Here is a 110,648-nt window from a genome sequence, read left to right on the forward strand (position 1 = left end):
GTGCAAGACAGGATGTTCAGTGGTAAGCGCGCAGGATATCGAGCGGATGGCGGCACAGGCCGAGCAGGAAAACTCGCTTTTTGCCGCCAAGGGCGCCCTTGACACCTTCAGCTCCAGTTCAAAAACACAGGCTATAGGGCGCGAGGCAGAGGCCGGCCAGCTAGTAAAGGCGCTTGCAGGAGGGCAAAAGCAAGGGTACGTGTCACCCTTTGTCTTTGTGTACGGGAGGAGCGGCTCGGGCAAGTCCACAGTCGTTCAGTTTGTGTGCGAGCACCTGCCGCGGCTCCTTGCATTCCGGCTTGTCAACCTTCGCAGGGTAAGGACCGTCTACGGCTGCGCGTGCCTCATCCTTGAGGAGCTTGGAGGCGACCCAAAGGGCGGCCAGACCATAGACTCTATCATAGAAAGGATTGCAGGAGGCATCGAAGCATTGGCAGCAGCAAAGTTCTTTGTCCTTGTGCTGGACGAGTTTGACGTTTTGCTGCATGACAAACGCGGCAGGGCGTCTGACTTTGTCTACAAGCTTTTGGCGGTGCAGCAAAAGCTCCGGGAGGAAAAAGGGTGCATGGTGTGCGTTATTGCCATTTCAAACAACGTGATGGCGGCAGAAGAGATGGACGACAGGGTGAGGTCGAGGATAGGGTCGTGCCCGGAGGTGTTTTTTGACGCGTACCAGAAGGAGGAGGTTGTTGCGATATTGAAGGACAGGGCGGCAAGGGCCTTTGTACAGCCTGTTGGTGATGAAGTGATAGAGTACTGCGCCGAGAAGAGCTCGCAGGAGCATGGCGACGCAAGGAGGGCCATTGACCTGTTGAGGATGGCGGCCGAGATTGCCGGGGCGGAAGGCGGCAAGAATGTTTCAAAATTACATATAGACATGGCCGAGGAGCGGCTGCAGAAGGACAGGGTTGAAAGGGCGCTTTCTCAGGCGTCCTACCACCAGAAGGTTGCGGCCGGCGCGCTTGTGAGGATAACGTACCTGACGCAGGACGCCGGCGAAAGCTGGTATTCTACGTCGACGCTCTACAGGCAGTACTGCATGTCGATCAGGAAAACTGTCAGGCCGCTTTCGTACAGGCGGGTTGCAGAGCTGTTCTCGGAGCTGGAAAGCGCGGGGCTTGCGGTTTCAAGGACAGGCTCGAAAGGAAGGCACGGGTACGGGCGGGAGTACAAGCTAACCCTGCCGCCGGAGGTCGTCGGCAGCAAGTGCCTGCCGGACTGGTGGAAGATACTGGTGGAGCAGAAGAAAAAGCACGAGGAGAGGATGGAGAAGTACAAGGAAGAGGCAAACAAGTCGGATATGCCGGAGCCGATGAGGCGGTGTATGCGCGACGCGGAGAAGCTGGACAAGGAGAGCTGGGCTGCCTTTGTAGGACTCTAAACTTCTTTAAATCGCTTGCCGACAATTCAGATAACAAGAGCGAATCACATATCCCGGACCATCCTTATAGCCTACCTCTCTAATTGACTTGTTCGTGTTAGATGCATTCGAATTCAAAGGTGCGTGGTGGCTGCCAGACCATCCTGATAAGAAAATTCCAGGCGTTTTGAAATTTCATCAGAGTGAAGGTGCTATACTCGATCTGATCGGCTCCTTCAGGACTGTCAATGATAACAAGACATCCTTTGAAACAGTTTATGGTGTAAATACAGACGGTAAATCAATAACGCTCTTCAAGGTTCTTGAAAGTAACTTAAAATTCAATGGTGCTTATTTCTCAAAATATATCTCGACCTTTATTTTTGAGGGAGGTCACTTTCCGAAGTATGATGACATCATGCTAAAGAGCATGTCGGTCAGTTATTCTTACTTGGATGAATGGATTGAAATTAGTAGATTACATTTGGACGACATTAATGCTAAATCATACACGTTTACTTATACGTCCCCTCCGCCCGTTCAATTGGGTAGTTACAATGGATTCGACGTTGAAGTAGTTTCGAGTGCCAGATCCGATTTTACTCTCTTGGGACAGAGGGATTTTTCCCTCAAACAATCGTTATTTATTAAAATCAATTCCACGAAAGAATGACCCTTCCACGACTTCTTTTCCTTCAAGAATGAAATACAAAATTTCTTAAGCCTTGGGGTTCGCGAATCTTCGCGCACATTATCTATTGTTTGTTACCCAAATATTGGTGCGCAGGAAGCATCTGAAGGACGGGCCCCTATCGATAAGGAAGTTAAGATATTCTATAGGGTGGCACATGGAACGGTGGGTAAGCAATTTCATCCATCCCACATGTTATTCAGCTATAGAGATATTGGAGAGCAATCAAGGACATATCTGGAGAATTGGTTCAAGAAGAAGGAAACTCTGAAGCCACTATTTGATTTGTATTTTGGTGTGCTTCACAATAAACAAACATATCTTGACCATAAACTTCTGAGTTTGGTGCAGGCACTTGAGTCCTATCATAGAAGAGTATTCAAGACAACAGAAACATCCAAGGAAGAGCATGAGGCCCGTCTGCAAGAGATTTTTGACGCCACTCCAGAGAAGCATAGATCATGGTTGCAAAGAAAACTGAAACACAGCAACGAACTATCTTTGCAGAATAGATTGATTGAATTGGTGGATGTATATAAAGAACTTCTCTGTAACTTCATTCAGAAGCCGGGTGAGTTTACTCAGCAAATTGCAGATAATAGAAATTACCTCACCCACTATGACCCAAGACTGACATCAAGAGCTATACGCGACAGCGAGCTTTACGCGGTAACAGAGAAGTTGAAAGTATTGGTTGAACTTTTCTTATTAAGAGAATTAGGTGTTGATGATGCAAGCATAAAAAAGATCATAGAGAAGAGAATTCGGAACATCTTGGAATTGCTGAATGGGCCAGATAGCTTCTAGTACAGAATTCTGATGTTACATGTATGAACATGTTATAACATACCCCCTCTCCCCAGGGTGCTAGCTGAGTTATAGGCAAAGCATCAGGTTCAGCTCTATGCTCAACCGCAACCAAACCCTGCAATATTTCTGCTCCAAATGCAATTCGTTGCTAAGATGTACAACGGCAAATGTCGATCCTAGTAAAATTATCGAACCTTGTCCCAATTGTGGAAACTCGCTGGCCGAGAGCTTGGAGATCCGCCGACCCAAGCAAAAAGATGATGAAGTATTGTTGCCAGAATTCCAGATTGCGCAAGCAGTTCCAGCCCTCACTTTTGACCTAAAACAGATAGATGCTTTTTTTCTAGGGTCAAGGATAGGCGATATCCTCTGCATCGTGGGTTCAAGAGAAACCTTGCTTGCCAGCAGGCTGTCTGTACGAGCCCTGCTTCCAAAGAGACTGGGCGGCCTAGAGTCGCACGTTTTGTTCATCGACGGCGGAAACAATTCTGACATCTACCAGTGCGTGAATTTTGCTAGGCAGTACGGCCTAGACATCAAAAAAGTCCTTGAAGGAATAGTAGTCAGCAGGACTTTTACCATCCACCAGCTAGCATGGCTTGTCATTCACGAGCTACCAAAAGCCATAGAGCGGTTTGGTTCCAAGCTTGTCATCATTTCTGGCATCCTGACCCTGTTTACTCAAGATCCACAGGTGGATCAAAAGGAGGCAAGGCGGTTGCTGCGGGAAATGATGATTGCGATAAAGAGGATTTCAGGCAAGGCGCTCGTAGTCATCACGGCTGACAGCATACATGGGTACGAAGACATATTCGCCAAGCTCAAAAACAGGATTAAAATTCAGAATGCAGAAAGCGGCATCATCAAACTTTTTGCGTCAACCCCGTACAGGTCCAAAGAAATCGTTCTGCCAGAAAAGTCCCTAAAGCTGGTCAAGGTGGAATAAAAAGTGGGGCGTACAATACCTGCATTCCGGCTTGCACAGATGTACGAAGAAGCCGAATGGAAGCCTTTCAGAAACACCCTTTCCAAATCAGAAAGGAAAGAGTTTGACAGAATGTTTGCCACTTCCCGGCTTTACATCTCTGCCTGCTCCTATGCTGCCAAGCCAATAAGGATACAGCCAATATTCATGGCAATCATCTTCCATCATTACAGGCAGCTCGTAGAGATTAGCGAAAAATTGGAAATAAAGGAGGTCCCAGTCAGTGAGCCTATTTCCAGATAAAGACATATTGGCTCGAGAAATCGAGTCTTGGAAGGGCTTTGCAGACAGCCTCCGGGCAGAGGACAGAAAGCTGTTCACAACAATGCTGGATAACTGCCACATTTACGCCGCTGCAATCAACGCCAAGGGAGAGCCATTCCCAACAGAGGCCCTGCTAATGGCTCTGATATTCCAGCAGCAGCGGATGATAAACTGGTTCATAGAGCAAGTAAAGGCAAGGAAGAAGAAGAGCACATGACGGTCAAGGGGTGGCTGCTCGATGCTTACCCATCGGAAGACAAGATGGTATTTTGGGTCAAGCAGGAAAACGGCAAAACAATCAGGCTTGAAAGCAGCTGGACGCCTTCGATCTATGTCGCTACTGATAACAAATCCGACTTTTCGGCAATCCTGCACGACCCTGAATTGCCATCTATGGTACGCGCACATGAAGTAGTCTCTAGGTACGAGCGCGTCATAGATAGAGAAGAGTCCAAGGTCCTGCGGCTGGAGCTGAGCAAATCCAGCGTGGCGACGCGGCTTGCAGAAAGGATAGAGCTTCTTGGCCCGTTTGGCAAGTTCAGGCTGTACAACGTCGACCTTTTGCCCGCGCAGTCGTATTTGTATGAGCATGAACTCTTTCCGCTGGCGTATTGCGAGGTTAACCCCTCCAGTCCCGTGCTCAAGTGGGATGTCTTGGACGATGTCTGGTCCACCGACTACACAGTGCCTGATCTCAAAATCCTGAATCTTGACGTCAGCCTCAGAAAAGAAGCAAAGCTTCCAAGGTTCAGCGACAAGGTAGCGTCGATTACTCTTGCCGGAAAGGACGGCAAAAAAATAATGGTTGAAGCCAAATCCGAAATAGAGATCTTTCAAGCGCTTGAGAGAGAAATCGCAAGGATTGACCCCGACTTTATACTCGTACAAGACGGGGACTCTTTTGTCTTTCCGTACCTCATCCACAGGGCGGCAGAAAACGGCGTCTCCCTTTCATTGAGCAGAGAGTCTACGCGGCTGAGAAAGCCAAAGAAGGAAGGAACGTCGTACTTTTCGTACGGCAGGATACAGTTCAAGCCCACAGCCGTCAAGCTGCGAGGCAGGATCCATATCGACACCCGCAATTCGTTCACGCTGGACGAAACGGGGCTGCACGGCCTGTACGAGATAGCAAGGATATGCCGGATGCCCCTTCACACTGCCTCAAGGGCCTCGATAGGCAAGTGCCTGAGCAGCCTGCAGTTCTACCATGCCCACAAGAAGGGGCTGCTTGTACCGTGGAAACCGGTGCTGGTAGAACATTTCAAGACCTACGGAGAATTGCTGGTTGCAGACAGGGGCGGCTTTCTCTTTGAGCCAAGAACAGGAGTCTATGAACAGGCGGCAGAGTTTGACTTTGCTTCCCTCTATCCATCCATAATGTTCCAGAAAAACGTCTCTGCCGAGACGGTCAGATGCCCTTGCTGCCCCGACTCTAAGGAAAGGGTCCCAGAGCTGGGCTACAACATCTGCGAGAAAAGAAGAGGGATTGTCCCGCAGGCGCTTAAAATAGTCATCAAGAAACGAGCCATGTACAAAGAACTGAAAAAGAACGCAACAGACGACATACAAAAAGCAATTTACGATGAAAGGCAGTCCGTACTAAAATGGATTAATGTCACATCCTTTGGCTACCTTGGGTTCAACAATGCGAAATTTGGCAGGATAGACGCCCATATCGCGGTCTGCGCTTTTGACAGACAGCTTTTCCTTCAGGCCACCAGAATAGCTGAAAGGATGGGCTTTAGGGTCCTGCACGGGATTGTTGATTCGCTATGGCTGCAGAAGCAAAACGCGACTATGGACGACTACGCCGCATTGAAAGAAGCGATAGAGTGTGAGACGGGCTTTTCCATTTCTTTTGAAGGTGTCTACAAGTGGATAGTATTTTTCCAGTCCAAGGAAAGCGACGAGCTTCCAGCGGCCAACCGGTATTTCGGAGCTTTTCAGGACGGAAGCCTGAAGATAAGGGGAATAGAGGCCCGGCGACACGATACTCCTCCTCTTTTCGTAAAGTTCCAGCACCACATCTTGAAGATAATGGCAAGAGGCGACAGTATAGCCGATGTCAGATTGCTAATGACAGAGGTCCGACAGGTCTTTGATGACTATGCTGCCGCCATTAGAGATGGCAGGGTCTCTGCAGATGACCTGGTGTTTACCAAGCAATTATCAAAAGATGCCGGCCAATATCAAGAGCGAAATACAATTGAAAATAATTCAATGTCCCAGCTTGCCAGAGAAGGCAAGAGCCTGAAGGCGGGGCAGATATTGAGATACGTAATTACCGACTACTACCGCGATAGGCACACTACGCCAGAGGAGTTCCTAGATGAAAAAACGCAAATTGATTCAAAGAAATATGTCGAAATTCTTGCAGAAATGTGCAATTCTGTAACCGAACCGTTTGGCCTGCGAATAAAACCCGATGATGACAAAGGAGGCCACCATCAGTTGCAGCTATAGCGGCGGACACCGAGGCGTCAGAGACCACCTAGCGCAGCTTTATCGTGATCTCCTCGCCCATCCCTATCGGCACGGTTACCGACTGAACCTGCGGATGGCTCTGCGCGTGGCGTGCATATTTTCTCATCGTCGGGCGGTAAGGTGGAGGAAAGAGCATGTTGTCTGCAGCGATTATGCCCCCGACCCTTACCAGCTGCAGGACGAGATCGAAATACTTGATGATGTTCTCCTTGTCAGCGTCAAGGAGCACGAAATCAAACCTTTTCCCCTTCAGTTTATGAAGGACATCAAGGGCAGACCCCTGCCGCACCTTGATTATTTTGTCGACGCCGGCATCTCGGAAGTTCTTTTTTGCCCTTGCTATCTTTAGCGGATCGTTTTCTATGGTAACGACCTTGCCACTTTTGCCGACGGCATCTGCGAGCCAGAGCGTGGAAAACCCGGTCGACGTGCCGACTTCAAGCACGCGCCTTGCCTTGATCGCCTTGAGGAGGATATGGAAGAACATGCCGGTGTCGGCGGTGATGGCAAGCATTTCCTCGCCGGACTTGACCCGCGCCCTGCCGCTTTTTTCATTCCCAGACTGCCTGTCGAGCTTGGATATGACGCGCCAGAGTTTTTCGTTCCTGCTAGTTTTTACCACTGCTTCTTCTTTGCTCTGAGAATGCCAAAAGGTTTACTCGCTCGGCATAGTTGTTCAGCTGCCGACGGCAGGCTATGCAGCTGCTCCTCTGTGAGAAAGAGCTTCCAGTTGCAACACTACTATAGCGGAGGGCTCTCGTTTAGCATCAGCGCCAAAAGCGCCGCTCGCAACTCTTTTCCGTTTGCCGCCTGCCTGAAATAGACCGCGTTCTTTGTGTGGTCAATCGAGTGGGATATCTCGTCAAGTCTCGGCAGCGGGTGCATCACCGCCACATCCTGCTTTGCCTTTTCAAGTGTAGCGCTGTCAACGGTGTACGAGCCCTTGACCTTCTCGTACTCTTGCACGTCCGGAAAGCGCTCGCGCTGGATCCTTGTCACGTACAGCACGTCAGCGTGCGCAAGCACATCATCAAGCTCGTGGTGTTCCTTTATCTTTAGCTTGCCCTGCACGTCGTATATCGACTCTTTTCTCACAGCAAGAGACGGAGGCGACACGAGGTGTACGTCGACGCGATAGTTGGCAAGGCCGTACAGGAGAGAATACACGGTCCTGCCGTATTTCAGGTCGCCAACGATTGCTATTGAAAGCCCGTCGATTCTGCCCTTTTCCTTCATGATCGTGTAGAGGTCAAGCAGTGCCTGGGTCGGGTGCTCCTCGCTCCCGCTCCCCGCGTTTATTATCGGATTCTGAGAAAGCTCTGCGGCAAACCTGCTAGAGCCGTCCATGGGATGCCTCAATACAATGACGTCAGAGTAAAGGTCGATAACCCTGATGGTGTCTGCAAGGCTCTCGCCTTTTTCCACCGATGACGATTTCAACTCTGAAATGCCGATGAAACTTCCGCCAAGCGACGCCATCGCAGCCTCAAAGCTCATCCTGGTCCTCGTGCTTGGCTCGTAAAATATGTAGCCAAGCGTCCTGCCCCTTCCAAGCTCTCCGCGCTCGCCCGGCTTCATCGTCCTTATCTTGTCGGTTGCCGAAAAGACGTACTCTAGGTCGGCTTTTGAAAAATCCTTTATCGAGACGATGTCGCGGTCGTAAAAGTGGTTGTTGGGCATTTCTCATCCTTTTGAGAAATAAGGGCTTGTAATAAACCCTTTAGTCAAAGGCCCTTCATGACGGTCGCGTCAATCAGGAACCTGCTCAGAACGCTTTCCGAGACGTCCTTTACATGCGCAAACTCTAGGTAGCGTCCCTGCCGCATCTTGGGCCCTCCAAGCAAGAGCCTGTCCGGGTCAGGAAGGGATGGCCGTATTCAAAGTACAGTTTTACCCTGTCTTTTGCTGGAAAGATGCCGCAGAAATAGCCGACGGCAGGATGCCTGTAGCCTATTGCGTGCCAGCCGGGATAACCTGCCTCCGAGGCACCCTCGACAGTCTTGCTGATTATCGCACGCAGCCGGTTTGTAATTGTCCTTACCTCCGGCGCATGTCCCTCAAGTATCTCTTCAGGCGAAACGGTACGCTTTGGCATTGACGGTCTTTTAGTATATCGAGGCAGAGAATAAGCTTACTTGTCAAACGCGCCAGCGATGCGCTGGAACTCCGAGAGGAACTTTTTGGCCTCCATGTCGTCCTTGAAGTACAGGGAAAAGCTTGAAACGTACTTGCCTATTACAAGGCAGTACTCGCCGTTCTCGTTGTCCTTCTCAAATTCCAGGTAGTCAAGGTCTTTGGGCCCGCCCTTGTACCCGTCGTCGTAGAGCACCGCCTGCATGAGGTTTACGATGTCGTAAAACTCGCCGTACTTCATGGCAAAGTCGATAGAGAGGCCAAAATCTGACGACTCGACGTGGAGCGAGAACTCGCGGTTGTTCTTCATGAGGGAGAACGAAAAGTAGTTCAGCTCTAAAAGCTCTGGCAGGCTTTCGTCCGCTTGCTCCATGTCTTATGCGCTCCCTTGGTAAGTGAACAGTTTATTTTAACTGTTGTTCATAACGAATCTCAACATACAACATATGCCCGCGTCCTTTGTGTACGGCCAGGTTGCGCTCGAGTTCCAGGTTGAGAGCAACAGAAAAGCAAAAGCCATTGTGAGGTACCGCTACTACGCGCAGGAAAACAGGGTCGAGTATGTCTCAATCGACTATACGGACCCGAAGCTGAAGGAGAAAGTCGAGGGCGACCCGGCCATGAGGGAAAAAATAAACGAGTACGTGAGAAGGATGCTCTCAAAGAGAAACGAGGGCCTCTCCTAGCCGTTTAAATGCGCATTTTGGCTATGAAAGACTCATGAAGGTCGGAATCATCGGCTCAGGCGAGGTGGGGCAGAGGCTCGGCGACGGCTTTATCGAACTTGGGCATGAGGTAAAGATAGGCACGCGCGACCCGCAAAAGCTGGAGGCGTGGGTTGAAAAGCACAGTAACAACAGAAAAGCGTCCTCTGGAAGCTTTGCCGAGGCTGCCGAGTTTGGCGAAGACATTATTGCAATAGCGACACTGTGGACCGGCACGCAGAGCGCAATTGAGATGGCCGGCGGCCCTGCTAGTTTTGCAGGCAAGGTGGTGATAGACGTGACAAACCCGCTTGACTATTCCTCGACGCCTCCCAGGCTTGCGGTGGGGCACACCGACTCGGCCGGCGAAACCGTCCAGCGGCTGCTTCCGGACGCCAAAGTGGTAAAAGCGTTCAACACAGTCGGAAACCCGCTCATGCTGCATCCTGATTTTCCCGGCGGCAGGCCGACCATGTTTGTGTGCGGAAACGACGACGGCGCAAAAAAGACAGTGTGCGACATTGCGTTTTCGCTTGGATGGGAGACGGTTGACGTTGGAGGCATCGAAGGGGCGCGCCTGCTGGAGCCACTGGCGATGCTGTGGATAGTCCACTATTTCCGCACAAACAACGGCAACCACGCGTTCAAGCTGTTAAGGAAATGAGAAGGCATAACCTGCGCTAGAGACGGGCTTGTACAAGCGTATCCTTTTGGTCAGTGCAGCATTTCCTTGTCAGGCCGCTCCCTTTGTGTTCGAGCCTCTGACTCGGCCCTGTGCCACTCGGCAATGTGCCAGTCCTGCTCCTTCTTTCTCTTGTAGCTGGCGTGCGCCACGAGCGCTATCAGCGCAAGGAATATGGCCGAGCCGGCGGCTATGGAGGCCACTGCCGCCGGCGACATGGCGTTAGACGGCAGCGTACCTGACGCTGCCCCTGCCACTATCATTGCAACTAGGTCCAGCAATTTTTTGCTCCAATGACATTATCCACTATGCGATAGAAAAGACTTTAGCTGCAGAGACGCAATAGGTTCATATCCCTTGCGCACATCGCAAGCATGTTAAATTACATTTGGCGATCTACCGCTATACCGTCTACAAGAGCCCCAACATAGGGATATTCATAAGGGCAAACGACAAGGTGATGCTCATTCCCCACGGCTTTGCCGAGACCAAGACGGAGAAACTCTCCGAATACCTGCAGGTAGAGGAGGTCCACGCGTCGGTCGCAGGCACGCGCCTGCTGGGCCCCATGACGGTCATGAACAACAACGGCATACTGCTCCCGCCCATCGCCGAAGAAGAGGAGGTGCAGTTTTTGCGCGAGCGCACGCGCCTGAGAGTCGAGCGGGTAAAGAGCAAGTTCACCGCGGTCGGAAACCTGATCGCGGCAAACGACAACGGCGCCATTGTTTCGCCGCTTCTTGAAAGCGAGGTGGACGAGCAGGTGCGAGACGTGCTTGGCGTGCCGGCGCACCGCATGGAGGTAGGAGGCTTTGTGCAGGCAGGCTCCATGATAGTTGCCACAAACGCCGGCGCAGGCGTGCACCCAAAGGCGACAGAGGAAGAGGTAAAGGCGGTTTCGGAGGCGCTGCAGGTGCCGGCCGAGCCGTTGACGATTAACGGCGGAGTCCCGTTCCTGTCTTCCGGGATTGTCGCAAACACGAAAGCAGTCGTGGTAGGAAGCCTGACCAGCGGACCGGAGCTTATCATGCTGAGCAGGATATTCCAGGCATGATGATCATTGAAATCCTGTGCGTCGGAAACGAGCTTTTGTCAGGCATCACGCTCAACACGAACGCGCACTGGATAGCCGCGCAGGTGGCCAAAGCCGGCGGCACGGTGAGCAGGGTGACGGTCGTCAGGGACGAGCTGAGTGCAATTTCATCGGCGGTGAATGAGTCGCTTGGGCGCAAGCCGGACATACTGGTGACTACGGGCGGCCTTGGCGCGACGTACGACGACATGACGCTTGAAGGAGTGGCGCAGGCGCTTGGAAGAAAGGCCGTCCTTGACAAGACCGCGGTAGAGATGCTGAAAACCAGTTACAAAAGGCGCCACCTGCGCTACAGGATAAACAAGGTCAGGCTAAAGATGGCCACGATACCGGAAGGGTCGGTGCCGATTGAAAACCCGGTGGGAAGCGCGCCCTCTGTCATGCTAGACATCGGTACGAGGGTGTTTTGCGTGCCGGGCGTTCCCACAGAAATGAAGGCCGTGTTCAAAAAGCACATCCTGCCCCTTGTGCAAAAGGGCGTCGGCAGCTTTGTCTCAAGGGAGGCGAACTATTTTGTCATGGGCGTCTCGGAGGGCATGATAGCGCCGGCGCTCGTAAAGATCGTGGACGCAAACTCTCGCGACGCGGTTTACCTAAAGACGCACCCACGGGGCTACTACAAAAAGACGACCCCAAGGATAAGGGTGCACCTCGTATGCAAGGGCGCAGACAAAGAGCATGTGGCCAGGATGCTTGCACGCATTTCAGGGCAGCTACTGAAGGACATCGCAAGACTGGGCGGCAGAATAGAAGAATGATGACGATGATGATAAAATACGTGCTTGCAGGGGTTGCAGCGGGGGCGGCAAGCGCGACGTACCTTGCGTTTTACTACCAGCCGATACTTCTCAACGGCGCCATACACGCGGCGATTTTCGCGTCAGGGCTTGTCGCCATGTATCTTGCAAAGTCGCTGACTGCAAAAAAGGCCGGCGCCTATGTCGCCGGCGCGCTCCCGGTGCACCTTGCAATACACTTTGTCGTGATAAGGGACCTTCCTCAGCTTATTGGCGCAAGCCACTTGCTGCTGAACTTACCGTCCTTGCCGTGAACCACGGCTTCAAACAGCGTTTTCAACTGCTTTGTCACTTTGCCGGGCCTGCCGCCGTCCCTGCCTATTGTGCGGTTGTCTATCTCGCCCACCGGCTTTATCTCTGCGGCGGTTCCCGTCAGGAACACCTCGTCAGCGACGTACAGCTCGTCGCGAGAGATGTTGCGCTCTTCGCACGGGATGCCGTTTTCCTTTGCGATTGCGATCACGCTTTCTCGAGTGATGCCGGCAAGCGCGCCTGATGATGTCGGGGGCGTCGCAAGCGACCCGTCTTTGTTGACGATAAAGATGTTCTCGGCGCTTGCCTCCACCACCATCCCGGAGGAGTTGAGCATTATCGCCTCGTCAAAGCCTGCCTTGATTGCCTCGACGCGGGCAAGGGCAGAGTTGGCATAGTTTGCGGTTGCCTTGGCGTGCATCGGCATCGTCTTTGGGTCAAGGCGCGCCCACGAAGACACCATGAGCCTTGCGCCCTTTTCCTCGCCGGAGCCCTTGATGTATTCGTCCCACTTCCAGACCGCGATTGCCACTGACACCTTGTTTGGCATCGGGTTTACGCCCATCTTGCCATAGCCGTAGAACGCAATAGGCCGGATGTAGCACTCCTCCATGTTGTTTGCCTTTACTGTGTCGATGGCCGCCTGCTCCAGCTGCTTGCGGGTAAAGCCAAGGTCCATGAAATAGATCCTGCCGCTGTCAATCAGGCGCTGCATGTGGTCCTGCAGGCGGAATATCGCGCTTTGGCCATCTACCGTCTTGTAGCAGCGTATGCCCTCAAAGACGCCGGTGCCATAGTGAAGGCCGTGCGTCAGCACGTGTATCTTGGCGTCACCGTGGTCGACCAGCGCGCCGTCGAGCCAGATCTTGCCCTTTTCATCCGCCGTCATGCGCCACTGCTACCTCCTCCCCCTCTTCTGCCATGCATCTTGACCCGGGTGTGGTGTATCGCCTTTACCGCGTCAGCCACGCTGTTTGCCTTGTCCTCTACCACTATCAGTATCCTTGACGTCTCTTCCTGCGCGTCAAGGTTGAGTATGTTGATGTCGTGCTCGCTGACATTGCTTGAAGCCGTTGACGCGATTTTCGGAACGCGCCACATCTCGTCGCCTATCAGCGTGACGACTGCCCTTCCGTACACGATCTCGGCCTTTTGGTAGTACGCCCTGAAATGCCGCTCGTGCCTGCGCACATAGTCGGCGTCAAGGAACAACAGCCTTGTCATTTCAACATCATCCTTGACGTACGGCGACAGCTTGACAAACTCGTGGTACTGCCTGTCGCTTTCCAGTGAAGCAATAAGGTGCGACGCTGCAATGGTTTCCATCCTTACAATCGCGCAGTTTTTCTTGCCGGTCACTATCTTTATCGGGTTTGACTGGTCATCGGACGGCGGCGTGCGCTTTATGACAGTCACGCTGTCCGGCCTAGTCATGTTCGTCACCACAAGCGGTATGTCGAGGCCGTTGTCGTCTATCTCTTTTATCGCAATCGGGTCGAGGATCTTCATGCCAAACATGCCGGCTATCCTTGCCTCGTTGTACGACAAATATGGCACAAAGTCAAGGCCGTCCTTTACTATCTTGGGGTCGGCGCTGAGCACTGCGCTGTCCTTTTCAAACGATATCTTTGTTTCATACTTGTCGCCACTCAGGATAATCGCAATGTCTGCCGCCGTCCTGTCAGAGCCTCCGCGCTCGTACGTCGTCTCCAGCCCGTCGGCAGTCTTGCCGATAAACCCGCCCATCGACACGACGTCGTTGCTTTCAACAAGCTCTATCAGGTGGCCGGCGTTCTGCCTCGATTCGCTTGCCATAAAGTTTGCCGCTTCAAAGTTGTCGTCGGTGATGATAGGCCAGTGCTCTATTGGCACGTGCGCCGCCTTGATTCCGTGCGCCTGCATCACGTAGCCCATCAAATACGACATCGTCACCTCGCCGCTGTACGCAAGCGTGCGGGAGCGTATGACGTCCACAAAGCGCCTGTTTTCCGCCGCGACTTTTAGTGAAATGATGACCTGCCGGTAGAACTTGTCCAGCTGGTCCAAAAACGCCTTTTTGCGCTCCTCGTCAAGGTAGCGCGTCGCAATGCGCTCGTACACCTCCCTTAGCACTTCTATCTCCACGGGATTTGAGGAAGCATAGTTCCTGCCTACCTTTATGGCGACGTCGGTCATCGAGCTTACCTTGCCGTCATACTCTATCATCGGCGCCGAGAACACCGCTACGACTTTGGACTCGCTCATTATCTGCTTTAGCCGGTCCATTATCTTGGGGATGAGCACCCCGTCGGCCCCGAGCGCGCTACCGCCAAACTTGGCAACAGTTACCGCGGTGGTCAATTGCAGAGGCTAAAGTGCCAGCTTCCCTATATTAAAGATGATGAGAGCATTGGTAGCTAGTGGAGAAAAGAGCGCATCCTGCTAATCACGAGATCCGAGGCAGGACCTGCTATGTCAAACAGGGCGGCTTCAATCTCTTCCACCGACGAGCAGGGCGGCTCAAAACGGATACGGTATTTTTCCGCAAGATGGTAAAACAATACGCGGACGGCCGATTCATCAAAAGTATTCAGAGCCTTTTTTAGCGCCTCTTCTATCTTTTTGCAGTCGCCTGCATCAGATATAGACACTGGCCGGGAAAATGGCACCTTAGTATAAATAGATTTTAAAAAGGAAACTCAAATCACCGATAAATACGGGTGGCGCCAATGCCGAGTGTGCGAGAAGAGAAGAGAGAAGAAGATCTTTGCATAAGGTGTGGAGGCGAGATGGTCCACATCGGGTTCAAGATTTACCGCTGCCAGGTGTGCGGCCACGAGGAAAAGCCTGAAGATGTCATGTAGCAGTTATTGTTGAAAATCAGAACCACAATAGCGGATTCTTTAAAAACTGCAAGTGTCACAGTAAAAGCCAGCTATACGTTGGTAGCGCCCGGTGGAGAGGAAAAATTGGCAGCACAAGACGTTTCAGAGCTCCTGTTCAGCCTTGCAAGCGCCGACAGGCTGACCTTGCTTTCCGAGGTCAATACCCGGAAGCAAAGGCTGACAACTCTTGCAAAAACCATCAACGCCTCGACACAGGAATGCTCTCGCCACCTTGCCCGGCTCAGCGATGCAGGCTTCATCAAAAAGGACCCGGACGGCCTTTACGAAACCACAGCGCTTGGGAAAACAATCCTTACCCTCTTTCCCACAATAGAGTTTCTTTTAAAACATAAAGACAACTACTTTCTTTCGCACGATCTCTCCTTTCTTCCCAGGAGCTTTATCGAAAGGATCGGCGAATTGTCAGAAGGAGAGTACGTCAACCACGTCAGCCAGGTGTTAAAGCACATCAAGACCGTAATCTCTGAAGCAAGGGAATACGTCTGGCTGATTTCAGACCAGCCCATCGTGACAGGAATGTCTGTCGGGAAGAGCTTTCAGTCCCGGACTTTGACCGTCAGGCTGATAGCCGAACAGATAACCGACCGCAAGGAATTCGTCGACGCAAAATCGATACTGCCAGAGAAATTCGAGGTTGCGATGCTGCAAGATGTACAAATCGCATTAGCGATAAACGAGACAACTGCAGGGGTGTGTTTCCCGGGACTGGATGGCGAGATCGATTTTGGCAAGGGCTTTTCTGGCAAAGATCCTCAATTCCGGGCCTGGTGCTGCGACCTGTTTGAGCATTATTGGGCAGGGTCTAGGAAAATAGCATTCTTTTAGCCTATCAGGTTTTCAACGAAACTGTTGTCTTGATCGTATTCTTGTTGCAGAGAATTAAAGAGGTTCGTTGCCCCAACCTTTTGCGAGCCCATATAATGATGGAATCTAACAAGAGTAGTAGCAATAATAATAACGCACAGCAAGTCGTGATATCGTATCTAAAGGCGCTTGAAAATCGCGACTTTAAAGCCGCTAGAAGCTACATGCACGACAACATGTCGTTTTCAGGACCCATGGCATCGCACCACAGGCCAGACGCGCTCCTCAAGGATTTAGAGCCGCTATGTCCGTTAAAATACGAGATCAAGAAGGCCTTTGCAGTGGAAGGCAACGAGAACGATGTTTGCCTTCTCTATGACCTGACCATCGGCACGCCGGCTGTAACTTTGTTTACATGCGGGTGGTATCGCGTTCAGGACGGGAAAATAAGCTCAATCAGGACAGTTTTTGACCCGCGACCATTTGCTGCAGCAGCATCTGGCAGCAAGAAAAAGCTCGTCGAGCGGCACTATGCCAACGTGTCAGAGGGCCGCATCGAGCGTGACCGCGAGGTCATGTCGGACGATATTGTCCACGTCAGCGCGGCAGCCGGGACGGTGAGCGGCATCAAAGACTTCCTCGCATTTGTGTCCGGTTTCAAGCGAGCTTTTCCCGACCTGCGCTTTGACATACGCGCGTCTATCGAGGGCGCAGACACGGTGATTACGGAAGGGGTGTTTATCGGCACCAACACCGGGCCGATGGCCGGGCCCAATGGGTCCATGATGCCGGCCACCGGCAGAAAAGTAGAGCTTCCCTTCTGTGACGTGTGGAAGGTGCGCAACGAGCGCATCGTCGAAAACCACATCTACTACGACCAGCTGGCGTTTCTGGGCCAGCTTGGGCTGATCCCGCAACAAGCCAAGCTCTGAGGCTGAAAGCAGCAGTCAAGCTTTTTTTTCAATCGATCTTTTAGCTTACTGCCGCAAGTGGTACGTGTGTGTATGTACTATCGTGGAAAAAGAAGACATCATGTGACAGAAGAAAATATCTCGTTTGCACCGCTGACGGTGAGGCCCGGCTGTGGACCGCCCCCTATCACATAGATCTTGTTTCCAAGAGCGACTGCCGCAAGGCCATGGCGGGCCGTTGGCATTTCCGGCGCGCGTGTCCAGCTGCTGGTTTCTGTGTCATATTTCTCGTTGTTTCTAAAGGTGCCTTCTGGCGACTCGCCTCCAAAAACGTAAATTGCATTGCCAACCGCGGCAGCCGCAATCCCGCCCCTCTTTGTTGGCATCGGTTCCAGTCTGGTCCACGCGTCGCTTTTTGGGTCGTACGCTTCATTGGAGGCAAGGTTTGAGGCAAGGCTGTCTATCCTGCCTCCTATGGCGTACAGCTTGCTATCAAGAACTGCAGCTGCAAGGTGCTGCCGGGGAGTGGGCATGGGCGCTTTTTGCGACCAGCTGTTCGTCTTTGGGTCGTACGCCTCGTTTGTTGCAAGCGGGCCGGCGGCAGGAGAGCCAAAGCTGGCGTTGACGCCGCCTACCGCATAAAGGGTGCCGTTTACAAAGCTGGCGGCCAGCGCACCCCTTGCAGTCAGCATCGGGGCAAGATCGTCTTGCCGCCATTCATCTGTTTTTGGATCGTAGGCTAGCAGTTTGTCTGAAGGCGTATTGTCTTCAAGGTAGCCGCCCACCACGTACAGCGTGCCGTTGTACGATGCTGCGGCCGCGTGGTGAAGTGGATGCGGCAGCGGCGCGGCGGTATTCCATTTGTCAGTGCCAGGGTCATAGACCTCGACTGTCGGGACCACCTTGCCGGTCCTGTCAAATCCCCCGATTATGTAGATCTTGCCGTCAACTGCGGCGCCGGCAACTTCTGTCCGGGAAGTAGGCAGGAGCCTGCCTTCGGTCCAGGCCAAAGAAGATGATTTTGTATCAGATTCTGACAGGCGGGTAGCAACAACGCCAGAGCTAGAGATACCAGAATTTGCCGTGATTGATAACACTACTATTATTGCAATAACAACTGCCGCTGCCATGCTTGATCCCACAATAACATAGGTCTGGCGCGCAGGCATATGTGCAAAAAGAATGTACCACTTGCTACGCTAAATTGGTATTCGTCCTGATCGCGCAATCATCATTACAATAAAGAAACCTCAGAAATCACGAACATGAAAAACAATATTTGTTTTGATTTCATGCACAACAAGCACCAAGGCTAGAGATGATAATTACTTTAACAAACACCGCTGCAGTTCAATTTCTGTGGAACCCATGCTATTATGGGGGTATAGATAACGTCTCCAAATTTCTGATTTTACGTTGATTGACGAGGCAAGAAACGGCCTCATTGGTAGAGAGACTTTTGGCAAGCACAAGGTAGCACATACGAAAAACCTGCTTGCGGAACTTGCTCGCTATCACAAAGAGGTTGCAGTGTATGGTCCAAGCTTTACAAGCATTCTACCAAGACTTTCTCCTTTAAACAAGCTAACGAAGGCTTTTGGCGCATTCTCTAGGCCTTCAAAAATGCTTTCTTTCCACTTTATCCTGCCTTCATTTATCCATTTGGACATGGAAGCATTGAACTCGTTTAAAATATCATTATGATCACTCCAGATGAATCCTTGAAGTCTAAGTCTGTGTGAAACAGCTAAAGAAAGGTTCGATGGTCCTGATGACAAAGTAGGAGTTGAAGGGTCGTTGACATTACCAGATGTTGTAGAAGTATTATTATTATCATTGTATTGCGATGTTGTTCCACATAGTACTATTCTTCCAAAAATGTTCATGTTGTCAATTGCTGCTTCAAGATGTTTGCCACCGACATTATCAAAATAAAGGTCGATTCCATCTGGGCACGCCCTCTTTAACTCGGAGGAGATATTACTTTCCCCTAGTTTTCTGTAATTAAATGCATAGTCTACTTTAAGTTCATCAAGTAGCCATCTTACCTTCTCATCGCTGCCACAACTGCCAACTACATGACATCCTTTTATCTTTGCTATCTGACACGCAACAGAGCCTACCCCACCAGCGGCTGATGAAACAAATACAGTATCTTGACCTTCCCTAAGTTCACCTATTTTAAAAAGACCAACATAAGCAGTGATGCCAGTAATGCCGAGTAATCCTAAAAAATATTCTAATGGAGCAATCTTGGGATCTACTTTTGTAATGTTTTTAGCACTGCTGTCTGCATCATGCGCAGCCCAATACTCTCTCCAACCAAAGTTTGCTTTGACACATTCTCCAACTTTAAAATTATCACTTTTAGATTCTATAACCTGTCCTATACATCCGCCACTGAGTGCCTTATTCAGTTCAACTGGAGGCATTATTCTACTTCCCTTGACCATATATATCCTCATCCAAGGATCCACTGACATCCAGATATTGCGAACCGAAAACTCGCCTTCTCTTTTTGGTTCAGGAATCTCTACCTCTACAAGCTCAAAGTCATCTTCAGTAACAAATCCTGCCGGTCGTTTCTTTAGATGAATTTCCTTGCTAACTATCTTACTTTTCAATCAATATGATCTCCTTGTTTTGTATCTATTCTGTATGTCCAGAATCTTTCGTTCCCAAATAATTTGTTCTCCTTCTAGGCAACTTGGGGTCATCCGGAGATATACATTCACAGCGATTATTTTAGAGAGTTTTGATGATGGCAAGGGTGACAAATCTGGACCCTCGTACTTGCCCCATAACGCAAGCGGGGAGAGGTATAGATAACGTTCCCGCTACCGCTGATTTTTTTACGTTGATTGACAAAAGAGAATTTTTACTGCAAAATATTCAATTAAGTGATACACTATAGAAAACTGCAGAGTATTGACAGAGGCATCTAGCAATGACGACGATGGTAGCTCTTCGTCGTCTATGGCAATTCCGGTGATAGTTGGACTCGTTGTTGGCGCTGCTTTCATAATGGTATTTGCATCATCTATCTTCAATAGTTTTGAGCAGAAAGTTACAGCAAAGCAAAATGGCGTGACTATATCCGTAGTTGGATTAAAGACTAGGTATTCAGCTGGCGAAGCGCTCAACTTTGCTGTCACGGCAAAGGGATATGGAAAGGTTTGCAGCCCAGTGATAGCAAGGATTGTGAACGTAAATTCTGGTGACGAGGTGGAGCATTTCAGCAAGAACTTTCCAAACTGTAATTTAACAGAGCGCAAAATTGACGAAAAATGGACGCTACATGATATTGAAGGAGATAGTTATTTTCCGCTCCTAGTTCAGCAGCTTCATGGTAGCGGGCATTACCGACTGATAGTTGGATATAGAGGAGCCACGCTTGAGGAAGACTTTATTCAGGATTAAGAAATTATCTTGCATTTGGAGCAGTCAGAGTCATAAAAGCAGGTCAAAATTGGGAGAAAGAGGGAATAACAATATTGTCGGCAGCAGCATCAAGCGGCGATAAATCTTCCTCGCCATCATTGACAATTCCGGTGGTAGCAGGCTTGGCTGTTGGAATTGTATTGATATTTCTGCTATCTGTCGCAGTTGAGCAAGCACCACAAGTGAGTGCAGAGATGACTGCGGCAGGCAAGGTCGTATGCTTGCCTCACAAGAAATCCCTGCTTGGAGAAGGAGTGCCAGAAACTGACGAATGCAGGGGAGGCTTTCTTAGAATCGACAATGGCAAGTATTACGCCCTTCATGTTGAAGATGATGATCAAAAATACTACTGGATCTTTTCTACCAATCAGTCAAACGAACTAATCAATGTGACAGGAACAATAAGACCGGCGCTCGGCACAGACCATTACGAAAGATACGATATTGCAGGTGTGATAGACAACATCAGCTCTGTTGGCGCAGCCGACGGCCACATTTCCATCTACGAAGTGGCGTACGCTTATGACAAGCAACTTTCTTCCATCCTTGACAAAATTCATGCTAAAACTGGAGGAGGTTATAGTATGGGAGTCGACAAAGAATGCAGCGGCAGCAGCAACAATGGTAGCGGCAGTAGCAATCCATGCATAAGGATAACACTGGAAAAAGATGATCCTGAGTTGAGAAAACAAATTCCAAACCAACTAGAGGGTTTCATGGTGGACGTGCAAATTCTGAATCGTTAGCATCCAATATCGTTAGAGCGCTTACCCAATCGATAAGTTACGTTGATTGACGAAACAAAAGAAAATTGTCCGGCATACAAACTTTGCCGGATTATCTTTTTGTCTCTATAGGGTGCAACCTGAAATGCATTTATCGATGAAAGCGTGTGTAACCTCTCAAGGAAACATGGCAGTGTTTCTGCTCGTTGTCCTGCTTGTGGCAAGCTTATTTGCTTGCATGACGCCACTTGTGATCGCGTGGGCCGCCGACAGCGGCTACCCCTACATGATGGAAGGAAGAGGCAAGATAACAACCGAGTTCGAGGGGCACAAAGAAAGCAGCATAGTCAATGCTACCGACTATTATTACATCTACACAGAATTCAGCAATCCTGCAGAGCAACCCAAGGATCTCGTGCGTGTCTTTTACGTCGTCAATGTCATTGATTCTTACGGATACCCGCAATATGTCGATGCAAACAATTACGGAAACCGTACGGTGGCAGGCCACGCCTCTTCAGGGTATGCATTGCTCTGGAATCCCCTCGTACCCGGCAATTACACGATCAAGACTTTTCTGGTGTCAAGCTACGACGCGCCACAAGCCCTCTCCAGCGTGGCGACTTTTCACGTAAACGTTGACGAAAAGGTAGATACGCTCGGGGAAGGGGAAAGCAACAACCGGCTGCGGGTTGAAAGCATCAACAAAGCCGACAACTCTGTCACGATCGCTTATGACTATTGCGACGAGATAATTCCCTATATGCATAGCACCAAGGCCGCGCTGCATTCGGGAGAGCACGTCTCCATCAACAGCGTAGACGCGTATCTTGCGGACATAAGGGGAGGCAACGCGACTTTCAGGTTTGTGTCAAACGGGGGAAGCGACTTTTGCCTTCTATAGAGTGTGTTGGAATATAGAGAAGATAGTGTTTAAGTTCTGTGTGAGCCCTATTTCAATAGGCGGGTGAAGATGCTTCCAATCCTACCCGGACAGAGTGGAAATGATTTTTGCAGCCTTTTCTGCGCCACCTGTATTTACGGTATTGTTCCTTCTGCTACCAATCTTTTCCTCAATCAGCGACTCTAACCGGAAAACGTCTTCGTGCTTGTATCCGAGGCGGGCGGCGCCCTGCTCCTGCTCAAAATGTCCCTTTATCGGGATGAATATCCCCGGCGTGCCGTACGCTATTGACTCGTCCATCGTTGACCGGCCTGCCAGCGAAACCACAAGGTCGGCCGCGTATATCAGCTCGTGCAGGTTGTCGATAAAGCCAAGGTTGCGATAGTCCGGCGACTCGGGCAACTGCAATGATGGCCCGGGAACGACAACCAAGTCGGCGTCCAGCTTGTCGCGCAATTTCCTGTACGCGTCAAGCGACCTTTCAATGAGGTAGCGGCCCGCGTCTGTGCCGCCGATGCTCACCACTATGGTTTTCCTTGAAAAACCAAGGCGCTTGCGCAACGTTTCGCGGTCGGCAGTTGCCTTGCGCACTATGGGCCCGACGTACGATATGTTGTCATAGTCGTCGCCGTCGTCGGGGATTATCACACAGTCGCACTTTTTCATCATGTCCTTCATGGCGCCGTTCATCTTTTTTTCGATGAGCGACGCGGCGCCCTTTGTGAAATGCGTCTCGGCGATGTCAGTTATCAGGACCCGCTTCCTCCTTGCCTCCTCCGCGACTGCTATCGACGCAAAATCCTCGTCACTTACAATGGGGTTATCATCGTGCTCTGCAAGCACGCCTTTTGCAACCTCTTTGCATTTCTTGTAGTACGAGTAGTAGCTCATGAGCCATCGAAAAGACTGCTGGAGCTGGCCGTCCTGCACGATGAATTTTTCCGGCCTGTAGGCGTCAACTACTGTATAGCCCTTTTTCTCGATGAGCCGGGAGGCGCCCTCGCCTGATACGAAGAAAATGTCGTAGCCTTGCAGTTTTTCAGCTATTGCAATGTCGCGCGTGGCATGCCCAAGGCCAATTGGGCTTGCAAAAAACAGCAGCATCTATGTCTCACATTGAGATGAGTTTCACGTGGTCCATCTTTTTGTTGGACTGGAACTCCTTGGTCATGCGCTTTACCCCCTCTGCCTCGCCCTTTAGCAAAAACACTTCCAGGCACCTGTCGCCGTGGATCTTGCTGTGCAGGTGCGTCTGTATCAGGTCGTCATAGTCGTGCTTCATGTCCGTCACCTGCTTTTCCGACTCTTCGTTGTGCACCACCATGAGCAGCGCATGGATAAAGCCCACCAGGTCCTGCCTGTCCTTTTCCTCCGCCGCAAGCTGGCGGATGCCGGCCCTTACTATCTCGGACCTGCCTGTAAAGCCGAGGGCCTTTTGCAGTACGTCCATCTCGGCCAGTATGTCGTCGTTGAGCGATACGCTTACTATGGGCACAGCTACATTTGTTATTAACAACTTTATAAATACTTCCATAGGAGTTATTAACAAAAGTATATATTGTTAATAACCATAGAGGAACCAAAGAATAATAATGAAGCAGGGCAGGATCGCGCTTGCGGCAATTGCGGTCGTAATACCGCTTGCAATGGTTGCCACGCTGTACACAGGCGTGCAGCAGCAAGCATCGCCATCATCAAGTGCCACTACTGCCGCCAAGGAAGAATCATCAAGACTGAAGATAGTGACCTCTTTTTATCCGCTGTACGACTTTGCCTCCCACGTTGCCGGGGACCGGGCAGAGGTGTCAAGCCTGATCCCTCCGGGCATCGAGCCTCACGACTGGGAGCCAACCCCCGGCGACGTGACGAGGGCAAGGAATGCCGATTTGCTGATAATAAACGGCGCCGGCTTTGAGAACTGGGCTTCCGGCATTGGCGCAAAGGCCCTTGTCAACACGACGGAGGGCCTTGACCTTGGGCCGGCGCAAAAAGATGAGGAGGGCCACGTTGGCGTAAACCCCCACGTCTGGCTGGACCCCGTGCTTGCTAAGCATCAGGTTGACGTCATACGGGCCGCCCTTGCAAGAGCAGACCCCGCAAACGCAGCCTATTATGACGAAAACGCCAAAAAGTTCTCATCCGAGCTTGACGCGCTTGACTCTGCAATAAGGCAGGAGCTTGCGTCCTGCACAAAGTCGGACTTTATCTCGTTCCACGATGCGTTCAAGTGGTTTTCAGAGAGGTACGGCCTTGTACAGCACAACATACAGGGAGTGTCGCCAGAGGGCGAGGTGCTGCCGCAAAAGATACAGGAAACAATCCAGACTGCAAGGTCGCTTGGCATCAAGGTGATTTATTCCGAGGATCTCGTGGACAGCAGGCTGTCCAACGTCATTGCAAGCGAGATACCAGGCGGAAAGGTCCTGGTGTTGAGCCCCATAGAAGGCGTCAGCAGCGCCGAGCGCGCAGCAGGCATTGGCTACATGGAAAAGATGAATGAAAACTTGGCAAACCTGAAGGAGGGGCTGGAATGCACGACGCAGTAGTGGAGCTTGAGGGCGTCTCGTTCTCGTACGGAGGCACCCTGGTGCTGGACAACATCACGTTTGCGGTGGAAAAGGGCGACCTGCTTGGCATGATAGGCCCAAACGGCGCCGGCAAGACGACGCTTTTTTCCTGCATGCTGGGCCTGCTTGGAGGCTATAGGGGAACCATCAGGATATTTGGCGAGGACATCAAGGGCAACAGCAGGGTGTTTCAGAGGATAGGCTACATACCGCAGAGAAAGAACATCGACTCTAACTTTCCAGCCACGCTGGAAGAGATAGTGTCGCTTGGCATCGGCAAGTCGAAAAAGGGCAAAAGCGACGAGGAGCGCATCGCGTCGGCGCTTGGCACGGTAGGGTTGCTTGCCCTCAAGGACAGGCGCATTGGCGAGCTTTCCGGCGGCCAGCAGCAGCGCGTGCTCATTGCAAAGGCAATCGTTAACGAGCCAGAGCTTTTGATACTGGACGAGCCGGCGACAGGCATCGACCTTGAAACGCAGAACCGCTTTTACGCGCTGCTGAAAAAGCTGAACCAGGAGCAAAAGATAACGATAATCTGGTCGTCGCACGACCTTGACGCCGTGAACAAGCTTGCGTCGCGCGTCGCGTGCGTCAACAGGAGCATGTTCTTCCACGGCGAGACGCACGAGTTCTTTGAAAACCCTGACCTGCTCAAGGCGTATTCCGAGTCAAGCATGCAGGCGCACATGCACATGCACGACCAACTCCACCAGCATGATCACTAGAGAGGAAGATATGACATGGCGCTAGAAATCCTCGAATTTGGCTTTATGCAACGCGCCCTCATTGCCGGCGTTGCAGTCGCGATAACAACTTCTGTAATCGGGCTTTTTTTGGTGCTCAGGCGCAACTCGCTCTTTGGCGACGCGCTGTCGCACGTCGCGTTTGGCGGGATAGCGGTGGGGCTTGTGGCCGGGATATACCCGCTGTGGACAGGCCTTGCGCTTTCCATTGCTGGCGCGCTTGGCATCACGAAACTGAGGCAGTCGGCCAAGATACCGGCCGACGCGACGGTGGCAATACTGTTGTCGTCCGGCCTTGCGCTTGGCATCCTGCTTGTCAGCGCGTCGGGGGGCTTTACGCTTGACCTGTTCAGCTTTTTGTTTGGGAGCATACTGCTTGTCAGCGTCAACGACACGCTTGCCATCCTAGCCCTTGCCGGCGTCATCCTTGCAATAATCGTCACGCTGCACAAGAAATTCATGTACATCACGTTTGACGAGGAGCAGGCAAGGGTCAGCGGCCTGCCAATTTCAAAATTGAACTACCTGTTTGTAGTACTTGCAAGCGTCGCGGCGGTGGTCTCGATGCGACTTGTGGGAATCCTGCTCGTGTCGGCGCTGATAGTGATACCAAACGTCACGGCGCTCTTGTTCGGCAGGGGGTTCAAGAAGACCGCGCTGATTTCAGTGGCAGTTTCGGTGTTTTCGGTACTGACCGGCATTGCGGTTTCCTATGCGTTCAACCTTGCGCCGGCAGGAACTATAGTGCTGGTGTCAGCCGCTGTGTTTGTTGCAGCACTTGCCGGCAGGCAGACAATGGCAGTAAAAAGGAGGCAGGCTGCTGCTTCTGCAGAGGCAGCAACGGCACCTGCAGAAGAGATCAGCAGAGACTAGTTCGCACATTCTCAGAAAGGCATGTGCCGGTAATGATAGCGGCGCTACTACAGGCTTGTACAGAAAAAAAGACTCTATTGCGGCTAGAAGCTAAAGTCCCCACCGCCAAAGTCGCCACCGCCGAAATCTCCTCCACCGCCGCTGTCCATGCCGCCACCGCCACCATCAGCGCCGGCTCCTCCGCCGTCAGTTCCGGCGTCGGCACCACCTGCGCCAGTGTCAACGCCCTGGTCGCCGGCAAGCGCCGTCTCGGTAGGGGTCAGCGCGGCTCCCATGAACGACATCATGGACATGAAGAACATGGCGTTCATTATGCCGGAGAACAGCATGAAGGGAAGCCACATCCTGTCGTTCTGCATAGAGTTCTGCAGCTGCTGCGTCTGGCCGTTGGAATACCATTGCTGAAACTCTTGGAACTTGCGCTCAAGCTCTTGCTTTTTGGCTGCAAGCACGCGCATACCGGTCTCTGTTACCGTCAGCTCCTCCTTCTTGCCTCCAAAAAATCCCTTTTTCTCGCTCTTTATTATGAGGCGCTGGGCCGCAAGGTCGTTAACTATCATCTCTACGAGGGCCTTGTCGAGCTTCGTGACCTTGGCTATCTTGCCTACTGATTTCACTCCCCTAGAGATCGCATCAAGGACCATGAAGTGGTTAGGGCTTTCGTTTACCGATGATGATGACATATATTTTCTCCTCTTCCCGGTATTATCTCCGTTGAATGATGATTTAAATTATTTCCCCGGATCCTGCTTCGTTATAATGGATGGCGCGGTACAGCGCCACTATGGACGCCGCGTTCAGTATCCTGCCCTCAAGGAGCATCTTTTTCACTCTTTGCACTGGCACAAAGCTCACTTGAGATATCTTTTCCATGCTGCCAAGCCTTTTTGTGCCGGTGTCCTCAAGGCCGTATGCGGCAAACACGTTGCCTGTCTGCTCAAACATGGAATAGTCAAGCGTGTACGAGCCCACCAGTACCATCTTTTTTGCGACATAGCCTGTCTCTTCTTCCAGCTCGCGCCTTGCCGCCTGCAGAGGCGACTCGCCCTTTTCGATGTAGCCGGAGGGCACCTCAACCTGGTACGAGTCTACAAGGTGCCGGTAGCTCTTGATTGTAAGGATGCTCTTTGCGTCGTCTGAAAAGGGCACGATGGTAGAATAGTCAAGGCGCCGGCCGCGTATGTAGGTCTTTTTCCTCTTGCCGGCAAGGTCCATCTCGTCCTCGTACACGGACAGGTAGCGGTGGCCGTACACTTTTTTCGATGACAGAATCTTCCAGCCTTCCGGGGCGTTTTTCACGCACCCTGTGCTGCGTTATTGGGATTAAAAGATCTCGCCCATGTCCTTTCTTATCCCGCCAAGGCCCGTCTTTGCCTTCTGGGCACATTCAAGGCAGACTCCGGGGGAGAAGGGAAAGTCCCGGGTACAGTTCTTGCACACCGGCCTCTTGCAGTCGGCACAGTCAAGCGTGGCTGTCCTTGCGTTGCAGATATAGCACAGGGTCGTCATGCCATTGTTTCGCAACAGTTGCGTAAAAGGTTGTTGCTGCTATCGACGACACAGCTTTGCTAAAAAGTGTAAGTACCTAGACTTGCAGAGAGTTTATAGACTTCAATTGCCATTTGAGCGCAATGGCAACAAAAATTTTTGTGAATTTACCAGTCAAAGATCTCAACAAGACGGTGGAATTCTTTACCAAGCTTGGTTTTACGTTCAACCCTCAATTTACCGACGAGAACGCAACGTGCATGATGGTAGGCGAAGACATATTCGTGATGCTCTTGGTTGAAAGATTTTTCAAGACTTTTACCAAAAAGGAAATTTCCGATACTACGAAAAACACAGAGGTGATAGTGGCGCTATCGGCCGAAAGCAGAGAAAAAGTGGACCAGCTGATGAAGAAGGTCATCGAAGCTGGAGGCAAAGAACCCAGAGCGCCGCAAGATTATGGATGGATGTACGGGCGTGCCTTTGAAGACATTAATGGACATCTTTGGGAGATATTCTACATGGACGAAAGCGCGGTCAAAAAAGAGTAGAAAAAAATACTATCCATAAAAAATGTGGAAACGGCGCCTTTTCTCGGAGAGATCTCGCAGGGTTTTTGATGAACCGCTGGCTTGTTAGCAAGAAGAGGTATTTTTTAAACAACAACAGCAAAAGCCGGCGATACCGTTAAATCCTATAGCAGGCGCCAGATTTTCCGATGGTGTCTTCTGCCGCTGTTGCTGCTGCAGGAAGGCAGGGTCGCATTTTCGCCTGCACCAGCAAGACGGAAAAAGAATGCCTTGACAGGATGCTGTTTGCCACTGGCAGGCTGTACGGCGAAGGCGTGCTTGCCATAAAAAAGGGCGACCCGCTGTTTTTGCTGAACCTTGACACCGACGTGCTGTACGGGACTTTTGCGGCAGACTCGGACGGCAAGAAAGACATCGAGCCGGAGGCATGGGCAGGAAGATACCCGTACCAGGTAAGGGTATCGCAGCAAAATGGCAAAGCGGCGCATTCGATAAAGGGCGCCAAGAAAATCCTTTCGCAGATGGGCCTTGGCTGGCGCGACGCGCTCTCGCCCGCTGCGGCAGAGGCGCTTTCCAACTACCTTGAAAACCCAAACGGCAAGATTGCATCGTTTGAGAAGGATGAAGAGGACGAAAAGCCCCGGCTAGAGTCAACCACGCTGTGGGACTATCCCCGGCAGAGCTACGGCAAGACGCCCAAGGGAAGCAACAAGTATGCAGGAGTCACGCCGGCGTTTGCGATATACAACATGGTAAAGCGCTACACCGAGCCGGGCGACCTTGTGCTCGACCCGATGGCAGGAAGCGGCACCACGCTTGACGTCTGCAGAGAAGAAGGCAGAAGGTGCAGGGCGTTTGACATTTCGCCCGTCAGGCCCGACATCGTGCAGAACGACGCGCGCAAGATCCCGCTTGCAGACGAAAGCGTCGACATGGTTTTCATCGACTCGCCGTACGGCGACAACATCGACTACAACGACCAACCCGGCAACATCGGCAAGATCTCTGCCGAAACCGATGAGTTTTACGACGAGCTTGAAAAAGTGATGGCAGAGTGCCGCCGCGTGATGAAGCCCGGCAAGGCAATAGGATGGGTAATCGGCGACCAGTGGGTGCACAAGAAATTCACGCCCGTCGGATTCAAGGTGTACGAGCGGCTGTGCAAGCATTTTGAAACAGTCGACATCATATGCCTTGCAAGGCGCGGCCAGACGTCAAACACAGGCGTGTGGCACAACCGTGCGCTGAGATTCAACTTTTACCTGCGGGGCTTCAAGTACCTTTTCATAATGAGAAAGCCAGACGGCAATAGCGCATCGCCTGCAGGCAAGAAAGAGAAGAAGAAAAAGGTAAGCTGGACCCAATATACCAGAAAAAAATAGTCATAATGCAAATAATCTCCATCCAAGCAAAATGAAAGGTTGTACAAAATAGCGGCAACATCGCTGTCGCTTGCCGCGCTCGCTGCTGCCTTTTTCTCCATATCAATGTCAGGCGCAGCAACAACAACAAACTTGGCGTTTGCACAAGAAGAAGAAAAAGAAAAGCCTGAAAGCCGCACGGTGGGCGTGTACCTTGTCAATGTTGGCAAGGTCGACCTGCAGGCAGGCTCGTACGACATTGACTTTTACATCTGGTTTTCATCAGACGATCCAAACGCCAACTTTACCAAAAGCGCGCCGCGCTTTGACTTTATGAACGCGTTCAACGCCACCATCACGCCTTCGCAAGTAGAGCCTGGCTATTACGAAGCGCGCGTCGAAGGCACGTTTGTCAAGAACATGGATTTCCGCCAGTACCCCTTTGACACGCAGCGGCTGACGGTCGAAGTCGAGGGCTTTGAGCCCGTGGAAAAGCTGGTGTTCAAGCCGGATACCGCGTCAAGCGGCTTTGACGACCTGATAAACGTGCCGGGCTGGACGCTTGACGGAAGCAGTTCTGAAGTCATCAACCACCACTACCGCGAAGGGACTTTCTCGCGCTATATCTTTGCGTTTGCAATAGAGCGCGCCCCGCTGTCGGCGTTTCTAAAGACGATCTTTCCCGTCCTGATAATAACCGCAATAGCGATGCTTGCCTTCTGGATGAGCCCGGCCCACTTTGCGGCAAGGGTAAGCCTTGCAGCTTCAACGCTGCTTGCGGCAGTCGCCGCGCACCTGAGCGCGGCAAATCAGCTTCCACCGATAGGCTACCTGACTTTCATGGACAAGATAATGATAATCGTCTACGCGCTGTTTCTGAACAACCTGCTGTCTCTGGTTCTCCAGATGAGGCTAGTCGACCGCGGCAAGGAGCAGGAGGCGCTCAGGGTAAACGCAAGGATGCGCAGGCTGATGCCGGTGATAATAGTCGTGATACTTGCTATCCTCGTCCCGTTTGTCTGACTGACTGACTGTATATGTTGCTGGATCACTTGTGTTGGATATTGCTGCGCTCTATTACCTCTTCAATAGTCTCGTTGAGCGCGGCTTCTGCAATGTCGCTTGCGTATTCGGCGGTGCGCCTGATGTCCTCAAGCACCAGTTTCAGGCTCGCCGGGTCGCGTGATTTTTCCACGAACCCAAGCGCCTCCTGCTCAAGCGCGTGGATGCCTTCCACCTGGTCGACCGTCTTGTCGGCAAGCTGGTAGTCCCGGCGCAGGAGCGCCTCGACAGAATCGCCAAGCACGGTAAGCGCAAGGTAGCTCATCTTTTCTATCTTTTGCAGCGTCTCCCTTGGTATCTTGTCCTTTAGTTTTGCGGCCATCTCGGCAATGCCGCACGCGTGGTCGGCCACGCGCTCGATGCTCTTTACGGCCACGCGGTAGCTCAGGCAGTCTGACGGGCTCTTCAGTCCCATCTCTCGGAGGACGCGGCCGTTCTGGGTCGCCATCACCAGGTTCCTCAATACGTAGAGGCTGAACCGGTCGACCTCGTCGTCGGATTTTATCACCTCCCTTGCAAGCTCCAGGTTGAGTTCTGAAAGGGCGGTCATGGCGTCCCTGTGCATCGACGACGCGATGAGGTACATGCGCCTGATGGCAGTGTTGACCGAAAGCTCGGGCAATGACAACAATACCTGTAGTGTGATAATGTCTGATGCGTCGGCTATCATCTCGGTGCCGACAAGGTTGCGCCTCACCACGTCGCGGACGGCATCGCGAAGTGCAGGGTTTATCCTCCCTGCCTTTAATTTCAAATGGATGATGTTATAGCCGGCAAGGTACATCGACACCACCTTGCGCCGGAGGGAGCTTTCGCCCTCGCTTGAAGAAGAAGTGATTATCGCGGTCGCCTCGGCAAGCGACTCTGCCGGGCCGGTGTTCGTAGGGACTATGGAGAGCGAGTTGTCAGTCTCGCGTACAAGCGTCACTTGGTCGCCGGCGTGAAGGTGCATCTCCTCTATCCACCTTTTCGGCAGCGAAAGCACGTAGGTCGACCTGCCGGTGAACTGCACCTTGCGGACTTCCTTCTGGTCTGTTGCTGCCGCGCTGCCGGCAGCAGTAGTAGTAGTTGCTGTCGTCCTCAATATGCCAAGAATTGAGAAGCTATGAATAAACGGTTTGCGAGAATAGACTATGGCGCACTATGCGCGGCCACGTGTTCTATAGACACTATATAGTCTTCTTCCATCACCGGCGCGGGCTTGACGTCCCGGTCACGATGTAATACACGGAATCGCCGATGTAGCACGCATGGTCTGCTATCCTCTCAAGGTAGCGCAATATGAGCAGGCTGGATACATAGCAGCGCGGGTCTTTGACAAGGTCGTTGGAGCCTTTCTTCGTGCTCGGCGTTATCGCCTCGCGCACGTATTTCCTGTACAGGGCGTCGACCGTGTCGTCCATCTGGTACAGTTTTTGCGCGGCCTCCTTGTCCCTTGACTTTAACGCCTGCACGCTTGCGTGGATCATCTTGCGGGCAGTGTCGGCCATCTCCATCACGGCGCCCTTGTCGCAGTGCGACACGGAGCCCATCATGCCCATCACGTCGACGATGTCGTAGGCGTAGCGCCCAAAGCGTGAAAAGCCGTACGAGATCTCGATGCATGAGCGGATGAAGCGCAGGTCTGTGGCCACCGGCTGGTACCTGGCGATAAGCTCGACTGCAAGCTCGGTCACCTCGTCCTGCAGCACGCGCAGCTGCTCGGACCACTCGAATATCTTTTGCGACCTGTCGCTGCTGCCGTCGCCCTTTTCGTACAGCTCGATTGCAGTGTCGACGGAGCGCACGGAAAGCTCGGCCATGTCCATTATCAGGTTGCTCATGCTGCGCAGCCCATAGTCGAGGAGGCGGGTCATTTTATATGAAAAACACTCGCGTGTATTTTGTGCTTCTTCTTTTTCTCACTATATTATATACTATATAATAACTAGCCAAACTTGCCCGAGATGTAGCGCTCGGTCAGCTCTTTTTCCGGGTTTTCAAACATCTGCTTTGTAGGGCCGTATTCGACAAGCTCTCCCAGGTACATGAACGCGGTGTAGTCAGAGACGCGGGCTGCCTGCTGCATGTTGTGCGTGACTATGATCACGGTCAGGTCCTTTTTCAGCTCGTGTATCAGCTCCTCTATTTTTGAGGATGCTATCGGGTCAAGGGCCGATGTCGGCTCATCCATCAAGAGCACTTCGGGCTGCATTGCAAGGGCGCGGGCGATGCACAGGCGCTGCTGCTGGCCGCCGGAAAGGCTGATTCCGGGCTTGGAAAGCTCGTTTTTCACCTCTTCCCACAGCGCTGCTCCTTTCAGGCTCTCCTCGACTATCTCGCCTAGCATCTTTTTGTCCCTGATGCCGTTCAGCTTTAGCCCTGCTGCAACGTTGTCAAAGATGCTCATGGTAGGAAACGGGTTTGGCTTTTGGAACACCATGCCAATCCTGCGCTTTATGAGGACAGGGTCTGTTTCCCTGCCGTAAATGTCAGTGTCATCGAGAAAGACGCTTCCCTGCACCCTGGCGCCGAGGGTCATCTCGTTCATTCGGTTGAGCGAGCGGATGAGCGTGGTCTTGCCGCAGCCAGACGGGCCGATGAGGGCAGTTGCCGTGTTTTCCTTGACGTCGAGGTTGATGCCCTTTAGCGCCTGCTTGTCAAAGAACCAGGAGTTGAGGCGCTGGACCGAAACCTTGTAGCCGGGCTTGGCTGATGTCGCTTGAGCCTCATAACTAGGGCTACCACTACTACTGAGGTATTCTTCGCTCGTCGTCATTCACGACGGTGTTTTTGGCTTTTGACTAATTATCAATTGCCTAAATAGATCACGTAGCACACTATAGAGCCCTTAGAGCTTTACAACATTGACTCTGCCACGCTTGCGCCTCAGCACTACAAACCGGAGCACGATTGAAAGCGACAGCACTATCAGTATCAGTACGAGCGCGGCGCCCCATCCAAACGAGTGCGCGTGTTCGTACGGAAGCGAAGCAAGGCGCCATATCCTGAGCGGGAGCGCGTCGACAGGCCCGGAAAAGCCCTGAAAGAACAGGCTCGTGCCAAGGATGGTCATGATGAGGGGCGCAGTCTCGCCGGCTATCCTCGCAATTGCAAGTACGATGCCGGTCAGGACGCCGCTCTTTGCGGCCATCAGCGTTATAAAGATGGTCACCTTCCACTTTGGTATGCCAAGCGAGTGGCCTGCCTCGCGGACGGAGTTTGGCACGAGCTTGAGCGTCTCCTCCGTCACGCCGACTATGATGGGTATCATGATGATGGACAATGCAACAGCGCCTGCAGTGATGTTGAACGACCCGATGGTGAGCACGAGCACAACGTATCCCACTATGCCGATGACGATGGACGGCAGGCCCGTCATGACGTTGTTAAGGAACCGCACTGCGCGGGCAAACCTGCTGTCCCGGGCGTACTCGGAAAGGTAGATGCCTGCAAGCACGCCCACCGGGATGCCGATGAGCGACGCCAGCGCGACTACAAGCAGCGTGCCCTGTATGGCCGGCCCTATCCCGCCGTCGCCTGCTATTATGGAGCCCTGCGGCTGCGTCAGAAATTCTGCGGTTATGGCGCCTGCGCCGTTTTTCACCACTTCAACAAGGATGCTTCCAAGCGGGATCATTGCTGCCGCGATGCAGGCGACCGTGACTGCGGTGAACAGCTTGTCTGCGAGCCGGCGCCGGGCGTTTGTCCTGACCATCGCATCCTGGATCATTTTTTTGCGCTCCTGCCTTGGCTGCATGTGTTATTCTTTGGCCCCCGGTGCTACCTTGACCATCCTTGACACGAGCAGCTGCGCGCCGATGTTGATGGCCATCGTGAGGATGAACAGCGTCGCGCCAAGCCCGATGAGCGCTGAGGCGTGTAGTGGCGACGCGGCCTCGTTGAACTCGTTGGCTATGAGGCTTGAAAGCGTCTGGCCCGGGCTGAACAGGCCGTCGGGTATCGCAGCCAGCCCCACGGTGTTTCCAATCACCATGGTGACAAGCATTGTCTCGCCCACGGCCCTGCCGAGGCCGAGGATGGCCGCGCCAAGGATTCCGGCCTTGGCGTACGGAAAGATAAAGTGCCAGACAGCCTCCCAGCGTGTCGCGCCGAGGCTGTACGCAGCTTCACGCTGCGAGTTTGGCACCGCCCTTAGGACCTCTCTCGAGATTGCAGAAACAATAGGTATTATCATTATGGCAAGGACGATGCCGGCGGTAAAGATGTCAAGGCCAAACGGGCCGGGGCCAAAGAACGGTATCGACTGGCCAAGCGTGTCGTACAGCGGAGCCTCGATGTAGTCAAGTATCCAGAACCGAAAGACAAAGAGCGCCCACAGGCCGTAGACGATGCTTGGGATTGCCGCCAGGATCTCTATCACAAAGCCTACCGGCGTCCCCACCTTTGCAGGCGCGATTTCGGTGATAAACACTGCGATGCCCAGGCTTATTGGCACTCCTATCGCCATTGCAATGCCCGAGCTTGCAAGCGTGCCAATGACGTAGGGAAGCGCGCCGTACGACTCCCTTCCTTCCACGGGGTTCCAGCCGGTGCCGGTAAAGAACCCAGGGCCCTGGTAAAACAGGATGGGCAGCGAGCCGTCAACCACCGAGAAAACTACCAGAAGGAGCATGCAAAGCGTGTACGCGGCGCCCCCAATCACGACCCACTTGAACAGGCCGTCGCCCCGGCGCTTTGCACTCAGAAAGAACGACGAGAGGAATTCCTTGCGCTCCTTCCGTGATTCTGAAAAAGAAGGAGGAGAAGTCATGCGATTATACGGGATGATGTGAGGCCGGAGCGTATTTGACGGTTGCCAACGGAAAAACTGTAGCTGAAGGTGATCTATATAGAGAGAGAAAGAGAGAGAGAAAAAGAAAAAAGAGGCAGGATAATGAGCTAGAGCCTACCTAGCCCAAAAAAAGAAGCCTGTCCCTTAAAGCGCGCGATGCCTATCACTGCCACAAGCGACACTGCAAGGACGAGCGCTGATACCACGCCAAACTCGGGAACGACCGACGCGCCCTTGATGCTGACCGGCCCGGCGCTGCCGTCAGGCACCGTGAATTTTATCGTGGTTTCCGTGGCTGTCGAGCCTACCTGCTGGAAGCTCACCTCCTTGCCTCCCGCCGAGACGACCTGTATGCCGTCTATCATGGCCTTTGGCAGGGTAAGCTCCACGTCGCCGGGCTTGTCAAACCCGACGTCGATTGACTGGCCCGCCGCGTTTACTGCGACGCTCGTGACCTTGGCGCTTGACGAGCTGCTGACCTTGACGGGGTAGCTCTTGCCTTCAAACGTGGCAGACACTGTAGTGTCAGAGGCTTGCTGCTGTTGCTGTTGCAGTACAGGCTGGCTCTTGTACGTCAGCGAGCCGAGGGTCTGCATGTTCAGCTTGACGACGTTGTCAGGCAGGGGCACGTACGACAGCTGCTCGGCGTGCTTTTGCCCTTCCGGCCCTATCGCCCACGCGATGAAATCAACAATCGCCTTGGCTTTTTGCGCACTGTCCACCTTGGGAGACGTGCTCATCTCCTTGTACAGAAGCAGGTAAGAAAAGCTTGCAATCGGGTACGAGTTGTCGCCTGATGCGTCAAGGAGCGAAACGTTGGCCCACGAGGCGTCACCAGCGGGGAGCGACGTAGCGCCCGCTTCTACGGCTGCCTTTGTCGAATCAAGGGTCGGTTCTACAAAATTGCCTGCCTTGTTCTTTATGCTGGCATAGTCCATCCCTGTAGTGAGCGCGTACGAGAGCTCCACGTACCCAAGCGAGTAGGGCGTCTGCCCTATCGTGTTTGAAACGCCCTCGTTTCCGGGAGCGCCAACGCCCACAGGCCACTCGACGGACTTGCCTGCGCCCACCTTGTCCTTCCATTCCTGGCTCACAGTTGCAAGGTAGCTGGTCCATACAAACGTCGTTCCAGAGCCGTCTGCCCTGCGCACGACTACAATGTCGCGGTTTGGAAGGTTGACACCAGAATTTTCAGAGGCGATCTGCGGGTCGTTCCACTTCTTTATCTTGCCAAGGTAAATGTCGGCAAGGACGGGGCCGGTGAGCTTTAGGCCCTTCTCAACCCCTGGCACGTTGTACGCTGCTACCACGGAACCAATGGTTTCAGGGATGTGGACTGCCGGCCCGGGCAGCGCGCCTCTCTCGCTTTCAGTGAGAGGTGCGTCTGACGCTCCAAAGTCGACCGTCTTTTCGGTGAACTGCTTTACCCCTCCGCCGCTTCCTATTGACTGGTAGTTCAGGCTGACATCAGAGTTTACCTTCTGGTACTGCACCCGCCACGTGTCTATCAGCGGGAAGGGAAACGTTGCGCCGGCACCGTCTATCACTATCTTGCCCTGCGCATAAGCGGACAGCATGGGCATCATAGCCAAGACAGCGGCGAAAAACCCGGCAATAACAATCATCGTCGTTCTTTTTCCAACGCCGTGCATGTCGGAAATAGCATAGACGCCCTTCTAATGGATGCCCGACGTAATTCGCATAATTCACGTAATTCATGTAGCAGTGTAAAATGGTCCGATTGTTCTTCCGTGCAGATACATGCACATGCGGTATATGCAGGATTTTTTTGCAGAAACGATAAAGCCGAGGTTGATGGCATTACCCGCGGGCCACTTTTTTGTTGGGAGGGGGATGAGGGGAAAGGGCCGGCGGGTCGGGGTTGCTGCCATTCAACCTCAACGCCCCTGTTATACCGCTGCAGACAACAAAAAGCTACCCAATATAGAATACAGGCAAGCTATAGGCGCGCGTTGAACTATGTGTTGACTGTCGGCAAGGGATATGAGCACACTGCGCGAAATAACCGGCGTGTGTATCTATGCAGGTAGTAACAGCAACAACAACAGCAGCAATAACAGGTTCTGAAAGGCATTTTGCGCTATGCGAATCGTGCTTTTGGAGCGCGACCGTTTTTGGCAAGAACAATAACAATAATCTGTTGCCTGCGTGCCCATCGTGCATGGGAGAAAATGTTTCGTTAATACCGCTGTCAAAGGACGAGGAATATCAGGTCAGGGTATCGCCTTCCGCAGGCGTCGAGATGTCCTTTTCAAGGGCCAAAAAAGCCTAGGCAGAAGAAAAAGCACCATTTTCTTTTTTACTTTATACTGACAATATATAGACAAGTTTGATATACGCGCCGGCTCTATCGGCTCCCGTGGAGCTTTACATCCTGCGTCACGGCGAGGCGGGCAAGAGGCTTGCCGCCGGAAGCAAGGATTCCGAGCGCCCGCTTACCGTTGCAGGCGAGCAAGAAGTAAAGGAGATAGCGGGCGCCCTTGTCGATCTCGGGATAAAGCTTGACTTTGTGGCCGCAAGCCCGCTTGCAAGGGCTCGCCAGACCGCCGAGATCGTCGTCAAAAAACTAAAGGTCAAGAAAGGAAAATTCGAGCTGTGGAACGAACTAAAGCCGGAGGGAAGCAGGCTTGCGCTCTATTCCAAGCTTGCGCAGTTCAAGCCCGGCGATTCTGTAATGGTGGTAGGTCACGAGCCGTACCTCAGCAGCCTGGTTGGCGACCTGATGTTTGACAGCCAAGGGAGCAGTAGCGGTGGCGGCAGTAATGGGCGCATTGTGCTGAAAAAGGCCGGCCTTGCAAGGGTCAGCGTGACGTCGCTCCGGCCAAGGGCAAGGGGGGAGCTGCGGTGGCTTCTTACGCCGCGCCACATGAGGAGGATGATGACAACATAACATGAAAGTCTCTGTCGTCGACCTTGGCTTTAACTCTGTCAAGATGGTCAACTATGACATCAAGCGCGACGGCACTTTCAAGGCATACCGGCAGGAAGGAGTCAAGGTCAAGCTTGGAGAGGGGCTTGGCAGGGGAGGCTACCTTTCCGGCGAGCCCGTGCAGCGCACCATTGAAGCATTGAAGCTGTTCCGCGACATCATTAATTTTGATTCCATACGGCACGTGCTGCCGGTTGCGACAAGCGCCGTGAGGGACGCTGCAAACCGCGACTCTTTTCTCAAGCAGATCCGTGAGGAGACGGGCTTTCAGTTCAAGGTACTTTCCGGTCAGGAGGAAGGATTCTACTCGTACGTTGGCGCGCTTGCGTCAACCTGTGTACCCACGTCGCTCTTTTTCGACCTTGGAGGCGGAAGCCTGGAGCTTGTCTACACCGAAAATTACAACGTAAAAAAGGTCGAGTCGTACCCCCTTGGCGCGCTGCGCCTGTCAAAGACGTACAGCGACAATGACTCTTCGTTTTCAAAAAAAGCGTACGGCAAGATGGAGGAGCGCATACTGGACACGCTGCCTGACAGAAAGGAGCTTGGTACAAGCGTTGACACCACGCTTGTAGGCGTCGGTGGCACGCTGCGGGCCATTGCGCGCTATGAGCAAGAGCTTGCCGGCTATGAGCTTGACAAGATCCACAACTATCGCATGAGCTATTCTTCCGTCTCTGCAATAGCAAGCGAGCTGTCCAAGACGGACAGGGGCGATCTAGACAAGATAAAGGCTATTGGGAGCAACAGGGTAGACACCATCGTCGCCGGCTCGGCGGTGATCTCGCTTCTCATGCAAAAGCTGGACTTTGACAAGGTAATAGTCAGCGCCAGGGGCCTGCGCGAGGGGATACTGTCGGTGTTTTTGCGCGACCCAAAGGCATTTTATAACAACAACAATAACAGCATGACTGCCGAGCGGGCCAAGGTGTACGTCACGTTTGCGTGCCAGCAGCAGGGGCTGCTCCCGCAGTACGCGTTTTCGCTGGTAAAGCCGCTGGTGTCTGCGGGCCTCCTGCGCGAAAAAGAGCGGGCGATACTGGGCCATGCGCTTAAACAGATAGTCGTCCTTCCCACCGTCACAAACCTGAGCAACCTCTTTCACCTGATAATGGACGAGGACAACGCGTTTCTCACGCACCGCGAGCAGCTGATCCTTGCGCTTGCCATCGTCCACACCAAGAAGGAAAAGACGGTGGACTGGCTGTTTTCAAGGTACGGCTCGATACTGGAGCCGCAGAACAAAAAGTCGATTGAAAAAATCTCGGCGTGCATAGCGCTCTCGGAGATCCTTGAAAGGACAAAGGCGATGGCGCGCCTGTCGATAAGCGGCAACAACAACAAAAAAGTCGCAATCAAGATCCTGCAGGGCAAGCAGCAGGCCGCTGTCCCGGCGACGCTCCTTGCAAGCGCGCTGCGCAACTTTGAGCGGGCGTTTGACGTCACTGCAAGCTGCCAGATTGTTGTTGCCAGTACAAACGGATCTGCTGCGACAAAAAGGCAGGAGGTCGTCAGGGTGATCGTATGAGATATGACAATGATGATGATGTCGTCTGTTAACAACAAAAATCGCGAAATAATACCGGGCAGGCTGATAATAGTGGAGGGCGTGGACGGGTCCGGCAAGTCCACGCAGATACGCCTGCTTGAAAAGTGGTTCAGGTACATGGGGCTGCAGGTGTTCTTTACCGAGTGGAACTCGTCAGAGACGGTAAAGGAGATAACGTCCAAGGGCAAGAAAAAGGCTCTGCTGACGCCAATAACGTTCAGCCTGCTGCACGCCACCGACTTTGCCGACAGGTACGAGCGCCACATCCTGCCGCTTTTGCGCGCAGGGTACATCGTGCTTGCAGACCGCTATATCTACACGGCGTTTGCCCGCGACGTCGTGCGGGGCTGCCACCCGCGCTGGGTGCGCCACATGTACGACTTTGCAGTCAAGCCGGACATCTCGTTTTACTTTCGAGTTCCGGTGGACATTGCGTTTGACAGGATAGTGAAGAACAGGCCGAAGCTGAAATACTACGAGGCGGGCATGGACCTGAACCTGAGCAACGACCCCTATGAAAGCTACCGCATATTCCAGGGAAGGATAGTGGAGCAGTACGACTCGATGGTCGGGCCGGAGAACTTTGTAGTGATCGACGGCACGGCAGACATCGAGGAGCAGCAGAAGGTCATGCGCCAGAAGGTGATGGAGCTTTTGCCAAGGCAGTTTTTCCGGGGCAAGCAACAACAACAGGAAGAAAAGGAGGTGCCCGCAGAGTGAGGCGCGGCAGAGCAGTAGCAGCGGCAGCAGAAAGGACGCTCCAGTTCTACGGCCACGGCATACCCTACATTGAGGACACAGGGATCAAGGGCAGGCTCATAGTGATAGAAGGTCCCGACGCGTCTGGCAGGAGCACCCAGATAGGGCTGATAACGGCCAAGCTTGAAGCAGCAGGCCACGCCGTTTTAAACACGGGCTTGAAGCGGTCGGAGCTGATAAGCGAGGGAATACTGGAGGCAAAGAGGAATTTCGCCGGCAGAAAGACGCTCTCGCTCTTTTACGCAGCCGACTTTGCAGACCAGCTTGAAAACAAGATAATCCCCGCGCTGCGCGCAGGTTACGTCGTGCTTGCAGACCGATACATCTACACGCTGCTTGCAAGGGAGGCGGTAAGGGGCATCAGCAGGCGCTGGTCGCACAACCTGTTCTCGTTCGCAATAGTGCCGGACCTGGTGTTCTACCTCGATGTCGAGCCGGAGGAGCTTGTGCACCGCGTCTTTCAGAAAAACGCGTACCTCGACTACTATGAATCAGGCGCAGACATGGGGCTTGCCAACGACATGTTCGAGTCCTTCATGAAATACCAGGCCATGATCGCCAAAGAGTTCCGCAGGATGCAAAAGCGATACAACCTTGTGATAATAGACGGCAACAGGTCCATACCGGAGATAAACGCCGACCTGCAAAAGCGCATCGACGCCTTTTTGGAATCGGCGCATGCGGCGAGCAGCAAGGCGACGCTCTAATCATGCAGCAGGGCAAAACGACGCAGTTTGAGAAAAATTTTGAAGCAAGCTCGGCCCGTGTAAAAAAGAGGCTTGCCGCGTACCTGCGCGACCCCGAAGACGGAAAGAACGTGCACGCCATGCGCACTTCCCTGCGGCGCCTTGAAGCCGCGTTCTTGCTCCTGCCAAAAAAAGAGCGCAAGAGGAACAAAAAGCAGGCTGACGCGTGCAAGGCGTTTTTCCGCGCCAACAGCCGCGTGCGCGACCTTGACATAATCAGTGCCAAGATCACGGCCCTTGGAGGCGATCCGTTTGTGGACGCGATTGCAGGCAAGAGAAAGGCCGCGCTTGTCCACGCGCTTGCGCTGGCGCGGTCGCTAGAAAAAAACAAGATGCCGCTGGCTGCAAACGCAATAAAGAAAAAGAAGAGCATTGACGGAGACAAGCTTGCCGCAAGGATGGACAAGGTCGCCGGGAGGCTGGTTTGCGCTATTGAAGAGCGCCTGCCGGTAGTAGTCGGCGACAGCAGCAAAAAAGAAGAGCTGCACGGGTTACGCAAGGACCTGAAAAAGCTGCGCTACATGCTAGAGATCCTTCCTGCCGGCCGCAGGAAAAAGTACGAAAGGGCGGTAGCAAAGGTTGTTGTAGGCGGCAGCAACAGCAATAGTGGCAGTAACAATGTCATGGCAAGGCTCAAGGAGCTGCAGGGTACGCTTGGGCTCGTACGCGACTGCGACATTACAATAGAATACCTACAAAGGGTCAAGGGCGCAGGGGCCGTTTTGCAAAAGGGAAAGGATGAAAGAGACGCGCTTTATGAAAAATTTGCAAAGAATATGATGATGACGATAATGGCAAGCTAGGCGCAGGCTTGCCTGCATTTGGGGCCATGTATGCTGTCCAGCATTGTAGAGCAGCGCGTGCAGCCGCGTAGCAAAGCTACGCCGCAGCTCTGGCACACCCTGAGCGTCTGGAGCTGGGCGCCACAAGCCCTGCAACAGGTGTCCGGCATATACGCGGCCTTTGCAAAACGATTACTTTTCGCTTGTCTATGCCCTGCACGTAGATCCACTGTCCAGACGTGTTCTATGTCGGGCAGGCTTTTCTTTTGCGCCCTCTCAAGTATCCTTGCTATCCTGCGTACGAGAGGTTGACTGGAAACCCCGGCAGCAGAAGAGGAGCACCATACAATAATGACGCTGTGGGGCCACACCATCAACCTCCTTTCCTTTTCTCTCGTTGCCACCATACTATATGATCCCCATTGTCAAAATTGATTCTATCCGCGGCAAATCCGCTTGACCGAAAATGCTCATATATCACCTGCAGCCCATATAAGACACGTGAGGCAGCACTCCTCAATCGTTATAGATGCTGACGCCTCCCCGTCCGGCTACATAGCCTGGTACAACCATTACACCGGTGGGAAGAACATAATACCTGTCCGCCCCTCGCCAAAGAACGAGCGGTTTGGCGTGCAGCGGATGGAGCTTTTGGCCATCTATTTTGCGCTCAAGGAGAACCTTGCACACATACGCAGGGCCTTCAAGCGCTCAAGCAAGAGGCGCATCGTAGTCGAGGTGAGGAGCGACTCGAAAACAACAGTGGACCAGCTCCGCGGCACGACGCAGATAAGGGACTCGCTCATGCGCAGGATCGTTTCGGTCATCGGCAGGCTCCTTGCAGGCATGGACTACTGCACGACCATAGTCTTTGACCACCTTGAGCGATCAAGGAACATCGCCGGCCTGATGCTTGAGCAGAAGAGGCGCAAAGAACAGGAGCACAGGATGGAGATGCGCTCTTCCTTGTACGACATGACAGGGTTTGCGCCGCCGATATCATCATCAGCAGCAGCGCTATGCGCTTGATGATGACGATGACGACCACTTTCTCATCCACTGGAGCAGGTTGATGACAGACTCGACGAGCTCCTGACCCTTTGGCGTCAGCCTGTACTCGACGCGGGGCGGGATCTCGCTGTACGCCTTGCGCTCCAGTATCCCACCTTTTTCCAGCTCCTTTAGCCGGGTTGCAAGCGTCTTGCTGCTGACTCCTTTTATCGTGTCGCGAAACTGCTTGTAGCGCACCGGCTCGACGGTGCAGCAGAGCGGTATCAGGATCTCTAGCGTGCCCCTTTTCGTTATTATCCTGCGCAATCTCGCAGTTTCTGACATGAGAGAAGCGGCATCATAGCCGTCAAAGCCGCAATCTTGTATGACCGGTAGTTTCTTGGTTTCCATCTTTACACCAGCTGTGTTTGTTTCCTCTTTACAACTTAAATAGTTTCTCTAGTAAAGTATTGGCATGAACAACAACGGGAACATCAAGGAAAAAGTGAGGGAAAAGTACGGCAGGGTGGCGCTGTTGCAGGATTCATGCTGCGGGCCCGGCGAATGCGGATGCGGCACATCATTATCGCCAATGGAGGCTGCAGGTGCGACAGGGTACAGCAAGGAAGACCTGTCGTCCGTGCCTGAAGCGGCTATACTGGGCGCAGGGTGCGGCGCGCCGTTGAATTTTGCGGATCTGAAGGAAGGCGAGACTGTCGTGGACCTTGGCTCCGGGGCCGGCATTGACGTGTTCCTGTCTGCCAAGCGCGTCGGCGCAGGCGGCAGGGCGATTGGCATCGACATGACCGATGAAATGCTTGCAAAGGCAAGGAAAAACGCAAGCGAGCACGGCGGCTATGAAAACGTCGAATTCAGAAAGGGCGACATCGAGGAGCGAATACCGCTTGAAGATGCAAGCGCCGACGCCGTGATAAGCAACTGCGTCATCAACCTGACTCTTGACAAGGTAAAAACATTTTCCGAGATTCACAGGGTGCTAAAAGACGGCGGCAGGATGGTCATTTCTGACATTGTCACCGACAGCGAGGCCGAGGCAGTCGACCCGGAGGAATGGTGCAGCTGCATCGACGGCGCGCTCACAAAGGAAAACTATGTTGCCGCCATAAAAAAAGCAGGCTTTGGAAACGCAACGGTCCTTGAGGAGCGTCCTTACATTGAAAAGGTGGACGGGCGGAGGCTTTCAAGCATCGTGGTAAGAGCCATGAAATGAACGATCAGCAGCAACGACAACAAGAAAAGACAGTGCTTTTCGTGTGCGTCGAAAACGCAGGCAGGAGCCAGATGGCGGAGGGCTTTTTCCGGAAATACGCGCCAAAAGGCTACAGGGCGATAAGCGCCGGGACGCGGCCGGCGCAAGAGATAAACCCGCTTGCTGTGCAGGCCATGAAGGAGGCAGGAGTCGACATCAGCAGGCAAAGGAGCAAGGTAATAGATGACGACATGGTACGCGGCTGTGCCGTGGCCGTCAACATGGGCTGCATGGACAAGTCCGAATGCCCGCTCTTGTTCCTGAACAACCCCGTCGACTGGGGCATAGAGGACCCAAAGGGCAAGCCGATTGAAAAGGTGCGCCTTATCCGCGACGACATTGAGAGAAGAGTAAAGGAGCTTGTCAGAGACCTCGAAAACAGCGGTTAGGCTGGCCGCGGACAAAAAGAGGTTCCTTGCAGAGCTTGTCGGCACGTTTGTAATAGTGGTTTTTGCCACCGGCTCTGTCGTAATTGACGCTAGGCTTGGCGGCGTCCTTGGCACGCCCTTTGCAGCGATATGCCCCGCAATAGCGGTTGCGCTGATGGTATACGCCTTTGGGAAAATATCGATGGCGCATTTCAACCCCGCCGTTACGCTTGGCTTTTTGATAACGGGGCACATTACGCCCCGGCAGTTCCCGGTGTATTTTGCGGCAGAAATAATTGGCGCGCTGCTGGCAAGCGCGTTTGTCGCCTTTGCGATAGGCACGGAGGCAAACCTTGGGGCAAACGCGCCAAATTACTCTTTTCCACTTCCTCTCATAATAGCAGCAGAAGTCCTTGCCACCGGGCTCTTGATGGCTGTCATTTATGTCGCAGTATACACAAGGGGGTTGCGGGGCTTTGGCGGCATCGCCATCGGAGGCATGATAGGCCTTGACATTTTGTTTCTGTCGTTTGTATCAGGCGCATCGATGAACCCGGCAAGGTCGCTTGCGCCAGCGCTGCTCTCCGGGTTTATCACAGATTTGTGGCTGTACTGGACGGCGACCTTTGCCGGCGCGGCCGTAGTCGCAACGGTTGTTGCACGCAAAAAGAAATTATTATTCCGCTAGCCGGCTTTTTCTTCTTCCGGCTTGCGGTCGTCGTCATCGTCGTCATCATTATTGTCATCGTCAGTGCTACTAGTGCTGCTCTGCACCCTGATCTTGCTTCCAAACCTGATGATATAGGGAGCCATAAACGTGGTTACGATAGTCACGACGCCGAGCAGTGGTAGTATGGTCGAACTAATGGCTCCCACGTCCTGCCCTCCCTTGACTACCACGAGCGACAGCTCTCCCTTTGCGGCAGACATGCCAAACCCCGTCCGGAGCGCGGTGACGCTGTCATATTTTGCCTTGGTCAGTATGCCTGTCACGATGAGGAACTTGGCCCCAAACGAGGTGAGTATCAGTATCGCGGCAGGCAGTATATAGTCCGGCAAGACCCTGATGTCCATGAGCGCTCCTATAGAGACAAAGAATATGGCGGCAAACATGTCGCGCAGGGGCAGGGTAAGTATCCTTGCTACTGCCGCGCTGTTTGACTCTGCCACAAGCACACCGGCCAAGAACGCGCCTGTCGCCACCGACAGCCCGATCCCGTTTGCAATAAAGGAAAGCCCAAACGCAAGGCCAAGGATTACTATCAAAAGAAGCGCATAGTCGTTTGTCCTGCCGGCCCTGTCCACTATCTTGGGGAAAAGGCGCGACCCAAGGAACAGAACGCCGCCGATGAACGCGGCCACTATGCCGATTGAAATTGCAAGGTTCAGGGGCTCCACCTGGCCACCGTTTGCCGCAACAGACTGCAGAATAGCAAGTATGCTGATGGCCAGTATGTCTTCTACCACCGTGATGCCAAGCAGCAAGATGGACGACTTGTCCTTTATCATGCCCAGCTCCTCAAGTATCCTCACAGTAACGACGGTACTGGTGATGGACAGCGCAAGGCCTAGAAACAGCGAGTCAAAGAACGCAAATCCAAGGTACTGCGCGATAAAGAACACCAAAAAGAGCGTGCCAAGCGTCTCTGCCACTGCCACCACAAACGACACCCTGCCCACCGACCGCAGCTTTGCCATCGGAAACTCCGTGCCTACCACAAAGAGCAGCATGATGATGCCAAGCTCTGCAAGCACGTTTATGGTGCTGGCGTCCCGCACGAGGCTGAAAGGCGGGGTGTACGGGCCGATGAGTATGCCGGCAAGTATGTAGCCTATTACCATCGGCTGCTTTAGCTTGTACGTGATGGCAATCATTATGGCGGCGACTACCATCACCACCGCAAAGTCCTGGACTATGAAATCTGTCGGACCGTTTCCGGGCGCAAAGAACTGCGGAAAAATTGTGGTACCGATTGTTGTCGCGGCGGTCTGGTTCACCGCACTACCTAAGGCTTGCCAAAATAAAAACACAAGCTTGTGTGTATGTGTTCGTTTTTAGGTGGGTAGGTTTTATAGCAATAACACAGTGTCGCGTTTTAACATCCGGCGCCGGCTGCTCTTTGTGGCAATAGGCGCCATCGTCTTCTTTGCCGCGTACTCGGCCGGCGCAGCCGTACAACTGACGCCGACAGAGGCCAAGGAGGTCCGCGACTCGTTTTCGTCGCAAATAGAGGACATCAACGACGTCGGAATATTCGTAAACAACGTCAAGATAGCGCTTGGCATGTTCGTGCCGGGGCTGGGCATCGGCCTGGGCGTGTTTTCCGGCTATGCTACGGGCAACGTCTTTGCCGCGCTTGCGCAGGACTCGCCGGTGCTTCAGGGCATACCGCCCCAGCTCATCCTCATCACGCCCTTTGGCGTGATGGAGGTCATCACGTACGGCCTTGCGATGTCAAGGAGCGGGATGCTTGTCTATTATTTTGCAAAAAAGAGGCCGTGGCGCGAATATGTTGCCCCGACGCTGATAGAGCTTGGCATAGCCGCGGCAATACTGCTAGCAGCCGCCGCAATAGAGTGGTGGATGATACAAGAGCTTGGCGGCACAAACTTTGAGGGTTTTTGATTAAACCTGCAGAGTGTCAATATTCTACGCAGATTCCCGGCACCGCAACTTTTCTAAAGAGATGCGGCCTGCTGACGGTCCCGTCAGGATAGTGTGCAAGCCTTGCCCGAAACGCAGGGTCGCTAACGGCCTGCTTCATGTGTGCTACCGACTCCCATATTGCATAATTGACAAAAACGGTGCTTTCTCCTATGCCGCGGTGAAGCTGCGTAGAGATCAAGCCCGGCTTTTGCTTGAAAAATGCAGCGTCTTCTGCCCAGGCTTTGAGCACTTTGTCAACGTCCTGGGGTTTTGCATTGAACACGTTGATAAAAACCACCGGCCCTCCGTAGTCCTTTTCCTCTAGCTGTTGATCGAGTTTGATGTTCTCGTCCATTTCCTCAATCTTTATCATGATGATGAGTACACACGTACTTGCATGATAGAAAAAAGTTATCACGCAGGTGTTCTTTTCGTACAGAAAGTTTACCAAGAATTTCAGTAAAAAGAGGGTTTCAATTAACGACCTCAAAATATTTCATCATACGACCCTCCCCCTGAATTGATGCTCCCAACCTGTACGGTCCGGTTTCATTAAGGATCAGTGGACCCCTGTTGATGCCTATGTCCCGTGGGTGAAATTCTTCGTTGATGTCATGAGCCGGTTCGCAATTATATCCAATCGGACTCCTGCTGTACCAGACCACCTGCTTGGTATTTACATTTTGTATTGCTACATTGGGGTAAGTGCAGAGCCTCCCATACCCGCTCACCTTGACAATGAAATCTATCTCTTTACCGGCTTGATAGGCACTCTTGAACCCTTCGATTGTCAGGGTAAGGGGAGAATAGCTTTTGTTATCATCATCATTATTGTTGTCGTCATGCAATGTACTGAACTCTATGCACCTTCCACTCTGCAAAAAGTTCATGACATTTTCTTCGCCATATACTGGCGGTATAAAGTTGTATAAGGTTCTGTTTTCAATTGATGCTGCATCGCACCTTATTTGTATCTGTTTGAGTCCAGAGATTGTTGCGTCCTTGCTAATGATGTCAAAGCCGTTGCCTTCAAACGTTGCAGAAAGGGTCAATCGCCGAAAACTTTCATCATATCCATCGCCATCAGCGTCTCCCCACCGGGATATTTCGTAATGGTACGTAATAGCGGTACTATTTTGCGAAAACCCGCTGGTAAAGTCGGGATACTTTTTCACAAAAAGCTGCACTTCTTGCAACTGTTCTGCCCTTTTGAATTCTTGAATTGGCGGCCTTTCCCTAGTTATTGCCGCAGACATCGGAGTCATGAAAAGTGCGAACAATATTACAAACACGATTCCAATTGCCAGTGCTGCAATGACAGGCGCGGTAATGCTGTCGTTGCCCACGATAGAGTGGAATTGAAAAAGATGCTTTTCAGCATTGCGTAACAAAACACAATTCGTCAATCAACGTAATATTGCCCAAGTCCGGCATATCATTATCCTTTGTGTATTGTACAACAAAATTAAAAACACAATTAATCGATTTTAACCCTCTTCGGGCTCTGGGCCTGCCGCCGCGCCGCCGCCACCACCGCCCTTTACGTTGTATTTCTCGATAAACTCTGAGGCCTTGGCCGCCACCTCGGCCCACTTCCATCTCTTGACGCTCATCCTGCACAGGTCGACCTTCCACTGCTCCTTGCGCTTCATCCATCGGTAGAGCCGGAGGTCCCTGCCGTACTGGCTTTCAACCACTACGAGCGCGACTATCAGGTTGTCGCTTCTGTAGAGGTCATAGCCGTCAAGCACCTTGAACGTGGCCGAAACAGGGTAGCGGGATTCACTCATATGTACATGCAAGCTTTGTTGCCGCCGGTTTTAAGTTTTGGCGAGTGTTTACACTCTTTTGAAGAGGCCCGGATAGGTTACGACCAGCCCGTGCTCGTCAACCTCGATGTCCCGGCTAAAGTTGCCGTCTACTGATTCGTACCTGTAAAGCCGGCCGGGCTCAATGCAGGTGTAGCGCTGAAGGTCGGCCGTGACTGCCAAGTCAGGCAAGCTGACATAGGCCACAGAAACGTCCTTGCTTTCGCCCAGCTTTAGGCCGAGCCGGCGGATGGGTATGGTGTTTGTAAAAGGCGTGGCAGAAAGGTCAACGTCGATGGAGCCGCTCAGGTAAGGCAGGACGGCGCCGGAAGCACCACCACTATCATCGGTCCAGTTGCCGCTGCCGTCGCTTGCAAGGTCAATGTGCTTGCCACCGGTCAGCAGCCTGACTTTGACCTCTCTTGTCCGCCATGATCTGTCGCAGGCGATTCTGTACGTGGTTGAATAGGCCGTTCTTTCCAATACAGACTCTGCTATAATGCCATCAGGACCCTCTTCTAGGACGAGGCGCTCCCAGCCGTCGCCTGCCCAGGTATGCCAGCGTGCAACGATGATGGTCAAGCTAGGAATTTTCTAAAGGCATTGATTTCTTAAGTTTTAATAGAGAGACAAAAAGAGAGAGGGAAAGGCCTTCTTATTTACTGGCCCTCGCCGCATGCAGGGCAGGTCTTTTGCGCCTTGGGCATCTTGGCCCCGCACTCGACGCAGTATTTCATTGAGGCCCTGTCCTTTTGTTGTTGAGCCATGCCAACAGACTTTTCCATTGACATTACGGCTTTTTCAAGCCGTTTTTGATATATAAATACAGTTTACAAACGCATTGAACTGGTATGCAAGTATCAGTATTTTCACACCGTATGATTGATATTTATTGTGGCAATGGGCGCTGAAATGCGTGATCGGGCTCAAGGTGCACAGGACGCCCCAGTTCTCCGGCCAGCCGAGGATAGTTGCGGCGCTTCCGGACATGGGAAACGTCGCCGGAATCGGCCTTGCGTACCTTGCGAAAAAGCTTGACGCCAAGGTTTTTGCCGAGCTGTACTCGTTCTGGCCTCCCTTTGTCAGCTACAAGGACGGGGGCATTGTCGATTACAAGCAGGCCAGCTACCGCTTTTATGCAGTCGATGCAAGCGACCTTTTGATATTCACCGGCGATTTCAACCCGGCCGACCCTAGGCGCCTGTACGAGGTCTGCGATGAGGTTCTGGGCATGGCGCAGCGCATGAACGCAGGCGCGCTATACTCTATAGGCGCCGCGCTCAGGCAGCCGGGCGCAGGAGGCAAGGTGCTTGCCGCCGTCAACAACCCTGCGCTCGTACAGCCGTTAAAGCAGGCTGGCGCCGAGATGCTGCAGGGAGAAGGCCAGATTTCCGGCTTTAACGGCCTTGTCCTTGGCTTTGCAAAGGAGCGCGGGATCGACGCGGCGTGCGTCCTTGGAGAAATTGACAACCCAAACATCATCCAGCCAAAGGCAGCGCAGTCGATTCTGCAGGTTTTGCTAAGGCTGCTGGGCCTGGAGTCATTTGACATGGCGCAGCTTGACGAGGAAGAAAAGAGAAAAAACTTCATGGAGCAGCAGGTGGGCTACCTTGAAAAGGTGATAGAAAGGGGCGAGCCTCCGGGCGTCGCCTAGAACTCCAAGTATGTTTGCCTCTTTACCTGGTCGATAACCATCGCAGACAGGTCAGAGAACTCTTTTCCCTCAAGGTCGCTTGCGACGCCTTTGAACGTCGTCTCCTTGTCGGTCGTCAGGTGCTCAAACACCCACACCTTTAGCTTTTGCGTGTCGATGCCGCTTGCCTTCAGGAATTTTGCAATATCAGACTGCATGAAATGCTTTGACAGGTCGCGCGGCCACGGCCTTGGAAGCAGTATCACGCTCTTGCCATCCTTGACTGCCTGCACGAGATCCTTCTTTTTCTGCTCAATGTCGCCTGTCACATGGAACGTGACTATGAACGCCTTGTCGGTTGGCACGCGGGATTTTGCGGCTGCAACCTGAATGGAGCTGATGCCGGGTATTATCTGGACGTTGTCATCACCAAATATCTCTAGCAGGCGGTCAACCACTTCGGATTCAGAGAAATTGACGTCGCCCGTGAAAGGCACAGTGCAGTACTCGCCGTCCTTCATCCTTGCATAGACGCCCTGGTACACGTCCTCCTGCGACTTCATCGTGACCTCAAGGACCTCTTGCCTGCTGCGGTCAATGACTCCCTCTATGGTAGCAAGCGTGTACTTGTAACCGACAATGTACTTCGATTTCCTGACGGCTTCCTTGGCCGCGTCGGTCACGTACAGGGGCGATCCGGGCCCAACGCCTACCACAAAGAGCTTTTTTGGCAACAGAGGGTGGAAAGAAAAATGCCTTCTTTAATTATTGCGCTATTGCTCGATGTTATTATTTTGCGACGACCATCGTGTTGGTGCTGCGCACGCCCTTTATCTTGCGCAGCTCCCAAGAGACGACGCGCTGGACTTCCTTTTCGGTCGGCTCTTCCACTACTGCCATGATGTCGTATTCGCCGTACAGCTCGTAGACTTCCTTCACCCCGTCTAGTGCTTTTATCTCTTCATGCAAAAGGCCCTCAACGCCAGTGTCGGCGCTGATTAAAACGAATGCTTTGGTCATTTATCGGTCTTTATTGGTAATGTGCGGCTCCAAAGCTACCCATATAACGCTTTGCCTAAGCAGTTTTAACCAAGTTTATGAGAGGAGTCCAGTCCATGCGCTGGAACTCTAGCGGATCCTTTGCAGGGTACGTGACCCAGCCCTTGACTATCGAGAACTTCACAGTTTTTGCAGTGTCGCCGAGGTTGAGCTTTACCTTGAGGAGCGTGCCCCACCTCTTTTCCTCTGACGAGATGTCCATTATCTGCCGGAACGGCACCTCGAAATTGTCCGGGCTCTTGTCCAGGTCCTTCTCAAGATCTTTTATGCCATAGCCCTCAGCAGGCCGAAAAACGTTCTCGCCGGCTTTGAAGCGGTTCAGCTGCCGGGTAGAGTGCGTGTCGTGCGCGCGGTATGTCATCTCTGTTTTCGAGATGAACGCGAGGCGCCGGTCGGTTATCACCAGCATGCCCTCTCTTCCGCGCTTTAGAAAGCCCTCGTCTTCTTTCCAGATCCAGAAAAGGTGTGCTTTTATCTGCTCGTCCCATTCGACCAACTAGCTTGCTCTACAGTAGCAAGGAAACAACGAGTTACTTAAAATGTTAATTGAAAATTTTATTATCTAAAAAGAAAGAAAAGAGAAGAGAAAGAAGGGGACTTTTAACCTTCTTCCCAGCCCTTCACGAAGAGGCCGTGCTTCTTCAGTGGGACTGGCTGTCCTGGGGTGTAATCCATCGGCCTCATCCAGAAGATTGCCTTTGTCGGGCAAACGCCGATGCACGCTCCATCGGAGATGCATCTCTCTGGATAGAAGACAAATGCCTTACCCCTCTTCCATCCTTCCACCGGCTTTACTCTGAGCACATCTGGACCGAGAGCGGTGCAGATTTCTACGCAGAGCGCGCAGCCGATGCAGTGCTGTTCAGAAACATCAGGAAGTATTGCGACTGGCATCTAGTTCACTAAGCGTTGACAGTGCGTGAAACTATTTAAACTCTGTGCCGTCTGTATAACAGCGATATAATCCAGCATGATCATGAGAGAGAAAGAAAAGAAACGCAAAAGGCTGATCCAATGCAGGCATTTGCGGCATACCGAGGGATATGTAGCGGAATGAACCGCCAATGGTCGTGGCTCTGTTCTTTTGGCACAACGCAACAGGCGCCTGCATCTTTTCAGCCAGTCTAGCTGGGCAGATAGACTAGGCTTACATCGACATTTGTATAATATATAGAGTTCTCATGATCAGTTGGTATTCTTCCGGTTACGACCATACACTATTAAGCCAATTTCTGCCACCTTGCAAATATGACGCTGCTCCACATTGCCTTTGACGACACTGACTCGAGGGCAGGACGATGTACAACTCATCTGGCCTTCCGGGTCGCAGGAGAGCTGCAAAAGACTATGGGAGCAGAGCTTGTCGATTATCCACTCCTGATACGGCTCAACCCCAACATCCCCTGGAAGACGCGGGGCAACGGCGCAGTCTGCCTGCGGGCAAGGCTAAAAGATGCAGGCAGGGCTGTTGACTATGTCAGGCAGGCAGTGGAGGAAGGCTCGGCTATTGGGAGCGGGGCAAACCCGGGCATGGCATTTTTGGAAGGAGAGGAAATATTGCCAGAGAAATTGAAGCAGTTTAGCGCCTTTGCCATGTGCGACGTGTCCAGCCGGCAGCAGGCCGAAAAGGTGGCAAAAGAATGCGGGATAAAATTCTGGACGTTTGGCAACGGGCAGGGGCTTGTTGGCGCACTGGGCGCAATGGGCTGCGCGCTTGACGGCGACCACACGTTTGAGCTCATTGCGTACCGCACGCCGGAAAACTGCGGCACCCCCCGGGTGGTGGACAACGACAGGATTATCAAGTTCAGCAAGGAAACTTTTCCATACACGTTCAACAACTATGACCAGAACCACGGCAGGGTGTTGATTGCGCCGCACGGGCCCGATCCCGTGTTCTTTGGCGTCAGGGGCGAAAGCCCGGAGGTAGTGTCGTCGGCCATGTCCAAGATATTGCCTGCGGAAAAACTGGAAGGCCACATGGTGTTCCGCTCAAACCAAGGCACCAACATGCACCTGCAAAACGAGCTTGACCTGCGTGCGGCAAAGGCGTACACCGCCGGCCATGTCAGGTGCAGGGTAAAGAGCAAGCCGTACGCGATGGAGGGAGGGCACGTGATGTTTTCAGTAGAGCAGTCCGGCGCCGAGATGCCGGCAGCTGTTTACGAGCCGACCGGCCTTGCAAACGTTGCAGTCGCGCTTGCGCCGGGCGACCTTGTCGAGATAGGCGTCGGGGTGCGCAAGGGCACGACCCTTCACCCAAAGATACTGAACGTCGAATACTTGCTGGTAAAGGAGCTTGCGCCCGTCTACGACGTTGCAAACCCGCTGTGCAAGATGTGCGGCAGGCGCATGAAGTCGGAGGGCAGAAACAAGGGCTACCAGTGCGAAAAATGCAAGTTCCGCGACCAAAAGGCGCAGAAAATAATGGTGGAAAAAGTGCGCGCGATAAAGCCGGGATTGTACGTGCCTACGCCAAAGGCGCACAGGCACCTGACAAAGCCGGTGCACAGATACGGGATGGAGAAAACGGGTTTTCAATATACAACATCATACGTAAAGTAGCGGGGGGTGGATTTTCCGGATAGAAGTGTAGGTATCCTGTTGAACCACCGATCTGCGGGTTATGAGCCCGCCGGGATGACCTGGCTTCCCCACCCCGCTGACAACTTTTCTACGATGGGGGAATATATCTCTGCCTAAAGTCAGGGCACTTGATTATTGGACGGAATTTGCAGAACGCTCAAGTAATTGCTCTGCGTTATACGATCGCCGCGTTAATGCTTGGCAGCCTGAACAAAACCATTTTTGGCGGACGAAGATGGCTTTTTCATTGACTATGCTGTCAGTTGCAGTTGTGGCTATTGTTCTAGCTGCGATATTTGTCATGCCTAGCCAAAGAATCTTTTCGACGAGGATACCGGCGGTAGTGCAGAGCAGAGACTATACTCACATCTCTGAGGAACTAATCATGAATAACAGAGGATTGCGTACAGCTCTCGAGTGTGCGGATTCGCATTATGAAATTTTAAAGCGCACGGGATCACAAACACAGAATCCCATATCAGCGGATCCAAGTTGTGAAACAAAGATCAGTGCGTATGACGCAAGTATGATAAAGTCGCAGATTCCGGTGTTCTCGCTCGACGGGCATTATCTGTACCAGGTAGAACACGAAGGCAAATACCACACGATTTTAATGCTGCCCGAATGATTCATTTTAGCGCCGCATCGGATCTCTTCTTTCTAACATATGCCATTATGGCGATTATCGCAGCAGTCACTATTACCGCGTACGCGATTTTTATCGCTGCGTCATAAGCATTGCAAGCCGGCTGCTCGCATGGCATCTGTGCAAACAGCGCTTCAAGCATATATGGCTACGATAGCAATTACATGCACCTAAAGATTGCTAGAATTCCCCTTCTTCTTGCTGTTCCTGCTCTTCTTCCTGCTGCTGGCGCGCCCTTGCCGCTGCCTTTTCCCGCATCTCTGCAAGGCGCGACGCAAGCCATGCCCTCCAGTACGCGTCAAAATCAAGTGACGATTCGGCAGCAGACAAGGCAAAAGGGGGTTGCAGGCCAAACAATATAGGTTTATTTCTCCGCCTTGCGCGCTACGAATCATAATTATGAACGTCAAGTCTGCAAACGACGTCGACTTTGCCAAGCGCGGAGGCGTACTTCCCGTGATAGTGCAGGACCGCAAGACAAAGGACGTGCTGACGCTCGTCTACGCCAACAGAGAGGCGCTTGAAAACACGATAAAAACTGGAAACGCTTGGTTCTGGAGCACGTCGCGCAACAAGCTCTGGATGAAAGGCGAAGAATCTGGAAACGTCCAGCCGGTGCACGAGATCTTGGTTGACTGCGACTCGGACGCTTTGCTGTACATAGTAGATTCAGACAAGCCGATGTGCCACACAGGCGACCGGACCTGCTTCCATAATGTACTGAAACAGCCATAGCTTCTTCAAATTTCCTGCGAGCAGTGAAGAAGAATCACGAAAATTTGCAGGAAATTTTCTGTTAAGCATTACAATATCAATGCACTAGAAAGTTAAGCAATACTTAAAATGTGCTTAGAGACGTTCTAATAATAAGCTTTCAGAGAAAGGGCGTAAATCATGGGAAGTATCAAGTCATTAAAGTGCAGGGAGTGCGGCAAGGAATACGAGCCGCAGTTCCGGTACGTTTGTGAAGAGTGTTTTGGTCCGTTGGACGTGACATACAAAGAGGCGTCGTCGATAAACAGGCATACGTTTGACCTGAGGGAAAAGACCTACTGGCGCTATTTCGAGCTCCTCCCAGTTGCAGACAAGGCAAACATTGTCAGCCTCAACGCGGGGCTTACGCCGCTCCAGCACGCAGACAAGCTGGGCGAGCGCCTTGGATTGAAGAGCCTTTACATTAAAAACGACTCTGTCAACCCGACCTTTTCGTTCAAGGACAGGCCCGCCGGCGTTGCGGTGTCAAGGGCCAAGGAAACAAAGCTAAACGCGGTAGGATGCGCGTCGACTGGCAACCTTGCATCTGCGACGGCCGCGCACGCGGCAAAGGCAGGCCTTCCCTGCTACATTTTTGCGCCTTCTGACATCGAGCACGTCAAGATAGCGCAGGCGCTTTCGTACGGTGCCGAGTTTGTCGCAGTTGAAGGCACGTACGACGACGCAAACAGGGTCGCATCAATAATCGGCGACTCCAAAGGCTACGGCATCGTCAACATCAACATGAGGCCCTACTACGTCGAAGGTTCAAAGACGCTTGCGTACGAGGTTGCAGAGCAGCTTGGATGGGAGGTGCCTGACAGGCTGGTGATACCTGTCGGCTCGGGCGCAATGCTCAACGCAATATGCAAGGGCTTTGAAGAGCTGCATGCGCTCGGGCTGATTGGAAGCGTCAAGAACCTGAAAATAGTGGCTGCGCAGCCGCACGGGTGCGCGCCGGTGGTCGACGCGTTCAAGCGCAACTCTGACGAGGTAATCCCTGTGGAAAGGCCGGAGACGATAGCCAAGAGCCTCGCAATCGGCGACCCGGGAGACGGCATTTACGTTCTAAAGCGATTGAAGCAGTACGGCGGCCTTGCGGAGGAAGTGGGCGACGAGGAGATAAGGGACGGAATCATGATGCTTGCGCAGTCAGAGGGCATATTCACAGAGCCGGCCGGCGGGGTTTCAGTGGGCGTGCTGAAAAAGCTGGTAGAAGAAGGCAGGATAGACAGGGACGAAAAGGTGGTCTGCTACGTCACCGGCAACGGGCTGAAGGCTACAGAAGCAATTATAGGGGTGCTGCCGAAACTTACCGCTGTCAAGCCGGACGCAGCCGCTGTCTCGGCGATGATCGGGTGATTATGATAAAATGGCAAAAGTAGAATTTACTGTCCCGTCGGTATTGAACAAAGGGCAGGGAGAGAAAAAGCTCCCAATAGAGGCCGCCGACCTCCAGGACGCCTTCAACAAGGTGTCAGAGCAGATGGGCGACGACTTCAAGCGCCGCGTGTTTGACCACAACGGCAAGCCCCGCTCGCTCATCAACATCTACGTAAACGGCAAGAACATGCGCTTTTCAGGCGGCATGACTACTGCGCTCAAGGACGGCGACAACGTCTACATACTGCCGGCAGTGGCAGGAGGCGCTGAGCTGACAAGCGAGGAGCTGCAGCGCTATTCGAGGCAGGTGATGCTTGAAGAAATAGGCTTTGAGGGCATGGAAAAGCTGCGCGCTGCCAAGGTATGCGTCGTTGGAGCCGGAGGAATCGGCAATCCGGTGCTTACGCAGCTGGTCGGAATGGGCGTTGGCAAGATCCGCGTGGTGGACAGAGACGTAATCGAGGTAACAAACCTGCACAGACAGCACCTGTACACCGACGAGGACATTGGCAGGGTAAAGGTCGAAGCTGCTGCCGATCGCTTGCGCAAGATGAACCCAAACGTGGAAATAGAGCCGGTGCCGACATCTGTGACAAAGTACACGGCAGAGAGCATAGTCAAGGGGTTCGATATAGTCATTGATGCACTTGATAGCATAGATGCTCGCTATGCTCTGAATGATGCTTGCATCAAGCTCAACATCCCGCTAATTTATGCAGGTGCAATTGGCGTGACAGGCTCTGTTTGTACTATTTTGCCAAACAAGTCGGCGTGTATACGATGCAGATTCCCTGAGCTAAACGAGGAGGAAATGCCGGCATGTAGCACAGAAGGAGTACATCCTTCAATCTTGTACCTTGTCGCAGGTGTTGAGGTATCAGAAGCTGTCAAAATAATCATTGGAAAAGAACCCAGTCTGGTAAACACGTTGCTCATAATGGATCTGGAAGGGCCTTCGTTTGAAAGGTTCCAGATTGCACGAGCTGAAGAGTGCCCGGCATGCGGCACAACAAGGACAATCAGCGGCCAGCAGCAGGTAACTGCAAAGGAGCTGATAATCGAAGAGCTGTGCGGCAGGGACAGGGGCAAGAGGACGTGGACCATAACACCGGCAAACCCTGTGCCAGTCAACCTTGGCGGCATCAGCAAGACGGCAGAGACGCTTGGCTATCAGGTCAGGACACGCGGGACGCTTGGCATCACGGCGACAAACGCAAGCAAGATGTCAGTAAGCTTTTTGTCGAGCGGCGCGGCGACGATTGTTGGCGCAAAAGACGAAGAGGAAGCAGTGACAGTCTATAATAATTTCATAAAAAGTAGTTAAAACTGCTAAAATAAACTCCAACATTTCATATTTTTACAATGCATACTTAATAGTTAAATAGTATCAATAATTCCGGAGACATTCTATATAAGGAGATCATAATGGATGGCAAATAACCACAGATCAGACCTTCATTGGGCAGGAATTCTGGCTGTTATTGCTAGTATGCTGCTGGTCGGGTCGCCTGCATTGATAGCACTTGCCAATGCAGAAGAAGCTAATTCTTCACATTCACCGGGCAAGGTTGTTGTTGCGTCCTCGCCTGTTTATTTGGCCGACAAGAATGACAAGCATGGTGGCGGAAGTAGCGGCGGCAGCGGAAGTGGCAGTAGCAGCGATAGCGGCGATACCACTACTACAAACAACGGTGACAACAATAGTAGTAGTAGCGGAAGTGGCAGTAGTGATAGTAGTAGCAACGAGGGCGATAATTCGGGCAGCGGCACTACAGATAATCAAGAAGAAAACGAGGAAACTTCAGCCAGCGGTGCCAATGATGAAAGCGGCAACGACGATTCGCAGGCGATACTTGTTGCGCAAGAAGCGCAGCAGCAAGACGACGAGCAGCCTGAAACCCCTCTGAAAGAAGAAGAGAAGAGCTACCCGGAAGACACATACCCAGACTCTTATTTTTCCGACAGGCCACTAAAAAAGATGGAATTGCAGAGATACTTGATCCTCGATGAGGATGGCAATGCTGTCTCGGACGCCAAGCCCGGCGACAGCATCAAGATAGTGGCAAGCTACAAGAACCTGCAGCAGAAAGAACAGAGGTACGCGCTGATAACGCAGATTGTAGATCAGGACGGTGTCACGCTGGATGTGAGCTGGTCCATGGACATGGTAGAGAGCGGCGGGTATATTGACTGGTTCAAGCTGTGGAAGCCCAGTGGTCCGGCCGTGTGTACAATCAAGACCGTTGTCTGGAGCGGGGTTGGCGAAAACCCGGTGCCGCTTTCAGAAACAAGCGTGACGGCAGTCGTGGTCCAGTAAACTAGCCCATAAACTCGGTCAGGCTCGACTGCACTTTCTTTTCTTCCTGGAATATCAGCTTCAACTCGGCCGATATCGACTCTACCCTGCTCTTCAGGTACTCGTTTATCTTGTATTCCTGGCAAAAGCCTGTCGCAATCCCGAGGTACTTTTCAACGGCGCCCCTTGTCACGGTCTGCGTCAGCCCGTTGCCGCATTCCGTGCACTTGCCCACAAGCGGCATCCTGCGGAATTTCTCGCCGCAGTTTGTGCACCGGAACGTCTGCGAAGAGTACGAGCGCATGTTGCCCATTATGTCCGGCAGTATGTGCGTGGTCAGCACCATGGCGGCGACTTCGTCGGCGTCCACTGCGCTGATGAGTTTTGCGGTGTCAAACTGCATCTTTAGCTTCTCGTCCATCGTGTTCAACGTCGAATAGGCGCTCCTCTGCTGCTTTGTCGTCAGCCCCGTAGTCGGGTGCGTAAAGCCGTAGCCAAAAAACTGCGTCTCTTCTCCAATCCTGCTCTTTACAATTTCTATCATGCTTGCAACGTCTGCCGCCTTGGCCTGCTTCCATGTCGCTTCATAGAATTCCAGCGGGTACGAGGAGGCAATGTCGACGTTGTGCGCCTGGCGCTGCACCTCGTGGGGAAGGACGGTAGGCTGTATGAGAAGAGGCGCGTCCATGAGTCCGCCTATCTTGTCTGGCAGGAAATCAAAAGAGAAGTTCAAAAACGCGTCCATGAGGAGCATTATAGAGTCGGCGTCGCCGTCGCAGTCGCGGCGCTTGGCCGAGTGCCATATCGGTGATCCAAGGCACACCTGCGAATCCGTAAAGCCGATTATGCGGCCCATGATGCCTACCGACGTGTGGGGCGCAAGGCCCACCACCAGGTGACCCACAAGGTCGCTGACGGCGTCAACGTTGTAGAACGGCTCTTGCTCGTACAGCTTTTCCAGCTCTTCGTCGATGAACTTTGCCGCGTTGACAAGGTGCTTTGCCGAATCGCGGGGGATGATGACGTCCTGCATCATAAGCTCCACCAGCTGATCAGATGAGACAAGCTCGCGGCCAAGGTAGTCGCGGGTATAGCCCAGTTCTTTCAGCTTGTCGACGCTGACCCCTATCCACGCAGGGACAAAGTGCGTCAGAGGCTCGTTGGTCGCGTCAAAGCGTATGGTGCCGTCCTTGAAGGCATGCAGCTCGTGCTTTTGGCGCAGTATCCCCTTTTCCAGAGGCTCGGCGGCCTTGTCGCGGCTCATAAGGGATTTTACGCCTTTTAGCGGCTCTTGCGCCCTGATGCCCAGCTTTTTCTCGGCCATCTGGAGCGCTGACTTTAGTGGGAAATTCATCGACGCGTAGGTCCTGCCGTCCCTGTTGCATCGGGGGCATTTTTCGCCCTCTTCCACCTCGCCTTTGCAAATGGGGCACTGGCTGCGGAGCATCGTCGACGCGCCGCACGAGCGGCAGTGGGTGCCAAGCGACGGCAGATGACAAGTTTCGCAGTAGCGGTTTGCGATCTGGGTAAAGAGCGACTCTTCGCCGCAGGCCTTGATGATGTCCCGCGTCGCGCCGCCCTTGGCGCCGATTGGAAACAGCACGTGCACTGGAGGCTTCATCTTGCGCTCGGCGGCTTTTTCCGGCCTGCCGACTCTGACTGCTATCGACGACGCAAACTTTTGCATTACAGTGATGCCAGAGGATTTTGTCACAAACTCGATGGCGTCCTTGGCCTCCCCTACCGGCATTGGCCCGGACAGCAGAGCGGCAAGCGATTTTGCCTGGCTCGGATCGTCAAGCACAATTTTATTATTATTATTTGATATAGAGTGGCTTACGCCCAGCTTTTCCAGGATTGTCTTTAGTTCAGGGTCGTTTGGCAGGTCCTCTGCCAGCTTTTCCTTCAGGTAGAGCAGTTCCTGTACCGTGACAACGTCAAAGTAGAAAGAGTAACGCGGGTGGAGAGGCACGCCGAATTTCTTGCTCACCTCAAATGCTTCGTCAACTGTCGGCGTTATCGTCAGAGGATTTTCGATTAGCTGTACCAGCCTGTCGCGGTTGATGCCATTATTATTATCATCATCAATTGAAGCAGCGGCAAGTTTTGACCGCAGCTGGAGCGCCCAGATTTCCTCCACATAGCTTGCAGGCGGAAGCTGCGCGTTGTTTTCTAAAAAGTCGCCATAGCTTATCAGCATGTCGCCCAGGTACAGGATCTTTTGCACCCTTGGCCGGATCTTTTCGGCCTGCTCCACCGAATTCACGGCAAGAACGCGGCCGTCGTCCATCCTTACCACGGGAGGCTCGACCGTGTCGACAAGCGCTATCGTCGACGCCTTGCCGGGTATGTCCATCTTGATCTGCGTGCCGGCGACAATCGCATAGTTCAAGAGCGCAGGCACCGCAGGGTGTATTCCCACCGTCGCAAAGCCGGTGTTGGGCGACCGGCCGTAACGCAGGCGGAACCCTCCTACCTTTTTCACCATGGAAAGGACAGGCCTGCCGGTGATGACTTCAGACATCCTGTGGTGCGCCGCGTCGTCGTCGCCTGTCTGGATAGCGCCCTTTAACTCCTTGAGCCACTGCCAGCCGTCCAGCTTTAATGTCTCGACAAGTTTCAAGAGCTTGCGGCTCCTGCCGATGAGCCCGTCGTTCATTACCCTCAGCGCGCCACCGCGCACCCTGTCTGTAGCTATCCTCCTCATGCCCTTGTGTCCCACGACGTCTACCGGGTCGGTGTCGACGCCGTCAAGTTCCACCGGAAGGCTTGCGATGCACTTTACGACGTCTTCATCGAGAACCTTGAACTGGAAACCCATCACCTCCCTTTCGTAGATCCTGAGCTCTTCGACGAACCGGCCGGTTTCGTCGTCAAACGAATTGGCCTTGTACGTGCCAAGGCCGGCTACCTTGCGCGCGTGGTCGGCGATAAGCATTGTCAATGCCGCTTCAGTTCCACCCGCGGAGCGTATCGGCCCGGCAAAAGACACCGACAGGTACTGCGAGCCGTCGGCGTTGTTCTTTATCGTGACGTCGGATATTCCCTGCAGAGGGGCAACCGTCACGCCCTCTGTCACCACCGCAAGCGATACCCTAACTGCATTGTCAAGCCGCGTGCGCAGGTCGCCCGTGCCGTACTCGCCCTTGGCGATCTCTTCTGCTATCTTTAACGCGGCCTTTTCTTTCGTGGTCTGGCCGAGGAGTGCGCGCAATCGCTCGGCGATCTCAATGTTGTGCATCTTGGCGACCCTGTCTGCCAGGTCAAACGCTATCTTGGGTTCTACTACGTCGGCGACGTCTATTCCTTTGCGCCGGGCCCTTAGCGCGTGTTCATAGTATTTCTGCACGCTTGCCAGGATGTCATGCTGGTACCGCCGGTAGTACGCCGGCATCCTTATGTCCTTGAGACGGGCCTCGCCTTCGGAGAGCATCATATCTTCTTCTTAGTGCGCCTGACGCATAGCCTTCACCATAGAAGATAACTTTTGCTGCCAGTCGCCGTCTTTCTCTATCATCGTGCCCACTACAATGACGTCGGCGCCTGCCTTCGCTATCTGGCCTGCCGTCTCTGGCGTCTTGATGCCGCCGCCGACGATCAGGATTCCCTCGTAGTACTTTCTCACCGCGGCCACCATCTCGGGCGTGACGTTCTGGGATGCGCCTGAGCCAGCCTCAAGGTAAACAAACCTCATGCCCATATACTGCGCGGCAAGGGAATACATCACTGCTAGGTTTGGCTTGTGGGACGGTATCCCCCTTGCCCTGCCGACAAACCAGGCTGCAGTCCCTTCTCCCACTATTACGTACGCAGTCGGCAGGGGTTCGATGCCGTGCTTTTTGACGGCAAGGGCGCCAAGCGCCTGGGCCCCGGTGATGAAATATGGGTCTTCGGAGTTTAGCAGCGAGCTAAAAAGTATCGCGTCGGCCTTGGGTGATACGCCTGTGACATTTCCGGGGAACAATATCACGGGTATCTTGACGGCGCCCTTGATGTCACTTACCACCTTGGCAAGCTCCATCTGGTCGGTTGCAGACGACCCGCCGACCAGGACTGCAGAAGCGCCGGCGGCCTCCACCTTTCTAGCAATAGATGTTACTACATCATTATTTGTCGAATTTTCAGAGTCGATTAATGGAAAACAGATCGTCCCGTGCTTTTTTATCTCTTCTCTGAGATAGGTTTCTACCTTTCCAACTGCTGGTACAGCCGCCACCACGCCTCCTTTTGAAATGGGTCAGCCATTTTAAAGTTTGACGTACACGGTTGGCAGCAGTATGCAAAGTTTAATAGCAGATGCACTATACAGATTTGTATAGTAGGCATGGCCGGGTCTGATTCCAAATCTAGCAAACTTTTGACAGAAATCATAGCAAATTCTTTATTTACACCCCGTCAAGTTTCCATAATTTCTAAAAGGCTGCAGGGCGGGGGGAGGCCGCCAAACATGACTTCGGGCGCGTATTACAGGCAGGTAAAGCAGTGCAGGGACAAGGCGATAGCCGTTCTTTACAGCGCAATACTTCTGCAATCGTCGGGGGCCCTGCAGCCGGAGGCGCTGAGCGCGATGGCCCGCCTTGCAGACCAGCTGAGCGTGATATTTGCTTCAGAGGGAAGTAGTGATGTCTTTGATCAGGCACGCATGGACGACGTGATGTCTGTGATGGACACGCTGGTAAAAAGAGTGTGCAAATTGTAAAAGAAGTTTGGTCCGTAACATTAAATCACGGCTTCTGCACGCACATGTCGTGACATGATCCTGGATCTTCCCCTTAACATCACTATCGACCTTGGAATCGTGATATTGGGTGTGCTGTTTTACGCAGGCGGCCTTGTGACCGTGATGGCGCTGCGCAGGTTTAGAGAAGCTGCAAAGCGTGACGATAATAGCTATCACGCCGACGACGCAGTTGTGGAAGCCGTCGTGCTCGAATACACGCGCCGCCTGAAGGATTATGACCGTGTGATAGCGGAGATGCGCACAAAGCTTGACATTGTTGAGGTAAAAACACAGGCGCTTGTACAGCAGCCTCACGTCATGGTCCAGCAGCAACCGTCGTCACCCATGTCACAGCAACAGGCACCTCACGCGCAGTCCGTGAGTGAGCCCGTAACAGTCACGCAGCATCCGCCGGCTGTCACGACGACAGTGGCAGTAGAAGTCGAGGACGGCAGTGGCGGACAGAGCAACAATGGCACCATAGACTATATCCTGAAGCTTTTGGTGGAAAGGCCCCGCACCTCAAGGGAGGTCCAGCACGCAATAGGCAGAACAAGAGAGCACACCGCCCGCCTCATGAAAAAGCTGCACGAAAGCGGCCTGGTGAGCAGGGATGTCAACAGCAAGCCGTTCCGCTACAACATCACTGAAGCCGGTCGTACGAGATTGACGAAGGAGAGGCCTTCTGCTGCTCAGGCACCCAAGATCCAGCAGGCTTAGCGGTCCTGTATATCCATTCCTTGCCCTGGCGGTTTCTCATGAGGCGGCCACGCTCGGCGTACCTCGACAGGTACGTTGAGATGATGCTCAGCTTGATAGGCTCGTTAAAAGTGTCCTCGTACAGCTCCAAGATGTCAGATGAAGTAAAGCTGCCGTACGGAAACTTGCTCTCAACAAGCGCCCATATCCTGTCGCCTACCGAGGCAGGATGAACATTAGCCCTGCCAAATTCGCCTTCCAGGTTGCCATGAGCAGTAGTGGTGGTGGCGCCTTCGCCCTCGATGTTGAGGAGATCCATAAACTCGACTATCTTTAGTATCTTGTCCTTTGAGATATTACCTTCCAGGGAAAGGTTGTACTTGCTTCCCTCGGCGTCTTCCAGTTCAATGCGGAACTTTTTCCTTCCCGGCATGAAAAGTAATAGCAGTCCAGCTGATATCACCTTAACACTTAACAGAGCGTGTGCCATTGTTGATAACAACCAGCTTAGCTATTGTTAGCTTGACATGAGACGAACGCTCTTTTCGTTAACAAAACCTGCCAGTTAACCATTTTTGTTGTTGCTAAAGGCTGTTTTCTAGTTCCAGTGGAAATAGAGGGGTCCACTCTGCCCATGTTAACAGCGTTAATCGTTACCTTAACGCTCCAGTGGAAACAAAGGGGTCTTTTTCTTGCCCTTTTCCAGTTAATCGATCGATGGTGTTAACCTGCTGTTATAATCGACGATTGTTTATACATACAGCCACCCCTTGCTTTCCTTTCCAGAACCCTTCTCATTAATTCCGGTCTACCAACTGTACAAGCTGACACCAAAACTAGTACAAGTTGATTTGAGGGTTTAAAACTGCCCTGTTAACGTAACTGTTAAGACAACCTTAACAAACCTGCATTCTGGAAAGGAAAGACAGGGGTGTGGGTGGAAGAATAAGAAGATGAGCAGCGGCGACATCGACAACATATTTGACAGGGCGGCAAGCGGCAAGTCGCTCGTCAAGAAAAGGGAGACTCTGACCATTGATTACGTGCCGGAAAAGCTGCCGTTCCGGGACAGGGAAGCAACGGCGCTTGCACAGACGCTGTCGACCGTTTTCAAGGGGGCACGGCCGTCGAACTTGCTGCTGTTTGGCAAGCCGGGAACCGGCAAGACTGCAGTCGTAAGAACCGTAGTGGACAGGCTGAAGAAAAAATCCGGCGAGCTTGGCATTACCGTAAACGTTCCTATAATCAACGCAAAACTTGCTAACAGCGCCTACAAGATGCTGTTTGAAATCGCAGAGAACCTTGGCCTGAACAAGGAGGAAAAAAAAGTCGTCCACTTTACCGGGCTTTCGATGGGCGAAGCAACGGACCGCATCCTGCAGTTCATACAAAATAAAAAGATGCACGTCATCCTTGTCATCGATGAAATCGACTCGCTGGTAGACAGAAACGGGGACGACGTGCTCTATTCTTTCACAAGGGCCAACGAGCGCATGGGTAAGGGAGGCTTTGTAAGTTTGATTGGGATCTCTAACAGCCTGACCTTCAAGGACAAGCTGGACCCTCGCGTGAGAAGCAGTCTTTCCGAGGAAGAGACCGTGTTCAACCCGTACACGGTAGAGCAGCTGCGGCAGATACTGTCAGAGCGCGCTAGACTGGCGTTTAACGAAGGCGCAATCACGGACGCGGCGATCAACCTGTGCGCGGCCATGGCCGGCAGGGAGCACGGCGACGCCCGCAAGGCAATCGACCTTTTGCGCGTGGCGGCAGAGCTTGCCGAGCGTGAGCACGTCTTGAAGGTGGAGGAAAAGCACGTGCGGGCCGCTCAGGAAAAGATAGAGAAGGACACCAACCTTGAAGTGATAAGAAATGCCACGACGCACACCAAGTTTGTAATGCTTGCAATTACAAAATCAAAGAACGGCAACACCGGCGAAGTGTATGAAACCTACTCGTCACTATGCAAGCAGGTCGAGCAGGAGCCCCTTACACAGCGCCGAGTCACCCAGATAATAAGCGAGCTTGACCAGCTGGGCCTCGTGTCGACAGACGTGGTGAGCCAGGGGCGCTACGGCCGGTCGCAAAAGATCAAGGTTGCCGTGCCACTTGCAACAGTACAAGACGCGCTAAAGGACGACCCGACTTTTTCGGACCTTCTTTTATAATAAAAGATTGAAATCCTGCTTGAACGGCTGTAACGTTGCCAGGTTGACGACGATTGCAATGCCGGGCGAAGGCGTGATGCCCATCGTCTGCTGGAACTTTGTCTGCGCCTGCCATGCGCCGGAATTCACGACAAGCGTCCCGCGGTAGCTGTCAACATCCGTCACGTGCACGTGGCCTGCGTGAAAAATGTCGGGGACTTCTGTCATCACCATCATGTCCTCACTCTCTGGCGCAACAGGCGTGCGCCCGCCGTACGTGGGCGACAGGTGGCGCGCCTTTAACAAGACTTTCATCGCCTCTGCCGGCCGCTGGTAGCTCATGCCCGGCGTGGTAGCAATCACGTCGTCGAGGCTCTGGCCGTGAAACATCAGCACCTTGACGCCGTTCAGCTCGATGTATGCCGGGTTGCCAAGCATCGTGCAGTTCTCAAGGTTGTACAGGCCACCCGACGTTGCCTCTGGAAATATCGGCTGCGGAAGCGCCCTTCGGCCGGGGTCGTGGTTGCCCGGGATGATGAAGGTCTTGATGTGCTTTGGAATTTTTGAAAGCAGTTTTGCAGTGTGCGCCATCTGGGCTGCGGCGTTCATCATGAGAAGCTCCTTGTCCTGATTTGGGAATATGCCGATGCCGTCGATCAAGTCGCCTCCGATGCAGAGGAACTTTATCTTGCGGACAACGTCGTCATCGTCTCCGGACGCCAGCCAGTCAAGGAAGCGCAGGAACTCTTGCTGCATGAAATACTTGCTTCCGACATGAAGGTCCGATATCAACACCGCATACGCTTCGGACCTGCTCTTGTTAGGCAGGTGGTCCGGTATGTCCGGTGAAAACACGTTTTTTATGGCAAGCCCCTGCACCCCCTTGGCGTTTTCCAGCTCGAGCATCACCACCTGGTCAAGGGCCAGGTTTGCCGCCTGCTTTTTTGCGTCCTCTGATGCGGCAGTCACCTGCAGCCTGCCCGTGTAATCGTCTACTTCTAGCTCGATGCCGTTTTTCTTTGTGCGCCTTGACATCAAAAGGCCCGACACGACGTACGTGCCGGCGTTTGCAAGGCTGCGCTCGCCTGCTGCCCCGGCCGGCCTTGGGCCCGTACTACCCTTTCCCATCTGCTTGACCGTAGAGATTTTCGTCATCCTCTTGCTGTCCGGCCTCTGGGCCAGGATGCGCATCGTCTTTTCAAACCTGCTCTTGAACAGCAATGCATAGCCATCGACTCCCTCGCCAGTGTTGACGTTAGGCGTAGGGTCTACAAGCACCTTGGCAATCTGCTCCACCGGCGCAAGCGCTTCCTGCCTTCCCGGGTTTACGACGTTTTTGACGTCGTCCACAACTATCATCTTGGTCTGCTTTTTCTGCTTGATTATTTCCTGTACTGCCTTGAGCACGTCCGTCTCAAGCCCCTTCAGCATGGCAAACGCGTCGGGATGGATCTGATAGCCCTTGCTTGTCGCATATGATAACGCATTGACAATCTCACTTTGCAGTACCAAGAAGCTGCCTTCCTATCAGGCCCGGTCCTTAATTACATTTCCCTCTTTGTGTTCTGCGTCTTTTTTCAATAAAATAATAATAATAATGATGATGATGTGGCTTGCTGTGGGGCTGTGTATGTAGTGCATACGCCGACCGATAGCTGCTACGAAAAAACCCACATACGTGTAACAGCAGAGATCCCGTACAATGTCTTCGGCGGCACCAAGGATCTTCTTTTAGCTAGAGAGAAGATGCAAGATAAAAAAAGCTTTGTATAGATGCTATAAAATAATTGCAAGATCTTCCTAATAAACTGCGAGTATTACACGTGGAGTTGAGACAGAGAGAGACTACTCCTATAAAATTTAAATATATATTCGAATATAGGAGAGAAGCCTTGTCTTCATCTTCCTTCCAGGAAAGGCAAAAGAATGACAGCAGCAGCAGTAGCAGCGAGGTGATCTGCCGGCCCCGGGAGGATCAACAGCAGATTATTGTCCCATTATCGCGGCACATGCTTTTGCAGGCAATGGAAAAACTGGGCATAAACGCCAAGTCCCTAGAATCACTCACAGTTGAACAGCTTCACGACCTCTTCAATAGGCTGAGCAATCTGACTGCCGCTGCTGCAGCAGCTCCTAACAACAGCAGCAATCAAAAGGAAAGATATCCACTGCATGTAGACGGCGGTGTCGCCGTTTTGTCGCCCATCGACAAGCGTATGCTAAAGCTCTTGCTCGCATCAAACGGCGACATTTCATCAATGACCTTGTCAAAAGAGCTTGGAATCCCGCTTACAACCATCCAGAGGAGGCGCAAGCGGCTTGTAGAGTTTCTGGACATCTCTTGCACTCTGGCATTGAGGAAATTCGACCTGCGCTCAATCACGTTCTTTATAGCAGCAGAAAACGGGATGTCGACAAGCATCGCCAAGGAAATCCTGACATGGCCAAGCGTAATGTCCGTGGCAAGGACGCTGAGCAACAACAACATCGACATAAAGGCAGACGTAGTTCTAAAGACAAACAAGGAAATCATCGATTTTTCCGAGAAGATAAAAATGATGCCTGGAGTAAAAGAGCTCTTTTGGACCGAGTCGATAGAATTGATAGGAAAGAATAACGACATGCTTTATTCCAAAATCGATTCCTCTTAGAGAGGCCCTCTTTCGTTTATCTGCCTACTAGTGAGCTGCACGCGCCTGAAATCTCTCTCTCTCTTGCTTTGCCGCTTGTGGCTGTGTCTTGCGCAGCTGGCAAGTTTTTTATGCAATGCTCACGCATACACCATGACAGCAACAAAAGACGGTGAAAAAAGAAACAATGAAAAAGTTTTGCGGCAGGTGCAAAAAAGAGATTCCGCCGTATTCGCAATACCTGCTTTGCGGCGACTGTCACAAAAAGGTCGCGCTTGCAGAAGACGACAGGGAGTTTTTTGAAAACTCGCGCGTGCACTGGCGCTAGACTCTAGCGCCCGTGCTTTCTCCATATTCCAACCCACAGAAACGTCAGCAGGGCAAATGCAAACACGCTGATGCCGGTCGAAAGGTGGCTTGCCACTGCTATCGGGTGCAGGTGGGTAGTCACCGTGATAAAGCCAAGCGCAAGCTGCCATGAGACTATGGCAGCCGCAATCACTGCTGCCATCTTGGCCCTCCTTATGCTTGAAGGGACGATTATTGCAGTTGCATAGACAAAGCCGGCAGTGACGGCTGCCACCAGCCTGTGGACGTATTCAATGAAGTAGCGCCCTTCAGGCGCGCCAAAGAGACCGTTTGGGCACAGCGGCCAGTCGGTGCACGCCAGGCCGTTTTCGGTGATGGGGCCGGAGCTTAAAAAGACCCCGATGAGCATGACCGAGTAGACAAGGCCTAGCGAGATGAACGAAATGACGATGATTGACCTCTTTAGCCGGGGTTCTTCGGCCGCTGCTGTCTTCTTTTCTGTCACTCCCTCTCTACTCTCTGCTCTGCGGCGTTTTTGACCCCTGTCCAATTATTAACCTTGCCACATGACACAGCATATGCACATGCACGAACGCAGGAAACACGCGCTCTAGATATTTTGACCTTAATGCTTAAAGGAAAATTCTGCGAAATTACTATCACGCTGTCATATGGTAAGGTCAGTCCTCCTCGTCGACCAAAAGCAATCGACTGCCGAGCTGGTCAAGACGTACCTGACGGCTGACGGCTATGAAGTGGACCATACGCCCGACCCTTCAAAGGCAGTCGAGTACGCAAGCAGGTCGCAGTACGGCGTCGTGGTGACAGACCTTGTGATGCGTGGCGGCATGTCGGGCATCGACCTGTACAGAGAGATAAGGTCCTACGACGTGCAGGTGCGCTTTGTGTTCATGCTGGTCCTGTCGGCCGACGTTCTACGGCTGATGGGGTCGCTTGAGAGAAGCGACGTCATAAAGAAGGAGCCGCTTTCCATGAACGAGGTCATATGCAAGGTGCGCGCCGCGTTCACGAATAGTCGCTAAAGATGCTGTTGACGTACGACGCCAGGTCGTCGCGCAGCTTTATCACCTTGGCGCGCTTGTCGCCATCCAGGTCGGTCATCAAAAGCGCCTCTAGGCCCTCCACCAGGTACTTTATGTTTGGAAGCGTCAAAAGCACTTGCTCTTCTTCCCTTTGTTTTCCACCCATCCCGCCGGTATATGCGTGGCACTCGTTATTAATCATCTCGCCCGTACAAATGAGTTTAATAGCCGATCTGCGCTGCAAATGCGGCATAAACATGTCTGATCCTGCCACGCCGGACTCGCAGCGGCAGATAATAATCAACCTCTACAACTCTGGCATAGAGCCGGACATAATCGCCCTGCAGCTTGACGTCGACAGGGAGCAGGTGGACAGGACGATAGCCGAGTTTGCGGCAGAGGAGGAGCGCAAGCACGATTCGGCAAACGCCACGTCTGGGGCGCCGTCGCTTTCGTCGTTTGAGCTCGGCCCAGTGGTGGACACGGAGCAGGCAGTCAGGCTGGCGCAGGAGCGGGTGTGGCGCGCCCTCCGCTTTGAGCCGCAGTTCAACCTCTCGACAGAGGAGACAAACAACATCCTGGAAAAGTTTGCCAAGTCCAAGGTGGGCTTTGTAATCCTGTACGTCGACGTCGTAGGGTCAACAAAACTGTCGATGACCATCCCGGCGGACAGGCTTGCCACCATAGTGCAGGCGTTTACGCAGGAAATGTCGATCCTTATTTCCGCCTACGGCGGGTACGTGCTGAAATACGTGGGCGACGCCATCCTGGCGTTCTTTCTTGCCGACTGGAACAATCTGCGAGTGCCGTGCGCAAACGCAGTTTCGTGCGCGCAGGCGATGATAAAAGTGATGCGGCAGGGCGTCAACCCTATCCTCAACCAGTACGACTATCCAGAGCTGAACGTGCGCGTCGGGATCGACGTGGGCGACAACGTCGTGGTGCAGTACGGGTGGGACACGATGACGCTTGAGGATGGCAGGCAGGTCAGGAGGCCGCACCTTGACATCCTCGGGTACACGATAAGCGTGACTGCCAAGATGACCGGGATTGCCAAGCCGGACCAGATAATGATAGGGCAGTTCGTGTACGAGGCGCTGTGCGACGAGGCCAAGGAGGCGTTTGCGCCCGTGCAGATAGGCCCTGAAAAGTGGGACTATGTCAGCGACTATACGGGCAAGATCTACAAGCTGTACGGCAGCAGGTAAGTAGAGGTAAGCAAAACAGCCAGCAACGTCTTACGCTAAGTACAGTCAGAGTTTTGAGCAGCGAAAAAGCGCACCTGTCAAGTTTATAGAGTAGCAAGCGAGCGACTTTATGTACAAAGCCCAATTTTACATCATTGCAACACGCTACATGATGACGAAGAGGAGATTTTTTTATTGAGGAACGCCGCCGCAATCATCATCGTTATAATAATATCATTTGCAATCTTGGCCGCTGCAGACAGTAGTAACAGCAGCGCACTTGCGTATCCCTTGCTGCCTCCTTGGGCACAAAACCCCCGCAACGCCGGCATGGGAATAGTGGGCATGTCCATGCTCTCTGCAACATCCCATAATTGCAACATCGAGCTCCCTGCGGAAAACCCTGACAACGGAGGCGAGTCTGTAAGGTTCAAGATTCCCCAGGGAGTCGCTGACATTGTAAGCGCCGGCGAACCAGACAAGCCTGCCAACTTCCACATTGCGTTTGAAGGGGATGACGGCCTGTACTATGAGGTAGGGATCTACTATGGGGACTGGTCAAGGGACTCTGACATAGGGTACAATGCCACCAAGTTTCAGGTAGCCTGGGGAATAGGCGGGATTCTAAGAGGGGTCTCTAACGTCCCGGTGATTGCCGGCCACACGCTTGAACTTTCGATATTGTATGGCCAGAGCAGCACAAGGCAGTGGCAGGTGTGGATGGACGACCTTGACGACTCAAAGCCGGTCCAGGTCGTAAACATCGGGCATCCGTCAATGAAGGTCAAGAGCGATTACCTTACATTTGTTGAAGCAGGAAGTTTTGCTCCAAACACCAACACGCAGAGGCTGGGGCTGGTGGAAGTGCTGAATATCCAGCACGCTACCAGAGCAAGTAATGATGATAATAGTAATAACAACAAGATGGACTTGAGCACATGGACGAGCGGATATCTGCTCACGGATTGCTCGCCTGTCAACAGCAGCTACGGTGTCACGTACCTGGGCAGCACCGGCAAATTCAAGATCGGATATGAAGGAGAGACGACCAAAAATGGGCACAAATTCTGGTAACTGAGCGGCGACTTTTCCTCTCTCCCCCCTACTCTCTGCCTTGAGTGGATCAAAAGTCCATCTTCTTTTAATTATTCATGCACATAAACTGTTGAAGAAGCAGAATATAGCGCAGTACAATGATACGCACAGATCAGTGGTGGCCTTTTTGTTGCTTGCAGTAGCAGCAACAATAATAGCGGCAGCGGCCTATCCAGAGTACTCGCTTGTGAATCTGCAACGCCTTGCGGCCGGCGAGATGATGCTGCCGGATAGCAACAACGTCGTCATCGTCAAGTTTACGTCTTTATCCGCCTACGATTCTAATCACAATTATCTAGGCAATATAAAAGACAACATGACTTTTAGATTCGGCGAGCCAGTATTCCTTCAGGCAAACTTTACAAATTCCAAGAGTCCGTCCGGCAACAATAACTATCTGGCTATTATTGAGGTACGCAATAGCAATACATCAGAGACCATGGTCTTTTCTAGCGTCCAGACAGAGAAATTTGCAGAGGCAGGAAACTTGGCAATAGGGACGTACTGGAAGCCAGATCAAAAGGCCAGTTATACCATACTGGTTTTTCTCTTGCAAAAGCCCGAAGATCTCAACAAAACACCTATTCAGCCTCCAATATCCTCTGTGAGGGTACAGGTGGCATGAAGGAAGGCTACAGCCCTTTTGTCGCCGCCATGCCCTGCTATATATAAGCACATGTGAGAATGGATAACCGCCGAAAACCGCGCCAACCTCATTAAATTTCAGAAACTATATATCAGAATTTTACGCAATTATCTATCCAGGCATATGCACGCGATGGACTATGAGGATTCTTTTGTCAAGATCGCAGGTCTGATAGGGGGAGAGGAGTACGTCAAGGTATCACGCGCCCTTCTCAATACCGAGGACGTCACCGATGAAGAGATAGCAAGCGCAACCGGATTAAAGATAAACATCGTGCGCAAGGTTCTGTACGACCTGTTTGGAAAAGCGCTGATAACCGGCATCAGGGTCAAGGACGAAAAGAAGGGCTGGTTCGTCTACCGCTGGCGCGCCAAGCAGGACCACGTCGACAATTTCATTGAAAACCAAAAGAAAAAGATCCTCGACAGGCTGCACAAGCGCCTGGAGCACGAGGACTCGACGGAATTCTACCACTGCGGCAACCACGACTGCCCGCGCGTAAAATTCGACACGGCGGTTGAACTGTTCTTCAAGTGCCCCAATTGCAAGGGCCCGCTTAACATGGTCGACAACAGCAAGGTCAAGGAGGCACTGCGCTACAAGATAGACCAGATAACCACCGACATCATCAACTCCAAGGCCAACGCGGCTGCAAACAAGGAGGCAGCGGAAGCAGCAGCTGCGGCCGAAGAGGAGGAAGAAGAAGGAGAAGAAGAGGAAGCGGGAGAAAAGGCTGCAAAGGGGAAAAAGAGTAGTAAAAAGCCGTCATCATCGTCGTCCAAGGCCAAGGCGCCTGCCAACAGCAGCAAAAAGGCTGCCGCCGCTGCGCCCAAGCCGAAGAAGAAAAAGTAAGTGAGCGAGACTGGCTAGTTAGCAAGCAACGACCTGGCGGTCGCAAATATTTTTGACCACATTTCCCACGTGAGCCTGCCCGTGTTGGTATTCTGCCTGCTTGGGTGGTACGAGGCAAGGAGCGCCCTGCCTGAAACGACATTGTCGTACTGGGCACCGTGCGCAAACGCAAGGCCCCTTGCGCCAACCGCCCTGCAGTAGGCGTCAAACGCTATTTTTCCAAGGGCAAGGACCACCCTGACATTTTTTAGCACAGCAAGCTCTGCCTGCAGGTACGGCAGGCAGTTTGCAAGCTCTTGCGGCGTGGGCTTGTTGTCAGGAGGCGCACATCTTGCAGCGGCAGTGATGTACGCGCCAGTGAGCACGAGCCCGTCGTCGCGTGCGCGGCTTGCCGGCTTGCCGGCTTGCTTGCAAACCCTGCCTCATGCATCGCCCTTGCAAGCCAGTCGCCCGAGCTGTCGCCGGTAAACATCCTGCCGGTCCTGTTGCCGCCGTGCGCGGCCGGCGCAAGGCCGACTATCCGCAGCCTTGCATCAGGGTCGCCCCAGCTTGGCAGCGGTTTCGACCAGTAATTCTCGCTGAAATGCCGCTTCGTCTTTTCCCTGCCCACGTCGCGGATGTATTTTGCAAGCCGTGGGCACTTTTTGCAGGCAACGACCCTGCTGTTTAGCAGCCCAAGCTCGCCAGCGGCACTATCATCGTTCATAGAAAGCGGTTGCAATCATCCCACGAATAATCTTTTTATCACCCATCGAAACTTTCGTTCACGTTTGTCCAGTTCCGATAATGGCAGCAGCATCGCCAACGCAAGCGAACTGACGTGGATCGCCGGCGCGGTAGTCCTGAGCGACAACCCGCCGCAGCAGCTAAAGTTCTGGCGCAAAAAGTTTGGAGTAAAGCAGGCCGACCTTGCAAAAAAGATGGCCATCACCCCCTCGGTCCTGAGCGACTATGAGAAGGGCAGAAGGCCGTCCCCCGGTGCCAACTTTATCAAGCGCTACTTGCAGGCGCTGTACGAGCTGGCGCAGTCTGGCGGCGGCCCTGGGCCTCACGTAGAGCAAGAAACTACTGCAACGCCGGAGGAGCCAATGACGGCGGGCGCTGCTGTAACTATAAATCAGCCGTAGCCCTGCTTTTCCTCACACACATGCCCCTCATATTGGTGTCACTGTATCCCGGCAGGACAAAAGAGCAGAAAGACGAGTTTGCAAAGGCAGTAACTGACGCAGCAGTCAGCATACTAAAGACAAAAGCAGAGCACGTCATCGTAGTCTATGACGAGAACCCGAAGGAAAACTGGTTCCAGGCCGGCAAGCAGCTCTAACCTTTTATCCGCGGTAGCGCGAGTGAGTGTGAATATCTGTGACATCCGTCGCCGTAGTGCAGATGAAGTCGTCAGAAGACAAGCAGGACAACCTGCGGCAGTCAGTCGCGTACATAGAGCAGGCCGCGGCCGGCAAGGCGCAGCTGGTATGCTTTCCCGAGTTCCAGATGGCGTTTTCGCCTGGCACCCAGACTGCTTTTGAATTGTCAAAACTTGCAGAGACTGTACAGGGCAGCTTTGTTACCACCCTGAGAAAGGCCGCAAAGGCAGGCAAGGTCGAGGTGGTGGCCGCGATGTATGAAAAGGGCGCAGGCAACCGCGTTTACGACACGGCAGTCGTGATAAGCAGCAAGGGAGCGATAACATCCGTGTACCGCAAGCTGCACCTGTACGACGCGCTCGGCTTTAAGGAATCAAAAAAGCTCATCCCCGGCAAAAAACTGGTCAAGCCGGCAAAGACGGCGGCAGCGGGCAACATCGGCGTCATGATATGCTACGACATCCGGTTTCCAGAGCTGTCAAGGCTCCTGACGATAAAGGGTGCAAGCGTGCTCGTTGCGCCCTCTGGATGGGTGCAGGGCCCGATGAAGGAGGAGCACTGGCAGACAATGCTAAAGGCCCGCGCAATTGAAAACGGCTCGTACGTCGTCGCACCAGACCAGGTGGGCAACATTTACGCCGGCAGGAGCATGGTCATTGACCCGTTTGGAGCAGTGCTCCTTGACATGGGCCAGAGAGAAGGCATGGAGACAGTGGAGCTTGACATGGACAAAGTCAAGCAGGTAAGGCAGTCGCTTCCGCTTTTAAAGAACCGCAGGACTGACGTCTATTCCCTCTCTAGCAAGAAAGGTTAAGAGGCATTTTCTGCAATAATACCTTGCATACCCTTGTTTGGCGGCGAGGACGACAAGGCAAAATTCAATACCGTTCTGACCGACGAGGACGACCTGGCCGAGATAAAGAAAATCGCAGATCGCCTGGACGAAGACGAAACGGTTCTGGTGGTCGCAAGGCAATCAAGGGTCAAGCCCGGAGGCTCCCTGACTACTCCAAACATAATATTTGCAACTAACAAGAGGCTGATAATCCGGGACCCCCGCTCGCTAGGATTAAGGCAGAGCATCGAAGACATCAGCTACGACAGGATTACAAGTGCAAGGATTGACCAAGGTATGCTTTCCTCGCGCATAATTCTGCGTGCGCCGGGACTCAGCACCATTGCCGAAAAAAAGCTTGACGGGATTACAATGGGCAGTGACAGCAACGAAGGGCAGATAGAGGCAATCCCAAAAGACAAGGCCGAAAAAATAATCGAAGCCGTAAATCAGGGAATACAAAGAGCCAAAGTTCCGACCACCACCATAGTCAACAATCAGGCCTCGATTGCGGACGAGCTGGACAAGCTTGCCAAATTAAAGGAGCAGGGCGTATTGTCGGAAGCGGAATTCGTGCAGATGAAGCAAGAACTCCTGAAAAAGCTCTAGCAGCTCAGCGCAAGGTAGTGGTCGTTGTGGCTTGTGCGCCATTGCATCTTGCATTCGTGTTTCTCAATAGGGCATGAGAAGCGCTCGCTGCAGTGCTCGCACATGTGCGAATGGTCGCTTGCAAAGCTCATATATGCGCGCGTAAATGTGCTGTTTTTCTTTTATCAAGGCTGTGCAGAGCGTCTAGCGAGGCTTGCTCTATCTCTCTTGTACGGGCACTGCATGTTGACGCACGTGTTCCACCGCTTGCCGCCACGGCCAAACGCGACGGAAATTATCGGCCAGCCACACTGGCAGGTCTTTGAAACCCTTATGCCACCTTTTTGCGGAAGCGGCGCACTTGCCCTGCACCCCCCTGAAGCATAATTCGAGCAGCCGACAAACCGCTTTTCGGTAGTCCTTGATCTTATGATGCGCAGCTGGCCGTTTTTGCACACGGGACAGCCTCCAATTACAATGACAGCATTCGATTGTGTGGCAGCAGCGCTTCCAATCTGCCTGCCAATCGTGGCGCCTTGCTCCCGGAACGTGGCAAGCGACTCTACCAGCCTTTCCACCGCGTATTCTATCACGTCGACGGGCTCTTTCATTCCCTGCTCTATACCTTCAAGCTGCTCCTCCATCGAGCGCGTGAGTTCTGTAGATACTATTGTCGGCGCGTGCTCCCTCATCGATTCAACCACGGCAAAGCCAAGGTCGGTCGCCTCTATTCCGCTGGCCTTTTTTGTAGCGATATAGTTGCGCTTGAACAATGTCGCGATTGTGTCGGCCCTTGTTGCCTTTGTGCCTATTTTTTCTTCCTCCATCTTGGCAAGAAGCGATGCCTGGCTGTAGCGCCACGGCGGCTGCGTAAATTTTTCCTCCATCACGACCTGCCTATTTGCAAGGACGTCGCCTTCATGCAGCTGCGGCAACGTTGATTGCTCCAGGTTGACGTACGGCCTGTAAAGCGCCATCCATCCGTCATAGAGCACCGCTCTTCCCTCTGCAAGAAACACGTGATTATTCACATTGATTGAAACGTCCGTGCGCTCTGTCACAGCCGGGTCGCCAAAGGTGGCAAGGAACCTTTTTGCAATCAGGTCGTACACCTTGAATTCAAGGCCTGAAAGCCGGGGCGCAACGCCGGTAGGGTAGATTGCTGGGTGCGCGGGATCTGCCATCAGCCCCTCGTTTGGCACGAGCCGGCCCCTTGAGAGCAGCGTCGACGCAGGCTGGCTGTACAGCGAGACCCCTGCAAGCCCGGAGAGTACCTTGGCATAGTTGATGGACGGCGGGAGCTTTTGGCTTGACGTCCTCGGGTACGAGACGAGCGCGCGCAGGTACAGCTTTTCAGCGATGGCAAGTGTGTAGCCCGGCGATAGCCTGAACAGCCTGTATGCCTCGCGCTGCAGGTCGCCGGTGTTAAACGGCGTCGGGGGCCTGAGCACGGCCTTTTTTGCGGACACCTTGCTCACGGTGCCATCCCTGCCGGTGCACGCGTCAAGCACTGCACGCGCCTGTGCAAGCTTCTCTATCCTTGGCTTTTCATAGCGGGCATGCACGGCCTGCCCGTCTTTGTCAAAATCCGCAGTCAGCACCCAGTAGGGGTCCGGCACGTGCAGCCGGATTTCAAGTTCCCTGTCGGCCACAAACGCAAGCGTGGGCCCCTGCACCCTGCCAATAGACAGGTTCCTGTAGCCGCTGCTACCCGCCTTGAACGACTGGGCAAGCGCTCTTGACAGATTGACGCCGTAGATAAAGTCGAGCATGTGGCGCGACCGGCCGGCCTGTGCAAGCCTGCTGCTAGGCTTTGCAAGCGTTGCAAACGCTTCTTTCACTTCATCGTCGGTGAGGGTCGAGAACTTGGCCCTCAGTGACTTGTCGTATTTGCCGCCGCACGCGTATTCCAGTATGCTGTGGCCTATCACCTCGCCTTCTTGGTCATAGTCGCACGCGTGGATGAACGAGTCGGCGCCCCGGGCAAGAAAAGATATCGTATTGATAAAGCGCGCAGCCCTTGCTGCGCCCTTGGCATTTTTTTTATTGCCGTTGCCGCTGTCGATGGGCGCCCATTCTAGGTCAAGCACGGGGTAGACGCTCCTGTTCTTTGTCTTGTCGGCAAGCACGTACAGGTGGCCGGACGCCGAGCACACCTTGTAATTCCTGCCTGCGTACATGACATCAAAGACAGAGACACCGCCGGCAGTACTTCTGCTCTCACTTGCACTGCCAAGCGCCGACGCGATGCGCCGGGCGGCATCAGGCTTTTCGCAGACTACCAGTGTGTACGATGACAACGGTGTGCATAATCTGCCCCACGCCGTATTTTAATACATTACACGCCGGCGTTGATTTGTCCGCTAAAAAAGTAACCAATCTATTTATAGTGCAAAACGGGTAGTTTCTCTTACATACACATGACCAACAAGGTTTGCGTTCTTGGAGCCGGCAGCACGAAATACGGCAAGTTAAACGAAAGCATCATCGAAATCGCCATGTCTGCAGCTAAAGACGCCATCGAGTCTGCAGGGATAACCCCAAAGGAGATCCAGGCCGGCTACATTTCCAACGTTTTCGGTGTCGCCGACAAGCAGGTGCACATGGCACCTGTCATAATGAGCAACCTTGGCATATCGCACGTCCCCGGCCTCACGATAGAGTCGGCGTGCGGCTCCGGCTCAGTCATGTTCCGAGAAGCCTACGCCAACGTCGCGGCGGGCTTTTACGACTGCGTTCTTGCGCTCGGCGTCGAAAAGGTCACGCACACGGGCACGACGCAGAGCACCACGCTGTTTTCATACTGCTCTGACTTTTTCTACGAGGGCGGAAACGGCGCCTCGTTCCCCGGGCTCTTTGCGTCGATGGCAAGGGCCTACATGACGACCCACAAGGCCACGGAGGAAGACCTTGCCCATGTGGCGGTCAAGAACCACGAAAACGGCGTGCTCAACCCAAAGGCGCACGTGAGGAAAAAGATCACCGTTGACGACGTGTTAAAGTCGCCGGTGGTCGCGTCGCCACTAAAGCTGTTGGACTGCTGCCCGTTCTCTGACGGCGCATCAGCTACAATCCTCTGCTCCGAGGACTTTGCCAAAAAGTCCGGCAGGCCGTACGTCGAGATAATCGGCTCCGGCCGTGGCGCCTCTCCTGCTGCAGTTCAGGGCAGGGAAGACATTACCACCATCCCAAGCACCGTCGCAGCGGCCAAGGCGGCGTACAAGATGGCCGGCGTCACCCCGAAGGACATTGACTTTGCAGAGGTGCACGACTGCTTTACAATCGCAGAGATAATCGACATCGAAGACCTCGGCTTTTTCCCAAAGGGCAAGGCGGCCCACGCGGTGAGGGACGGAGCTACGAGGCTCAACGGCGAGATCCCAGTAAACCCGTCCGGCGGGCTGAAATCAAAGGGCCACCCAATCGGCGCAACCGGCGTCGGGCAGGTCGTCGAGGTGTTTGACCAGTTCACCGGAAGGGCAGGCGAGCGCACCGTAAAAGACGCAGAAATCGCGCTGACGCACAACTTTGGCGCAACCGGCGCAAGCGCGGCGGTGCACCTATTCAGAAAAGTGGACAGGAAGTAATAGTAGTAGTAAAAATAGAGAGGGAGAGACACGCCAACATGGATACACACGGAGTCCGCGAAAAGTTCATCGAGGTAGCAAGCAGGAAAAAGATACTGGCGCACAGGTGCGTCAAGTGCGGCCACACGATGCTGGAGACGGTCATGTTTTGCGAAAAGTGCTCGGCAAGCAAGTTTGAAGACGTCGAGCTGGAAGGCGCCGGCACGGTCGTCACGTACACAATCCAGGCAGTGGCGCCGGCGGGCTTTGAGGATGCCGGCTCGTACGCGTGGGTGGTGTTCAAGATAAATAACGCAAACATACGCGCGTCTGGGTTCCTTCCCGGCATCAAGGAGCCAAAGGACCTGCCGGTAGGCGCAAAGGTAAGGGTTGCCGGCTTTGACCAGCACCACGGCCTGCTGCTTGAGAAGGCATAAGGCTAGATTTTTTTACTTCAAATGAAAAATTAGCTTTAGCTAATGCTAATAAGCTACCTTCAAGCTAACAGGGCGTCGTTGCGTCCCGTCTATTCTTTGCCGCCAAACCTCGAAAGGCTGGACAGGGAAACCCTGGAGAGGCTGAAGGAAAGAACGCAAAAGAGAATCGAAGACTTGGAACTGAGCATTCTGGCACTGGACGGAATAATACTGGATTGCATCAAACGCCAAGACCAGCTCGGGTACAGGATCCCGCTGGCCTCTCAGCCTTCCTACAAGGAAGAACTGATTGAGAAATACGAAAAAGTAACAGAGGAAAAGAAAATCAGATCTAAAGAGTATCAAGAACTAAAACACGAAATTGCTACTCTGAACTACAACCTTGAGCAGCTCGACATAGTTCTGAACACGATACTACAGGAAATCGTCGATCTATCCGACAGCTGAAAAACCAGCAATATGCTGCATTTGTGTAAATTCTATTGATACTGATAGTAAAAAAACGTCAAGGGAACTTTTCTTATTTCTCTTTTTTTAACAACAACTGAAAAGAGAAAATGATGTCTGCTGACGTAGTGTGCGGCAAGTGCGGTTCTGTAATCTACACCATGCGCATGTTAAAATCGGTAAAAGACGCGCTGCGCGCCACAAACAACCGCTGTCCCGTCTGCGGAGCAGCGCTCAACCCTGCCGACTTTACCGTTGCCGCGACAAAGCGGTAACAAAAACCCTCCACTTCTTTTGTTGTAGCTTAGCTGTTTTGGCAGCTTTTGGTCCATAACCTTCAACTCTGTGCCTTAACCTGAAACCCTGCCGCAAAAATCACAGAGTAGGCCGATGGTAGAGCGCCAGCAGCTAGTGAACCAGCTAAACAATGCCACTGCGGTTGTCTACAACCAGCTAGGCAGGTTGCAGATGCTGGACAAGAGGTTTGCCTCGATGGAGTCGCTGTACATGCAGCAGATAACGACGAGCATCAAGACTGGCAACAACCCGCGGGCAAGAATCCTGGCAAACGAGCTCTCAAACGTGAAAAAGCTGCGCAGGACGACGCAGCACACCGGGATGGCGCTTGAGGCGCTGGTGATACGGTTCTCGACCATGAACGAGTTTGCCATGATACTGGACACCATCGACCCGACTGTCGACATGATAAAGGGCATCCAGGCCGAGCTCTCAAAGGCCATCCCCGCGGCAGGCGACGCGCTGTCAGAGGTCTCGTCCGTGACTGCCGACATGCTGGCAAGCGCAAACGTGCGCGCCGCCGATGCAAAAATCTCGACGCCCATGGATGCCGACGCCCTGAGCATCCTCAACGAGATAGAGGGCGCGCTAGAGACCGAGGCAAAGGCCAAGCTTCCCGAGATACCTGCCGACATGCCAACGCACCGCCAGGAAGAGAAAGAAGAAGGAGAAAAGCAGCAACAGCAAGAAGAAGTGCTGGCATAACAACAACAAGGCTGAAAAGGTTGACCTTTTGGTCTAAAAGGCTCACGTAGAGCTAGTAGTACTGTTAGTAAAAAATATTTTACAAAGGAGTTTTAATCATTTATGTTGGTTATGAGGCGCAATGGAAACGGAACCGAGTTTTGACTATTCTCAACTACAGCAAAGAGAATCACGCAAGGGAGGCGTGCTGGAATCGGCATCCAAGCGCGTCAGGATGATATTTTCAGTCATGGCAAGCCCGAACAGGATCGACATCCTCCGCATCCTGAACACAAAGGGCCCACTGACATATTCAGAGCTTAAAGCGCTGGCAGGTTTCAAGTCAAAAAAAGAGTCGGGCAAGTTTGCATACCACTTGAGAAAGCTGTTGAGGCAGTTGCTGGTCGCGCTGAACAAGGCCGAGCGCCGCTACACTATTACCAATCTGGGCAAGCTTGTGCTGTCTCTTGCCCGGCAGATTGAAGAGCGCTCGATAATAGAGAGCGGCAAGATGTACGTAAGGACGGGCAGGCAGACGATAGAGGAGTTCAACTCGCACAAGATAATACAGTCGCTGGTGAGGGAAGCCAACCTCCCCCTTGAGCAGGCCCACAAGATAACCGAGGAGGTCGAGAACAAGATCTACAAGTTCCAGACCGCGTACCTGACGTCGTCGCTTATCCGCGAGACTGTCAACTCTGTGCTGATAGAGCACGGCCACGAAGAATACAGAAACAAGCTTGCGCGCATTGGCCTGCCGCCGTCAGACATTTCCGAGATGCTGTCAAGCGAGGATGCCACGAGAAGCGGCGCGGCAGGCGTCATGGCAAAGACTGCCGGCTCGGTGTTTTCAGAGTACCTAATCTTTAACACGCTCCCAAAGGACATCGCCGACATGCACCTGGCCGGCGAGATACACATCGCCCAGCCCGGAGCGTGGGGCCTCCTGCCGGACACGCTGTTTGTGGACCTTTCCGACATGGAAGACGGCAGCCTGGACCTTGCCTGCAGGCATCCTGCCGTGGCAAGGTTTGCGTCGATAAAGACGGCCGACGACATGCTTGCCGCGCTTCCTGTTCTGATCGCGCTCCTTTTGAGGGAGGCCTCGGCAGAGGTTGTGCTTGAAGGAATCGCGCCGCCGCTTGCCAAGGCCAAGGATACTGATGACCTTGCAGCCAAGTTCGCCAGGGCGCTTGTGTCGTCATCTGCCGCTGCTGCCGGCGCAGGCCAGCAACAACAGCAGCCGCTTGCAACGCTGGTGGTGCCTGCCGGCGACACAGCAGCGGACGCCAAGCAGCTGAACGCGCTACTTGACGGCTACCGCCGGTACGTCGACGCGACCCCCGTTCCCCGCGTCGGCCTTGCAATAACCCACGGGGGCAAGCTGAAGGACAGCATCGACCATATCACGGCAGCGGTAAGGAGCGGAGGCATCATAACTATTGGAAGCAATGATAATAATAATAATACTGCCAGGTCGTCAAGCGGGATACGCAAGACGATGGCAGCGACAAACGGCAAAGGCTCCTCATCCTCTGCTGCAATGTCGCTTCAGGCGCTTTCGATAAACCTGCCCAGGCTTGCCTACGAGTCAAACAAGGACGAAACCTACTTTCGGGCAAAGCTGGCCCTTGCGATAAAGCCGTCGCTTGCGGCAATGGCAATGAGGAAAAAGGCCGTCATGGACAACGCAAGACGCGGGCTCCTCCCCGCGTTCTCTGCGGCTACTCATTCGATGCAGCATGCCACCTCAAGCATCGTCATAAACCTGACGGGTGCCCACGAATCCGTCTTTAGCATCCTTGGCCACGATGAGGCCAACAGCGGAGTAGAGGTGATGCAGAAGGTGCTAAAGACGGCAGTAGATGTCGCCGCGGCGCAGGGCAAGCAGCTGGGCGAAGACTCTTGCGGCGTAGCGATGATAGCAGACGACTCTGGCACCCGCTTTGCCGCCCTTGACTCTGAAAAGTATGGCAAAGTCTCGCTCCTCCAGTCGCAGAACACCACCAGCTATTCCCAGGGAATGACGCTAAATGGCAAGGAGCTTGACAAAAAACAACAGCTGGCTGCCGAGTGCTCTGCCATCGACAAGATACTTAATGGCGGACTTGCGGCCACAGTGGACGTCACCGACCTTGGCGCCGGCGAAGCCAAGAGCGCAATCGAGGCTGCAGCTGCAGAGCTTGCGTTCTTCCGGCCCCGGGCCTGGCTTGCCGTATGCGCAACGTGCGGCAAAAAATACAAGATGTCTGCCGACAGGTGCGAGTCATGCAAGTCGCCGCACAGGCTGCTTACGACGGCATAGCTGCACAACTCCGCCCCGCCGCAGTTTGAAAAACGGCGCAGCTGCGCCGCCCGCCATATCTTTTTTTCATAATTTTATGATAGAGGCAGAGCTGGTAAACTTGTGACTCTGTCGGTATGTACGCATAGGAAAATTGCCGGAAGGTTTTGTGGATTTTCCTGAAAATATCACACGATTCTGTTTGATTTCGTTGCCGTGGCCGGGATTAATAGTCAATTGTGCATTTTTGCTGATGTACGAGATAACACAAATAGCACAAAAGAGTATAAGTACGAGTGGTTTGGTGGTAAGAGACGGGATGGCGGGAGTTACTGAATTTAATAATTCACAGGGAAACCTGATCTCGAAAATCAGAAAGCGGGACGGACGCATCGTCAGCTTTGAACAGTCCAAGATATCAAACGCAATTTACAAGGCGCTTGTGGCAACCGGAAAGCCGGACTACCCACTGGCAGAAAGGCTCGGCGTGAGGGTCTTCCAAAAGATGGCGCAGCAGGGCTATGGCTCTGAAAAGGCAGTCGCCACCGTGGAGGACGTGCAGGACATGGTCGAGTCCATACTGATAGAGGAAGGGCTGTCGGAAACGGCCAAGGCGTACATACTATACAGGCACGAGCGCAGGAAGGTAAGGGACGAAAAGATGAAGGTCCTGAACAAGAAGGACCTCGACGAGGTCGACAAGGCCTTTGACATCAACTCGCTGCGCGTGCTTGCGGCGCGCTACCTTTTGCGCGACGAGAACAACGAGATAGTCGAGAGTCCCAAGCAGATGTTTGAAAGGGTGGCAATCCTTGTCGGAATAGCTGACGTGATGCACGACTCGCAGGTGTTCAACCTTGCAGGCGGCCACGTGCAGGACGCAGAAGAGGCTGCGAAATACTACCACAAGCTTGCAGACTTTGACATGAAGCTAAAGATAGGCGAATACTGGCTCAACCGCTACCACTTTGAGGCCATGGTACGCTCGTACATCCACGCCGCAAAGCAGGGCCAGATGAAGGTCAGCTTTAAAGAATTGTTAAGGCTGGTGGCAGAGGGCAAGATGGCCGCGTACAGCGACCGCATAAGGGAATACTATAACCTCATGATATCGCGCGACTTTTTGCCAAACACGCCGACGCTCATGAACGCCGGCGCAAGGCTCGGGCAGCTGTCGGCGTGCTTTGTCCTTGACATGCCCGACGACATGAACAGGATAATGAAGTCGTCGACAGACGCGGCGATGATATTCAAGTCGGGAGGCGGAGTCGGCATCAACTACTCGGACCTGAGGCCGGAGGGCGACATTGTCGCTTCGACATCTGGCGTCGCATCCGGGCCGACGTCTTTCATGAGGATAATCGACACAATCACAGATGTGGTAAAGCAGGGCGGCAAGCGCAGGGGAGCAAACATGGGCATCCTTGAGGCGTGGCACCCTGATGTTGAAAAGTTTGTCACGGCCAAGACCAAGCCGGGCGTCTTTGAGAATTTCAACGTCTCTGTCGGCATCTGGGAGGATTTCTGGAAGGCCCTTGTCAGCAAGGATGGAAACCACAAGTACACGCTGAGGAACCCGCGCACCCACGAGCCGATGAGGCAGATTGACGCGCAGCAGCTGATAGACCTGATCGCGCTTTCCGCGTGGAAGAGCGCCGAGCCGGGAGTGATATTCTTTGACAACATCAACAAGTACAACCCGTGCATCGAAGCCAAGGGCGGGCCGCTGCGCGCCACAAACCCGTGCGGCGAGCAGTCATTATATCCATACGAGTCGTGCAACCTGGGCTCCATCAACCTTGCAAACTTTGTAAAGCGCAAGGCAGACGGGATGTATGAGTTTGACTGGCAGCGCTACGAGCAGGCAGTCAGGCTCTCCACAAGGTTCCTTGACAACATCATCGACATGAACAAGTACCCTGTCGAAGAGATAGAGACAAACACGCGCGCGACAAGGAGGATAGGCCTTGGCATCATGGGTATCGCAGACCTGCTGTTCCTTCTCCGCATCTCGTACAACTCGAAGGACGGCTATGAGTTCATGAACAAGCTTGCAGAGGCTGTTTCATACTTGAGCATGGACGAGTCTGTTGCAATCGCAAAATCGAGGGGCCCGTTCCCCATGTTCAAGGACACCGACTATGTCAAGGGCAGAATCCCAGTGGCAGGCTATTACGAGCTGCCAAAAGAGACGCACACATACGACTGGGCGACTCTCATTGAAAAGATAAAGAAGAACGGCATCCGCAACTCGTGGACGTCGACCATTGCGCCCACAGGCACGCTTTCCATGATAGCCGACACGGCAAACGGCGTCGAGCCGGTGTTTGCGCTCGTCTTTGAAAAGCGCGTGACTGTTGGCAGGTTCTTTTACACCGACAAGGTGTTTGAGAACGCGCTGAAGGAAAACGGCCTGTACTCTGACGAGATACTGACCAAGATTGCAAACAACTATGGCTCTGTGCGCGGCATCGCTGAAATCCCGGAATGGATGCAGAGGACGTTTGTCACTGCAATCGACATCCACTGGATGGACCACATCATGGCGCAGGCGGTGTGGCAAAAATGGATTTCCAATGCGATTGCCAAGACGATAAACATGCCCGGCGACGTGACAGCGGAGGACGTAAAGTGCTCGTACCTGCTGTCGCACGAGCTGGGGCTAAAGGGCGTCACGGTATTCAGGGACGGCTCGCGGCAGGAGCAGGTATTGCACATCACCGGCAAGAACAATGGCGAAAAGCAGTTTACCGTCAAGCCGAGCAGGTACATCGCCGACTATATCCAGAACAACATACAGGAGCCCTACGTGCGTGAGCAGATGCTAAAGATACTGAAGGAGAAGGGAATCGATGAGGGCACTGTTCCGCAGGCAACGATGGCGACAGCTGCCGTAGCGGCGCCTGTCGTCGAAGTGCCCAAGAAGGCGACCCAGCCTGCTGCGATGCAGGTCATGTCTTCAAACGAGGACACCACGTGCCCATCGTGCAAGGCAAGGCTTGTCATCACCGAAGGGTGCAACATCTGCATCGAGTGCGGCTTTAGCAGCTGTGCATCGGGGTAAACAAATACACACACGCATCATCCCTTCCTCTCTTCTTTCCCTTTTTCTGTTTTCAAAAACTCCGATTCTATTATATTATTATCTGCAAGCTGCAAATATGTGCACAGCATCATATGATGACGATGGAAGGCAAGATCTGCCTGGTCACGGGAAGCACATCCGGCATCGGAAAAGAGATAGCGGCCGGCCTTGCAGAGATGGGGGCAAAAGTCGTGCTCGTGGGCAGGAGCAGAGAAAAGTGCGAGACTGCCATCCAGGATGTTATCGCCATGACTGCAGACAGCAGAGTTTCATCGGGCCTGCTCTCATATCTTGTCGCAGACCTTTCTTCGCAACAGTCAGTGCGCCAGCTCGCAAAAGATTTTGCCGACAGCCATGACAGGTTGCACGTGCTTGTAAACAATGCTGGCGTGTTCATGTCAAAAAGGGAGCTGACGGTCGACGGCATTGAGTACACGCTTGCGGTAAACCATCTTGCGCCGTTTCTCTTGACCAACTTGCTCCTTGGCAGGCTGAAGGCCGGAGCCCCTTCGAGAATAATCACAACCAGCTCTGTAGCCCACAGGGGAATAAAGATCGACTTTGACGACCTGCAGATGATGAACAAGGGCTACAGCGGGATACGCGCGTACGGCCAGTCCAAGCTGGCAAACATTCTGTTTACTAGGGAGCTGGCAAGGCGGCGCCTGCAGGGAACGGGCGTCACCGCAAATTGCTTTCATCCCGGAGCGGTCAGGACAAACCTTGTGCGGGGCTCTTCCTATGGCCTTGTCTGGGGCGCTGCAAGCGTCTTTTTCACCAGCCCGCAAAAGGGTGCGGATACTGCGATCTATCTTGCCTCGTCAGACGAGATCAAGAATGTCAGCGGCGAGTATTTCGTAAAGAGAAAGCAGGCCAAGGCGTCTGATGCCGCGTACGACGACGATGCCGCCGAAAGGCTGTGGAGGGCAAGCGAGCAGCTCACCGGAATACAGACCTAATGTTACTCCTTATATTCCCTGACACACCATAATACTGTAATAATATGGGATTCTTGGACAGGTTACGGAAGAAAAAAGATGACCAGCCACACGAGGCCGCGCAGGGCTCTTCTGGAGCAACGGCGGGTGAGCAGCCAAGGCGAGTCAAGAGGTATACGTCTGACGGCAAGCCGGTGTACGAGTAAAATAATGTAGACGCAGCAGCACGCAAGAATAGTACCGCGTCAGAGTTTTTCGGGTTTCTCAGGATAAATCCTGCATTTTGTCGATGCGTTCTGCAGATTTTCCAGTATGATTTGTATACAAACCTAGATGGCGCTAGAAAGGCGTTGATAGAGAGAGCAAGCCCTTGTTAGCAGATGTTTAGTGCCTGCAAGCGATATATCCTCCCATGGATCTGTTGGAAGCGGTAATGTGGGTGGCCCTGAGCTTTTTTGTGACGCTTGCCGGCTTGGAAGTGGCATGGAGTGAAGTGGGCCTAAAGAAAAAAGAAGAGGCTATTCTCTAGCATAATAGTGGCACATACTTTTGTGCCTTGCAACGAGGCGCCACTTTTTGTTCTGGCGCCCTTCCGTCACACACACAGAGAATATCGTGGCAATGGCAATGAATCTAGTTTTGTAGGAAAAAAGAGTCCCGCTCGCCTACATGCCTAGAACAAGAGCCACTGTTTTTCCAAATAGAACAAGATTACAGAAAGACTTTAAAATTTAAGCAATAACTCTTGCCATCATCAAAGTGATAAGGGAATTGGCAGGTGCGCTGTTCCTTTTCGCACTTTTCTTTGGGAGCCTCGCACCTGCATATGCACAAAGCCAAAGCCAGGCAGCAAGATCCAGTGGAGGTTATTATTACAGCGGCACGGGATTCGATATAGAGTTCCCTCCGGGCTGGAACGGCACGCTTGCAGACGGGAAATATCCTGTGGCCAGGCCATCATCAGCTGCTGCACAGGCCGGCACGTCGATGAGCGTCTTTGCAGTAAACAGGCTTGAAGTGAAAAACCTGATAATGTCGGGGGTTCATGTCCTGCCGGAGTTGGACAGCAGCAGCAGCGGCAGAAAAGAAGAAGAACAGCAGCAATGCCAGAGGACGCTTGCCGAGCTGGTGCCAGTAAACGACATCAACGTGTTCCATACTATTCTAGAATGTGCAGACGAGCAGCAGCAACATTACGAAATAACCGACAGCTATATCTTTTTCACACTGACAAAGTCAATTGCGGTTGGCTATTCAGCCCCGTCCAAGGATGCGTACAACAGATACCTGCATGACTTTACAAGCTCGTTGAAAACGGTCAAGGTTGACGAGCCAGTCAACATCCGGTCGGGGCTTGAAATCGTCCTTGGCATCACGAAATTTTACAAAAAATCCATAGACATCCAGGCCGCCAACGACGCCGGGGTGGACATGGTGATCGGCGCCTCATCAAACAACGTCAGCGTTGTGTTTGACGAGCCCGGCAAGCGCTTTGTGATCAAGGTCAACGGGCAGACTGCTGCTACAGGGCAAGCCGGCCGGCTGCTGGTTCCAGTAGACAAGGTCCTGCGCGGGCCGTACCAGGTGCACATAGACGGCGTGCCTGTGCCGGACCCGCTTGTAATTGAGGATACCCAGACAAAAGAAAAGCTTGTTATGGTAGAGTATGGCGAAGGAGCGCGCCAGATCGTCATCAGCGGAGCAGAGGTGGTCCCAGAATTCCCTCTGCACGTTGCAGGAATAATGCTTGGAGCCGTCCTTTCCGCATCAATCCTGTACCAGCGCAAAAAAAGTAGTAGTAATAATAATAACGTCAAGAGGTCAGGGGAGCTATCCCTCCACACACGTGCACCCTTGCGTTCCCACTCAGCCTGACCCCGTCTTTCAGGGCAAGCTGGGCTGCTTTTTCTTAAAAGAATTCAGCAGGCTGACTGCAGAGCCGTACACTAGAGCCTCTGCGCAGTTCTGGCCTGCACTTGCACACACACATACACACGCATATGCACACATATCGATTAAATACACAACAAAACAAGTTTTTTCCATCCACAACACGGGGAGTTTCGCAGCCGTCGTATGATCATAATGCAGCTCAAGTCAACCCAGCAAGAGGAGGCGTTTGCAAACATTGCCGCAATCATTAACAGGCTGCATAAAAGCCATGGCTACAGGATAAGAGGACACGAAGTCCACCAGACGCGTGGAGTAATGGCCAAGACGTCGCTTCCTGAAAGGGCTAAAATGGTTTCGAGTTTTTGCGCGCGCAACGGCATACGATACCTTGCATACCACTCCCCGATACTTGGCAGAGGCCAGAACATCTGGGAGGACAAATGGCGGGAGAAGGTCAAGGAGTCGCTTGCCCTTACGATCCAGGAGGCGCAAGCAGTCAGAAAAGAGGCTGGCCTCCAAAGCAAGGTCGTAATAGTGTTCCACCTGACAAGCTACATGCCTTCAAAGGAGGTGCCAAGGACGCACAAAGAAAAAATTGCGCTTTACGAGGCCGCAGAGCAAGAATTCCTAAAATTCTTTAAGAGCGAGCAAGATACGGACGGCTGCGTTCTGGCGGTTGAAAACACGTATCCCCGGCATGACGGAGACTCGGAAAGCATCGGGCCATTCCACCCGTCGGAGCTTGCCCGGATGGAAAAACACGGCATCATGACGGCCCTTGACCTTGCCCACTACCAGCTGTACTCGAATTATCTGAGCCGTGGAAAGGGCAGGCTTGCCGGCGACCTGGACAGGGAAAGGTACGGCCGCGCGCCCTTCTGGGACCAGTGCATAAAAAAGGACCTTGCCAGCTCGCTTGCGCTTCTCCACATCAGCGACGCAAGCGGGTTTGAAGTCAGGGGCGAGGCTCTCCCAGTTGGAAGCGGCGAGATACCCTTTGCAGACGTGCTTGGTGCCTGCAATTCGCTTGGCAGGGACGTGCGGGGCACCATAGAACTAAGCTGCGGCCACCTTCAAAAAGGCAGGCTGCAATTTGAAAGCGCCAGGTGGCTCTTGGAGAATGTCCCTGGCGCGTTTAAAGAAGCCTGATAACAAAAAAAAGAATGAGCACACACACATATATTAATACAAGAACATTCGTAGCTGGTCTATAGTTGAATTATTATTATTCTTCTTCCAGCCCCGAGTCTCGCGTGCTTGCCAGACTGACCAGCGGCTTTGATCGTGCAAAGACCGCAAAAAGCATCGAGAAATTCATCGCCGGTTATGTCGAGGCCGCGCGGGCAGAAAGAGGAATCGTGATGGGCCTCTCTGGCGGCCTCGACTCTGCCGTGGTAGCGGCGCTGTGCACAAGGGCGCTTGACGGAAGCGGCAAGAATGTTCTTGGATTGATTCTGCCGAGTGCGTCAACCCCGAACGAAGATGTAGAGGATGCGGCCGCGCACGCCAGAGAACTTGGCATTGAGCACCAGACCATCAACATGGAGCCGATAGTCGAAAGATACATGCAGGTCCTGTCGGATGATAACGAAGACAAAGTCGCGCGGGGCAACCTTACTGCGAGGGTGCGCATGTCCGTGCTCTATTATCATGCGCACGTTGGCAAAAGGCTGGTTGCAGGGACAAGCGACAAAAGCGAGATAAGCATCGGCTACTTCACGAAATTTGGCGACGGCGGGGCAGACATGATCCCGATAGCCGGCCTGTACAAGACGCAGGTCAGAGAGCTAGGCCGATACCTAAAAGTGCCTGACGCAATACTGCAAAAAAAGAGCAGTCCCAGGCTCTGGGCGGACCACACTGCAGAAGATGAAATAGGGATGGGCTATGAAACAATCGATCCCATCCTGTACATGCTGGTGGACAGGAAAAAAACCGCAAAAGAGGCAGCCGTAGCGCTTGGCGTGCCCGTAGACAAGGTAAAAAAGGTGCAGGGCATGATTGCAAAGAGCGCGCACAAGCGTGCAATGCCGGCCGCGCCGCCAAAACTGTAAGTCGAGACCTTTCTTTACCGCAGAAATTATTATATTTTATTTTCAAGATACATAACATGCCATAAATACATGCGCAAGCCGGTGCTGTTGATAGACGACGCAGAGGATTCGCTTGAAGCAATCAGGCTGTTTCAAGAGTCCGGCCAGAAATACGTCGAATATCACATCAAGAAATTCGAGGAGAGCTGCTGCGGCGAGCTTCCGACCACTCGTGCTCCATCGGTTTTTGCCCCCGAAGGGATATTCAAGGGGCTAGAGGGCGTCAGAAACTATCTGTCCATTGAAAAGCAGCCGGATACAGGCGAGAGCGCGTACTGGTGATGATGATAATAATGATACATTATGGCAGGTCCACGTAGACCGCCCCGTCTTTTTCAACCACTGGATACAGCACAAGGTCGCCTGACTTTCTCCACTCTGGCGACTGCTCAACCCATGTCGCCTCCCTTTTCCACGACTTCATGTTCTCCAGCTTGCCGGTGAACACGTTGTACTCGTAGCCGTGCATGTGGCAGACGATGTTGTCGCCGTTAAAGTCGCCCTTTGCAAGCGACGCGCCCCTGTGAGGGCAGGAATTGTTGCAGGCAAACAGCTTGCCGCGCCTTTTCCCGACCAGCACGTCTGTGCCGTTAATGGTAAAAACCTTCCAGCAGTCGTCAGGAATTTCACTACTCGCGCACGCCCTGTAAAGCATCGCAAAAAAGAGGAAAGTAAAGCGGTTGTATTAACCTTAGAGGTGTATCAGGCTCCCCTGCGCTCCTGTGTGCGGAGATTGCCCTGCGAACTTTCTCCTAAAGTGCCCTGATGGCCTCTTTGAGAGAAGCTCTATGAACCACGCTTCATGCTCAACCTCTTCCTGCATTATCCTCTGTGCAATGTCGTACGTCCTTGGGTCCTTGCCCGCTGTCATGTCACAGACCTCGCCCCACGACCTTATGGCGCACTGCTCGGCTTCTAACAATACTTTCAGTATGGAGTTGATGTCCTCCCAGTTGTTGGGAAGGAAAGCGTCGGGACAGCCTGCCTGGTCTGCAAACCTTCTGATGTCCCTTGGAAGCGCGCCGCCAAGCTCGTACAGCCTTGGGACCATTGCCTCAAAGTGGTTCCTGTCCTCTATCCTTGCGTCTTCGACTATTTCCTTGATGCCTTCGCCTTCAAGGCCGGTGCAGTGCATCCTCAGGATAGTGTAGTAATAGTACGTCGTGAACTCTGCTCCGACTCCCTTTACAATCAGGTCCTTCAGCTTGTCTACGTTGACGCCGTTTTTCTTCAGGACTTCAAGTGCGACAATGTTCGGGACTGGCTTTGTCGTTTTTGCATATTCTGCATCAGACATTATGAGGAGTAGTACCGAAAATAATTAAAGAGTTGCGAACTTTTGCGCAATTGCGATGATGTTTCTTCTCATGCAAAGATTTTCTAGGTGTAGGTGTCGATTACCTGCGATGCTGCCGCCGTTGCCGCTTTTACTGAAGGACGCTGCCGTTGCTGTTCTTCCTCCTCTTCTTCTGGAGAAGAAGGGACAGCATCGATATTGTTATTTATCCTCAGCATCTTTTCTGCGCATGTAAAATGTGCCAGGTATTCCCTTCCCTTTTCAGTTATCAATAGGGACCTGTCTGGCAGCTCATCCAAAAGCCCGCTCTGCCAGGCCAGCTCTACGTACCCTTGCAGCATAGAGTGGGACAGATTTGCCTTGTATATTACGTGCGTCCTCTTGGTTTTCTGCTCGCAGACGCGGAGTATTTCCGCAATTATCGCGTGCATGCTCCGCGGCTTCATTAGACTCCTTCTATGGGAAAACACTGTTGCGACTTCCTTAAACATGACACTAGAATTACGATATAGAAGTTATTATAGTTATTGGATATAAGATCCATAGCTGGAACTTATTATTAAAACTGATCGTAAAACCGATGTTTTACCTCTGAAATTGTAGTGGCAATGACGATAACATGCACATGATGTACAGAATGTTATTTTAGCAGAGACTGCATTTCCATCAGCCTTCTCACCCGCTCTTCGACAGGCGGATGGGTGGAAAAGAGATTTGAGAGCGAGCTTTTTGACAGGGCGGGAATGATGAAAAATGTGTTGAGGCTTGCGGCCTGCTCAAGCTCCCTTTGAGGGGCGGCCTTCATCTTGCCGCTTATCTTCAAGAGTGCGCTTGCAAGCTTTTCCGGCTTGCGTGTCATCTGGGCCGATCCCTTGTCTGCGGCGAACTCTCTGTACCGCGATATTGCCCGTATGATCAAAAAGCTCACAAGCCACGTTACTGCGGCAACTACGATTATTATCACCATTGCGCCTGCCCCGTTGTTGCTGTTCCTGCCGCCACCATAGTATCCATAACCACCGCCATAGAACATGCTGCTAAAGAGCCCAAACCGCATAAGGGAGAACGCGACTATTGAAAAGAGGCTTGCAAGCGTGATGACAAGCACGTCCCTGTTCCTTACGTGCGTAAGCTCGTGAGCAAGCACGCCTTCAAGCTCGTCGTCATCAAGCGTGTTCATGATGCCCGCCGTCACCGCCACCACGGCGCTCTTTGGGCTCTTGCCGGTTGCAAAGGCGTTTGGGACCTGCGTGTTCATAACTGCAATCTTGGGCATTGGAAGGCCGTTTTCTGCAGCAAGCCTTTCCACTATTGCATGAAGCCTAGGGTACTGGTCCTTTGTAACGACTTTGGCGCCAGAGCTCCACAGGACGATTTTGTCAGAAAAGTACCATTGCGCGAGAACCATCAGCGACGCGATTATGGCAATGGGGATATAGCCAACTCCAAGGTATGCAAGCACGCCCAGAAACACCAAGTAAAGCACTGACAGAATCGCAAAGCTCAGGATCATTCTGATTGTGAGGCCGGTATCCCTCTGCAGTTGAGCCAAGATGCGTGTGTGCTACCTCATGTTACACTATGCACGTTTGGACAAATAAGCCCTGCTGCTTCCATCCCTGTCTGCCATCAAAAAATGCGGGCATAGATCTTTTAGCTAGAAGCAAATGTCATCAATGCAAGCTTGGTTTTTGATCAAGCATTTCAAGCTAGGATTTCTTTAAGGCAATTAGCTTGTCAGTTTACAACGAAAGAATATGTTCAAGATCATGTCGCTGATAGTTGGCGGGATCGTGCTCATGGCGGTAGGCGTTTACGTACTGAGCACGGCTAGCATACAGTTCCCAAGCATCCAGTGGCCGCAAATCCAGTGGCCCGACGTGAACTGGGTGATTGTGGGGTGGGTAGTAATCGTGGGCGGGCTGGTATCTGCCGGCACCGGGGTTATCGCCTCACGCTTGACATGAGGAAAAAACAACATTATTTTTCTTCCTTTGCCTTTTTGTCTTCTTCCGCTTGTGCAAGGCTTTCTCAATATCAGAGATGCCTGTGGCACACCCGCCTCTTCTCAAAAGTACTTTTCCCTTATCTTGCGCCTCTCCAGCTCTTCTGTGTACTGTCTGAGGGTTTTCACGTCCGGGGTGAGCACCAGATCCTTGTGGGTGGCAGGAGGATGGGCAATGCGCAGCACCGTCGCCTTCAGGTACTTGTTGTGCTCACTTTCCTGCGCACAATCGCGGGAGCAGAAAAAGCCAAACATGTAGCTGTTTCGTGCAATGGTGTAAAAGAAAGCGCTCGTAGAAAGGTCGGCGTCGCATCGCAGGCACCTTGTTGCGTCCATCGTCACCATCTGTCTCGTCTTCTTGCTTGCAAGTCAGATGCCGTGCAATATATCAGCATTGTGAAACTTCTCATTTCTAACAACAGAGGATTTTTGTATATTATACGCAAAAACAGACCCGCAGCCCACGACCCTTCGTTCTCCCAAACGAGAAACAAGACTACACTAAAATCCTTAATTTCTAGGATATCAACGGGAAATGGACAGAAAATTCCTGATAGGGTTATTCTTCGGACTGGTAATTGCCACCACCGCGATATATGCGTGGGAAGCAAAATCGCACATAATCGATAATCCAAACATCGAGGGACCGTTCTTCTTGATAATAGCTATACTGCATGTTCCAGTCGGGTACTGGGCTGTGAAAAATAACTCTAACCTTGCCTGGGCAATAATGCTTATCGGAACAATTGCTATAATTGTAATTTTTGGCATAAGCAGGTCTGACGCTGCCTTTTTGGTGGGAAGAGACAAACCCGGAGGTTTTGGAAGCCTGAGCGTAATTTCCAAGGTGCTTCAAGCAGGCATAGTCGCAATATCCGGATGGGCAATAATGGATAATAGAAAGAATGGCGCTGGCAACACTCCCTCAATTGTTCAGACTCAAAAGCCAAGCCCTGCAAACCAGGATGGGCGCAAATCCTAGAGAGCTGGGTCCTGACAGCGGCAAAAAGAGGGAGAGAGAATAATCTTACAGAACCTTGCACGCTGGCTGTTTATTACTTGCAGCAATACTCAGAGTATATGTATATGGCAGTTGCAAGCCAAGACGCTGTTGCTGCTAGGCAAAACGGCTCTGCCAGCGTTGTACGGCAGATAACCCGCCTTGTACTTATAACGCTGCTAATAACGATGGCAACATGGGTGGGCCTTTACCTTTTTGAGCAGTTTCTTGCACCCGACCTCGGAATACAGCATATCCACATGCAGCTGACTGGAAGCGCCATCACTGCAGCCGTGTCGTTTGTCCTGATTTATGCGGTCCGGCGAATCGTGCACAAGAATGTCGCAAGGATAAATCCACATCTCTCTACTATCCTCTCATTTTTTGTCATCATAACCATTTCATTGATCGCGGCGGTAGTGCTGATGCACCAGTGGGGCATAGACCCGCAGGTCATCCTGGTAAGCGGCGGGCTAACCGCGATCATAGCGGGCATTGCCCTGTCTGATATAGTGGGCAACATCCTAGCCGGCGGGCTGGTGCTAACTGCTTTTCCTGCAAAAGTGAGCGACCACGTCTTTATGATAGGGGACAACATCCACGGAGTGATAGATGATGTGCACCTGATGTACACCAAGATCATCACAGATGACAACACGGAATACTATATCCCAAATAACGCCATACTGCAGGGGTCTGTGAGGATAATCAAGGAAAGGCCGCTGAATCACCTGCTGCCAATCAAGGAGGGAGAACACGTACAGATAATCGCCTCTACTGAAAAATATGCTGGAACCGTATCCAAGATCACTTCCAAGTTCTTTTTTCTGGCAAGCGATGGCGACGCGAACAAGGAAATAGTACTGGCAAATGCAAACCTCATTTCAGGCCAGTATGTGATAATAAAAGACAGGCCCGGAAAACAACCAGTCGATCTATAACGCAGTAGCAGTATAGTAATAATAAAGGCCAGCAGGCAATGCCCCGTCGGCCGATACAAAAGAGGAGGTCTTGCGTCTGGATGTCAAGCCTAACAGGAAATATACACTCAGACGCTAGACCCCAAAAGATCTTGCGCAAAAGCAGCTAATAATCTAACCTGACTTGCTGCAGCATATAATGGGCATTCTCTTTTATAGAAGAATATTCTTTTATTTACTATGGGTCTGCTTACATGGATCGTCATTGCCGTGGTTATAGTATTGATAATCGGAATAGGCGTTGAGGCATTCTTCTCAGGCTTGATATCCGGAGCGGAAAAACTCGGCAATAATCCCGTCATTAAAAATGCGACAGAAGAGGGCAAGAATTTTGCCAAAGATGCAATCCAGAACGCCACCAGCGGAATGGTAAAGTAAAAAATTTCTGACCTTGCACAAAAAGCCGCCAGTCAGTCGCTCGTACAACAAAAAATGCCATGGAGAGGAGAGAGAGGGAAAAAATGCAAAGTACAACTCATGCGTATTCTTACTCCTGAAGCACTGACCAGCAAGAATCAGATATCTAATGCAAATTATACAATTTGCGCAGAAAAACGACCGCAGCTAGAACGAACGCGTAAATACTCTACGAAAAATAATTCTCTATGGTAGAGTATGATAGTGACAGTAGCGACAAACATGGAACTGCTGCTGGCGGCGGCAACAGCAATAATGATATTCGTAGCAACAATAATAGTAATAATAGTAGCGCCGGTGCCAGTCCGCATCCCTCGCACGGGCATTTTCTATATGCAGACTATACGCCGCTAGAAGATAATCGAAACCTTATAGAGATGATAAAGAATTTCGTGTCGCTAGCTGCGCAAGTGATAAAATATCACGAAACGGATGTGAAATGTATATCTCTGCTGGATGATTCAGAGCTTCTACGCAAAGAACTCATCTCTGCCATAAGAAACACTAGAGCAGCTACCACAGACACAATAGATAGATTTTATGAGAGAAATTCTAATATCTTTTCGTCCGTCACAGGTTTGCAGTCTGCCGGCGGCAACACGTTTCTGACCGATGCAAAAGCCTCACTTGACAGGATGTTGACTGATGTGGAGGCAAACTCTTCCCAGCAGCAAGAGAAATACAACGAGAACATAAAGTCAACAACAAATGCAAACCGCATTGCCGCGATTAACGCTGTGCAAGGCTGGCTGTCCGACGAGAATCGCAATTTTCCAGGATCTGTTCTTGCAAATCTTTCGATCGAGCTAGAAGCGCACATTGATCCTGCGACCCACAATAACAATTACAAAGTTATTCGCACTGCATCAACGTCAGTATCAACACCGAAATCGGCGGTCGCAGTCACAAACAAAGATGAGGAAGGAGAGAAAGAAGCCGGTGCAAAGGCAGCAGCAATAACATCAACAATGCCATTCACGTACGTCTTTGAGTTCGAGTCTGCCGGCATCGAGTTCTGGAACTATCGCAAGAAAGTCGTTGATCTTGGTATAAAGGAATTGATGCTTCCCGTAGGCATGAAGCTTCCCATGTCGGAAAAGGTCAAGAATACTTTCAGACTGGGCTCTAAAAAGGAAGAGTCGGCCAAGGAGCCGCATTTTACAAAGGCAGACGACTTTTACATGTCCTCTGTGGTTTTGCGCGATGATAAAACCCTTGAAGTGCAATTAGCATCCGACATCTCTGCTGGACACGCAAGGGAAGGCAAGGGCGAGCTTTTTACTATCACCTTTGACATGGTAAGCTTGCCGGATTCTTCTGCGCATAGTGGTAATAATAATATCTCTCTCCCGTCTTCCTCTACGAATTCTGCTACTTTTTCGACAACTCGCCCAACGATACACTATACAGACAACAGAGACAGGGGAGAAGAGGGGCAAGCTACCGCCATGGTAGAAACGGATCTGCTTCGAATAAAAGAAATTGAACAGGCAACTGACTTGCGCAAGCTAACAACGTTTGGCACAGCGGTCCTGACCAAGATGCAGATTTTGCGAGATCCCAAAATTCTGGCTTTGAAAGGCAAATTAAAGTTGCTTGCGGTGGAAGAAAAGGAAGCAATAGCTATGTCGAGGCGTAACGTCAGCGGCGGCGCAGCGGCAGAACCGACTGGCTCTGGCTTCACCGCCACTGCTGCTACTGCCATAATGTCTCCTCTAGTTTTCATTGAATTTCGTCTCCTTTTCGATCTCCTTGAAGCGCTGGCCAGATCATTTGGCCCTGCAATTGGGAAGCTAAGAGAAAAAACACCCGTGAAAGAGGAATTGATATTGCGACAGGAGCTGGAAGGAGGGCAAAGAAAAGAGTTTGCCGTCAGGCTCGCAGATCTTAGGTTGCAGCTAGAAGAAACAACTCATGGCAAATCGATATCTCGTACGCTCTTTGGCGAAGAATGAATAATAATTAATATATATATCATATATTTTCTGCCTGGTACATACACACGCGCACCTATTATGTGTCTTTTACAAACTTGCAAATGACACGTACAGGCTGCTCCGTGCCATTTCGTATGTTGAAATGTAGTAAATTCTCCGATTTCCTATGGATATTCAATCCGCCTATTTTTATAGCAATTTTTGCGAATGTTGTTATAACTATGGTCAAGGTAACAAAGTCTGTCTATATAGAAATTGAGAAAGACGGACAAAAGATAACTTTTGGTCCAGATGAAATTGAAGATATCAAAAGGCAATTAGATGCTGCCATAAGGGAAAAGGGCAGAGAATTTCACGCAAAAACAAAGGCCCGGCGAAAGGTAAAGGCGCTTGCAAAAGTAGCAACAGTATACCACATGAGCGATGACAAAAAGAAGGAGATAATCAATAACGTGAACAAAAAGCTATCTGGCACGCCAAAAACCCTCTCTGCCCTTTTGGATGGCGTCTCTTATGTTCCCAATTACCTGCCTGTGATAAGAAAGATGGTGGAAAGCCAGCAGAACGTCGCCAGAAAGCAGGTAGGCAAGAGAACATTGTATTATCTAAAGGACGGAAAAAACACGCAATAATAGGCCAAGCTACCGCTTTGTGGCATCTTGTTATTGTGCTTCTTCGTCCACTTTATGTTTATCCCAGTTACTCATTGCGCTCCAACTGGAGGAAGTACGAATGTGTCAGAGACTGGAGAAGATAGATCGCTTTCGTTTTCTGCAACTATTGAAACCTGAATCGAATACTCTTCATCGTTCACCAGCACGGGGCCTTGGACATGGTATGTGCCGTCGCTTGCCACTCCCTCATTGTCCGTCAGGTCAGGTCCCCATGTAACAAAGTTTGCGGTGCTGTTTGTCCTGGATATGGCCGGCACAAGCTCCAGGTCCAATATGCCGTCTGAATCCTCAAATTGGTTGCTGTACATTGCTGACGCGGAGTTTGAAATAGTCACGTTGTATGTGATGCTTAAATCTGGCGGGATCACGGCGGCACTTTCATGCGGCACAAACGACAGTGTCACCCTTGCCAGTTTGCTTGAATTAAACGGCAGCGCGTTTCCGCCGATTAGCATGTCCATGTTGCTTCCTCCTTCAAACCCGCTTCCTACGTTGATTCTGCCCTTTGATTGCGGGTTTGCGCTATCATGATATTCGTAGGTTCCCGGAACGGTAAACGTGTGTGTGAAAAAGCCTCCGGGTGCTATCATGTCCGAGTCAAACTCTGCGCCCTGCGGAACGCCCGGGGAGCCTGCGTCTACGGTGACGGAATGTTCTGACTCGTCTTCATTAAACCATATAACGGTCATGCCAGTTGGTATTGAAATCGTCGTCGGCAGGAATGGTGAAAAACCCAGATCCGTAAACGGGATGTGCACTGCAAACGAGGGGTCTTCCCTTGCTTGGCTGTAACCCGGCTGAGGGTTAAATGATGTAGTAGTTGATGATGTTGTTTGCGAGAATGCGCTCTGGAGCGATGCTGCAAGTAATAATGATGACGTTATCGCAAGGAGAGTCGCTGCGGCAAGAACCGCGCTACCATGCTTGAACTTGGACATGAAAACAATAAAACACTGTGTTGCCTATAAGCATGGAAGGAGCAGCGTACTGGTAGCCGCCTATCCGTAAAAGCAAGATTCGCATATCATAGATGAACTACCGCTTCTCCGCGTACCTTGAAATCCAAACTAAACTACTACTTTCAATCTCCAAAAATACTTCAGGTTTTTGCATCATCATCACCTTTCGCAGGAGAAATTTTTTCTAGTTAACAAAGTTAAGGCAGGAATTAATTGGCCGCAAGTGCAGTTTAGTGACGCAGTAGATGCGCTGACCAGTATGAAGAAGAAAAAGAGTTTCCACCTCGGTCTTGTCGTAGGCTGCTGCGCTCTGGTCATAATCATATTCTTTTTTATTCTGCCGCTGTCTTCATCCTTGTCGTCTTATCGTTCACACCGCCTCCTAGTAGTCATCAGGCCGACATTTACTTTTGCCGCCTACCAGCCTCATGGATTCTATGATTATTACAGGGGAAACTGCAAGACCCGGTGCCTGACTGTGCCGCTAAGCCCAAGGGAACGTACGAGCGTGATGGATTATGCGGGCAGCAACAACGCCCTCGAGATGATCAAATCACTTGAAACCAGCGACGTTGTTACTGACGAGCAGGTAACCAAAAACCCCTCCATCCTGGCAAGCTACCAGAAGGTGATAGTGCTTCACAATGAATACGTCACCCAGGCAGAGTTTGATGCCATAACCCGCCATCCAGACGTCCTTTACCTGTACCCAAACGCGCTATATGCGCTTGTTTCGTACAATCCTGTCTCCAACACGATAACTCTGCAAAAGGGTCATGGCTACAAGGGCGTCAACGATGCTTTCAACTGGCCACCCTCGAGGAGCACCAAAGACGAGTACAACACCAGCTGCAAGAACTGGCAGTTTGAAAAGGCGGTAAACGGCATTGTCCTGAACTGCTATCCCGAGTTTGACATTCTGCATGATGCAAAACTTTGGATCGCAATTATTAATCGAAAGGTCTAGTTGGTCGTAACGCTCTTCCGCCTTTCTGCGCGGAAGCTAGTGCAAAAGAGAAATAGAAATATCCTGAAATCTTGATGGCAGAAAAGTGCTCTTTTAGGTTGTAATTTTGCCAGAGCCTGCAGGCAAAAACTATTGTACACATGATATAACATGTTAAAACATATCAATGCCTCCCCCTCCCCTAAAGGTGCCTGCTGCCTTAACTAGAATGTAGCCTGACAATAATTCAGTATGAATGACCTAGAAGATCTAATTGCCAAAGAATCATCACCATCATCACCATCATCACCATCATCACCATCATCATCATCGCTAGATTCTCCCGATATCATGTGTCAAAAATGCAGAAAACAGGTTGCCGAGGTCTTTCAGGTGACCGGGGATTTTTGCCTGCAGTGCTGGCAGGACGAGACCCATCCTGACATCGAAACGAAAACCCGGGAAAGCTAATCTCGCCTGTTTTTCTCGTGCGAACAGGAACTTGGTAACATAATCTTTTTCAATATGTCGTCGTGAGCGACCCTGATGAACACAAAAAAGCACATGATGTTGCTGGCAACCGTGGCAGCAGCCGTTCTGGTCGTGGGAATGATTTCTGTCGCCTCACTGAATGGCGCTAGCTTCGCATATGCTGACAAGGAACAAATGCAGCACCCTGGCAGCTCGATGACAATGACGGCAGCGCCGTCGTCGCCCGCCAAGGGAGCGGCTTTAGGAACCATATCGAGCATTCAGAATGATGAGAAGGGTCAGCCCGCTTGGATAGCGGCTGGCGGATGGAAGTTGTTTCTGATGCCTTCTGAGAGCAAGAACAACAGTACAACATCAGCGGCCCCTGACGCAAAATTCAGCGCCAGATTCATCATGACAAAGCTGGATGGTACATCAAAACACGAACATGCAATTTCTGACTTTGTCCTGACAAACATGTCTGACGATGGCAACACCACGACTCTTACTGGAAATGCCACAATGACGATGAAGGACGCACCACAAAAGAACATTCCAATGACAATCAAAATCATGAACCACAACATAATCAGCATTATGCTGGATCCTCATGTGAACTCGCATCTGGGCAACACTCCGTTGTATGGCACCGTTCTTAGGGCGAACAATGGGTATCACACGATGGCACACATGGGAGAGAACAAGACTATGATGTCTGACAACAGCAATAGTTCGGACAAAGATAAGGAGAAATCCTCTGCCAAAGAAGAGGGGCGTGCAACAACAATCGATATCGTTTCAGGCGCAGCTAACAAGGGCGACAAGTCGTTCAGTCCAAATCCTGTGGCCATAAAGGCTGGGACTGAAGTAACATGGAAGAATGCGGATTCTGCTCTGCACACCGTGACGTCTGGCAAGAACTCGACTCCGGACAACGTCTTTGACTCCAGTATCTTGGTACCAAAGAAGGACTTTACGTTCAAGTTCAACAGCGCAGGGACGTACGATTACTTTTGCCAACTCCACCCAACAATGATTGGCGAGGTAACAGTCACTTAAGCAGAAACGCGGATTTCCCTTTCTTTTCTTTTTCTACTCTGTGTATGGTGCCGCTCACCTGACTCTGCAAAAAGGCGTTGTCCTACGTTGCTCTATTTACTCATACCAAAAAACAGGTTTCGTGCTTTTCTTTCCCGGATGGATTTATGTGCATGTATGTATATGCGCGTTTTTCAAGCAAATGCTATAACGCAAGCCGCCTAGCGCGTTGCTGTCCAATGATACGCATCTTCTGAATCAAAATGGGCGGTACAATTGCTTCCGTTGTCTAGCGTGTACGTAATTTCCATTGCGAACAAGTTTCCCTTGCTCTTTGGATGCCACGATCCCGACCTTTCGTAATCGGTGGTTCCTCCTTCCATCCAGGTGATGGGAATCCCTATCACTCCTGCCCACCAGCCCGTATGCTGGTTGTCGCGTGCAAGATTGGCCGACAGCGAGGTCTTGCGCTTTAGTTCGCTTGATCCTTCTACATTGCCGAGGTTTTCTCGTTTTGCCTTGTTCACCAGTCTCACGGCAACTGCCTTGACCTTTTCTTTTTCCCCCTTCTTGTTTTCGTCGCCCTGCAGCTTTACCGTCAGCATCAATCTTCCTGATTCAAGCGAGTTGAGCGACTCTGCCGGGGCTGGCGTGCATTCAAAGTCGACGCGGTACGGACACGAGGAGGGGATTGTATCACTGGAATCAAGTCCATTCCATTGCGCGTTTCTCATACCATAGAGAAGGTTCTTTGAACCTTAAAGATAATCGAAAATCCTGCCCGGTCTGCACCTTCCTCGCCCAGGGGAGCGGCCTCCACTCCCTGTAGTTCTCTATATATTCGTGCGATGATGCGCAGCATATATCATCTTTAGCTCACAACTGTTTTAGATTATCTTTGCTTTAGTAAGAGTATATGACAACTGAAATGTCCGCCAAGCACGAAGCTACCAGGCTAACAAACTCTACATATGATATAATAAGAGCGCTTGAAAAGGACGCAGATTTTCTCTATTCCACCGTCGACAGGTACATCGACGACGCTAGCAAGGAAAACCGCTCCGATCTCATTGGCGTATGGAACACAATAAAGCAGGATAAAGAGAGGCACGTACAGCTGCTAAGGGAAGCGCTCGCAAAGGAAGCAAAAGAAGAGCGTCTGAAGTGATAAAGATACTCGCTAAATTTTTTGCACAATCACAATAATAATAAAAAGACTTTGTCAAGGTAGCCTTGGCAATGCGGCTAACAGAGAAATACTTTGTCTTCCTAAGTCATACAGACATATATGGTTAAAAGAGGATTTGCAAGCGAGACAACCATTCACGAGTCTTACGATGGCAAGACCCGGATAAAGCAGTTCTTGCGCGTCAAAGCTACCACTAACAATAATACTGCAAATTCAAGAAAACACATCTCTTTGCGCCCTTCGCTCATTGCAGGCTTTCCCGGCACGGGACTCGTGGGTTCTATATCGGCCAACTTTATAATCGAAAGGCTTGACATGCACCAGATAGCGTCTGTCGACTCGGAATTCATAATGCCTACCGTCACCTACATCGGCGACAAGCTGAGACACCCATTTCGCATTTACGCCGATAGAAAGGGTTCGCTGTACGTCATAGTCTGCGAAGCTCCGCTGCTGCCAGAAGGAATTCACAATATCATGGATCTGGTGGTGTCGTGGGCAATCAACAACGGGATTGGCGAGGTGATAACCCTTGACGGCATACCTGTCAGCGGTTGGCCTGCGAAAAACCGAGAATCGATAGTTTTGACCAGCCATTACCACTCTGGTAATCTGCAGCAGCCATCATTGCCATCCGCTCCAGCATCAGGCAATGATGAGGATAATGATAATAATAATGATGATAATTACGGCAACAATGCTGCTGCCGACGACGATGATAATTATGATGATGGACTAAAATCCTCATCTCCATACCATCACAAAAAGACCACTCTGATAACAGGCATGTCGGCAGGGCTGCTATCGTCATGCCTGTCGCGTGACATGGCCTGCAGCGCGGTTCTTGTCCAGACAGCCAGCGGCGTACCTGACCCGGAGGGAGCGGCCCTGTTGCTTCAGACGATCAGCGAAATGCCACACGTCCCACTCGAGTTAGATGTCGGCCCTCTTTTGAAGGAGGGCAGGGAGATCAAACGCAGGCTCGCAGAAACCATAGCAAGCCTCAAACGGCAGGAAGAAGCGCAGGCGACGCCATATCCAGCGGGCAGATCGATGATGTACGGCTAGCATGGCAAAACCCATTGCAAAGCTTGCCGGCACCTGCTATTTTCTGTACAGGTGGTAGTAGTCCTTTTCTGGCACCTGCTGTCCAACTTCCTTGAGAAGGCTTTTGCTGTCCAGCACCAGGCCAAAGAAATTCCGGACATCTTCCAAAGTACATTCATACCTCTTGGCATCCATTGACGCAGTTGCGTCAGAAACAAGTACCACATCATAGCCTAGATTGAAAGCATCTCTCAGGCTAGTTTCGACGCATATTGACGTATCTACTCCGCAGATGATGACGGTGTCAACTTTTAAATCACAGAGTTTCTTGTCAAGCTCTGTGCCAAAAAAGGCCGAATCCCTTCGCTTTATTATCACATTTGGTGATGATGTGTCTACAGATTTTTTGATACTGTCGATGATGTCAGCATCCCACGTACCTTTGACACATATCGGAGCGCTTTCGATCCTCTCTTCTCTTGGCTTGGGTAGAAACTTGTGCGTTTTTGTAAGCAGGTCGACGCCGGATGGCTCTCTTACGGCCATCATGTAAAAGATGGGGATTCCTTTGTCCCTGCACAGGCTGACCATGCTGCAGATGTTTGGCAACACACGGTTATAGTCAGAGATATTTATGCCTAGAATATCATACGAGCCTCCCTCTGACATGAAACAGTTCTGAACGTCTATTACCAACAACGCTGGGTGAACTTCTTGCCCTTTCAACAACATCACTGATACTTTTTCAATTATCAGTTATACGAGTTGTGCCCTGCTGTCATTCTTTCCCCTATGGTTGATTGCTGCTTGCACTCTCTGTATTGCAGCATCCTTAACGCTTAACTGTGATGGCGTCCATAAGATCACATGTGTCGCAGCCCAAATTTTCTAACAACAACAAGAAGGTGGCGATAATTTTTTGCACCAAAAATTCTGCACGCACTATTGAAAACGCGATAGCGAATGTAAAGCAAAGCCCCTATGCTCCAAGCATTATTGTTATAGACGGTTTCTCAAACGACAACACGATCGAACTGGCCAAAAAAGCGGGCGCAACTATTGCAATAGAGCAGCCAGAGCGCAAATTTCCTGGCAAAGGCATAGCGATGAAGGCGGGTTTGCAGGAAGCCGAAAAGATGGGAGCACACATAGCGCTTTTTTTGGATGCTGATATAAAAAATCTTACAAGTGAATGGGTGGACGCACTGGTAGAGCCCGTGGTAGAGCGAGGATATGACATGACAAGAGGCTTTTATGAGCGGCATCCAAAAGATGCGGCTGTAACAAAACTGATAGCAAGACCGATGATTTCAGTATTTTTTCCAGAGCTGTCTGGTTTTGAGCAGCCACTTAGCGGCGAAGTCTGCGCTAACATCCGAGTCTGGACAGATTTACTAAAAAGAAACCCTCCTGATGGATGGGGGATAGATGTTTGGTTTCTTATCGAAGTGGCAGTACTGGGGCATAAGGTAAAGGAGATATTCTTGGGCAAAAAAGAGCACGCTTCTTTTGACGCATACAGGGAGGATGTCGGCAAGCTGAGCAAGATGTCAGAGCAGGTTCTGTTTACGATAATGCAGGAAGCAGTAAAGTACAACCGGCTTGACGCATACCGGGGAGTAAGCACCTAAATCGCAAGATATTATCAAACTGACTCTGCATACTTTTCTTCTTCTCCTGCTGCTGACACCAAGAGGGGACTGATCACGCTTTTTAGATTCTTGTTAAAGTTGCCGACAGAAAATCTTGATGCAATTTCGCCCATCTTTGATCTGTCTTGCAAAGAATCAGATGCCGCCAGGGCCCTTTTGGCGATTATGTCCGCAGCCTCTTCAAGGCTGTGAAATTGATATTCGCTTGGCACGAATTCGGTATTGCCGCCTACATGGGGCACCACCGGGATGAGCCCTGCGCTCATTGCCTCCACTATGGCTATCCCAAAGGGCTCGCCGGCCAGAGGATGCAAAAACACCTTTGACTGCTTCATCAATTCAAGCAGGCGTGGAAAGCTCACGTCAACTTCGATATGGACGTTATCTTGCAGATTGCTGTCGTCTATCATTTGCTTTAATTTCTCCAAGTATTGCTGGTCGTCCTCTGAAATGTTTCCTGCAAGCGTCATTTTCGCACTGGTTTCCTTGTCCTTCAGTATGCCAGCAACCTTGACTGCGTTTTCAATTTGTTTGTCAGGACTAAACCTCGATAGCACGAGTATTGAATTTTCCTCCTTCTTACCAGAATAGGTAAAGACATCATGAAACTTTTTTACGTCTACTGGAGGATACACAACCACTGGATTGACTTTGTTGTAATGTTGCTCTATTGCGTTTCTGCTAAATTGTGAGTTTGTAAGCACAACGTTTGCATGCTGCATCATCGTATCATACATTTTACGTGAGCTTGTTAGTATCTTGCGCCCCGGGTCCTTGTCTGCAGCCAGGTCCATCGATGTCCACTTGTTTATAAATTTCATATAACTGCCATCGTCTACAAGCTGTGGCAAAAGCGGAAAGTGGCAATACGTAACAAAATTTTTTCTCAAGCCTGTTCTTTTAATGTTGTCATCGTGCTCATCATCGTCATGGTAATAATATGGCAAGAGATCGCCGTGCGTGTTTATCACTAGATCATATCTGTCATCGTCACCGTATACTTTTGCTGCCGCTTCACTGTGCGAGCCTGCTTGATCATGAGATTTGTCATCCTTATCTGCCTGCAGAAGGGAGAATATATCTATCTTCTCTACATTTCTAATTGCGAGATCTGAGATTCCAAAATCTCTCTTTATCTCTTTGACGTTGGGTTGCGTAAAAGACGCAAGATCAACTTGAAAGCCCATTTCGTTTAGGGTATTGATGGCAGAGAGTGCCAAGTACTCACTGCCTCCTCCTGCGTTCAAATCGTCATGGATAATTTTTGCATTCATCAGCATATATCACAACAGTATTTTTTATCATTATTACGCTATATGCATTACGAGAAGCTCTTTACTTGCTCTGCAGTGATCAGTTTCTTGAGCAGTAATATTAGTCCATAATACGGCAGGTTGTAAAATGCGGCAAGGGCTGCATAGTCAGGACCAAAGAATTGCGAGGCAAAAACAACAACCAAGACATTATTTACGTAACTCATTACAACTATGCCAGTTGCAATCAACTCTTTTCTCTTCCCTTTTTTGCCACTAACGATGCGTCCAGTAAAGTAGCCTATCGCACTATACGCTGCAAACAAGACAAACGAGGCAGTGATTTCAACAAACAGAAACTCGGGCTTTTTAAAAAAGTAATTTGAAAATTCTGCAAAG

General features: G+C 52.1%; 130 protein-coding genes, 1 tRNA gene and 2 pseudogenes (1 of these 133 running past the window's edge). 80 read left to right on the top strand and 53 right to left on the bottom strand.

Annotated features, from left to right (window positions below; translation table 11 throughout):
- Nucleotides 1-19 precede the first annotated feature (19 nt).
- The 7 genes from NTE_RS00005 (at nucleotide 20) to NTE_RS00035 (ending at nucleotide 6,573) form a co-directional block, all read left to right on the top strand.
- Nucleotides 20-1,381, top strand: coding sequence for a Cdc6/Cdc18 family protein (locus NTE_RS00005; RefSeq protein ID WP_148699157.1), 1,362 nt, complete (start codon nucleotides 20-22; stop codon nucleotides 1,379-1,381).
- Nucleotides 1,382-1,475: 94 nt separating this feature from the next.
- Entirely contained in the window at nucleotides 1,476-2,033 is a 558-nt protein-coding gene (locus NTE_RS17470; protein WP_148699158.1) for an ApeA N-terminal domain 1-containing protein, read from the top strand.
- 183 nt (nucleotides 2,034-2,216) lie between these two features.
- A complete protein-coding gene (locus NTE_RS17475; RefSeq protein WP_148699159.1) occupies nucleotides 2,217-2,858 on the top strand; it encodes a HEPN domain-containing protein in 642 nt (213 codons plus the stop codon).
- A gap of 232 nt (nucleotides 2,859-3,090) precedes the next feature.
- Nucleotides 3,091-3,807, top strand: coding sequence for a P-loop NTPase family protein (locus tag NTE_RS00020; protein ID WP_158384843.1), 717 nt, complete (start codon nucleotides 3,091-3,093; stop codon nucleotides 3,805-3,807).
- Nucleotides 3,808-3,810: 3 nt separating this feature from the next.
- Entirely contained in the window at nucleotides 3,811-4,089 is a 279-nt protein-coding gene (locus tag NTE_RS00025; protein WP_148699161.1) for a DUF8156 family protein, read from the top strand.
- A gap of 7 nt (nucleotides 4,090-4,096) precedes the next feature.
- Nucleotides 4,097-4,327 carry a DUF8156 family protein gene (locus NTE_RS00030; RefSeq protein ID WP_226987073.1) on the top strand — a complete coding sequence of 77 codons (231 nt, stop codon included), beginning with the start codon at nucleotides 4,097-4,099 and terminating at the stop codon, nucleotides 4,325-4,327.
- Nucleotides 4,324-6,573: a DNA polymerase domain-containing protein gene (locus NTE_RS00035; protein ID WP_148699163.1), complete on the top strand. Its 2,250-nt coding sequence runs from the start codon at nucleotides 4,324-4,326 to the stop codon at nucleotides 6,571-6,573. The genes NTE_RS00030 and NTE_RS00035 overlap by 4 nt, the downstream gene beginning before the upstream one ends.
- A gap of 28 nt (nucleotides 6,574-6,601) precedes the next feature.
- On the opposite strand, the gene NTE_RS00040 is transcribed toward NTE_RS00035, so the two are convergent.
- The 4 genes from NTE_RS00040 to NTE_RS00055 all read right to left on the bottom strand — a co-directional run bounded on the left by NTE_RS00040 (nucleotide 6,602) and on the right by NTE_RS00055 (nucleotide 9,100).
- Nucleotides 6,602-7,216: an O-methyltransferase gene (locus tag NTE_RS00040; protein WP_226987074.1), complete on the bottom strand. Its 615-nt coding sequence runs from the start codon at nucleotides 7,214-7,216 to the stop codon at nucleotides 6,602-6,604.
- Nucleotides 7,217-7,335: 119 nt separating this feature from the next.
- Nucleotides 7,336-8,274: an aspartate carbamoyltransferase gene (gene pyrB, locus NTE_RS00045; protein ID WP_148699164.1), complete on the bottom strand. Its 939-nt coding sequence runs from the start codon at nucleotides 8,272-8,274 to the stop codon at nucleotides 7,336-7,338.
- Nucleotides 8,275-8,398: 124 nt separating this feature from the next.
- A complete protein-coding gene (locus NTE_RS00050; protein WP_148699165.1) occupies nucleotides 8,399-8,689 on the bottom strand; it encodes a DUF1801 domain-containing protein in 291 nt (96 codons plus the stop codon).
- A 36-nt stretch (nucleotides 8,690-8,725) separates the two neighbouring features.
- The gene (locus NTE_RS00055) at nucleotides 8,726-9,100 is read right to left on the bottom strand and encodes a hypothetical protein (protein ID WP_148699166.1); all 375 of its coding nucleotides are present in this window, start codon (nucleotides 9,098-9,100) and stop codon (nucleotides 8,726-8,728) included.
- A 73-nt stretch (nucleotides 9,101-9,173) separates the two neighbouring features.
- Here NTE_RS00055 and NTE_RS00060 point away from each other — a divergent pair, with 73 nt between their 5' ends.
- Nucleotides 9,174-9,413, top strand: a complete 240-nt coding sequence (locus tag NTE_RS00060; protein ID WP_148699167.1) for a hypothetical protein — start codon at nucleotides 9,174-9,176, stop codon at nucleotides 9,411-9,413.
- Nucleotides 9,414-9,447: 34 nt separating this feature from the next.
- A complete protein-coding gene (locus tag NTE_RS00065) occupies nucleotides 9,448-10,095 on the top strand; it encodes an NADPH-dependent F420 reductase (protein ID WP_148699168.1) in 648 nt (215 codons plus the stop codon).
- Nucleotides 10,096-10,145: 50 nt separating this feature from the next.
- Here NTE_RS00065 and NTE_RS00070 read toward each other — a convergent pair whose 3' ends face one another.
- Nucleotides 10,146-10,394, bottom strand: coding sequence for a hypothetical protein (locus NTE_RS00070; protein WP_148699169.1), 249 nt, complete (start codon nucleotides 10,392-10,394; stop codon nucleotides 10,146-10,148).
- 107 nt (nucleotides 10,395-10,501) lie between these two features.
- Here NTE_RS00070 and NTE_RS00075 point away from each other — a divergent pair, with 107 nt between their 5' ends.
- From NTE_RS00075 to NTE_RS00085, 3 genes are read left to right on the top strand one after another with little or no spacing between them, the layout of a single operon-like run.
- Complete coding sequence (locus NTE_RS00075; protein ID WP_148699170.1) at nucleotides 10,502-11,167, top strand: translation initiation factor IF-6; 666 nt, start codon at nucleotides 10,502-10,504, stop codon at nucleotides 11,165-11,167.
- Entirely contained in the window at nucleotides 11,164-11,964 is an 801-nt protein-coding gene (locus tag NTE_RS00080) for a competence/damage-inducible protein A (RefSeq protein ID WP_148699171.1), read from the top strand. Before NTE_RS00075 ends, NTE_RS00080 begins: the two co-directional genes overlap by 4 nt.
- The gene (locus NTE_RS00085; protein ID WP_148699172.1) at nucleotides 11,961-12,257 is read left to right on the top strand and encodes a hypothetical protein; all 297 of its coding nucleotides are present in this window, start codon (nucleotides 11,961-11,963) and stop codon (nucleotides 12,255-12,257) included. Before NTE_RS00080 ends, NTE_RS00085 begins: the two co-directional genes overlap by 4 nt.
- On the opposite strand, the gene NTE_RS00090 is transcribed toward NTE_RS00085, so the two are convergent.
- Genes NTE_RS00090 through NTE_RS00100 form a run of 3 tightly spaced genes read right to left on the bottom strand, consistent with a single transcriptional unit; the run spans nucleotide 12,206 to nucleotide 14,885 of the window.
- Nucleotides 12,206-13,144, bottom strand: a complete 939-nt coding sequence (locus NTE_RS00090) for a branched-chain amino acid transaminase (protein WP_148699173.1) — start codon at nucleotides 13,142-13,144, stop codon at nucleotides 12,206-12,208. The genes NTE_RS00085 and NTE_RS00090 overlap by 52 nt on opposite strands.
- On the bottom strand, nucleotides 13,141-14,595 hold the full coding sequence (locus NTE_RS00095; RefSeq protein WP_148699174.1) for an amino acid kinase family protein: 1,455 nt from the start codon (nucleotides 14,593-14,595) through the stop codon (nucleotides 13,141-13,143). The genes NTE_RS00090 and NTE_RS00095 overlap by 4 nt, the downstream gene beginning before the upstream one ends.
- 56 nt (nucleotides 14,596-14,651) lie before the next feature.
- Nucleotides 14,652-14,885: a hypothetical protein gene (locus tag NTE_RS00100; RefSeq protein ID WP_148699175.1), complete on the bottom strand. Its 234-nt coding sequence runs from the start codon at nucleotides 14,883-14,885 to the stop codon at nucleotides 14,652-14,654.
- 87 nt (nucleotides 14,886-14,972) lie between these two features.
- On the opposite strand from NTE_RS00100, the gene NTE_RS17220 reads away from it, so the two are divergent.
- The 3 genes from NTE_RS17220 to NTE_RS00110 all read left to right on the top strand — a co-directional run bounded on the left by NTE_RS17220 (nucleotide 14,973) and on the right by NTE_RS00110 (nucleotide 16,876).
- On the top strand, nucleotides 14,973-15,098 hold the full coding sequence (locus NTE_RS17220) for a hypothetical protein (RefSeq protein WP_264357928.1): 126 nt from the start codon (nucleotides 14,973-14,975) through the stop codon (nucleotides 15,096-15,098).
- Nucleotides 15,099-15,203: 105 nt separating this feature from the next.
- The gene (locus tag NTE_RS00105; RefSeq protein WP_148699176.1) at nucleotides 15,204-15,965 is read left to right on the top strand and encodes a helix-turn-helix transcriptional regulator; all 762 of its coding nucleotides are present in this window, start codon (nucleotides 15,204-15,206) and stop codon (nucleotides 15,963-15,965) included.
- Between the two features lie 95 nt (nucleotides 15,966-16,060).
- The gene (locus NTE_RS00110) at nucleotides 16,061-16,876 is read left to right on the top strand and encodes a nuclear transport factor 2 family protein (RefSeq protein ID WP_148699177.1); all 816 of its coding nucleotides are present in this window, start codon (nucleotides 16,061-16,063) and stop codon (nucleotides 16,874-16,876) included.
- 98 nt (nucleotides 16,877-16,974) lie between these two features.
- Here the strand turns inward: NTE_RS00110 and NTE_RS00115 are convergent, their stop codons facing one another.
- Complete coding sequence (locus NTE_RS00115) at nucleotides 16,975-17,997, bottom strand: Kelch repeat-containing protein (protein ID WP_158384845.1); 1,023 nt, start codon at nucleotides 17,995-17,997, stop codon at nucleotides 16,975-16,977.
- Nucleotides 17,998-18,369: 372 nt separating this feature from the next.
- Nucleotides 18,370-19,479, bottom strand: a complete 1,110-nt coding sequence (locus tag NTE_RS00120; protein ID WP_226987075.1) for an NADP-dependent oxidoreductase — start codon at nucleotides 19,477-19,479, stop codon at nucleotides 18,370-18,372.
- A 352-nt stretch (nucleotides 19,480-19,831) separates the two neighbouring features.
- On the opposite strand from NTE_RS00120, the gene NTE_RS00125 reads away from it, so the two are divergent.
- From NTE_RS00125 to NTE_RS00135, 3 genes are all read left to right on the top strand, one after another.
- A complete protein-coding gene (locus tag NTE_RS00125; protein ID WP_148699179.1) occupies nucleotides 19,832-20,275 on the top strand; it encodes a hypothetical protein in 444 nt (147 codons plus the stop codon).
- A gap of 74 nt (nucleotides 20,276-20,349) precedes the next feature.
- Nucleotides 20,350-21,042, top strand: coding sequence for a hypothetical protein (locus NTE_RS00130; RefSeq protein ID WP_148699180.1), 693 nt, complete (start codon nucleotides 20,350-20,352; stop codon nucleotides 21,040-21,042).
- A gap of 136 nt (nucleotides 21,043-21,178) precedes the next feature.
- On the top strand, nucleotides 21,179-21,925 hold the full coding sequence (locus tag NTE_RS00135) for a hypothetical protein (protein WP_148699181.1): 747 nt from the start codon (nucleotides 21,179-21,181) through the stop codon (nucleotides 21,923-21,925).
- A gap of 81 nt (nucleotides 21,926-22,006) precedes the next feature.
- Here the strand turns inward: NTE_RS00135 and NTE_RS00140 are convergent, their stop codons facing one another.
- A complete protein-coding gene (locus tag NTE_RS00140) occupies nucleotides 22,007-23,029 on the bottom strand; it encodes a glycosyltransferase (RefSeq protein WP_148699182.1) in 1,023 nt (340 codons plus the stop codon).
- Nucleotides 23,030-23,036: 7 nt separating this feature from the next.
- Complete coding sequence (locus NTE_RS00145) at nucleotides 23,037-23,420, bottom strand: CopG family ribbon-helix-helix protein (RefSeq protein ID WP_148699183.1); 384 nt, start codon at nucleotides 23,418-23,420, stop codon at nucleotides 23,037-23,039.
- Between the two features lie 97 nt (nucleotides 23,421-23,517).
- On the opposite strand from NTE_RS00145, the gene NTE_RS00150 reads away from it, so the two are divergent.
- From NTE_RS00150 to NTE_RS00160, 3 genes are read left to right on the top strand one after another with little or no spacing between them, the layout of a single operon-like run.
- Nucleotides 23,518-24,471, top strand: a complete 954-nt coding sequence (locus NTE_RS00150) for a metal ABC transporter solute-binding protein, Zn/Mn family (RefSeq protein ID WP_226987076.1) — start codon at nucleotides 23,518-23,520, stop codon at nucleotides 24,469-24,471.
- Entirely contained in the window at nucleotides 24,456-25,217 is a 762-nt protein-coding gene (locus tag NTE_RS00155; RefSeq protein ID WP_148699184.1) for a metal ABC transporter ATP-binding protein, read from the top strand. The genes NTE_RS00150 and NTE_RS00155 overlap by 16 nt, the downstream gene beginning before the upstream one ends.
- Nucleotides 25,218-25,232: 15 nt before the next feature.
- Nucleotides 25,233-26,108 carry a metal ABC transporter permease gene (locus NTE_RS00160; protein WP_226987077.1) on the top strand — a complete coding sequence of 292 codons (876 nt, stop codon included), beginning with the start codon at nucleotides 25,233-25,235 and terminating at the stop codon, nucleotides 26,106-26,108.
- Nucleotides 26,109-26,191: 83 nt separating this feature from the next.
- Here NTE_RS00160 and NTE_RS00165 read toward each other — a convergent pair whose 3' ends face one another.
- From NTE_RS00165 to NTE_RS00175, 3 genes are read right to left on the bottom strand one after another with little or no spacing between them, the layout of a single operon-like run.
- Nucleotides 26,192-26,791: a MarR family transcriptional regulator gene (locus NTE_RS00165; protein WP_148699185.1), complete on the bottom strand. Its 600-nt coding sequence runs from the start codon at nucleotides 26,789-26,791 to the stop codon at nucleotides 26,192-26,194.
- A 43-nt stretch (nucleotides 26,792-26,834) separates the two neighbouring features.
- Nucleotides 26,835-27,407, bottom strand: a complete 573-nt coding sequence (locus NTE_RS00170; protein WP_148699186.1) for an NUDIX domain-containing protein — start codon at nucleotides 27,405-27,407, stop codon at nucleotides 26,835-26,837.
- A gap of 24 nt (nucleotides 27,408-27,431) precedes the next feature.
- Entirely contained in the window at nucleotides 27,432-27,617 is a 186-nt protein-coding gene (locus NTE_RS00175) for a hypothetical protein (RefSeq protein ID WP_148699187.1), read from the bottom strand.
- 122 nt (nucleotides 27,618-27,739) lie between these two features.
- Between NTE_RS00175 and NTE_RS00180 the strand changes: the two genes are divergently transcribed.
- The 3 genes from NTE_RS00180 (at nucleotide 27,740) to NTE_RS00190 (ending at nucleotide 30,510) form a co-directional block, all read left to right on the top strand.
- Nucleotides 27,740-28,147 (top strand): VOC family protein, encoded by a 408-nt coding sequence (locus NTE_RS00180; RefSeq protein WP_148699188.1) that lies wholly within the window; start codon nucleotides 27,740-27,742, stop codon nucleotides 28,145-28,147.
- A gap of 167 nt (nucleotides 28,148-28,314) precedes the next feature.
- Nucleotides 28,315-29,508: a DNA methyltransferase gene (locus tag NTE_RS00185; RefSeq protein WP_148699189.1), complete on the top strand. Its 1,194-nt coding sequence runs from the start codon at nucleotides 28,315-28,317 to the stop codon at nucleotides 29,506-29,508.
- 39 nt (nucleotides 29,509-29,547) lie between these two features.
- Complete coding sequence (locus tag NTE_RS00190; protein ID WP_158384849.1) at nucleotides 29,548-30,510, top strand: ligand-gated ion channel; 963 nt, start codon at nucleotides 29,548-29,550, stop codon at nucleotides 30,508-30,510.
- Nucleotides 30,511-30,535: 25 nt separating this feature from the next.
- Here NTE_RS00190 and NTE_RS00195 read toward each other — a convergent pair whose 3' ends face one another.
- The 6 genes from NTE_RS00195 to pstS all read right to left on the bottom strand — a co-directional run bounded on the left by NTE_RS00195 (nucleotide 30,536) and on the right by pstS (nucleotide 36,909).
- Nucleotides 30,536-31,633: a phosphate signaling complex PhoU family protein gene (locus NTE_RS00195; protein ID WP_148699190.1), complete on the bottom strand. Its 1,098-nt coding sequence runs from the start codon at nucleotides 31,631-31,633 to the stop codon at nucleotides 30,536-30,538.
- A gap of 103 nt (nucleotides 31,634-31,736) precedes the next feature.
- A complete protein-coding gene (locus tag NTE_RS00200; RefSeq protein WP_148699191.1) occupies nucleotides 31,737-32,405 on the bottom strand; it encodes a phosphate signaling complex PhoU family protein in 669 nt (222 codons plus the stop codon).
- A gap of 71 nt (nucleotides 32,406-32,476) precedes the next feature.
- A complete protein-coding gene (gene pstB / locus NTE_RS00205) occupies nucleotides 32,477-33,307 on the bottom strand; it encodes a phosphate ABC transporter ATP-binding protein PstB (RefSeq protein WP_148699192.1) in 831 nt (276 codons plus the stop codon).
- A gap of 72 nt (nucleotides 33,308-33,379) precedes the next feature.
- Nucleotides 33,380-34,288 carry a phosphate ABC transporter permease PstA gene (gene pstA, locus NTE_RS00210; protein WP_226987078.1) on the bottom strand — a complete coding sequence of 303 codons (909 nt, stop codon included), beginning with the start codon at nucleotides 34,286-34,288 and terminating at the stop codon, nucleotides 33,380-33,382.
- 3 nt (nucleotides 34,289-34,291) lie between these two features.
- Nucleotides 34,292-35,302, bottom strand: coding sequence for a phosphate ABC transporter permease subunit PstC (gene pstC, locus NTE_RS00215; protein ID WP_148699193.1), 1,011 nt, complete (start codon nucleotides 35,300-35,302; stop codon nucleotides 34,292-34,294).
- Nucleotides 35,303-35,430: 128 nt separating this feature from the next.
- Nucleotides 35,431-36,909, bottom strand: coding sequence for a phosphate ABC transporter substrate-binding protein PstS (gene pstS, locus NTE_RS00220; protein ID WP_226987293.1), 1,479 nt, complete (start codon nucleotides 36,907-36,909; stop codon nucleotides 35,431-35,433).
- A gap of 455 nt (nucleotides 36,910-37,364) precedes the next feature.
- Between pstS and NTE_RS00225 the strand changes: the two genes are divergently transcribed.
- From NTE_RS00225 to NTE_RS00255, 7 genes are all read left to right on the top strand, one after another.
- A complete protein-coding gene (locus tag NTE_RS00225) occupies nucleotides 37,365-37,616 on the top strand; it encodes a hypothetical protein (RefSeq protein ID WP_148699194.1) in 252 nt (83 codons plus the stop codon).
- 87 nt (nucleotides 37,617-37,703) lie between these two features.
- Nucleotides 37,704-38,234, top strand: a complete 531-nt coding sequence (sixA, locus tag NTE_RS00230; RefSeq protein ID WP_158384851.1) for a phosphohistidine phosphatase SixA — start codon at nucleotides 37,704-37,706, stop codon at nucleotides 38,232-38,234.
- 1 nt (nucleotide 38,235) lies between these two features.
- Nucleotides 38,236-39,801, top strand: coding sequence for a Ppx/GppA phosphatase family protein (locus NTE_RS00235; protein ID WP_148699196.1), 1,566 nt, complete (start codon nucleotides 38,236-38,238; stop codon nucleotides 39,799-39,801).
- 3 nt (nucleotides 39,802-39,804) lie between these two features.
- Complete coding sequence (gene tmk, locus NTE_RS00240) at nucleotides 39,805-40,542, top strand: dTMP kinase (protein WP_226987079.1); 738 nt, start codon at nucleotides 39,805-39,807, stop codon at nucleotides 40,540-40,542.
- Complete coding sequence (gene tmk / locus NTE_RS00245; protein WP_148699197.1) at nucleotides 40,539-41,288, top strand: dTMP kinase; 750 nt, start codon at nucleotides 40,539-40,541, stop codon at nucleotides 41,286-41,288. Before tmk (NTE_RS00240) ends, tmk (NTE_RS00245) begins: the two co-directional genes overlap by 4 nt.
- 2 nt (nucleotides 41,289-41,290) lie before the next feature.
- Complete coding sequence (locus NTE_RS00250; protein ID WP_148699198.1) at nucleotides 41,291-42,130, top strand: CHAD domain-containing protein; 840 nt, start codon at nucleotides 41,291-41,293, stop codon at nucleotides 42,128-42,130.
- Nucleotides 42,131-42,610: 480 nt separating this feature from the next.
- Entirely contained in the window at nucleotides 42,611-43,138 is a 528-nt protein-coding gene (locus tag NTE_RS00255) for a ribonuclease H family protein (protein ID WP_148699199.1), read from the top strand.
- On the opposite strand, the gene NTE_RS00260 is transcribed toward NTE_RS00255, so the two are convergent.
- Complete coding sequence (locus tag NTE_RS00260) at nucleotides 43,127-43,510, bottom strand: winged helix-turn-helix transcriptional regulator (protein ID WP_148699200.1); 384 nt, start codon at nucleotides 43,508-43,510, stop codon at nucleotides 43,127-43,129. The two genes, NTE_RS00255 and NTE_RS00260, sit on opposite strands and share 12 nt — an antisense overlap.
- Before the next feature lie 64 nt (nucleotides 43,511-43,574).
- Here NTE_RS00260 and arsM point away from each other — a divergent pair, with 64 nt between their 5' ends.
- From arsM to NTE_RS00275, 3 genes are read left to right on the top strand one after another with little or no spacing between them, the layout of a single operon-like run.
- Nucleotides 43,575-44,330, top strand: a complete 756-nt coding sequence (gene arsM, locus NTE_RS00265) for an arsenite methyltransferase (RefSeq protein ID WP_148699201.1) — start codon at nucleotides 43,575-43,577, stop codon at nucleotides 44,328-44,330.
- Nucleotides 44,327-44,758, top strand: a complete 432-nt coding sequence (locus NTE_RS00270; RefSeq protein WP_148699202.1) for an arsenate reductase ArsC — start codon at nucleotides 44,327-44,329, stop codon at nucleotides 44,756-44,758. The genes arsM and NTE_RS00270 overlap by 4 nt, the downstream gene beginning before the upstream one ends.
- Entirely contained in the window at nucleotides 44,730-45,425 is a 696-nt protein-coding gene (locus tag NTE_RS00275; RefSeq protein WP_226987080.1) for an MIP/aquaporin family protein, read from the top strand. The genes NTE_RS00270 and NTE_RS00275 overlap by 29 nt, the downstream gene beginning before the upstream one ends.
- On the opposite strand, the gene NTE_RS00280 is transcribed toward NTE_RS00275, so the two are convergent.
- Nucleotides 45,422-46,735, bottom strand: coding sequence for a cation:proton antiporter (locus tag NTE_RS00280; RefSeq protein WP_226987081.1), 1,314 nt, complete (start codon nucleotides 46,733-46,735; stop codon nucleotides 45,422-45,424). The two genes, NTE_RS00275 and NTE_RS00280, sit on opposite strands and share 4 nt — an antisense overlap.
- Before the next feature lie 88 nt (nucleotides 46,736-46,823).
- Here NTE_RS00280 and NTE_RS00285 point away from each other — a divergent pair, with 88 nt between their 5' ends.
- Complete coding sequence (locus NTE_RS00285) at nucleotides 46,824-47,363, top strand: stage II sporulation protein M (RefSeq protein WP_158384853.1); 540 nt, start codon at nucleotides 46,824-46,826, stop codon at nucleotides 47,361-47,363.
- Nucleotides 47,364-47,379: 16 nt separating this feature from the next.
- Here NTE_RS00285 and NTE_RS00290 read toward each other — a convergent pair whose 3' ends face one another.
- The 5 genes from NTE_RS00290 to NTE_RS17010 form a co-directional block, all read right to left on the bottom strand.
- On the bottom strand, nucleotides 47,380-47,757 hold the full coding sequence (locus NTE_RS00290; protein ID WP_148699204.1) for an antibiotic biosynthesis monooxygenase family protein: 378 nt from the start codon (nucleotides 47,755-47,757) through the stop codon (nucleotides 47,380-47,382).
- Between the two features lie 100 nt (nucleotides 47,758-47,857).
- The gene (locus NTE_RS00295; protein ID WP_148699205.1) at nucleotides 47,858-48,730 is read right to left on the bottom strand and encodes a hypothetical protein; all 873 of its coding nucleotides are present in this window, start codon (nucleotides 48,728-48,730) and stop codon (nucleotides 47,858-47,860) included.
- Nucleotides 48,731-48,871: 141 nt separating this feature from the next.
- A complete protein-coding gene (locus NTE_RS00300; RefSeq protein ID WP_148699206.1) occupies nucleotides 48,872-49,174 on the bottom strand; it encodes a hypothetical protein in 303 nt (100 codons plus the stop codon).
- Between the two features lie 48 nt (nucleotides 49,175-49,222).
- Nucleotides 49,223-49,774: a putative glycolipid-binding domain-containing protein gene (locus tag NTE_RS00305; protein WP_158384855.1), complete on the bottom strand. Its 552-nt coding sequence runs from the start codon at nucleotides 49,772-49,774 to the stop codon at nucleotides 49,223-49,225.
- A 77-nt stretch (nucleotides 49,775-49,851) separates the two neighbouring features.
- Nucleotides 49,852-49,983 (bottom strand): zinc-ribbon domain-containing protein, encoded by a 132-nt coding sequence (locus NTE_RS17010; RefSeq protein WP_226987082.1) that lies wholly within the window; start codon nucleotides 49,981-49,983, stop codon nucleotides 49,852-49,854.
- A gap of 125 nt (nucleotides 49,984-50,108) precedes the next feature.
- On the opposite strand from NTE_RS17010, the gene NTE_RS00310 reads away from it, so the two are divergent.
- The gene (locus tag NTE_RS00310; RefSeq protein ID WP_148699208.1) at nucleotides 50,109-50,846 is read left to right on the top strand and encodes a PAC2 family protein; all 738 of its coding nucleotides are present in this window, start codon (nucleotides 50,109-50,111) and stop codon (nucleotides 50,844-50,846) included.
- On the opposite strand, the gene cbiE is transcribed toward NTE_RS00310, so the two are convergent.
- The 4 genes from cbiE to NTE_RS00330 form a co-directional block, all read right to left on the bottom strand.
- The gene (gene cbiE, locus NTE_RS00315) at nucleotides 50,843-51,559 is read right to left on the bottom strand and encodes a precorrin-6y C5,15-methyltransferase (decarboxylating) subunit CbiE (protein ID WP_148699209.1); all 717 of its coding nucleotides are present in this window, start codon (nucleotides 51,557-51,559) and stop codon (nucleotides 50,843-50,845) included. The genes NTE_RS00310 and cbiE overlap by 4 nt on opposite strands.
- A gap of 55 nt (nucleotides 51,560-51,614) precedes the next feature.
- On the bottom strand, nucleotides 51,615-51,845 hold the full coding sequence (locus NTE_RS00320) for an Lrp/AsnC ligand binding domain-containing protein (RefSeq protein WP_148699210.1): 231 nt from the start codon (nucleotides 51,843-51,845) through the stop codon (nucleotides 51,615-51,617).
- A gap of 55 nt (nucleotides 51,846-51,900) precedes the next feature.
- Nucleotides 51,901-52,380 carry a hypothetical protein gene (locus NTE_RS00325; RefSeq protein ID WP_148699211.1) on the bottom strand — a complete coding sequence of 160 codons (480 nt, stop codon included), beginning with the start codon at nucleotides 52,378-52,380 and terminating at the stop codon, nucleotides 51,901-51,903.
- A gap of 104 nt (nucleotides 52,381-52,484) precedes the next feature.
- The gene (locus tag NTE_RS00330; RefSeq protein ID WP_075055106.1) at nucleotides 52,485-52,778 is read right to left on the bottom strand and encodes an NADH-quinone oxidoreductase subunit I; all 294 of its coding nucleotides are present in this window, start codon (nucleotides 52,776-52,778) and stop codon (nucleotides 52,485-52,487) included.
- Between the two features lie 354 nt (nucleotides 52,779-53,132).
- Between NTE_RS00330 and NTE_RS00335 the strand changes: the two genes are divergently transcribed.
- A complete protein-coding gene (locus NTE_RS00335) occupies nucleotides 53,133-54,449 on the top strand; it encodes a tRNA(Ile)(2)-agmatinylcytidine synthase (RefSeq protein ID WP_148699212.1) in 1,317 nt (438 codons plus the stop codon).
- Here the strand turns inward: NTE_RS00335 and NTE_RS00340 are convergent.
- From NTE_RS00340 to NTE_RS16095, 3 genes are all read right to left on the bottom strand, one after another.
- Nucleotides 54,447-54,548, bottom strand: a tRNA-Met gene (locus NTE_RS00340). The two genes, NTE_RS00335 and NTE_RS00340, sit on opposite strands and share 3 nt — an antisense overlap.
- A gap of 551 nt (nucleotides 54,549-55,099) precedes the next feature.
- A complete protein-coding gene (locus NTE_RS16090; protein ID WP_158384857.1) occupies nucleotides 55,100-55,258 on the bottom strand; it encodes a hypothetical protein in 159 nt (52 codons plus the stop codon).
- Nucleotides 55,259-55,296: 38 nt separating this feature from the next.
- Entirely contained in the window at nucleotides 55,297-55,446 is a 150-nt protein-coding gene (locus NTE_RS16095; RefSeq protein WP_158384859.1) for a hypothetical protein, read from the bottom strand.
- A 69-nt stretch (nucleotides 55,447-55,515) separates the two neighbouring features.
- On the opposite strand from NTE_RS16095, the gene hisI reads away from it, so the two are divergent.
- The 4 genes from hisI (at nucleotide 55,516) to NTE_RS00360 (ending at nucleotide 59,569) form a co-directional block, all read left to right on the top strand.
- Entirely contained in the window at nucleotides 55,516-55,851 is a 336-nt protein-coding gene (hisI, locus tag NTE_RS00345) for a phosphoribosyl-AMP cyclohydrolase (protein ID WP_148699213.1), read from the top strand.
- Nucleotides 55,852-56,010: 159 nt separating this feature from the next.
- Entirely contained in the window at nucleotides 56,011-57,231 is a 1,221-nt protein-coding gene (locus NTE_RS00350; protein ID WP_148699214.1) for a threonine synthase, read from the top strand.
- A gap of 10 nt (nucleotides 57,232-57,241) precedes the next feature.
- The gene (locus NTE_RS00355; protein ID WP_148699215.1) at nucleotides 57,242-58,576 is read left to right on the top strand and encodes a ThiF family adenylyltransferase; all 1,335 of its coding nucleotides are present in this window, start codon (nucleotides 57,242-57,244) and stop codon (nucleotides 58,574-58,576) included.
- A gap of 105 nt (nucleotides 58,577-58,681) precedes the next feature.
- Entirely contained in the window at nucleotides 58,682-59,569 is an 888-nt protein-coding gene (locus NTE_RS00360) for a hypothetical protein (protein ID WP_148699216.1), read from the top strand.
- A 1-nt stretch (nucleotide 59,570) separates the two neighbouring features.
- Here NTE_RS00360 and NTE_RS00365 read toward each other — a convergent pair whose 3' ends face one another.
- Entirely contained in the window at nucleotides 59,571-62,984 is a 3,414-nt protein-coding gene (locus NTE_RS00365; protein WP_148699217.1) for a DNA polymerase II large subunit, read from the bottom strand.
- A gap of 9 nt (nucleotides 62,985-62,993) precedes the next feature.
- On the bottom strand, nucleotides 62,994-63,767 hold the full coding sequence (locus tag NTE_RS00370) for a phosphoglycerol geranylgeranyltransferase (RefSeq protein WP_226987083.1): 774 nt from the start codon (nucleotides 63,765-63,767) through the stop codon (nucleotides 62,994-62,996).
- Between the two features lie 228 nt (nucleotides 63,768-63,995).
- On the opposite strand from NTE_RS00370, the gene NTE_RS00375 reads away from it, so the two are divergent.
- Together NTE_RS00375 and NTE_RS00380 are read left to right on the top strand one after the other, a co-directional pair.
- A complete protein-coding gene (locus NTE_RS00375; RefSeq protein ID WP_148699219.1) occupies nucleotides 63,996-64,247 on the top strand; it encodes a hypothetical protein in 252 nt (83 codons plus the stop codon).
- Nucleotides 64,248-64,301: 54 nt separating this feature from the next.
- Nucleotides 64,302-64,988: a helix-turn-helix domain-containing protein gene (locus NTE_RS00380; RefSeq protein ID WP_148699220.1), complete on the top strand. Its 687-nt coding sequence runs from the start codon at nucleotides 64,302-64,304 to the stop codon at nucleotides 64,986-64,988.
- On the opposite strand, the gene NTE_RS00385 is transcribed toward NTE_RS00380, so the two are convergent.
- The gene (locus tag NTE_RS00385; protein WP_226987084.1) at nucleotides 64,912-65,457 is read right to left on the bottom strand and encodes a hypothetical protein; all 546 of its coding nucleotides are present in this window, start codon (nucleotides 65,455-65,457) and stop codon (nucleotides 64,912-64,914) included. The two genes, NTE_RS00380 and NTE_RS00385, sit on opposite strands and share 77 nt — an antisense overlap.
- Before the next feature lie 463 nt (nucleotides 65,458-65,920).
- Between NTE_RS00385 and NTE_RS00390 the strand changes: the two genes are divergently transcribed.
- Nucleotides 65,921-67,132, top strand: coding sequence for a Cdc6/Cdc18 family protein (locus NTE_RS00390; RefSeq protein ID WP_148699221.1), 1,212 nt, complete (start codon nucleotides 65,921-65,923; stop codon nucleotides 67,130-67,132).
- On the opposite strand, the gene NTE_RS00395 is transcribed toward NTE_RS00390, so the two are convergent.
- Complete coding sequence (locus tag NTE_RS00395; RefSeq protein WP_226987085.1) at nucleotides 67,127-68,623, bottom strand: DNA-directed DNA polymerase II small subunit; 1,497 nt, start codon at nucleotides 68,621-68,623, stop codon at nucleotides 67,127-67,129. The genes NTE_RS00390 and NTE_RS00395 overlap by 6 nt on opposite strands.
- A gap of 380 nt (nucleotides 68,624-69,003) precedes the next feature.
- Here NTE_RS00395 and NTE_RS00400 point away from each other — a divergent pair, with 380 nt between their 5' ends.
- A complete protein-coding gene (locus NTE_RS00400; protein ID WP_148699222.1) occupies nucleotides 69,004-69,762 on the top strand; it encodes an Lrp/AsnC family transcriptional regulator in 759 nt (252 codons plus the stop codon).
- 166 nt (nucleotides 69,763-69,928) lie between these two features.
- A complete protein-coding gene (locus NTE_RS16100) occupies nucleotides 69,929-70,069 on the top strand; it encodes a hypothetical protein (protein WP_158384861.1) in 141 nt (46 codons plus the stop codon).
- Nucleotides 70,070-70,072: 3 nt separating this feature from the next.
- On the opposite strand, the gene NTE_RS00405 is transcribed toward NTE_RS16100, so the two are convergent.
- Nucleotides 70,073-70,555 carry a COX15/CtaA family protein gene (locus tag NTE_RS00405; protein ID WP_148699223.1) on the bottom strand — a complete coding sequence of 161 codons (483 nt, stop codon included), beginning with the start codon at nucleotides 70,553-70,555 and terminating at the stop codon, nucleotides 70,073-70,075.
- 166 nt (nucleotides 70,556-70,721) lie between these two features.
- Here NTE_RS00405 and NTE_RS00410 point away from each other — a divergent pair, with 166 nt between their 5' ends.
- On the top strand, nucleotides 70,722-71,093 hold the full coding sequence (locus NTE_RS00410) for a response regulator (protein WP_148699224.1): 372 nt from the start codon (nucleotides 70,722-70,724) through the stop codon (nucleotides 71,091-71,093).
- Here NTE_RS00410 and NTE_RS16105 read toward each other — a convergent pair.
- Nucleotides 71,077-71,259, bottom strand: a complete 183-nt coding sequence (locus NTE_RS16105) for a hypothetical protein (RefSeq protein ID WP_158384863.1) — start codon at nucleotides 71,257-71,259, stop codon at nucleotides 71,077-71,079. The genes NTE_RS00410 and NTE_RS16105 overlap by 17 nt on opposite strands.
- A gap of 91 nt (nucleotides 71,260-71,350) precedes the next feature.
- On the opposite strand from NTE_RS16105, the gene NTE_RS00415 reads away from it, so the two are divergent.
- The 4 genes and pseudogenes from NTE_RS00415 to NTE_RS00430 all read left to right on the top strand — a co-directional run.
- Entirely contained in the window at nucleotides 71,351-72,301 is a 951-nt protein-coding gene (locus tag NTE_RS00415; protein ID WP_158384865.1) for an adenylate/guanylate cyclase domain-containing protein, read from the top strand.
- A 174-nt stretch (nucleotides 72,302-72,475) separates the two neighbouring features.
- Nucleotides 72,476-73,354, top strand: a complete 879-nt coding sequence (locus NTE_RS00420; RefSeq protein ID WP_148699226.1) for a hypothetical protein — start codon at nucleotides 72,476-72,478, stop codon at nucleotides 73,352-73,354.
- 91 nt (nucleotides 73,355-73,445) lie between these two features.
- Entirely contained in the window at nucleotides 73,446-74,000 is a 555-nt protein-coding gene (locus NTE_RS00425; protein WP_148699227.1) for a hypothetical protein, read from the top strand.
- 144 nt (nucleotides 74,001-74,144) lie between these two features.
- Nucleotides 74,145-74,648: pseudogene (locus NTE_RS00430) on the top strand (transcription factor); the annotation flags it as partial.
- 239 nt (nucleotides 74,649-74,887) lie between these two features.
- Here the strand turns inward: NTE_RS00430 and NTE_RS00435 are convergent.
- Nucleotides 74,888-75,579: pseudogene (locus NTE_RS00435) on the bottom strand (uracil-DNA glycosylase).
- 64 nt (nucleotides 75,580-75,643) lie between these two features.
- On the opposite strand from NTE_RS00435, the gene NTE_RS00440 reads away from it, so the two are divergent.
- The 4 genes from NTE_RS00440 to NTE_RS00455 are packed head-to-tail and all read left to right on the top strand — an operon-like array spanning nucleotide 75,644 to nucleotide 77,681.
- A complete protein-coding gene (locus NTE_RS00440; protein ID WP_158384867.1) occupies nucleotides 75,644-76,000 on the top strand; it encodes a helix-turn-helix domain-containing protein in 357 nt (118 codons plus the stop codon).
- Nucleotides 76,001-76,020: 20 nt separating this feature from the next.
- Nucleotides 76,021-76,197, top strand: coding sequence for a tautomerase family protein (locus NTE_RS00445; RefSeq protein WP_148699229.1), 177 nt, complete (start codon nucleotides 76,021-76,023; stop codon nucleotides 76,195-76,197).
- 38 nt (nucleotides 76,198-76,235) lie between these two features.
- Nucleotides 76,236-77,051: a carbon-nitrogen hydrolase family protein gene (locus tag NTE_RS00450; protein ID WP_226987087.1), complete on the top strand. Its 816-nt coding sequence runs from the start codon at nucleotides 76,236-76,238 to the stop codon at nucleotides 77,049-77,051.
- A gap of 33 nt (nucleotides 77,052-77,084) precedes the next feature.
- The gene (locus tag NTE_RS00455) at nucleotides 77,085-77,681 is read left to right on the top strand and encodes a PH domain-containing protein (protein WP_158384869.1); all 597 of its coding nucleotides are present in this window, start codon (nucleotides 77,085-77,087) and stop codon (nucleotides 77,679-77,681) included.
- A gap of 164 nt (nucleotides 77,682-77,845) precedes the next feature.
- On the opposite strand, the gene topA is transcribed toward NTE_RS00455, so the two are convergent.
- Nucleotides 77,846-79,960, bottom strand: a complete 2,115-nt coding sequence (gene topA, locus NTE_RS00460; RefSeq protein ID WP_148699231.1) for a DNA topoisomerase I — start codon at nucleotides 79,958-79,960, stop codon at nucleotides 77,846-77,848.
- Between the two features lie 120 nt (nucleotides 79,961-80,080).
- Between topA and NTE_RS00465 the strand changes: the two genes are divergently transcribed.
- From NTE_RS00465 to NTE_RS00515, 13 genes are all read left to right on the top strand, one after another.
- The gene (locus NTE_RS00465) at nucleotides 80,081-81,247 is read left to right on the top strand and encodes a thiolase domain-containing protein (protein WP_148699232.1); all 1,167 of its coding nucleotides are present in this window, start codon (nucleotides 80,081-80,083) and stop codon (nucleotides 81,245-81,247) included.
- A 38-nt stretch (nucleotides 81,248-81,285) separates the two neighbouring features.
- On the top strand, nucleotides 81,286-81,663 hold the full coding sequence (locus NTE_RS00470; protein WP_148699233.1) for a Zn-ribbon domain-containing OB-fold protein: 378 nt from the start codon (nucleotides 81,286-81,288) through the stop codon (nucleotides 81,661-81,663).
- A gap of 42 nt (nucleotides 81,664-81,705) precedes the next feature.
- Entirely contained in the window at nucleotides 81,706-82,110 is a 405-nt protein-coding gene (locus tag NTE_RS00475; RefSeq protein ID WP_148699234.1) for a DUF342 domain-containing protein, read from the top strand.
- A 110-nt stretch (nucleotides 82,111-82,220) separates the two neighbouring features.
- Nucleotides 82,221-82,385: a hypothetical protein gene (locus NTE_RS16920; protein WP_193354081.1), complete on the top strand. Its 165-nt coding sequence runs from the start codon at nucleotides 82,221-82,223 to the stop codon at nucleotides 82,383-82,385.
- Nucleotides 82,386-82,500: 115 nt separating this feature from the next.
- A complete protein-coding gene (locus NTE_RS00480; protein WP_148699235.1) occupies nucleotides 82,501-83,112 on the top strand; it encodes a hypothetical protein in 612 nt (203 codons plus the stop codon).
- 121 nt (nucleotides 83,113-83,233) lie between these two features.
- Nucleotides 83,234-85,396: an anaerobic ribonucleoside-triphosphate reductase gene (locus tag NTE_RS00485; protein ID WP_148699236.1), complete on the top strand. Its 2,163-nt coding sequence runs from the start codon at nucleotides 83,234-83,236 to the stop codon at nucleotides 85,394-85,396.
- A 298-nt stretch (nucleotides 85,397-85,694) separates the two neighbouring features.
- Nucleotides 85,695-88,439 carry an adenosylcobalamin-dependent ribonucleoside-diphosphate reductase gene (locus NTE_RS00490; RefSeq protein WP_148699237.1) on the top strand — a complete coding sequence of 915 codons (2,745 nt, stop codon included), beginning with the start codon at nucleotides 85,695-85,697 and terminating at the stop codon, nucleotides 88,437-88,439.
- 113 nt (nucleotides 88,440-88,552) lie between these two features.
- Nucleotides 88,553-89,419 carry an SDR family oxidoreductase gene (locus tag NTE_RS00495; RefSeq protein WP_226987088.1) on the top strand — a complete coding sequence of 289 codons (867 nt, stop codon included), beginning with the start codon at nucleotides 88,553-88,555 and terminating at the stop codon, nucleotides 89,417-89,419.
- 44 nt (nucleotides 89,420-89,463) lie between these two features.
- Nucleotides 89,464-89,604, top strand: a complete 141-nt coding sequence (locus NTE_RS16110) for a hypothetical protein (RefSeq protein ID WP_158384871.1) — start codon at nucleotides 89,464-89,466, stop codon at nucleotides 89,602-89,604.
- A 553-nt stretch (nucleotides 89,605-90,157) separates the two neighbouring features.
- Nucleotides 90,158-91,273, top strand: a complete 1,116-nt coding sequence (locus NTE_RS00500) for a hypothetical protein (protein ID WP_148699238.1) — start codon at nucleotides 90,158-90,160, stop codon at nucleotides 91,271-91,273.
- Between the two features lie 210 nt (nucleotides 91,274-91,483).
- Nucleotides 91,484-92,440: an apurinic/apyrimidinic endonuclease family protein gene (locus NTE_RS00505; RefSeq protein WP_148699239.1), complete on the top strand. Its 957-nt coding sequence runs from the start codon at nucleotides 91,484-91,486 to the stop codon at nucleotides 92,438-92,440.
- 65 nt (nucleotides 92,441-92,505) lie between these two features.
- Nucleotides 92,506-93,345, top strand: a complete 840-nt coding sequence (locus NTE_RS00510) for an NAD+ synthase (protein ID WP_226987089.1) — start codon at nucleotides 92,506-92,508, stop codon at nucleotides 93,343-93,345.
- A 69-nt stretch (nucleotides 93,346-93,414) separates the two neighbouring features.
- Nucleotides 93,415-93,666: a hypothetical protein gene (locus NTE_RS00515; RefSeq protein WP_148699240.1), complete on the top strand. Its 252-nt coding sequence runs from the start codon at nucleotides 93,415-93,417 to the stop codon at nucleotides 93,664-93,666.
- A 19-nt stretch (nucleotides 93,667-93,685) separates the two neighbouring features.
- On the opposite strand, the gene NTE_RS00520 is transcribed toward NTE_RS00515, so the two are convergent.
- From NTE_RS00520 to htpX, 4 genes are all read right to left on the bottom strand, one after another.
- Nucleotides 93,686-94,039: a Rieske (2Fe-2S) protein gene (locus tag NTE_RS00520; protein WP_148699241.1), complete on the bottom strand. Its 354-nt coding sequence runs from the start codon at nucleotides 94,037-94,039 to the stop codon at nucleotides 93,686-93,688.
- Between the two features lie 36 nt (nucleotides 94,040-94,075).
- On the bottom strand, nucleotides 94,076-94,681 hold the full coding sequence (dps, locus tag NTE_RS00525; RefSeq protein WP_148699242.1) for a DNA protection during starvation protein: 606 nt from the start codon (nucleotides 94,679-94,681) through the stop codon (nucleotides 94,076-94,078).
- 83 nt (nucleotides 94,682-94,764) lie between these two features.
- The gene (locus NTE_RS00530) at nucleotides 94,765-95,127 is read right to left on the bottom strand and encodes an Sso10a family chromatin protein (RefSeq protein WP_158384873.1); all 363 of its coding nucleotides are present in this window, start codon (nucleotides 95,125-95,127) and stop codon (nucleotides 94,765-94,767) included.
- Between the two features lie 194 nt (nucleotides 95,128-95,321).
- A complete protein-coding gene (htpX, locus tag NTE_RS00535) occupies nucleotides 95,322-96,233 on the bottom strand; it encodes a zinc metalloprotease HtpX (protein WP_148699244.1) in 912 nt (303 codons plus the stop codon).
- Between the two features lie 217 nt (nucleotides 96,234-96,450).
- On the opposite strand from htpX, the gene NTE_RS00540 reads away from it, so the two are divergent.
- Complete coding sequence (locus NTE_RS00540) at nucleotides 96,451-96,648, top strand: hypothetical protein (protein ID WP_148699245.1); 198 nt, start codon at nucleotides 96,451-96,453, stop codon at nucleotides 96,646-96,648.
- A gap of 101 nt (nucleotides 96,649-96,749) precedes the next feature.
- On the opposite strand, the gene NTE_RS00545 is transcribed toward NTE_RS00540, so the two are convergent.
- Nucleotides 96,750-97,022: a hypothetical protein gene (locus NTE_RS00545; RefSeq protein ID WP_148699246.1), complete on the bottom strand. Its 273-nt coding sequence runs from the start codon at nucleotides 97,020-97,022 to the stop codon at nucleotides 96,750-96,752.
- Between the two features lie 199 nt (nucleotides 97,023-97,221).
- On the opposite strand from NTE_RS00545, the gene NTE_RS00550 reads away from it, so the two are divergent.
- The 5 genes from NTE_RS00550 (at nucleotide 97,222) to NTE_RS00575 (ending at nucleotide 101,652) form a co-directional block, all read left to right on the top strand.
- Complete coding sequence (locus NTE_RS00550; protein WP_148699247.1) at nucleotides 97,222-97,668, top strand: hypothetical protein; 447 nt, start codon at nucleotides 97,222-97,224, stop codon at nucleotides 97,666-97,668.
- A 104-nt stretch (nucleotides 97,669-97,772) separates the two neighbouring features.
- Entirely contained in the window at nucleotides 97,773-98,627 is an 855-nt protein-coding gene (locus NTE_RS00555; protein WP_158384880.1) for a mechanosensitive ion channel family protein, read from the top strand.
- A 219-nt stretch (nucleotides 98,628-98,846) separates the two neighbouring features.
- On the top strand, nucleotides 98,847-99,044 hold the full coding sequence (locus NTE_RS00560) for a hypothetical protein (protein WP_148699249.1): 198 nt from the start codon (nucleotides 98,847-98,849) through the stop codon (nucleotides 99,042-99,044).
- A gap of 227 nt (nucleotides 99,045-99,271) precedes the next feature.
- Nucleotides 99,272-101,038 carry a hypothetical protein gene (locus NTE_RS00565; RefSeq protein ID WP_148699250.1) on the top strand — a complete coding sequence of 589 codons (1,767 nt, stop codon included), beginning with the start codon at nucleotides 99,272-99,274 and terminating at the stop codon, nucleotides 101,036-101,038.
- 203 nt (nucleotides 101,039-101,241) lie between these two features.
- A complete protein-coding gene (locus tag NTE_RS00575; protein ID WP_148699251.1) occupies nucleotides 101,242-101,652 on the top strand; it encodes a hypothetical protein in 411 nt (136 codons plus the stop codon).
- Between the two features lie 71 nt (nucleotides 101,653-101,723).
- Here the strand turns inward: NTE_RS00575 and NTE_RS00580 are convergent, their stop codons facing one another.
- A complete protein-coding gene (locus NTE_RS00580; RefSeq protein WP_148699252.1) occupies nucleotides 101,724-102,632 on the bottom strand; it encodes a cupredoxin domain-containing protein in 909 nt (302 codons plus the stop codon).
- A 244-nt stretch (nucleotides 102,633-102,876) separates the two neighbouring features.
- Between NTE_RS00580 and NTE_RS00585 the strand changes: the two genes are divergently transcribed.
- From NTE_RS00585 to NTE_RS00595, 3 genes are all read left to right on the top strand, one after another.
- On the top strand, nucleotides 102,877-103,620 hold the full coding sequence (locus NTE_RS00585) for a N,N-dimethylformamidase beta subunit family domain-containing protein (RefSeq protein ID WP_158384884.1): 744 nt from the start codon (nucleotides 102,877-102,879) through the stop codon (nucleotides 103,618-103,620).
- A 231-nt stretch (nucleotides 103,621-103,851) separates the two neighbouring features.
- On the top strand, nucleotides 103,852-104,070 hold the full coding sequence (locus NTE_RS00590) for a hypothetical protein (protein ID WP_148699254.1): 219 nt from the start codon (nucleotides 103,852-103,854) through the stop codon (nucleotides 104,068-104,070).
- A 75-nt stretch (nucleotides 104,071-104,145) separates the two neighbouring features.
- A complete protein-coding gene (locus NTE_RS00595) occupies nucleotides 104,146-105,129 on the top strand; it encodes a cupredoxin domain-containing protein (RefSeq protein WP_148699255.1) in 984 nt (327 codons plus the stop codon).
- Between the two features lie 200 nt (nucleotides 105,130-105,329).
- Here NTE_RS00595 and NTE_RS00600 read toward each other — a convergent pair whose 3' ends face one another.
- Entirely contained in the window at nucleotides 105,330-105,842 is a 513-nt protein-coding gene (locus NTE_RS00600) for a hypothetical protein (RefSeq protein ID WP_148699256.1), read from the bottom strand.
- A 182-nt stretch (nucleotides 105,843-106,024) separates the two neighbouring features.
- Between NTE_RS00600 and NTE_RS00605 the strand changes: the two genes are divergently transcribed.
- Together NTE_RS00605 and NTE_RS00610 are read left to right on the top strand one after the other, a co-directional pair.
- Nucleotides 106,025-106,276 carry a hypothetical protein gene (locus tag NTE_RS00605; RefSeq protein ID WP_226987090.1) on the top strand — a complete coding sequence of 84 codons (252 nt, stop codon included), beginning with the start codon at nucleotides 106,025-106,027 and terminating at the stop codon, nucleotides 106,274-106,276.
- Nucleotides 106,277-106,396: 120 nt separating this feature from the next.
- Nucleotides 106,397-107,365 (top strand): proteasome assembly chaperone family protein, encoded by a 969-nt coding sequence (locus NTE_RS00610; protein WP_148699257.1) that lies wholly within the window; start codon nucleotides 106,397-106,399, stop codon nucleotides 107,363-107,365.
- Between the two features lie 36 nt (nucleotides 107,366-107,401).
- On the opposite strand, the gene NTE_RS00615 is transcribed toward NTE_RS00610, so the two are convergent.
- Nucleotides 107,402-108,040 (bottom strand): cysteine hydrolase family protein, encoded by a 639-nt coding sequence (locus NTE_RS00615; protein ID WP_158384886.1) that lies wholly within the window; start codon nucleotides 108,038-108,040, stop codon nucleotides 107,402-107,404.
- A gap of 173 nt (nucleotides 108,041-108,213) precedes the next feature.
- Here NTE_RS00615 and NTE_RS00620 point away from each other — a divergent pair, with 173 nt between their 5' ends.
- Nucleotides 108,214-108,975: a glycosyltransferase gene (locus tag NTE_RS00620; protein WP_158384888.1), complete on the top strand. Its 762-nt coding sequence runs from the start codon at nucleotides 108,214-108,216 to the stop codon at nucleotides 108,973-108,975.
- Between the two features lie 14 nt (nucleotides 108,976-108,989).
- Here the strand turns inward: NTE_RS00620 and NTE_RS00625 are convergent, their stop codons facing one another.
- Together NTE_RS00625 and NTE_RS00630 are read right to left on the bottom strand one after the other, a co-directional pair.
- Entirely contained in the window at nucleotides 108,990-110,216 is a 1,227-nt protein-coding gene (locus NTE_RS00625; protein WP_158384890.1) for a glycosyltransferase, read from the bottom strand.
- Between the two features lie 101 nt (nucleotides 110,217-110,317).
- Nucleotides 110,318-110,648 carry the 3' portion of a bile acid:sodium symporter family protein gene (locus NTE_RS00630; RefSeq protein WP_148699261.1) on the bottom strand. The gene runs 653 nt beyond the window's last position, so only the last 331 of its 984 coding nucleotides appear in the window; its start codon lies off the right edge, out of view; its stop codon occupies nucleotides 110,318-110,320.

This window comes from Candidatus Nitrososphaera evergladensis SR1, from assembly GCF_000730285.1.
Lineage (GTDB): Archaea > Thermoproteota > Nitrososphaeria > Nitrososphaerales > Nitrososphaeraceae > Nitrososphaera > Nitrososphaera evergladensis.

What these genes read in the sequence shown, in the direction of transcription:
- pyrB (WP_148699164.1), bottom strand. Translation starts at nt 8,274, where the DNA reads ATGCCCAACAACCACTTTTACGACCGCGACATCGTCTCGATAAAGGAT.
- NTE_RS00135 (WP_148699181.1), top strand. Translation starts at nt 21,179, where the DNA reads ATGAAAGCGTGTGTAACCTCTCAAGGAAACATGGCAGTGTTTCTGCTC.
- NTE_RS00545 (WP_148699246.1), bottom strand. Translation starts at nt 97,022, where the DNA reads ATGGACGCAACAAGGTGCCTGCGATGCGACGCCGACCTTTCTACGAGC.
- NTE_RS00050 (WP_148699165.1), bottom strand. Translation starts at nt 8,689, where the DNA reads ATGCCAAAGCGTACCGTTTCGCCTGAAGAGATACTTGAGGGACATGCG.
- tmk (WP_226987079.1), top strand. Translation starts at nt 39,805, where the DNA reads ATGACAATGATGATGATGTCGTCTGTTAACAACAAAAATCGCGAAATA.
- NTE_RS00365 (WP_148699217.1), bottom strand. Translation starts at nt 62,984, where the DNA reads ATGATGCTCTCCGAAGGCGAGGCCCGTCTCAAGGACATAAGGATGCCG.
- NTE_RS00410 (WP_148699224.1), top strand. Translation starts at nt 70,722, where the DNA reads ATGGTAAGGTCAGTCCTCCTCGTCGACCAAAAGCAATCGACTGCCGAG.
- NTE_RS00495 (WP_226987088.1), top strand. Translation starts at nt 88,553, where the DNA reads ATGATGACGATGGAAGGCAAGATCTGCCTGGTCACGGGAAGCACATCC.
- pstC (WP_148699193.1), bottom strand. Translation starts at nt 35,302, where the DNA reads ATGACTTCTCCTCCTTCTTTTTCAGAATCACGGAAGGAGCGCAAGGAA.
- NTE_RS00575 (WP_148699251.1), top strand. Translation starts at nt 101,242, where the DNA reads ATGGTCAAGGTAACAAAGTCTGTCTATATAGAAATTGAGAAAGACGGA.
- NTE_RS00155 (WP_148699184.1), top strand. Translation starts at nt 24,456, where the DNA reads ATGCACGACGCAGTAGTGGAGCTTGAGGGCGTCTCGTTCTCGTACGGA.
- NTE_RS00065 (WP_148699168.1), top strand. Translation starts at nt 9,448, where the DNA reads ATGAAGGTCGGAATCATCGGCTCAGGCGAGGTGGGGCAGAGGCTCGGC.
- NTE_RS00520 (WP_148699241.1), bottom strand. Translation starts at nt 94,039, where the DNA reads ATGCTTTACAGGGCGTGCGCGAGTAGTGAAATTCCTGACGACTGCTGG.
- NTE_RS17010 (WP_226987082.1), bottom strand. Translation starts at nt 49,983, where the DNA reads ATGTCAATGGAAAAGTCTGTTGGCATGGCTCAACAACAAAAGGACAGG.
- NTE_RS00090 (WP_148699173.1), bottom strand. Translation starts at nt 13,144, where the DNA reads ATGACGGCGGATGAAAAGGGCAAGATCTGGCTCGACGGCGCGCTGGTC.
- NTE_RS00360 (WP_148699216.1), top strand. Translation starts at nt 58,682, where the DNA reads ATGGCAAATAACCACAGATCAGACCTTCATTGGGCAGGAATTCTGGCT.
- NTE_RS00150 (WP_226987076.1), top strand. Translation starts at nt 23,518, where the DNA reads ATGAAGCAGGGCAGGATCGCGCTTGCGGCAATTGCGGTCGTAATACCG.
- NTE_RS00330 (WP_075055106.1), bottom strand. Translation starts at nt 52,778, where the DNA reads ATGCCAGTCGCAATACTTCCTGATGTTTCTGAACAGCACTGCATCGGC.
- NTE_RS00550 (WP_148699247.1), top strand. Translation starts at nt 97,222, where the DNA reads ATGGACAGAAAATTCCTGATAGGGTTATTCTTCGGACTGGTAATTGCC.
- NTE_RS00110 (WP_148699177.1), top strand. Translation starts at nt 16,061, where the DNA reads ATGATGGAATCTAACAAGAGTAGTAGCAATAATAATAACGCACAGCAA.
- NTE_RS00125 (WP_148699179.1), top strand. Translation starts at nt 19,832, where the DNA reads ATGGCAATTCCGGTGATAGTTGGACTCGTTGTTGGCGCTGCTTTCATA.
- NTE_RS00530 (WP_158384873.1), bottom strand. Translation starts at nt 95,127, where the DNA reads ATGAAGCCGCGGAGCATGCACGCGATAATTGCGGAAATACTCCGCGTC.
- NTE_RS00185 (WP_148699189.1), top strand. Translation starts at nt 28,315, where the DNA reads ATGGTGTCTTCTGCCGCTGTTGCTGCTGCAGGAAGGCAGGGTCGCATT.
- NTE_RS00380 (WP_148699220.1), top strand. Translation starts at nt 64,302, where the DNA reads ATGATCCTGGATCTTCCCCTTAACATCACTATCGACCTTGGAATCGTG.
- NTE_RS00320 (WP_148699210.1), bottom strand. Translation starts at nt 51,845, where the DNA reads ATGACCAAAGCATTCGTTTTAATCAGCGCCGACACTGGCGTTGAGGGC.
- NTE_RS00595 (WP_148699255.1), top strand. Translation starts at nt 104,146, where the DNA reads ATGAACACAAAAAAGCACATGATGTTGCTGGCAACCGTGGCAGCAGCC.
- arsM (WP_148699201.1), top strand. Translation starts at nt 43,575, where the DNA reads ATGAACAACAACGGGAACATCAAGGAAAAAGTGAGGGAAAAGTACGGC.
- NTE_RS00465 (WP_148699232.1), top strand. Translation starts at nt 80,081, where the DNA reads ATGACCAACAAGGTTTGCGTTCTTGGAGCCGGCAGCACGAAATACGGC.
- NTE_RS00505 (WP_148699239.1), top strand. Translation starts at nt 91,484, where the DNA reads ATGCAGCTCAAGTCAACCCAGCAAGAGGAGGCGTTTGCAAACATTGCC.
- NTE_RS00250 (WP_148699198.1), top strand. Translation starts at nt 41,291, where the DNA reads ATGCAGCAGGGCAAAACGACGCAGTTTGAGAAAAATTTTGAAGCAAGC.
- NTE_RS00385 (WP_226987084.1), bottom strand. Translation starts at nt 65,457, where the DNA reads ATGGCACACGCTCTGTTAAGTGTTAAGGTGATATCAGCTGGACTGCTA.
- pstB (WP_148699192.1), bottom strand. Translation starts at nt 33,307, where the DNA reads ATGACGACGAGCGAAGAATACCTCAGTAGTAGTGGTAGCCCTAGTTAT.
- NTE_RS00580 (WP_148699252.1), bottom strand. Translation starts at nt 102,632, where the DNA reads ATGTCCAAGTTCAAGCATGGTAGCGCGGTTCTTGCCGCAGCGACTCTC.
- NTE_RS00415 (WP_158384865.1), top strand. Translation starts at nt 71,351, where the DNA reads ATGTCTGATCCTGCCACGCCGGACTCGCAGCGGCAGATAATAATCAAC.
- NTE_RS00355 (WP_148699215.1), top strand. Translation starts at nt 57,242, where the DNA reads ATGGCAAAAGTAGAATTTACTGTCCCGTCGGTATTGAACAAAGGGCAG.
- NTE_RS00590 (WP_148699254.1), top strand. Translation starts at nt 103,852, where the DNA reads ATGAATGACCTAGAAGATCTAATTGCCAAAGAATCATCACCATCATCA.
- NTE_RS00160 (WP_226987077.1), top strand. Translation starts at nt 25,233, where the DNA reads ATGGCGCTAGAAATCCTCGAATTTGGCTTTATGCAACGCGCCCTCATT.
- NTE_RS00035 (WP_148699163.1), top strand. Translation starts at nt 4,324, where the DNA reads ATGACGGTCAAGGGGTGGCTGCTCGATGCTTACCCATCGGAAGACAAG.
- NTE_RS00600 (WP_148699256.1), bottom strand. Translation starts at nt 105,842, where the DNA reads ATGAGAAACGCGCAATGGAATGGACTTGATTCCAGTGATACAATCCCC.
- NTE_RS00390 (WP_148699221.1), top strand. Translation starts at nt 65,921, where the DNA reads ATGAGCAGCGGCGACATCGACAACATATTTGACAGGGCGGCAAGCGGC.
- NTE_RS16100 (WP_158384861.1), top strand. Translation starts at nt 69,929, where the DNA reads ATGAAAAAGTTTTGCGGCAGGTGCAAAAAAGAGATTCCGCCGTATTCG.
- NTE_RS00470 (WP_148699233.1), top strand. Translation starts at nt 81,286, where the DNA reads ATGGATACACACGGAGTCCGCGAAAAGTTCATCGAGGTAGCAAGCAGG.
- NTE_RS00085 (WP_148699172.1), top strand. Translation starts at nt 11,961, where the DNA reads ATGATGACGATGATGATAAAATACGTGCTTGCAGGGGTTGCAGCGGGG.
- NTE_RS00610 (WP_148699257.1), top strand. Translation starts at nt 106,397, where the DNA reads ATGGTTAAAAGAGGATTTGCAAGCGAGACAACCATTCACGAGTCTTAC.
- NTE_RS16110 (WP_158384871.1), top strand. Translation starts at nt 89,464, where the DNA reads ATGGGATTCTTGGACAGGTTACGGAAGAAAAAAGATGACCAGCCACAC.
- NTE_RS00060 (WP_148699167.1), top strand. Translation starts at nt 9,174, where the DNA reads ATGCCCGCGTCCTTTGTGTACGGCCAGGTTGCGCTCGAGTTCCAGGTT.
- NTE_RS00565 (WP_148699250.1), top strand. Translation starts at nt 99,272, where the DNA reads ATGGTAGAGTATGATAGTGACAGTAGCGACAAACATGGAACTGCTGCT.
- NTE_RS00180 (WP_148699188.1), top strand. Translation starts at nt 27,740, where the DNA reads ATGGCAACAAAAATTTTTGTGAATTTACCAGTCAAAGATCTCAACAAG.
- NTE_RS00350 (WP_148699214.1), top strand. Translation starts at nt 56,011, where the DNA reads ATGGGAAGTATCAAGTCATTAAAGTGCAGGGAGTGCGGCAAGGAATAC.
- hisI (WP_148699213.1), top strand. Translation starts at nt 55,516, where the DNA reads ATGAACGTCAAGTCTGCAAACGACGTCGACTTTGCCAAGCGCGGAGGC.
- NTE_RS00375 (WP_148699219.1), top strand. Translation starts at nt 63,996, where the DNA reads ATGACTTCGGGCGCGTATTACAGGCAGGTAAAGCAGTGCAGGGACAAG.
- NTE_RS00165 (WP_148699185.1), bottom strand. Translation starts at nt 26,791, where the DNA reads ATGTCATCATCATCGGTAAACGAAAGCCCTAACCACTTCATGGTCCTT.
- NTE_RS00300 (WP_148699206.1), bottom strand. Translation starts at nt 49,174, where the DNA reads ATGAGTGAATCCCGCTACCCTGTTTCGGCCACGTTCAAGGTGCTTGAC.
- NTE_RS16090 (WP_158384857.1), bottom strand. Translation starts at nt 55,258, where the DNA reads ATGCTTGAAGCGCTGTTTGCACAGATGCCATGCGAGCAGCCGGCTTGC.
- dps (WP_148699242.1), bottom strand. Translation starts at nt 94,681, where the DNA reads ATGTCTGATGCAGAATATGCAAAAACGACAAAGCCAGTCCCGAACATT.
- NTE_RS00515 (WP_148699240.1), top strand. Translation starts at nt 93,415, where the DNA reads ATGCGCAAGCCGGTGCTGTTGATAGACGACGCAGAGGATTCGCTTGAA.
- NTE_RS00335 (WP_148699212.1), top strand. Translation starts at nt 53,133, where the DNA reads ATGACGCTGCTCCACATTGCCTTTGACGACACTGACTCGAGGGCAGGA.
- NTE_RS00480 (WP_148699235.1), top strand. Translation starts at nt 82,501, where the DNA reads ATGGTAGAGCGCCAGCAGCTAGTGAACCAGCTAAACAATGCCACTGCG.
- NTE_RS00080 (WP_148699171.1), top strand. Translation starts at nt 11,164, where the DNA reads ATGATGATCATTGAAATCCTGTGCGTCGGAAACGAGCTTTTGTCAGGC.
- NTE_RS00225 (WP_148699194.1), top strand. Translation starts at nt 37,365, where the DNA reads ATGCAGGTAGTAACAGCAACAACAACAGCAGCAATAACAGGTTCTGAA.
- NTE_RS00055 (WP_148699166.1), bottom strand. Translation starts at nt 9,100, where the DNA reads ATGGAGCAAGCGGACGAAAGCCTGCCAGAGCTTTTAGAGCTGAACTAC.
- NTE_RS00555 (WP_158384880.1), top strand. Translation starts at nt 97,773, where the DNA reads ATGGCAGTTGCAAGCCAAGACGCTGTTGCTGCTAGGCAAAACGGCTCT.
- pstA (WP_226987078.1), bottom strand. Translation starts at nt 34,288, where the DNA reads ATGCAGCCAAGGCAGGAGCGCAAAAAAATGATCCAGGATGCGATGGTC.
- NTE_RS00290 (WP_148699204.1), bottom strand. Translation starts at nt 47,757, where the DNA reads ATGATAAAGATTGAGGAAATGGACGAGAACATCAAACTCGATCAACAG.
- NTE_RS00560 (WP_148699249.1), top strand. Translation starts at nt 98,847, where the DNA reads ATGGGTCTGCTTACATGGATCGTCATTGCCGTGGTTATAGTATTGATA.
- NTE_RS00260 (WP_148699200.1), bottom strand. Translation starts at nt 43,510, where the DNA reads ATGGAAACCAAGAAACTACCGGTCATACAAGATTGCGGCTTTGACGGC.
- NTE_RS00490 (WP_148699237.1), top strand. Translation starts at nt 85,695, where the DNA reads ATGGCGGGAGTTACTGAATTTAATAATTCACAGGGAAACCTGATCTCG.
- NTE_RS00140 (WP_148699182.1), bottom strand. Translation starts at nt 23,029, where the DNA reads ATGCTGCTGTTTTTTGCAAGCCCAATTGGCCTTGGGCATGCCACGCGC.
- NTE_RS00235 (WP_148699196.1), top strand. Translation starts at nt 38,236, where the DNA reads ATGAAAGTCTCTGTCGTCGACCTTGGCTTTAACTCTGTCAAGATGGTC.
- NTE_RS00475 (WP_148699234.1), top strand. Translation starts at nt 81,706, where the DNA reads ATGCTAATAAGCTACCTTCAAGCTAACAGGGCGTCGTTGCGTCCCGTC.
- NTE_RS16920 (WP_193354081.1), top strand. Translation starts at nt 82,221, where the DNA reads ATGATGTCTGCTGACGTAGTGTGCGGCAAGTGCGGTTCTGTAATCTAC.
- NTE_RS00445 (WP_148699229.1), top strand. Translation starts at nt 76,021, where the DNA reads ATGCCCCTCATATTGGTGTCACTGTATCCCGGCAGGACAAAAGAGCAG.
- NTE_RS00485 (WP_148699236.1), top strand. Translation starts at nt 83,234, where the DNA reads ATGGAAACGGAACCGAGTTTTGACTATTCTCAACTACAGCAAAGAGAA.
- pstS (WP_226987293.1), bottom strand. Translation starts at nt 36,909, where the DNA reads ATGATGCCCATGCTGTCCGCTTATGCGCAGGGCAAGATAGTGATAGAC.
- NTE_RS00200 (WP_148699191.1), bottom strand. Translation starts at nt 32,405, where the DNA reads ATGACCCGCCTCCTCGACTATGGGCTGCGCAGCATGAGCAACCTGATA.
- NTE_RS00605 (WP_226987090.1), top strand. Translation starts at nt 106,025, where the DNA reads ATGACAACTGAAATGTCCGCCAAGCACGAAGCTACCAGGCTAACAAAC.
- NTE_RS16105 (WP_158384863.1), bottom strand. Translation starts at nt 71,259, where the DNA reads ATGGGTGGAAAACAAAGGGAAGAAGAGCAAGTGCTTTTGACGCTTCCA.
- NTE_RS00540 (WP_148699245.1), top strand. Translation starts at nt 96,451, where the DNA reads ATGTCGCTGATAGTTGGCGGGATCGTGCTCATGGCGGTAGGCGTTTAC.
- NTE_RS00270 (WP_148699202.1), top strand. Translation starts at nt 44,327, where the DNA reads ATGAACGATCAGCAGCAACGACAACAAGAAAAGACAGTGCTTTTCGTG.
- NTE_RS00175 (WP_148699187.1), bottom strand. Translation starts at nt 27,617, where the DNA reads ATGACGACCCTGTGCTATATCTGCAACGCAAGGACAGCCACGCTTGAC.